This window comes from Bacillus cereus group sp. BceL291 (genome assembly GCF_051776705.1).
Lineage (GTDB): Bacteria > Bacillota > Bacilli > Bacillales > Bacillaceae_G > Bacillus_A > Bacillus_A cereus.
Genome location: NZ_JBPWAP010000015.1, coordinates 1 through 97,810, shown reverse-complemented (window position 1 = coordinate 97,810; position 97,810 = coordinate 1). Strand labels below are relative to the sequence as shown.

The window sequence follows — 97,810 nt, the reverse complement described above, 5'->3', positions numbered from 1 at the left end:
CCTAATATTAAGAAAAAACATTCAATTTCTTTATATTCTATCACGAATATAAAGAAAGGATGGCATTTTTTACTTTTGGGGATAGTTAACACTTTTAAGTTGATGGGCATGAGGTATTAGCACCGTTTCAAACATTTCGTTTGAAGGTTGCCGGGTTTCACAGGGCCTTTCCCTCCACCGCTCTCAATAAGAGTTGTCTTTATTATTTTATTTATGTAGCTAAAAGGAAATGCGTTCCCCTTTTAACAATGTTTGTTAATTTTTTAATAAATTTAGCATGCACAAAAGTAAAAGTCAATGACACTTGCGGGAAAATAAAAATTATTTAAAATAAAGTTGCAATTCAATTATCTTTTATTGTAAAGTTAAAAACATAATAAAAATTTCATACGAACATTCTTATCTAGAGAGGTAGAGGGACTGGCCCTGTGACGCCTCAGCAACCATTAACATTTTGTTAATAAGGTGCTAATTCCAGCAAATTGTGAAAGATTTGACAGATGAGAAGAAGACTCTATTCAAACCGAAAGCCTTCTTCTTAGAAGGCTTTTTTTATTTTATATTCACTTAATGTTTCAATTTAAAAAGGAGGAATTTTCACATGTCAACAATCGAAACAAAACTAGCACAAATCGGAAATCGTAGTGAAACTACAACTGGAACGGTTAATCCACCAGTTTATTTCTCAACCGCTTATCGCCACGAAGGAATTGGTAAATCTACTGGCTTTGACTATTCACGAACTGGCAATCCAACTCGCGGTCTTTTAGAACAGGCGATCGCAGACTTAGAATATGGCGAACAAGGTTATGCCTGTAGTTCAGGGATGGCGGCTGTTCTCCTCGTCCTTTCTCTATTCCGCTCTGGAGACGAACTTATTGTATCTGAAGATTTATACGGGGGAACGTATCGATTATTTTCTGAGCATGAAAAAAAATGGAATGTTCGATGTAGATACGTAAATACACAGTCTATTAAACAAATTGAGCAAGCTATCACAACTGAAACGAAGGCTATTTTCATAGAAACTCCAACTAATCCATTAATGCAAGTTACTGATATTGCTGCTGTCGCAACTGTAGCGAAAAGGCACGGACTACTTCTTATTGTAGACAACACATTCTACACACCTTATATACAGCAACCATTAACAGAAGGTGCTGACATTGTACTTCATAGCGCAACGAAATATTTAGGGGGACATAACGATGTACTAAGCGGGCTTGTCGTTGCAAAAGGAAAGGAACTTTGCGAGGAAATCGCTCATTATCATAATGCATCAGGTGCAGTTTTAAGCCCATTTGACTCATGGTTATTAATTCGCGGTATGAAAACGTTAGCGCTTCGCATGAGACAACATGAAGAAAATGCGAAAGCAGTTGTTGCGTATTTAAATGATGAAGACGGGGTGACAGATGTATTTTATCCAGGAAGAGGCGGCATGATTTCATTCCGCCTTAAAGATGAAGCTTGGATTAATCCATTCTTACAATCTTTATCCTTAATTACATTTGCCGAAAGTCTTGGTGGTGTAGAAAGTTTAATGACTTATCCAGCAACGCAAACACATGCTGATATTCCTGAAGAAATTAGAACAGCAAACGGCGTATGCAATCGTCTTCTTCGATTCTCAGTTGGCATTGAAAATAGTAACGATTTAATTCAAGACTTAAAGCAAGCCATTAAACTCGTAAAAGAAGGTGTAAGAATATGAGCTATTCTATAGATACACTCTTACTACACAACCAATATAAACATGACTCGCAAACAGGCGCTGTGAACGTTCCTATTTATAACACATCAACTTTTCACCAGTTTGATGTAGATACGTTCGGAAAATATGACTATAGCAGGTCAGGAAATCCAACTCGTGAAGCTCTTGAAGATATCATTGCTTTATTAGAAGGCGGAACAAAAGGATTCGCCTTTGCATCAGGCATTGCAGCGATTTCCACTGCATTCCTCCTTCTTTCACAAGGTGATCACGTACTCATTTCAGAAGATGTGTACGGAGGCACTTACCGAGTGATAACTGAGGTACTCTCCCGTTACGGTGTTTCACATACATTTGTTGATATGACCAATTTAGAAGAAATAAAACAAAACATGAAACCAAATACAAAGCTCTTTTATGTAGAAACACCTTCTAACCCACTTTTAAAAGTGACAGATATTCGCGAGGTTTCTAAACTCGCAAAATCTATTGGCGCTCTTACTTTTGTTGATAATACATTTTTGACACCACTATTCCAAAAACCACTTGAACTTGGAGCTGATGTCGTTCTTCATAGTGCTACAAAATTTATTGCTGGTCATAGTGATGTTACTGCCGGATTAGCAGTAGTAAAAGATGCAGAACTCGCTCAAAAGCTTGGATTTTTACAAAATGCATTCGGTGCTATTTTAGGACCTCAAGATTGTTCTCTCGTACTTCGCGGTCTAAAAACATTGCACGTACGCCTCGAGCATTCAGCTAAAAATGCCAATAAAATCGCACATTATTTACAAGAGCACGCTAAAGTACAAAATGTCTATTATCCGGGATTACAAACACATCTCGGATTTGATATTCAACAATCTCAAGCAACATCAGCTGGAGCGGTCTTATCGTTTACTTTGCAGTCAGAAGATGCACTCCGCCAATTTTTATCAAAAGTAAAATTACCTGTTTTTGCAGTTAGTTTAGGAGCTGTAGAGTCAATTCTTTCTTATCCAGCAAAAATGTCACATGCAGCACTGTCGCAAGAAGCTCGTGATGAAAGAGGAATCTCTAATTCATTACTTCGGTTATCAGTCGGTCTTGAAAATGTTAACGATTTAATATCCGATTTTGAAAATGCCCTTTCTTATGTAGAAGAACCTGTAAATGCATAGAGAAAAAGAAGATATGAGATTAGGTTTTCATATCTTCTTTTTCTGCGTTTTAGTTATATTCATTTGAATTTCTTCTTTTCTTATAGTCCATAAAAAAATAAAAGTATATCATCTATTTCTAAATAATGGATTAATTGATATATTAAGAAATAAAAAGGGGTGAAAATAATGGATATTTGTTCAGATATTTTAATCGTTATCGATTTACAAAATGGCGTATGTTATAGCGAGGAGCATTTATTTGATTTACAGAACTTACTAACAAAAGTAAATAAAAGAATTTATTCATACAGAAAATTAAATAAACCAATCCTTTTTGTTCAACATTGTGATGATGATTTAGTACCCGAGAAAGAACTTTGGGCTATTCATACCGATCTAGATGTTCAAGAACAAGATTTTTTTGTAAGAAAAACACATGCAAATTCATTTTATAAAACAAACTTAAAAGAAATTTTAGATCAATTATCTGTAAATTGCATTGAATTTTGTGGCGCCCAAACAGAGTACTGTATGGATGCTACGATTAAGTTTGCCCACGGACTAGGATACGAAAACTTTATGGTACAGAAAACAACCTCTACGTTGAATAATCCTTTTATGTCCGCAAAAGAGACAATTGATTTTTATGAGAACATATGGAATCACAGGTTTTTAACGTTGCTAAAAGATGAATTTTAGAATAAATGACTAATGACTTGATCATCCTAAGATTTATCAGCCGTAAGCAAATATTTCATTATCACCATAAAGAAGCGAATTACATTCAGCTTCTTTTCTTTTAACCTGTTTTATATTCTATATATATCATTATAATTCCTTTGTCATATTATTTTAAAAATTTCGTATATTAATTTGAAAGAATAAGAAAATCATGATAAAATTGTGTTACAAATATATCTATATCTTTCAATTTTTAAAACGCATCGAAATTTTCACCCAAAAATGTCATTTTACAAAAACATGCTAATTTACCTATTTTATTTACATCAGGGTCTCTTTTCTTACAATTTCTTTACTTTAGGACTTTTTTTCTGCAACAACTATTTTCTTTTCTTTAAATTTTTGGTATGTATAGTATGGTATAATAGCTCACACGGAGGTGGAAAAGAACATGTTAGAAACCTTTCAAAAAGAATTAGAACTATATGAAAGTAATGCAGAATTATTAAAAGTGCTAGCTCATCCTGTTCGTTTATGTATCGTAAAAGGATTAATCGAGCGCGGTCCAAGCAACGTTTCTACAATGTATACTGGCTTAAACATGCCACAATCTACAATTTCACAGCATTTAGCAAAATTAAAAAGCGCTAAAATCGTTTCTAGTGAAAGAAAAGGATTGGAAATTTATTACAAAGTAGAGAATGAAACAATCATTCAACTCGTTCGCGTATTATTAGGTTAGGGACTAATAATCGAAGAAAAAGAACGTATTCTATATTTTTCATCTCATATCTTTAATATAAATATATATCATGAGAGGAAATATATAATACTACATAAGTCGTATTAAAAAACAAGACACAGTATATACTGTGTCTTGTTTTTTATATTGTTACATACCGATCCAAATGTAAATGTTGCATATTTTTTGTATGTATAACAACATCAAATGCACTCCCTACTCCTCCATTCAAAATCATAGAACGAACTGCTCGATTTTGTTTTTGCGTTTCAGAAAAAGGATTCGTATCTTGATGGCTCGTAAGCTGTTCTAATATCCCTGCAGCTAACAAGAACTCAGATTGTTTCTTATGCCATACTGCACTCATTCCTTGCATACTAAACATCTCCTTTAGCTCGTCCCAATGAATATGAGTAGTAAGATCCATTTCACCTGGATGCGCTAGTGGGTTACGTATTAGCTTATGCTGATAATACCCTCGCAAACTTCCTTCACGGTGTGCTGGATGCATCCATTCTTCTTTTGTGTATCCATAATCAACTGTAATACATATACCTTTTTGAAACCATTTCGCAATTTCTTTTATATACTCCTCCATCACAATTGGTACTTCAAAACGTTGCCCTTCAGCAATATGAATATTATATTTCAATAAATAGCGACCAATTCTTTTATCTAACGGCCTACATACTTCTGAAAGGTTTCCTTCCTCTGTATATGTAATACGTACTTCATACAACATACCATTTCTTTTCTCAATTATTTCAACAGGAAATGCATCAAACAACTCATTAGAAAAAAGAATTCCCTCGAAAGAATCTCCCATTTCACTATAGGAGGTATAGTACGATACATTAGAAAATGAGCCAAGGTGCTCCTGCTGTAATTTTCTATGAAAAGGGCTCACTTCAATCATTGAATAGTTTAAATCAATAAAGGTTTTTGGAGATAATTGCTTCCATTCTTGTAAAACATCATAGGCAAACTTCCCTGTTCCTCCGCCAATTTCACAAATATTCGGAGCAACTTCACCATTTTCAACAAGACGAATAAAAAGTTTAGCAAAAGTTTTTGCAAACACAGAGGATACGTTGCTACTTGTAAAAAAATCCCCTTGTCTTCCAATCTTTTCACGTTCTTTCATATAATATCCATGACCTTCTGTATACAATACAAGGTTCATATACGTACTATATGAAATTGAATAATCCTTTTCTTTCCCCATCCATTCTCTTAAAATGAGCTCCATTCCCATAATGACTCCTTATTGTAAAAACGGATTATTTTCTTTTTCAAAGCCAATGCTTGTTTCTGGACCATGTCCACATAAAACCGCTGTTTCATCTGGTAATACAAATAATTTCTCTTCAATACTTCCAATTAATTCAGCGAAACTTCCACCAGGTAAATCTGTTCTTCCAATGCTCATTTGGAACAATACATCTCCTGAGAATACAGCATTCGCCTCTTTACTATAATAAGAAATACTTCCTGGAGAATGTCCTGGTGTCTCAAAAATTTCAAAATTAAATGATCCAATTGTTAATGTACCTTCTGCATCAATAATATGATCCGCTGGTTTTGCTGTAATACTGCGGTTCATCATAAAAATTTGAGAGCCGTTTACAGTTGCATCTCCTAACCAATCTGCTTCTTCTTTATGTACATACACAGGAATATGAAAAGTGTCTCTTACCGCATCAACAGCACCGATATGATCAAAGTGAGCATGTGTTAATAAAACAGCTAATGGTTTTAATTGTTCTTCTTGTAAATATGTAACGAGCTTTTCACCTTCATGACCAGGGTCAAAGATAATGCACTCTTTTTGATCGTTCATTAAAATATAAGCATTCGTTTGTAATGGGCCTAACGGCATTTGTATCCATTTCATATGAAAATCTCCTCCAGTTATTAAACTTACTTTTAATGATACAACATTTCTTTCTCTGAGGAAAAGAAAGGATGCTATCTCGACAATCATTTTTAAAACATGTACAATATAAAAGAGTAAATATTCCAAAAACTCATAATAAGAAATGGGTAGACAGAGGAGGATATTGTATGGGCCTTGTTATTATTTTTACACTTGTCACTCTGTTAGCTGTATTTGCTACGCTTAGAACACTTCGTGAAAAAAACTTTTTCGCGAGCGGCTTTGCAATTGCAACTGTACTCGTTTTCGGATGGTTTACGATCATGACTGTTCTATATAACGGGTATCCACCAGCAGCTTAATTCGTTTACACTTTATTCTTCATCGAGATTTCACACAAAAAGAGGAAGGGTTCCCCCTTCCTCTTTTCATATTTCACAACTTATATCATCTTCGCTTCGTATTTGTGCTTTTTTACAAGCCAAGCTCCTCCGATAACACCTGCATCATTACCAAGTGTTGCAATAGCTAACTTCGTGCTCTTTACAGCACGTGAGAAAGCATATTGCTCGAAATAGCGTTGAATTGGTTCTAATAGCGCATCTCCAGCTTTAGACACGCCTCCACCAATAACAATTTTCTCTGGGTTCAATGTACTAGAAAGGTTCGCTACAGCTAATCCTAAATAAGAGGCTACTTTTTCTACTACTTCACCTGCTAATTCATCACCTTGTCCAAGTGCTTCAAAGACATCTTTTGATGTAATACGTCCTTCTTCAGCTAACATAGAACGCAACATGCTCTCTTTATTAGTCTCTTGTATTTTTTGCATAGCAACACGTACAATACCTGTCGCAGATGCTACTGTTTCTAAGCAACCAGACTTCCCGCAATTACATGGGAAAGCATTTTCTGTAACGACTGTAATATGTCCAATCTCACCAGCAGCACCACTCACGCCGTGTACAATCTCACCATTGGCGATTACACCACCACCAACGCCCGTACCAAGTGTCATACAGATTAAATCTTTTGCACCTTCACCAGCACCTTTCCACATTTCACCAAGCGCTGCTAAGTTTGCATCATTATCAATAACAACAGGTAATCCTGTTTCTACTTCTAATAAGTCTTTTAGCGGATAGTTTTTCCATCCTAAATTAACCGCTTCATAAATCATTCCAGACGCCACATGTACAGGACCAGGAGCTCCCATACCAATACCAATTAACTTGCTCTTCAATTCGCCTAATTCTTCTAGCTTTTTATCAATTGCTTTCGCAACATCAAGTGTAATATGTTTTCCTTGCTCACCTGTATTCGTAGGGATTTCCCACTTATGTAAAATTTCACCGTATACATTAATAAATGCTAATTTAATCGTTGTACCACCAAGGTCAACACCAACTAACCATTTCTCTTCCATGTTGCTTACCTACCTTTATCTAATTCTTATTTAGCTCTTTTTGAATTTCTTGCTTCAATAAAAATAAAGCTGTTTGATAGTCTTGTGGATCGATTAGCTGTGATTGATTTAATTCACGCAATTCATCTTGCATTAATTGTAAATCTGCAATTCGATCTCCCGTATAAATAATCGTACCAAATTTCTTTAGCAATTGCTGAATATCATAAATAGATACCATTTCATCACCCTCTATGCTCACTTACTATAAAAAATTATAATAAGAAAACGTTCACATATTTTATTATAATCAAGAAGAAAAAGTCTCGTCAATTTTTATTTGTCTATACAAGCTTATTTGTAAGCATTATTCCTTTTTCTGTAATAATTTTTTCTATGTTTTTATCAAATGGCTCTACCGGAATGTGTTTTACCATTTGAAAATCATACGCTAATGATAGCGTTTTCCCTTTATAATGCACGAGATAACGATCATAATAGCCACCGCCGTACCCAATTCGCTCTCCTCGTTCTGTATAAGCTACGCCTGGGACAATTTGAAGATCAATTTCATCCATATTCACTTCTTCCGTAAGCCCGGGAATCGGTTCACGTAAATTCATATACACCGTTTCTAATTGATCAAAATTATTAATTTGCCGGAAGGACATCGTTCTTGTTCCTTTATTACACTTAGGAACTACAACTTTCTTTCCTTCTTCCCAAGCTTTTTCGATAATAGGATATGTATTCACTTCATTTTCCATTGAAAGAGTAATTCCAATTGTTTTAGCTTCAACCCACTCTTTTTGCGCATACAACGAAAATGCAATCTGTTCTGATAAAGTTGTATACTGTTCTTCTGATAAAGAATTCATGTGTTCTATTATTTGTTTACGCAAACGTACTTTCTCTGCTTTCACACATTCTCCCCCTTACAGTGACACTTTACTCTATGCTGATAGTGTATCACTTTTAACATAGGAATCGAATAAAAAAAGAAACAGTAGGAAAATATTCCTACTGCTTACTTTGTTTCACGGTGTAACGTAGACTTCTTGTCACGCTTGCAATACTTTTTAAGCTCGATACGCTCAGCGTTGTTACGTTTATTTTTCTTTGAGATATAGTTACGATCTCCGCATTCTGTACATGCTAGAGTAATATTCACACGCATTCTTATTTCCCTCCAGTACTAATAACTTAAATCAGACTATACTATAATACCACTTTTAAAATAAAAATTCTACACCTTTTGATATTGTCTAATTTTTTCTATAAGATTTTTCATATTTTCCCTTGCTATTACTGGGTTTCTAGCATGTGAATACACCAAAAATTTTGGTTGTTTTATGTCAGAAACGATATAAGACCACTCTTTTTCAGTATATTTGAACTGCACTCCTTCAAATATCCCTTCTCCCTTCCTTTCTATATCATCCAATAATTTCCTCATAATTTCCCCTTTTTCATTCCATGAACATACCACTTCATCATAAAGTAAATAGAGCGGAGGTGATTGCTCTACTATGCTGAGAAACGTTTTTCCTTGCAATGCTATTAGCTCGAATAATTTTCCAATCCGATATAAAATATCTCGCTTCCACCTCACTTGAAACGACTTTCTTTCATCCTGCGTATAAAATAGAAGATAACATTCTCCTAATTTCAAAGACATTGGGTAAATATTTCCTGTCGATTCGAGCAAGAAATCTGGAATATCTACCTCTTCCAAATCTGTACCTTGGTAAATATTACTATGTTTATCGTATAACTCGAAATGATTTCCTTTCTCCGAAAACATAAGAGCCATATTCGCTTTACTTGATTTCATCAAAGCTTTCACATGATCTTTTTGTTCGCTTGCATAAATCCATGTAACTGTACAACCAAGTCTTTGCAGAAAGAGCATAAGTAAATGTTGCAACGTATCATTTCTCTTATTAATAAGAAGATGAAACTTCTGCATCTGTATTTTCTCGATATCAATATGCTCCAATATAACTTCTATATACTCATTCATAGAAACATGAACGAGCTTATTACGCCCCATTTCTTTCTCCTGCACGTAATAAAACAATTCGGACATATATATTTGTTCTATCTCTTTTTGCTGCTTATACGTTAACGGCATGCCAGCTTGACCGTATAACTTTATAACAATCTCATTCTCATTCTCCACTTGAATGAAAACACCACCTGCACATTGCAAATGATGAACACTATATTGAAAAAGTGACTCGTTCATTTCTTTACATTCCATCGTATGAATCCCTATACCATGAATAGCATGTAAAAATAAATTTTTATAAGAGGTTGTTTCTATATTTTCTTGACTTCCAATTAATATACTTTCTCCTTTTTCAAAAAGAGAACCATACGCCATCGCAATCTTCACGATAAACTGGGGAGTAATTTCAACATTCCCTCTTCCTACAATGCGGCTTTTTTGTAACCACCCTGCACTCATTTCACTCTCTTGAATACCAGCCGCTCCTACTATCGAATGACTATCAATCGCCTTATAAGGCCATAGTTTTCCTTTTTGCTTAATTACCGTACTTCTCCCGATATGACAGTGATCCGCTACAACACTTTTTTGAAACAGTGTAACATCATCTTCAACTATTGTACGCTCTCCTATTGTCGTTTCTAATAGTTCACAATACTTCCCAATGTGGGCATTCGCAAAAACAATACTTTTTTGAAGATGAGAATAACTTGAAACAATACTATTTTTCCCAATAATAGAATATGGCTCAATTACAGCTCCTGTACCAATCTTTGCTCCTTCTCCAATAAAAGAGGGGCCATGAATTTTCGTCCCTTTACCAATCGTCACCCCTTCCCCCATCCATACCATAGGTAATACTTCTGTATAAGGAATAGGTACTTGTAACTTTTTCGTTAACAAATCAAATTGTGCTTGTCGATATTGATTAAATGTGCCGATATCTAACCAATAACCTTCTGACAAATATGCGAATAACACATTTTTGTTTGCCAATAATGGAAACACATCATGACTGAAATCAAAAAATTGCCTAGGCGGTATGTAAGAAAAGATTTCTGGCTCCATAATATATATGCCTGTATTCACAACATTAGATACTACCTCATTCCAGCCCGGCTTTTCTATATATCGTGTAACCTCCTGGTTTTTATTCATTACAACCAATCCAAATGAGAGTGGATTTTCTACTTCTTTCACAAACATTGTTACCATTCTTTTCTTTTGTTCATGAAACCTAATTCCTTCTGATAATTGAAAGTCAGTTAATGCATCCCCGCTTATCACAACAAATGTTTCATCTAAAAATTGTTCTGCTTGTTTAATACTCCCTGCTGTGCCAAGCGGAGGAGAGTCTTCAAAATAATACAAGTTAACTCCCCATTTACTACCGTCACCAAAATATTGCTTAATGGTCGTACTCATATATTGAACAGTAATTGCAATTTCACGAATACCATGCTGACGTAATAACTCAATATTATATTCTAAAACTGGTTTTTCTAATAATGGTAACATCGGCTTTGGAGTATTACATGTTAATGGTCTAAGGCGTCTTCCTTTTCCTCCAGCTAAAATAACCCCCTTCATATACTTCAGCCTCCACTTATATAATGTTCAGTAACTCCATATACCATATGTATATTCCCTATCCCACATGAACTAGCAGCATAAACTTGATTAGTTAAACAAATCCTCATTTAGAAGACCATATAATTAAATTTCTCACCTATAAAAACGTACGTTTCAAACAACAAGAAAGCGCTTACTGTAAATTGGTAAATAATACTTATTAACGACAAACATATATACTAATTTTTCCATTACATTATGATACATCTTATCATCATAAACTAAAGGAAACAACGAGCTTTTTTTGTCATGTTTTGACTAAAAAAAGCAGGTGATTTCTCATCACCTGCTTTTATTCCTACTCATTCAATAAATAATGCTTTCCTTTTACTAAATAAAAGACATTTTCAGCAATATTTGTAATATGATCTGCTACACGCTCAATATATCTCGCGACAAATGATAATTGTGTAATTTGCGTAATTGCTTCTGGTTGTTCCGGAACCGACGATATAAACTCACGAATTGCTTTTCCATATATTTCATCAACGGAATCATCCATTTCAGCAATTTGTTTCGCAAAAGTTAAATTTTCTTGTTCATATGCTTCTAACGCTAAATGTAACATCTCATTTGCAACCGCAAACATTTCATCCAGGTTGTGCAAACTAACAGCCACTTCTTTTTCCCCAAGACGAATTGTAGCCTTTGCAATATTAACAGCATGATCTGCAATACGCTCTAAATCTGTCGCTGTTTTAATTGAAATAAAAATCCTTCTTAAGTCACTTGCTACAGGTTGCTGCTTCGTAATGAGCATAAGCGCAAGATCGTTTATTTCCTCTTCTAAATTATCCATGCGGTAATCACCATCAATGACCTCTAACGCTTTCTCTACATCCCTTGTATGCAGACCTTCCATAGCCATCAATAAAGCCGCATTTGCTAATTCTCCAAGCTCGATCACCTTTTGCTGTAACGCTTTTAAATCACCTTGAAACTGTTCTCTTACCATTTTTCTTCCCCCTCAATATTATGTGCCATTATATAAAAGTGAAACTTTAATCAACCCTCATCAATCGGGATTTGATAGGCAGCAAGATCCCCTCCCTAACTTCTTTGCTTTCGCTAAATTTTAAGGTGGGGGTCTTACTGCCCGCAAATAGCGGGGTAAATCTCCTACATAGCCTCTTGCGCTTGTAATAAACCTTAAGATAAGGAGAAGTATTACTTCTCTATTAACAGTAAGATAAAATAAGAAATGCCCTCTGTTAAGAGGGCATTTGCTCTTAGCTTTGAAACGATATCAACCAAAGCGACCTGTAATATAATCTTCTGTACGCTTATCTGAAGGAGTCGTAAATAATTTGTTTGTATCTGTATACTCCACAACTTCCCCGCTTAAGAAGAAAGCTGTTTTGTCTGAAATACGCGCTGCTTGTTGCATATTATGCGTTACGATAACAATACTAAAATCTTTCTTTAGCTCTTGAATTAATTCTTCTACTTTTAATGTTGAAATTGGGTCTAATGCCGATGTTGGCTCATCCATTAAAATAACGTCTGGCTCAATAGCTAAGCAGCGTGCGATGCATAGACGCTGTTGCTGTCCACCAGATAAACCGTATGCATTATCGTGCAAACGATCTTTTAACTCATCCCAAATCGCTGCTCCACGTAAACTTTTTTCAACAATTTCATCTAATGTCTTTTTGTCACGAATACCATGGATTTTTGGACCGTATGCTACATTCTCATAAATAGATTTTGGAAATGGATTTGGCTTTTGGAACACCATTCCTACATGCGTTCTTAATTCTTCAACTGGATATGATTTATCAAATATATTGCGTTCTCTATATTCAATTACACCTGTAGTTCGAACAATCGGTACTAATTCTACCATGCGATTTAATGTTTTTAAGTAAGTTGATTTACCACAGCCACTTGGACCGATAATGGCTGTAACTTCATTCTCATGAATACTTAAATTAATATCTTTTAAAGCATGGTCTTCCCCATACCATAAATTTAAGTTTTTCGTATCAAATACTACCTTCTTTGGCGCAGTCTCGATTTTCTCTTCGTTTTTCACCTGTACATTTACTACTGTTGCTACCATTTGAATTCCCCTTTCATCCACTTCCAACTTATTTTCGATTTCGTAACCATAAAACAAATATATTAATAAATAGCAACAAACCTAACAAAACAATCATCCCAGCTGCTGCTACATACTGAAATTCTTCTTGTGGCCTACTCATCCAATTAAAAATTTGAATTGGTAGAACTGTAAATCTATCAAACATACTAAATGGAACATAATTTGCAAACGCAAGTGCCCCAATAACTAATAGTGGTGCAGCTTCTCCAATTGCTCTTGATATCGCTAACGTACAGCCCGTTATAATCCCTGGGAAAGCATATGGCAATACAATTTGATACATCGTTTGCCACTTCGTAGCACCTAATCCGTAAGAACCCTCTAATAATACACTTGGTACTGATCGAATTGCTTCTTGACTCGCCACAACAACTGTTGGTAAAACGAGTAGACTCATCGTCAGTGCTGCTGCAACTATACTCTCTCCTAAATGAAGAGCATATACAAAAATAGTTAAACCAAGCAATCCAAATACAACGGATGGTACTCCTGCTAACGTTTGATTATTAATCTCTATTATTTTTTTAAATAGAGATTCCTTCGCATATTGCTCTAAATAAAGTGCTGTTCCAACTCCAAATATAAAAGAAACAGGTATAACAATACTCATAAATAATATTGTCCCTGACAAAGCTGCAGCAATACCAGCTTCTTTCGGATTACGTGAAGCGAAATTTGTAAAGAAATTTATTGAAAGATAACTTATACCTTTTTCAACAATTTGAAACAGTAACAAAAACAAAATTACGATTGAAAATAAAATTGCTATATAAAATAACAATTTGTAAATTCGATCTTTTAAAAAGCGTGATGCCATGTTTTTTTGTATTTTTTTATGATTCAACATTCGCATATTATGTCATCCTCCTAAAACGGCGCATAATAGACTGCGAAATGATGTTCATAATAAAGGTAAACAAAAATAACGTTGCACCTACAGCATACATGCTGTAATACGTAATCGTTCCATGCGGAGCATCACCTAAACTTACTTGCACAATATAGGCTGTTAACGTTTGAATTGAATGTGTCGGATCAAGCGATACATTTGGTGTGGATCCTGCTGCAATTACAACAATCATCGTTTCACCAATTGCACGAGAAGCCGCTAATATAATCGCTGCCATAATCCCTGTAAAAGCGGACGGAAACACCACTTGTTTTACCATTTCAAACCGCGTCGCTCCGAGTGCTAATGAAGCTTCTTTCGTCCCTTTCGCCACAGCTCTCATCGCGTCTTCAGATAGAGATGCAACTGTAGGCATCATCATAAATCCGATAACGATTCCTGGACTAATCGCATTAAAAAACTGCAAATCTGGTATAATCCTTTGTAAAAGCGGCGTAACAATTGTTAATGCAAAAAAACCATATACAATTGTCGGGATACCTGCTAATAGCTCTAACATCGGCTTTAATATTTTCCGTGCACTATTTGAAGCATATTCGCTTAAAAATACGGCACACGCTAAACCGATAGGAATTGCTACAAACATAGCGATTGCTGTTACAAGGAACGTTCCACATATGAGTGGTAATATACCGAATTTAGGGTCTTCAAAAAATGGTAACCATTCTTTCTCCGTCAAAAAGGAGTATAATGATATTTTTTGAAAAAACATGATTGTTTCATTAGAGAGCGTAAAAACAATTCCAAGTGTCGTCACAATAGAAACGCTAGCAATTATTTTTAGTAATAAAGGCACTATTCGATTGATTCGCTGCGTTTTTTTTCTTTGTTTTGTATTTCTTTCAATCAAATGTTGTACAGAAAATGTAATTTGACTTTTGTCATTATGAGCCAAAGATGAAAACCCCTTTCCACCCTGACATTACCTTTTTATTTCTGTTAACATACGCAGCTGTTCATTGTATTTTTCTTTTCGTAATTTTACATACCCGACCTCTTCAGCGAGGTTACCGACATGCTGAATCATAAACTCAACATAGTTTGCTACATTCATTTTATTTCGGATAGATGCATTATTCACATAAGCAAGTAGCGGCCTAGATAACGGCTTATACTTACCTGATTGAATGGTCTCTTTCGTCGGAAATACACCATTTACTTTTATTGCTTTCACCTTATCTCGATTAGCCATATAATAAGCATATCCTACAAAAGCAATGGCATGTTTATCATTCATTACCCCTTGCATAATAACTTGATCATCTTCAGACAAAGAGACTTTTTTTACAATGCGATGATTTTGTAAGATGACATTTTGAAAATAATCATACGTACCAGAGTCTACGCCTGGTGCATAAAACTTCACTTGTTCACGTGGCCATGTTGAATGAATTTGTGACCATCGCTTCTCTCTTCCATCTTCACTCCAAAGTAGTCGTAACTCGTCTACTGACATATCGTCTACCCATGTATTATGGCGATTCACAACAATCGTAAGACCGTCGTTAGCAACCTCAAAAGGTGTGAACTGAATAGAGTTTTTCTTCATTTCATTTTTCTCGACTTGTTTCATTACTCTCGAAGCATTATTTATATCTACTTCTCCTTTACTGAAACGATTAAATCCTCCCCCAGTTCCAGAAATACTGATGGAAATTTTCACGTCTGGATGCACCTTTGTATATTCCTCCGCTACTGCTTCTATAATAGGAAAAACCGTTGAGGATCCATCAACTCTCACTTCTCCCGTATCATTTAAAGCAAATGCAGTAGACATTTCAAAACAGAGGAACCATATTGATAATACGAAAATCTTAATCGGTGTATGCATCCATTTCACGTGTTCTTCCTCCTAGAAGTAACCGGAAATAACAGGATTACAGATATAAGAATACTGCTAAACTATTAATTCGGTTTTAATTGTTTGTAAAAGTTTTGTAAAGTTCCACAAAAATCAACATACGATACAATTTTAATTCAGTAGTAGCTATTCATTTCCTCTGATGATTTCCCTATAAAATATTTATCCCCTATCCCACCATATACAAGTATCATTTATAGGGCCGCGTTTTTTAAATGTTGTATACTTGTCCACATTTATTACACGATATGCATAAACCATAAAAAAAAGCACACTATCTTTTCATATAGTGTGCTTTTTTACAACTTTTTTATTCATCATCTTGATCTTTGTTTTTATTGTCTTTATCATCTTTTGGAGCTTCACCATTTACTTCTTTGTTTTTCAAATCAAAGTAAGCGTCCATAATTTCACGACCAATATATCCATTAATACCAGTCTTATCATCATGTACCCATGGAACGACAACAGAGAATGCTACTTCTGGATCTTCAAGTGGCGCATAACCTACTAATGTTAAGTTATATGTTTCCACACGTTCACCTTTTGCATTTCTACCAATCTCTTTATCTCCACCATACACAGTTTGAGCTGTACCAGTTTTCCCAGCAGCTTTATATTTTGCACCTGTAAAGTACTTTGTAGCTGTACCACCTGAATCATTATACACTTGTCTAAATCCTTCTTGAACGCGTTTAATTTGCGATTCCGGCATATCAATACGATTTAATACTTTCGGTTCCATAGATTGAACAACTTTCCCAACTTCATCTGGTTTCACTGCCGGTTGACGAATTTCTTTTACAACTTGTGGTTGCATACGATATCCGCCATTGGCAATCGTCGAAATATATTGCGCTAATTGAAGCGGTGTATACGTATCATACTGTCCAATTGATAAATCTAGTAAGAAACCTGGTTGACTACTCTTACCCATCTGACCAGCAGATTCATTCGGTAAATCAATTCCTGTTTTTACACCAAGTCCAAACTGTCCGAAATAATAACGCATCGTATCAAATGCTTTTTGAGGTATATCTAACGTACCACCTCTCACATATGGAACACCGGCGATATTCATCGCTGTTTTAAACATATAAACGTTAGAAGACATTTTTAAAGCTGTAAGGTCATTAATGTATCCCATCGTTTTCCAAGACGACTTCGTAGGTGTACCTTTTAATTTAATTGGTTCATCCAATTGTACTGCCCCTGGTTGAATCGCACCAGTTTGATATCCAGTAAGTACTGTTGCACCTTTTACAGTTGACCCCATCGGATAAGAACTTGTCATGGTACCTAATGCAAAGTCATTTACTTTCGTTTGACCATCTTCGTTAACTAATTGTTTCCCCGCCATAGATAAAACTTCACCATTTTTTGGGTTCATCATTACAACAAATGCGCGATCTAAAAGAGGTTCACTTCCTTTAAACCTCATTAAATTCTTCGCAAGAATATCTTCCACGCGCTTTTGTAATTCCATATCAATTGTTAAGTTCAGGTCATTACCACTTTGTCCTTTTGATACATTAATCGTTTCTAAAATATTACCGTTTTTATCTGTAACATTTCTAACTTCTGCTTTCGTACCATGCAGGCTATCTTCATACTGTTGTTCAAGATAACTTTTTCCTACTCGGTCATTTCGATTGTAATCACGAACAAGATAGTAATCTAGTCTTTCTCTCGGTAAGCCTTCATCAGATGTCGACACCCCACCAAGTACACTTCGGAATAAATCATCGTACGTATATTTTCGCTCCCAATCAACATTCGTATCTACACCTGGTAATGCTGCTAGGTTTTCACTAATAATCGAATATTCCTTTTCTGTAGCATCCTTTTTAATAACTTGAGGTGTCATTGCATATCCGCCGTCCATCTTACTCTTAATCGCTAGTATTTCTAGATCTTTGGCGGATAATTGATTAATCTCTTCTTCTGTTACACGACTTCGCTGACGCTCGTCTAATTCTTTATCATCAATTTTTTTATCTTTAAACTCTTGACGATCTTTATTCGTAATTTTTTCTTTAGCTTCCTCTTTATGCATAGCAAGCCAATAATCTTTTTTATCGCGATCTGTTAATTTATCTGTCGGTACTTCAATCAAATCTGCTAGCTTTTTCGCTGTTTCTAAGCGATCCTCTGCAGTTGATCCCTTCATTTTTGTAAATGTAATAGTACGAATGGCTGCATTATCTACTACAGGTCGCCCATAACGGTCAAATATTTTCCCACGCGGTACAGGATTACTTATCGTTGAGTTTTCTTTCTTCTCCACTTCATTCTTATATTCTTCACCGCGAACAATTTGTACATATCCGAGCCTTACAATAACCGCGGAGAACATTAAAAACACGCAGAAAAACAACACGTTTAATCGAAAAGGAACGTGGGTCTTTTTCTTATTTTGCTTCTGCTTCTTGCTCATACAAACCCCCTCTACCAACAGCTATGTAATGTGAAAGGGACACCCTCATACAGGTGTCCTCACTGCTGTCTTACATCTTTTTCTATTCTAGCATAAAACAAACGAGAAGTTAACCTTCTGGTTCAGTTTGTTTTTGCGCGTTCTCTTGCGTTACAACACTTGTTTTACTCGCATTTCCCTCATCATATTTGACATTTTTAACTGCAAAATAAATAAGAAAATGTCCAGCACCTAAAATACATAATAAGTAAGGTAAACTTTTTTCAGGTGGAAAGAATAGTACAGCACATAAAAAACTTAAAATGGAACAGATTCTTCCGGCGTTTAACCATAACTCCCGAACAACGACATATTCCACACGCCATTCTCTCGCATTTTTCGCTCTACCAATTACATCATATGTCATTGATCCGTACGGAACAAGTAAAATAGGATATGCAATCGCAATACATGCCGCATAAATAAGTAATTTCGTGTATGTAACATTGAAAATAACTAAAAAGACGACAGCATATAAAATAATGCCCCCAAGTAAAATTGCTTTTTTTCGCCACTCCTTCTTTAACATACGAGCAACTAAGTAATAACATACAAAGGATACAGCAGAGTTCACTAAACTGTATTTCCCTAATGCGAACTCACTATTAGTTGCTAAATAAACATATACTGAAATGACAAAAATAAACGTCCCTTCTCTCAATCCTTGGAAAAAATGAGCTCGTGTAATCTTTCCCCAATTTTTATCAATCCGTCGTTCTTTCAATACTTGCACGATTTCATAACGCCCTTCACATTCTCTTTTAGATAAAAAGAAGCTTAAGACGACAGCAATTGCAAATAGAACTAATGAAAGAAAGAATATAACAGTATAGCCACTCCATTTCTCCATACGTGAAATTGTGTATCCTGCTGCTATTGGTCCAATCATCCCAGAGAAGGATGTAAGAAGTCCAAGAAACCCATTAAAGAAATCTCTTGTTTCTGGTTCTGTAATTTCAAATGTCAATAAGTTAAAAGCCAACCAGTAAAAACCGTATCCTACTCCTAAAAGAGCCCCCATTAATAGAATATACTGAGAAGCACTTTTCCCTGCTACTAAGACAACGATAAAAAAAATTGCGAGCGTTCCTACCCCTATTCGTAATAAAATCGAGCGATCGATACGTTTCGCTAATTTCCCCCCTACAAGAAATGTGAGAGGCTGTAATACCACGCTGGCTAAATTATACAAGCCAAGATTCACATAATTTTGTGTTTGTTTCCATAAATAAATATTTACAAACGTATTCGATAAAGAAATTGCGAGCGTGTATAAACCTCCTATAAGGAGCAATAACACTAAATCCCGATTCACTTCAACGTCACCAATTATATGTTTCCATTTCATACACAACTCTCCTTTACTTCATGTTCTAGTCTTCCAAAGACAAGCCCAATTATGTAAAAGGAAAGCATAGAAAAAAGCTAGGGGCTCTCCCCTAGCTTTTTCTATATTTGTTACAATTATTTTGCTTCTTGGTAACGTTTTTCAGCAGCGTTCCAATCTACAACGTTCCAGAATGCACCGATGTAGTCTGGACGACGGTTTTGGTAGTTTAAGTAGTAAGCATGCTCCCAAACATCTAAACCGATAACTGGCGTTTTACCTTCAGTTAAAGGAGAATCTTGGTTTGGAGTGCTTGTTACTTCTAACTCACCATTGTTTACTACTAACCAAGCCCAACCAGAACCGAAGCGAGTTGCGCCAGCTTTTGCGAATTCTTCTTTGAATGCATCGAAGCTACCGAATTTTGCTTCAATTGCAGTTGCAAGTTCACCTACAGGTTGTCCTCCGCCGTTTGGAGATAGGATTGTCCAGAAGAATGTATGGTTAGCATGTCCGCCACCATTGTTACGTACTGCTGTACGGATTGCTTCTGGTACTTCGTTTAAGTTTGCAACTAATTCTTCTACGCTTTTGTCAGCTAATTCTGCATGACCTTCTAAAGCAGCGTTTAAGTTTGTAATGTACGTGTTGTGATGTTTTGTATGATGGATGTTCATTGTTTCTTTGTCAAAGTGAGGCTCTAAAGCATCATACGCATAAGGTAAATTTGGTAATTCGTGTTTTGCCATTGTTATATTCCTCCCAGTTTATGTATTGCCACTTAAGTGACATACAACTTCATTCTACCCTAATTGCCATAGGGTGCAAACAAATAAATCACATTGTCTTGCTATCATTAAAGTAGCAAAATTCCCACTTCTTTTCAATTAAAATGCTCATATATTCCGTAAAAAAAGCTTCCTTCTACAAGGAAGCTTCCTGCTAACATAATAAACATGTGAAATGGATATGGACCCTGTAGGACTCGAACCTACGACCGGACGGTTATGAGCCGTCTGCTCTAACCAGCTGAGCTAAGGGTCCACAATTATGTATGTAACAACATATCAAATAAAGGAATTCCTATCGGATATGCTCTTTAAGAAATGTAAGATAAATTTACCATATAGAAAAGAAAAGTGTCAATTGTATTTTTCTTATTTAAAAGAAGAAAGTTAATAAAAGAAATTTAGTTATCTCCACTATATGTAAATATAATATATCTTGAGATTCTCTAGATTACTACGTTACAATGATTTTATACATACATAAAGGAAGTGAATCTATGTCCATATTTACCCAATTCGTAAAAAGCATATACTCGCCTAAAGATATGGCGCTATTCCGTTTTCAAAAAATCGGTAAAACCATTTTGTATATTATGCTACTTTGCTTAATTACTACTATTCCAAGAACTTTTTTGTACGGTAGTTTTATCCAAGATGGTGTAAGCATGGTAAATCAAGTCATCGATAAAGATTTACCTGATTTTAAAATTGAAAATGGCGAACTAAAAGCCGATATTGATCAACCTATTGAAAAAGAAGAAGGAAATGCACTTTTCGTATTTGATCCAAATTCAACAGACCTAGAAAAATATCAAAATAAAACAGGTTTATTTGTTTTAAAAGATAAAGTAGTCTCTATGGGAAATGGTCAAATACAAACGTATTCTTATAACGATTTGTTAGGTGCATCTCTTGAGAAAAAAGATCTACAAGAATTTATTTCTTTATTCGATAATATTTATCCAATTTTATTATTTGTTATTGGATTCTTAGTGTACCTATTCCAATTATTCATCACTTTTGTAGGTGTGACTTTACTTGCGTTCATCGGTTCTGCTATGAGCGGTCAACGTAAACTATCCTATAAACAAGTTTGGACACTAACTGCATACAGCTACACAATCCCAACAATCTTCTTTATGATTATGGATGCATGTAAGATTGTCGTACCTGGATCAACATTCATCTATATCGCAGTTGTTTTAATTGTTCTGTACTTAACGATTAAAGAAGTTCCAAAACCGAAAGAAAAATAAGAACGAAAAAAAATGCCTAAATAGGCATTTTTTTTTTGGACAAGCATATATTCCTAGCAAAGGAGTGAAGAATATGAAGAGATTAGGTATATTCCTATTCGTGCTTGTTCTCGGTTATATATTTTATTACGATATAAAAATCGGTACTTTACCGATGTTAAGTTCATATAAAAAAACAACTGCTGCTCAAACGATTAAAAAAGAAAACACAGACAGTCAGCAGAATAAAGAGAACAAAACAGAAAAAGAAACGGATGTATCTTATAAAACAATTGAAGTAAAAACTGGTGAGACAGTTCTTTCTATTACAGAACAAATTAACAAGAAAAAAATTCCTTCCATAGAAAAAGTCATTGACGACTTTAAACAATTAAACAAAAGTACATCTGCTACAAAAATACAAATTGGAAAGTCTTATAAATTCCCCTTATATCAATAAGCTATCACTTAATCCTTGTCAATTACATAAAGGCGCTGATACAATAGTAAAAGTGAAACCGAGTACTTCGGTTTCTATAGCCCTATATCACGTATACTATCATTGATATGAGGGACTAAATAAGAAACTTCTTTTATAAGGAGAGCGATCTATTCGTGAATGAAATGACTCATCGTACAAAAACACGTCCAGTTAAAGTCGGTAATTTAACAATCGGCGGTAATAATGAATTAATTATACAAAGTATGACAACAACAAAAACACATGATGTTGAAGCAACAGTTGCTGAAATTAAGCGTTTAGAAGAAGCCGGCTGTCAAGTCGTCCGCGTTGCCGTTCCAGATGAACGCGCAGCAGATGCTATTGCTGATATAAAAAAACAAATCAACATTCCACTTGTTGCTGATATTCATTTTGATTATCGCCTTGCTTTAAAAGCAATTGAAGGCGGCATTGATAAAGTACGTATCAATCCAGGTAACATTGGTCGTCGCCATAAAGTAGAAGCTGTTGTAAATGCAGCAAAAGAGCGCGGTATTCCAATCCGTATTGGTGTAAACGCTGGTTCATTAGAGCGTCATATTTTAGAAAAGTACGGGTACCCAACTGCAGATGGTATGGTTGAGAGCGCGCTACATCATATTAAAATTTTAGAGGACCTAGATTTCCACGATATTATCGTATCTATGAAAGCCTCTGATGTTAACTTAGCAATTGAAGCATACGAGAAAGCTGCTCGTGCTTTTGATTATCCATTACATTTAGGTATTACAGAATCTGGAACATTGTTTGCCGGAACTGTAAAAAGTGCTGCTGGTCTTGGAGCAATCTTAAATAAAGGCATCGGAAATACACTACGTATTTCATTAAGTGCTGATCCAGTTGAAGAAGTAAAAGTTGCTCGTGAACTATTAAAATCATTCGGTCTTGCGTCTAACGCAGCAACACTTATCTCTTGTCCAACTTGTGGTCGTATTGAAATTGATTTAATTAGCATCGCTAACGAAGTGGAAGAATACATCTCTACACTTCAAGTACCAATTAAAGTTGCAGTACTTGGTTGCGCTGTAAATGGCCCTGGTGAAGCTCGTGAAGCTGATATCGGTATTGCCGGTGCACGTGGAGAGGGATTATTATTCCGTAAAGGGCAAGTCGTTCGTAAAGTACCAGAAGAAACAATGGTAGAAGAACTGAAAAAAGAAATCGACGTAATTGCTGCTGAAATGGCTGCTGAACGAGAAAAAGAAAAAGAGACACAAGAACAATAAAAAGAAGGTTGCCACAACATTTGTGAGCAACCTTCTTTTCTACGTAAAAAAGCTCGTCAGTTATATAACCGACGAGCTTTTACTTTGCACATTTTGGACAACGACCATATATTTCAAACTTATGCCCCGTTACTTCATAACCGGTAAAATCTTTATTCATAAAATCCATTGGACAGGAAGTAATCTCTTTCGTTCCCCCACAATCCAAACAAATAAAATGATGATGATGTTCCATAATAGAACAAGTAAAACGAAAATGTTTTTCACCATTTAATTCCGTTTGTTCTAAAACACCAATCTCAGCAAAAACTGTTAAGTTACGATAAATCGTATCAAAACTAAGCCCTGGATAATCGTCCTTCATATGCTCTAAAACGTCTTTCGCAGTTAAATAACGATTATGTGCTGCAAATAATCTGAGCATCTCTTCTCTTTTTCCAGTATGTTTGTATCCTTTTTCTTTCATTAGGCGTAAAGCTTCTGTTAGATTCATACCTATCCCTACTTTATGCAGTTTTTTTCTTCTTCCATAAAATCGCACCGATTAAAATAAGAACTGCTATCATAACAATTGTACCACCTGGCGCTAGATCAAGTTGATACGAAGCAAACATTCCACCAATTACTGCAATTTCACCAAATAAAATGGAAAAGAAAATTGTTTGTTTAAATCCTTTAGCAATACGAATACTTGCTGCAACTGGTAACGTCATTAATGATGATACAAGAAGAACCCCCACTACACGCATTGATACTGCAATGACAAGAGCAACTAATATAATGAAAATAAAGTGAATCCATTTCGCTCTTAAACCAGTTGATACTGCGTATTCCTCATCAAATGATAATAGAAACAGCTCTTTATATAATAAAATAATTGTCGCAACAACAACAATTGCTACAATCCCAATAATAATTAAATCTGTACTTGTTACAGCACTGACACTACCAAATAAATAACTAAATAAGTCTGTGTTAAATCCATTTGCAAGTGAAATGAAAATAACTCCAACCCCCATCCCTGCCGAAAGGATAATTGGAATTGCTAATTCTTGATAGTGCTTATATACAGTTCGTAACTTTTCGATTAGTAGCGCTCCACCAATCGAGAAAATCATCCCCATATATAAGGGGTTTAAAAACCCACCTGTAAAAATGGTTTTTTCAAGTAATAAACTTGCTGCAATACCCGATAACGTCACGTGACTTAATGCATCCGCAATAAGAGATAAACGACGAATAACAACAAACACACCAATTAACGGTGCAACAAGTCCAATTAAAATACCTGCGTATAAAGAATTACGTAAAAAGTCATATTGTAAAAAATCTTGTATCATTATATCCTCCCGTGATGCTCATGTTCGTGTTCTAAACGATGAACATGATGTCCATATAAGACGGACATTTCTGCATCTTCTAACTCTCGGAACTTCTCTACATTCCCATGGAAATGTAGATGTTGGTTTAGGCATGCAACATGTGTTACTTTTTCAGTAACAGCTCCCATATCATGAGTAACAAGAATTAATGTGATCCCGAGCCTTTTGTTTAAATCCTCTAATATTTCGTAAAAACTTTCCACATTTTTCACATCGATTCCAACAGTAGGCTCGTCCAAAATAAGCAATTCAGGATCACTAACGAGCGCACGAGCAATAAATACACGCTGTTGCTGTCCACCAGAAAGCTCTCCAATGTTACGACCTTGAAACTCACTCATCCCTACATCAGCAATTGCTTTTTCTACCTTTTTCTTATCCTCTTTTGTGAAAAAGCGAAAAAGCCCTTTTTTCGAAACAAGTCCCATTGACACAACTTCAGAAACAGTTGCTGGAAAACCAGAATTGAAACTATTTGCCTTTTGGGATACATAACCAACTTTGTTCCATTCCTTAAACTTCTTACTATCAACGCCAAACACGCGAATGCTTCCTTCTTTTGGCTTTAAAACACCTAATAAACACTTAAGTAAAGTTGATTTACCTGAACCATTCGGTCCCACTAAACCTAAAAAAGCTCCCTTCGGAACTTGCAAATTAATATTTTCTAACACATTCCGATCTTCGTATCGGAATGTTAAACCTTCAATTTCTAATATATTATTCATAGCATCTCACCTATTTTAATTCAGAATGATTCCGATTTATATCTATTTGAATTATAGTACAGCTTATTATAGTTGTAAACCAATCTGCCTAAAATATATCTATTTTTTCAAGAAACCTTACTATTATAACAAAAAGCAGAGAAAAATTCTCTGCTTTCGAAAAATATTCCTATAAACTTTTTAGTGAATAGCCGATTTAAACTTACCACCATTTGTCTCTTGCGTGCTCATAATCGTAACAAACGCATTTTCATCAATTTCATGCACAATTGATTTTAACTTCGTCACTTCTAGACGCGTTACAACTGCATAAATAACTTCTTTTTCTTTATCCGTGTAACCACCTTTCGCTACAAGCTTTGTAGTTCCACGGCCAAGACGATGCAAAATCGCGTTTGATACTTCCTCATATTGATCAGATACAATTAAAACCGCCTTCGTTTCATCTAGCCCTTGAATTACTGTATCGATCGTTTTAAATGCGATATAGTACGTCATAACAGAATACATCGCTTGTTCCACACCAAACACAAATGCTGCCCATGCAAAAATAAATAAGTTCACAAACATTACGAATTCACCAACAGAGAACGGTAATTTCTTCGTTAATAAAATCCCCATAATTTCAGTTCCATCTAGCGATCCACCATGACGAATTACAAGTCCTACACCAAGACCTAAAATAAGACCACCAAACACTGTCGCTAAAATAGGTTCTGTTGTAAATGGGGGTACCGCATGTAACGTTGACTCAATGAAAGCTAATGCTACAATACCAAATGTCGAAGATAACATAAATGTTTTTCCAATTTGCTTATAACCGGAATACATAAATGGGATATTGAGAACAACGACTAAAGTAGAAAAACTTAACCACCAAATGTTAGGAGTAAGATAATCTAATATAAGAGAAATACCAATAATTCCACCATCAATAATTTTATTTGGCATTAAAAATAGTTCAATTGCTACCGCCGCGCATGCTGCTCCAAAAATAATCATAACTAAACGATAAATGAGATGAATAACACTTTCTTTTCGATGTTGCTTTTGCTCCATAAGTCCTCCCTTTACTCTTTTTCTGTAGTTTTGTCCTTATATTATAACATACGCTTCTTTTCCTCATGAAAAAAGAAACTCCATACGAATATGTACAAGCTATATGCTCATATATTTCGATAGAAGAACGCGTGAAGGAGGATAATAAGATGAACCTCATTAAACAAATTGTTAATAAAAAATTAAATCATATTTCTACAAAAGAGTTATTAAAATATAGCAAAGAATATGAAGTTCCCATTACAGCCGCACAAGCTGATCAAATCGTTTTACTTATGAAGGGTAAAAATATTAATATTTACGATAACAACGAGCGACTAGAGCTCTTAAAACAAATCGCAAAAGTAACTTCCCCTGCCACTGCCCAACAAGTAAATACATTATTTCAGCAACTACTAAAATAAGGAGGGGATTTCCCCCTCCTTATTGCGCTTTAATTTTTTCAAGAAGCCCTTCATCAAAAGTGCCGTTTTTCAGCATTTCGATTTCCAATTTGTATGGTGGCTTCTTATCTTTTTTATCTTCCCCTACATACGGTGTTTCAAGAATTTTTGGTACATGCATTAACTGTGGATGATGTACAATGTGATGCAATGCTTTATACCCAATGTGACCAAATCCAATGTTTTCATGACGGTCTTTTCCTGCTCCGCGTACATTTTTACTATCATTAATATGAAGTACTTGTAAACGATCTATACCAACGATCTTATCAAATTCGTTTAATACGCCGTCAAAGTCATTTACAATATCATATCCTGCATCGTGCGTATGACATGTATCAAAGCATACAGATAGCTTTTCATTATATTTTACACCATCAATAATTTTTGCAATTTCTTCAAAGCTACGACCGCATTCTGTTCCTTTTCCTGCCATCGTCTCTAACGCAATGTTAACCGTCTGTTCTGGCGTTAATACTTCATTAAGCCCTTTAATAATTTGTTGAATACCAGCATCTGCTCCAGCACCAACGTGCGCTCCTGGGTGAAGAACAATTTGTTTCGCTACACCTAATGCCGATGTTCTTTCAATTTCCATGCGAAGAAAGTCTACGCCTAATTGGAATGTTTCTGGCTTCGTCGTATTCCCAACATTAATAATATACGGCGCATGGACGATAATTTCCTCAATTCCGTTCAGCTCCATATGTTTTCTTCCTGCTTCTATGTTCAATTCTTCAATTGGTTTTCTTCGTGTATTTTGCGGTGCACCTGTATAAATCATAAACGTTGTTGCACCGTATGAAACAGCCTCTTCACTTGCTGCTAATAACATTTTCTTACCACTCATGGAAACATGAGATCCAATCTTTAACATACAATCACCTCTTCAATATACAATAGATATAATGATAGCATAATTTGTAGAAATATGTAGTGAATTGTTTGTTCACAAAAGATGCACTACACAAATTTATATGACTATTTATACAGACTATACTTTTCATTTAAATTAGCTGGATTAAGTGAAACTTTAATCAATACTTTTCTATCCATATTGATTACACCTCCCACAAATAGCGGGATAAAAAAAAGATAAGGGAAACCCCTTATCTTTTTTTATTGCCATATTTTTTCTTCACTTTGTCACGTTCTGTTGCAAGTTTACGTTTATAGTTTGGTTTTACTTTTTTCGGTTTTTTAATAACTTTCGTTGCCATAACATCAAGTTCGTCATTTGGTTTTTTACGGCTCTTACGACGACGACGCTCACCTAAATCGGCCCACTCATCTCCGCGTAAATCTACATGCTTGAACTCAATATGACGTTGTTTTTCTAAACTATCTAACGCTTCTTCGTTTGCTGGATCATATATCGTCACTGCAATACCAGAATGCCCCGCACGTGCTGTTCTTCCAACGCGGTGAACGAAGAAATCTAAATCTGATGGTAGCTCATAGTTAATAACATGGCTAATCCCTTCAATATCAATACCACGTGCTGCTAAATCAGTCGCAACAATATATTGGAATTCAAGGTCACGAATTTGTTTCATCATTTTTTTACGATCACGTGGTGATAAATCCCCGTGAATTCGTCCAACTTTTAAGCCACGTTCCATTAATCCATCAGCAACTTGGTCTGCCATCTTTTTCGTATTCGTGAAAACAACTGCTAAATACGGTTTAAATTGAAGTAGCATTTTATGCACTAAATCAATTTTATTACGATGTTTAGAAGGCACTAAATAGTGTTCAATGTTTCCAGCTGCAACTTGTTTTGGATTGATATGAATATGCTCTGGATTCTCCATATACTTCTTCAGAAACGGTTTTAGTTTTTGAGGAATTGTTGCAGAGAAAACTAACATTTGCAAGTTTTTAGGCATGCGTGCTGCAATTTTATCTACATCATGAATGAATCCCATATCAAGCATTAAGTCTGCTTCATCGACAATAATCGTATTTGCTTTATGAACAAATAATGCTTGCTCTTCTACTAAATCTTTAATACGTCCTGGTGTTCCAACTACGATATGAGGTTGTTTTTTCAACTTTTCAATTGAGCGTTGTTTATCAGTTCCACCAATTAAACAACGTGCTGTAATCATTTGGTCTTCCGCACAAAACTTTGTTAATTTCACGATTTCTTCGTAAATTTGTTGTGCTAACTCACGAGTAGGCGCTGTAATAACAAGTTGTACTTCTTCACGACTTGCATTAATTCTGTTTAATGTAGGAAGTAAGTATGCATGTGTTTTCCCAGAACCTGTTTGGGATTGTCCAATTACACTTACACCTTTTTTCACGACCGGGAAAATTTTCTGCTGAATTCCTGTCGGCTCTGTAAAGCGTAGTTCACGAACTGCATCTATTAAAAATGGTTTAAAATCATACTGTGTAAAAGTTTGTTGTGTCATAAGTTACACCTTCTTTCTAAAATTTCTACTGCGCGCACAAATCAGTCAAGTCTACATTATATCGAAATCTACAAGTAAAATCCATCTTTAGTTTAGGTTTTCACTTCAAAAACTAACCTTCTTCCCTTTTATTGCATATTGTATGTGTATATACCTAACTGAAGAAAGGAGGATTTCTCACATGTTTCCGAAATCCCCTACAAGGCAAATGTATCCGAATCCAGGGCAACAACCTTATACACCATATCCAATTCCACAACTACCACCAATGGCACAAAAAAAGAAAGGTTTTCTTGCTAAGCTTTTTAAAAAACACGATCCAACCGAGCCTTTTATGCAAATGGTTCCACCTTACCGACAAATGGAAGGGCAACCGATGATGCATCAGCAACCACCACCGCCACAATATCAACAGCAATATCAGCAGCAATACCACCAACAATATCAGCAGCAACATCCACAATATCAACCATACATGCAGCAACACCCTGAGCAAATGATACCGCCTCAAATGTATGAATCAAATGAAACGCGCGGCGGCGCAACTACAGCTGCGGCAACAGCAAGCAGTGGCATCGGCAGTTTCTTTTCGAACTTAATTTCGAATCCCACTAATATGATAAACAACATCGAAAAAGTATCTCAAGTCGTTCAATCTGTAGGTCCTGTCGTCGAACAGTATGGTCCTATTATGCGTAGTCTACCAAGCATTGTTAAAATCCTCACCTCTGGAAAAAGTACGGAAGAAAATCAAACGGAAAATGTAACAGAGCCAGTTGAGGTAGAAAGTCCGCCTCCTGCACCTCAAAAAAAGAAACGAAAACGAAAGAAAATAGTGATTGAACCTGTAATAGAAAAAGAGTTACCGAAAGAACCAGTTCAACAAACAGCAACAAAACCAAAACTATATGTGTAACAATCCTTTGTTTTCTATCCACTCCTCCTTTATAATGTAAAAGACTATGCACAAAAGTATCCCTTGTTTAGAAGGAGAGGATTACTCATATGAAAATTGTTAAAATTTCCCCTCGTGGTTATTGCTACGGTGTTGTCGATGCAATGGTAATTGCACGTAATGCTGCATTAGATAAATCATTGCCGAGACCCATTTATATTTTAGGTATGATTGTTCACAATAAACATGTTACAGACGCTTTTGAAGAAGATGGAATCATCACATTAGACGGTCCAAGTCGCTTAGAAATTTTAGATAAAATTGATTCTGGTACTGTTATTTTCACAGCACACGGTGTTTCTCCAGAAGTTAAACAACGCGCAAAAGAAAAAGGTTTAACAACAATCGATGCCACTTGCCCAGATGTTACCAAGACGCATGACCTTATCGAAGCTAAGAAAGCGGAAGGGTATCATGTCATTTATATCGGTAAAAAAAATCATCCAGAGCCAGAAGGCGCAGTTGGTATTGCACCTGACATCGTTCACCTTATCGAAAGAGCCGATGATTTAAAAACATTAGAAATTCCAACAGATAAAATTTTAGTAACGAATCAAACAACGATGAGTCAATGGGATGTTCAACATTTAATGGAGGACATTCAAAAAAAATTCCCAACAGCAGAATTCCATAAAGAAATTTGTTTAGCTACTCAAGTTCGCCAAGAAGCTGTCGCTAAACAAGCTGATGTTGCAGACTTAACAATTGTTGTTGGTGATCCGAAAAGTAACAATTCAAATCGCTTAGCACAAGTATCACAAGAAATCGCGGGTACAAAAGCATATCGAGTTGCTGATGTAAGCGAAATTCAATTAGAGTGGCTACAAGGTGTAGAAAACGTAGCTGTTACAGCAGGTGCTTCTACTCCAACGCCAATTACGAAAGAAGTTATCGCTTTCTTAGAGCAATATGACCCAATGAATCCCGCTACATGGGAAAGAGTTCGAAAAGTACCGTTACAAAAAATATTACCTCGCGTGAAAGTGAAAAAAGAACAATAATAAAAACCGTTGCTTACATGAGCAACGGTTTTTATTTTTCTTATACAAATATAAATGGATCTGTATGTAACTGCGAAGCATGAATGTGTACATTGAGTTTCTTTGCATCCACTTTTTCTTGTAATTGCTTTTGTACACCTTGTTTCATTACTTTTTCAACATTATGTCCTGGGTCAACTATATTTAAACCGAGCATCATCGCATCATGAGCAACATGATAGTACATGTCACCAGTTACATATACATCTGCTCCTTTAAATTTCGCTTGGTTTATATATTTATTACCATCTCCACCAAGTACAGCTACTTTACGCACTTTATCATCTAACTTACCGACAACTCTTGCGCCCTTCACGTCTAATGATTGTTTCACATGTTCTGCAAATTGGCCAAGCGTCATTTCTTCTTGTAAGTATCCTATTTTTCCTAGGCCTAACGTTTCACCTTTATTATCAAGCGGATACACATCGTACGCTACTTCTTCATAAGGGTGCGCCGTTACCATTGCTTTAATCACTTTCCGCTGTAAGGAAGCTGGAATAATCGTTTCGATTCGCACTTCTTCTACACGTTCTAACTGTCCAGTTTCCCCGATATAAGGATTTGTCCCCTCTTGAGGTACAAATGTGCCTGTACCCTCGCTACTAAACGTACAGTGGCTATAATTGCCGATATGACCAGCACCTGCGTCTCCTAATGCTTTCCTTACTTCTTCTGCATGAGTGACTGGCACAAACACAACAACTTTTTTCATTTCTTCTGCATATGTCGGTGCCAAAACTTCTGTATTTTGCAATCCTAACGCCTCAGCAAGTAAATCGTTTACCCCGCCCTTAGCAACATCCACATTTGTATGCGCTGCATAGATTGCAATATCATTTTTAATACACTTTTCAATAATTTTCCCATACACCTTATCTGTATGAATCGCTTTTAACGGGTTAAAAATTAAAGGATGATGAGCAATAATGACATTTGCCCCTAATTGAATTGCTTCATCCACAACTTCTTCCGTTACATCTAGCGCAATCAATACGTGCTGCACGGGTTTATTAAGCGCTCCAATCTGCAGACCAATCTTATCTCCTTCCATCGCCAAATGCTTCGGATACATACTTTCAAATAAAGAAATAATTTCATGGCCATTTGGAATTTTACTCATGATAAAACCTCCCCTATCATTTTCATTTTCGCTTCTACTTCCCCACGCTTCGCTTTTGTTTCTTCAGAATCAGCCGCACGTTCTAACTGTTTTAAAATATTTTGGAAGTTTTTTAATTCTCCTTCCCATTTTTCTACGAAAGCTTCACTTTTTTCTGTTATTAAAAATGGTCCCATAAACAATTCAGCTTGTTTATTTTCAGAGTAAGGCGCTGCAACATTTCCGCGCTCCCCTACTAAAATTTCGTAAATTTTCCCATCTTCTTTTACGATTTTTTCATGGATAAGCTCCCAACCATTCTCAATAAACCATTCACGAATATGATGCGCTGCAATATTAGGCTGTAAAATTAAACGCGTTACACCTTCTAATTTTTCTTTACCACTTTCTAAAATGTCACGAATTAACGCTCCGCCCATTCCGGCAACCGTAATTACATCTACTTCTCCTGGTGCGATAACCGCTAATCCATTCCCTTTACGTACATCTACTTTATCTTGTAAACCACTTTCAGCTACAGTTGCTTGCGCAGAGCGAAATGGTCCATCTACAACCTCTCCTGCAACTGCTTTTGTAGCAATATTATTTATAATTGTATAACACGGTAAATACGCATGATCCGATCCAATATCAGCAACTGTAGATCCTACTGGTATTTCACGTACAACTTCTTCTAATCGTTTTGAAAGCTTTACTTCATTCATGTATTTCCATTACTCCTTCTCTTGTCAGTCTGTCTCCATGATAATGAATTTATAGTAGTTGTTGCAAGCCCATAACAACAATTCACCGCTCTATCATTCATCGTATTTTAGAAAATATAGAAAAACAAGCCCTTTGCATAAGCAAAAGGCTTGTCATACGGAACTTTATTTTTTCTTCGATAACCAATCAGCTACTTTAGCGGCTTGATCAGCTGGAACTATATTGGCAGGCATATTGCCTTTTCCTTTCGAAAGAATTTCTTTAATTTCATCCTTTGAAAGTTTCCCACCAATTTTTTGTAAGTTAGGTCCAACTGCCCCTTGTAACTGATCACCATGGCAGCTCGTACAGCTTTGCTTCACAATATCTTCTGGTTTTGATGCCGTTTGTGCTGGCTTCCCGCCATTTTTTGCATCAGCTAACTCTTTAGATTTATTTAGCCCCTGAAATGAAAATACAAACATAACGATAATACCCAATGCTGCAATAAGAGCGAACGGAATCAGCGGATTACGTTTCATATCTCTTCTCCCCCCTCTATACCCCTAAATAGTTAGATGATTCAGTCATTTATATTGTACTTGAAAACGCTCTATCAGAAAAGAGCAAACTACTACTTGTTAAAAATATTCCATAAATTCAGTTTATTGTTTTTTATTGTCATATCGCTTATTATTTCGATAATTATTAACGTTTCTCATCATATTTTTCGCTTTTCTACATATATTTTTGTATATAATAAACAAAATTAATCGAAAAATCGAAAAATGAGCATTTGCAAATCAAAAGACAATTCTGTAAAATAAATTACAAGAAATTGTAATCGTTGCCCATAGCTAAATTTTAACAAAAATTAACAAAATAAAAAAGTTTACTTCACAAAAGTGAAGTAAACTTAAAAAATAACCTATTCTAAGAAATCCTTAAGACGCTTACTACGGCTTGGATGTCTTAATTTGCGAAGTGCTTTTGCTTCAATTTGACGAATACGCTCTCTCGTTACGCCGAATACTTTCCCAACTTCTTCAAGCGTACGAGTTCGTCCATCATCTAAACCGAAACGAAGACGTAGAACATTTTCTTCACGATCTGTTAGTGTATCTAACACATCTTCTAATTGTTCTTTTAGCAATTCATAGGCTGCATGGTCCGCAGGCGATGTTGCTTCTTGGTCTTCAATAAAGTCACCTAAATGGGAGTCATCTTCTTCACCAATTGGTGTTTCAAGAGAAACTGGCTCCTGTGCAATTTTTAAGATTTCACGTACTTTTTCTGGAGCAAGATCCATTTCCTCACCAATCTCTTCAGGAGATGGTTCGCGACCTAAATCTTGTAATAATTGACGTTGTACACGAATTAACTTATTAATCGTTTCAACCATATGAACTGGAATACGAATTGTTCGCGCTTGGTCTGCAATGGCACGTGTAATAGCTTGGCGAATCCACCAAGTTGCATACGTACTAAATTTGAAACCTTTACGATAATCGAACTTTTCAACAGCTTTAATTAGACCCATATTACCTTCTTGAATTAAGTCTAAGAAAAGCATACCACGGCCTACATAGCGCTTTGCAATACTTACTACAAGACGTAAGTTTGCTTCTGCAAGACGACGTTTCGCTTCTTCATCGCCTTCTTCAATACGCGTTGCAAGTCGAATTTCTTCTTCTGCAGATAGTAAGTCTACACGACCAATTTCTTTTAAATACATACGAACAGGATCGTTGATTTTAACCCCAGGTGGTACACTTAAATCATTGAGGTCAAACTCTTCTTCTGTTTTTGTAATTTGGCGATTATTAGGGCCTTCTTCGTTGTCATTATCACCAACTAAATCAATGCCTTGTTCACCTAAATATTCATAGTATTCATCCATTTGATCGGATTCAATTTCAAATCCATTCATGCGTTCTGCAATCTCTTCATATGTAAGAACGCCACGTTTTTTTCCGAGCTCAGTGAGTTGTTCTTTCACTTGCTCAAGGGTCATTTCAGTTTCAATTTGTTTAGAACGAGCTGGTTTGTCAGCCATCTGTTCCCCTCCTTACGCGAGATACAAACATTCATTATACTAAAACTTTATCAAAAAAGCTATTTTCTCGCTTTTTGATTTTGTAAATATGCTACATAATATTTAGCAGCCTCTACAGGATCTGTTTTTTCCATTTGTTTCACTTTAAAGATAATTTCCATCTTTTCAAGTTTTTCCTGATGCCGTCTAAGCGTCTCCAAATGGCCTTGCAACACTTCTTCTGTGTATTCTGGATTAATAAATTCATCCGTCGAAATATCAGTGATAATATTTTTCAACTTTTCATCAGAGAGCCAACTTAAAAATGTTCCGACTGAAGGTTCATTTCCCTTTTCATAATATGCGTATAGTTCATATAAAATCCCTTTATGTTCTTCTGTATGAAAATCTTCTATATGGGATTCCATACGAACAGCTACTTCTGCACTTTGCAACATATGGTAAATAATTTCTCTTTCCGCTCTTTCAAAACCTGTTAACTTCGGTTTTGTTTGAACGACTTGAGACGGTTTAGCAACCTGCTTTATTTGTTTTTGCTGTACCTTTTGTTCTTTGCGATATTGGTGCAATTGGTTCAAAAGTGTTTCCATTGAATACGAAAATTCTTGCGATAATGACTTCAAATATGACTCTGCCTGCATCGCATCTTGTAACAACGATAACTCTTTTAAAACACTTTTCACATATTCTTCTTTGCCAGACTCATCTTGCAAATTTTTCCCTAAACGCAAATAATTTATTTTAAAACCAACAAAACTCACACTTGATTTCACAAGATTTTCAAAAGCAGTAGTCCCATATTGTTGCACATATTCATCAGGATCAAGCTTATCTGGCAAGGATGTGACTTTCACTTGGCAACCAACTTTTAGCAATAATTGCCCTGCTTTCATCGTCGCTTCTCGCCCTGCTTTATCACCATCATAGCAAAGAACAACAGTTTCAACGTTACGTCGCAGAAGTTTTGCTTGTTCTTCAGTTAAAGCTGTTCCCATTGTCGCAACAGCTTCTTCCACACCACTTTTTACCGCAGCTAGTACATCGGCATATCCTTCGAAAAGAACCACTTGCCCACGCTTTCTAATAAACGGTCTTGCTTGGTGGAAGTTATACAACAATTTACTTTTGTGAAAAATCGGTGTTTCAGGGCTATTTAAATATTTCGGAGTGTCATCTCCTAACGCCCTTCCACTAAACGCTATCACCTTACCTTGTAACGTATAGATCGGGAACATAACTCTTCCACGGAAGCGATCATAATGACTACCATCCTTCTCACTTCTTATTAGAAGGCCAGCTTGTTCCATACTAGACAGCGATAAACCTCTTTTTTGTAAAATTTTCGTCGCTGCATCCCAAGCAGGTGATGCATAACCAATTTCAAACTTCTCAATCATCTCTTTCGTAATACCACGGTTTAATAAATATGAAAGTGCTTCATTTCCCTCTTCCGTATTTACTAATAAATGATGATAATACTTTTTCAATAATTCATGAGCTTGTTGCATGATGACAGTGTCATCAGATATGTCTTCTTGTTGTCCTTGCCCTGATGTATACTCTGCAACCGCAATTCCATTTCTTTCGCCTAGCTTTTGAACAGCCTCGGTAAAAGCCAGTCCTTCCATTTTCATTAGAAAGGAAAATACATTTCCACCTTCTCCACATCCGAAGCAATGAAAAATTTGCTTATCAGATGAAACAGAGAATGAAGGAGAATTCTCACCATGAAATGGACAAAGGCCGAAATAGTTACGCCCCTGTTTTCTAAGTTGAACGTATTCACCAATGACTTCTACAATATCGGATGATGTCCGAATCTGTTCAACAACTTCTTCGGGAATTCTGTTCCCCATAACTCCATCTCCGTGTCGTATTTTGTATTCGATATAAATTAAAAAATTCCTTTATAATTCGACAATATTTTTCTAAACTTGTTAGAAAGTGTTGCCGATTACATTGTATAAACGATTTTGAACCTTTCCTATAGGCCCTTTATCTGCATAAATCGCATATACATACTTGCTATATAAAATTGTATACATTTGCTCATCTGTTACAAATGTATCTCTTAGAAACAATACATACACACCTTTTTATAAGAAGAGTAGCAAGCCACATATACTGTTTGATCTTGAGATTTGTAACTTTTTCATGTTGATCCATATAACGATTAACTCCATTTTGTTCAGTATCTACAAAGATCCAATTGCCTTGCTATTTCCTTAAAGGATGAGCATATGATGCGACAAACAAAATTCCGACATGAAATTCCGCTCCAACTTGCACAATTTCAGCCTTCACGGGATATACATCTACACCAACTAATATGTTGTTGATGCTTTGCATATTTCTGTATTCTACATCCCTTCTGTGAATCCTTCCATAATGTGCGTTTTCTTGTATAGATTTTGTCGATTTAACGTAATTACATGTCTTTTTCGTAAATCCTATCCCTAGTTTATTCTGAAAAATTAAAGTCTAAACGTAAAATATAGGTTTTTATCACAATTTTTTATTATAATATATTTTCTTCAACTACGCTACATATCCCTTTATTTTTTCATCTTACATTTCAGGATGACAAACTCACACCTTGAATATACTAAAAGACAAAGGAGTATAAGTATAACCATTACACTACAATCTATTACAAAATCCATAGGTACCATATTTCACACGAGCGAAAAAAGCACATTCACCTTTGGTAAATGTGCTAAAACATTTTTTGGTTTTGCACTGCATTCACAATAATATTTGCTGTTTCTTCAATCGCTTTATTCGATACATCGATTACTTGACAATTTATTTTACTAATTACTTCCTCAAAGTGATCAATTTCTTCTTGAATACGATTAATATTTGCATATGTTGCTCCATCACTTAATCCAAGTGATTTTAATCGTTCTTTTCGAATATGATTTAACTTATCTGGCGTAATTTTCAAACCGAAACATTTTTCTTTTGCCACTTGATATAGTTCTTCAGGTGGGTCAACTTCTGGCACGAGTGGTACATTCGCAACTTTCAAGCGTTTATTATGAGCTAAATATTGGGAAAGTGGTGTTTTTGATGTACGCGAAACACCAATCAACACGATATCCGCTTTTAAAATACCTCGTGCATCTCTGCCGTCATCATACTTCACAGCAAACTCAATCGCTTCAATCTTTTTAAAGTATTCTTCATCTAACCTACGGACAACGCCTGGCTCATATCTCGGCACTTGCCCCGTAATTTCTTCAATTTGATCAATAAGAGGGCCGATAATATCGTATGCCTCTACCCCTTCTTTTGCAGCCTCTGTTACTAAATATTTGCGCATATCAGGCTTAACTAACGTAAAACATATAAGTGCTTGATTACTCTTAGCAATCGAAATCACTTCTTTTAATGTCCCTGTATCTTCTACATACGGTACACGTCTAATATCAGGAGCAAACGGGAATTGCCCCATTGCTGCTCGAACAACCAAATCAGCCGTTTCTCCTACAGAGTCAGATACGACATATACGATTTTATTATCCATTACATTACCTCACTTTAAACAAATTACACTTATTCGTTATTTACTAAATTTACAAACGCACGTGTAATATTTGTTTTTGTAATTCGCCCAATCACTTCTAAACCTTGTTTCGTATCTTTTACAACTGGCATTGCATCAATCTGTCTTTCTATTAATTCCATCGCAATATCATATAAAGAATCCTCTCTACGACACATCGCAATGTTTGGCATCCTTGTCATGATAATATTAACCGGAAGAGAGGTTAAATCCTGCTTTCCTAAGCTCGCTCTTAATAAATCTTTACGAGACACAACACCAACTAATAGAGTCATCTGATCTACAACGAACAATGTACCAACGTCCTCTAAAAACATCGTACAAATTGCATCGTATACGGAAACATTTTTATCAATTACAACCGGTCTAGATTGATAATCTTGTACTTTAATTTTCTTAACAGCTTCAGATAATAGCTGCCCCCCAGTTTTACCCGTATAAAAATAACCTACGCGTGGACGTGCTTCTAAATAACCAGCCATCGTTAAAATTGCTAAGTCTGGTCTTAGCGTCGCACGTGTTAGACCCAATTGCGCTGCAATTGATTCCCCTGTAATAGGACCGTGATCTTTTACAATCTGAATGATATGTTCTTGCCGTTTATTCAGCTCTATGATAATCACCACCTTTAATGCACAACGAAAAAAGTTATACTATCTCTTAAATATTATATACTAAATATGCTATTCGAAAAAGAAAGTATGTAAAAAGGACCGTATACGGCCCAAAATTATATTTGAAACTTATCAAGTTGTTCTAAAAAACGTCTTGATTTCAAATAAATTCCGCAATATTCATCATAATATGTATTCAATACTAAACGCATTTGTTTTTTTGTGCTATCCTTTACCGATACATTTCCGAGCCTATGTAAATCGAAATGGAAGAAAAGACGTAATAATTTATGAACAGCTTCTCCTACCGGTATACGATACGGGTCTTGCTCCGCATGACGTGAGCACAGAAAACCGCCTTCCCTAACGGAGAAGGCGACAAAGTCTGTTTCTTGATGACAAATCGCACATGTATCAAAGTACGGGCGCATCCCTAATACCGGAAGCATTTTCGTTTGATAAATTAATGATAATACTTCTGGATCAACACCCTCACACATATAATGCAACGTTTGATATAACATTTCAAATAAATACGGATTATGTTTTTTATCTTCTGTTGCTTTATCAGTTAATTCAACAATAAATGATGCATAAGCAGTTAAAAATATATCCTCGCGAATTTCTTTCATAGTTGAAATAATCTCGCCTTGTTGCAATGTTCCAAGCCCAGATCCCATTTGAATAAGAAACTGGCCATGTGTCATTAATTGCGACACAGATGCTAATCGGCTTTTCGGTTTTTTTGCCCCTCTTGCCATTGCACTTACCTTACCAAGTTCTCTTGAGAATATTGTAACAATCTTGTTCGTTTCTCCGTAATCTGTCGTACGGATAACGATGCCCTCAACTTTTTGAAACATGTTCGTCACCATCCAAGGTTTGAACAAAACGGGTCAAGAAATTGGAGAGTCTAGATGCGCTAGCTCCTCTTCATGTTGATCCATCTCATCGTTTACGTCTTTTTCCATTTCTTTCAAAAGCAAGTACGTTTCAATGCTTCCTGTTTTGGAGAAAAACTTCCAGGTAAAATCTAGCATAAGAATCCACCTTTCTCAATAAGCGTAGCCTATAAACCAATTTCCTTTGTTGTTATTAAATTGACCCATTTTGTCCATTTTCATGTGAGAAAAATTTTTCCTAATTTATCAAAGTTCATAAAAACCAATAATCAGTGGATGAACCAACCATCCACTGATTACAGCTTGACTCTATTTTAGTACTCATCCTCGCGGAAACCTAGGTCACGAAGCTGAGACATTTTATTACGCCAATCTTTTTGCACTTTTACCCATACTTCTAAAAATACTTTAGAACCAAGTAGCGCTTCAATATCAAAACGAGCTCGCTTACCAACTTCTTTTAACATTTTCCCTTGTTTTCCGATGATGATTCCTTTTTGTGATGCACGTTCAACAACAATCGTTGCATTTATATAAACTGCCCCGCCCTCACGCTTTTGAATCGCATCGATAACAACAGCCACAGAATGCGGCACTTCTTCACGTGTTAAATGTAGTACTTTCTCACGAATAAGCTCTGCAATAATAAATCTCTCCGGATGATCCGTTACTTGATTATCTGGATAGTATTGTGGTCCTTCTGGTAAATACTTTTTAATTGTTCCAATTAAAGCGTCCACATTATTACCGTCTAACGCAGAAATTGGTACAATCTCTGCAAACTCATGTAGTTTACGATATTGATCAATTAACTCTAGTAATTGCTCTGGATGAAGTTGGTCAATTTTATTAATTACTAAAAATACTGGTTGTTTCGTTTCTTTTAACTTCTCGATGATGAATTCTTCACCACGACCAAAGCCTTCGACAGCATTAACCATAAACAGAACGATATCAACTTCTTTTAATGTCGTTTGCGCCATCTTCACCATGAAGTCGCCTAGTTTATGTTTAGGTTTATGTATTCCTGGTGTATCAATGAAAATAACTTGTGCATCATTTTCTGTATATACACCTTGAATTTTATTACGAGTCGTTTGTGGCTTATCACTCATAATAGCAATTTTCTGGCCGATAATACGATTTAAAAATGTAGATTTCCCAACATTCGGTCTGCCAATAATAGAGACAAAACCTGATTTATAACCTTTTCTATTCATGTAAATCCTCCGCTAAAAATGCTCCTGGTAACAATTCTCCGACTGTCGTCTCTTGAACGTCACCATGTAAATTTGTTAAGTATACTTTCGTATCCTGTTTACATAATTCTACCATAACTTGTCGACATGCTCCACAAGGAGGTACTGGGCGCTTTGTATCTGCTACAACCGCAATGGCTACAAATTCTTTATCTCCTTCAGAAACCGCCTTAAATAAAGCTGTTCTTTCAGCACAATTACATAAGCCATATGATGCATTCTCAACATTACATCCACGATATACTTTTCCATCGCGCGTTAATAGTGCTGCACCTACTTGAAATTTAGAATATGGTACGTACGCTTGTTTACGCGCTTCGATTGCTTCTAGAATTAATTGTTTACTATTCATATTCCCGCATCCTTCCTGTCCACAGCTATGAAGAGGTACACTCTCTCATTAAAGCCCCTTACGGCACTTCCAAAGCTTAATAAAAGCTTCGGAATGCAACTATACCATATACGGTAAAAAGATAATAGCACCAATTATAACAGCTATAATTGCAAACAATAAAACCGCTCCTGCCGCAACATCCTTTGCAATTTTTGCAAATGGATGAATATCGGCAGTCGCTAAATCTACTGTTTTTTCCACAGCCGTATTTACCATTTCTAAACTCATTACACTCCCTATTACAATAAGTAATATCATCCACTCTGTTCTCGTAATATGGAAATAAAAGCCGCAGCATATAACAATGACTGCGGCTAAATAATGGATTTTCATATTTCGCTCATGACGAAAACAAAAGAATATACCAGCTATAGCATATCCAAAACTATCTATAAGTTTTCCTTTTTTCATCGTCCTAATCCAAAAGCTTCTAAAATTTCTTTTTGTCTTCCGAACATTTCTTTTTCATCTTCTTCTGTCATGTGATCATAACCAAGTAAATGTAAAAAGCCATGTAATGCCAAAAATCCAAGTTCACGATCGAAAGAATGTCCGTACTCTTCAGCTTGCTCTTTCGCCCTTGGAATAGAGATAATAAGATCACCTAACATGCGTGGCATCTCTGCACCAACAATCTCCATTTCTCCTTCTCCCATTTCTTCCATCGCAAAGGATATTACATCTGTAGGTTGATCTTTATCTCGGTAATCACGATTAATTTCTCTAATGCGCTCATTATCTACAAATGTCACCGATACCTCCGCACCATCCTCGATATTTTCCATTTGAGCTGCTTTTTCTAACACTTCACGAATTAAACTCATATACGCTTCTTTTACTTCTTCTGTTTCATCAATAAAATCAATTAACAAACTCATTCTTTCTCCTTTTCTTCCGGAAGTTCCGGATATGTAATACGCGAATGGAAAATACCATTTAACGTTTCACACAACGTTTTTCCAACGATTTGTAGTTCCTTAAACGTCAAATCACATTCACTAAATTGACCGTCTTGTAGTCGATCTTTAATAATACTTTGCACCAAATTATTAATTTGTTCTGGCGTTGGGTGATTCATAGAACGTACCGCAGCTTCTACACTATCAGCAATACCAACAATTGCCGATTCTTTCGAAGTTGCTTTTGAACCTGGATAACGGAACATCTCTTCTGTATATTTTTCTTTATCTTCTTTAATAGCTTTATAATAAAAATATTTCAGTAACGTTGTACCGTGATGTTGCCCAGCGATATCAATAATTTCTTGTGGAATATGATATTCTTCGAGCATTCTTACTCCATCCGTTACGTGAGCAATTATAATATCTTTACTCGTTACAGGATCTAATTTATCATGCGGGTTTTCAATTCCCATTTGGTTTTCAATAAAAAATTGCGGTTGTACTGTTTTTCCTACATCATGATAATATGCCCCTACACGCGCTAATACACCATTTGCCCCGACTGCTTCACAAGCAGCCTCAGAAAGATTCGCTACCATTACACTATGATGATATGTCCCTGGCGCTTCTAACAAAATTCTGCGTAAAAGCGGATGATTTGGACTTGATAGTTCCATAAGCTTCATGCTTGATACGATTCCAAGTCCACTTTCTAAATATGGTAAAATCCCCATAGCCAAAACGGATGATATAATCCCTGAAAGTGAAGCCATTAATAATTGCGTACCAATTTCAAGAGGCGAAAAATTCCCATTACGTAATAATAAGAGCGCCGCCAATACGACTACATTTAATACAGAAACGAGTATACCAGCTTGTAAAATCATTGTACGACGATTTTTTTCTCGCAAGAAAATACTAACCGATAATGAACTTAACAATACGTAAATCCCTACACTATAATTTAATGTACTCGTTACTCCTTCATTAAACATAATACTTCCGCATACAGAAAAAATCATACTCGTTAAAAAGACAAATCGATCACCAATCATTAGTTTTACAAGTATTGTTCCCATCGCAACTGGGACAACATATGCAATCCCCGCGTATTCAAGTTTTTGAAACAAACTAATGATTTTCATTAAGACGATTGTGATAGACAAAATTGTAATATACGCTAAAACATACGGTCTATCTTCTCTTTTTCTCTTTAAAAATAATTCAAATTGTTTATGCATAAAGTATAGTAACACACCAATGAGTACCGCTAATCCAACATAAGGTTGAAAGCCGTTCCCTTTTTCTAACAAACCAACTAATTTCAACTGATTATACACATCACTTGAAATTGTTTCACCTTCTCTAACAAGAACTTGTCCTTGAAGAATATAAACAGGTGGAACTAAATCTTCCTCTGCTTTTCTTTTCTCTTTCGTTAAGATCGGGTCATAAAAATAGTTTGCTGAAATTGCATATCTTCCTAGCGCCTTAATTGACTCTTTTAAACCATTATCAACATTAACACTATTCATCTCACTTACATATCGTTCTTTCGCATCTTTCAATTCGTCCATTTTAATATGCTCAGTCATGATACTATTAATCGCTGTGACCGCAGCATCTTTCGCTAATACTAATTGGCTCGAATCTGCATTAATCAAACTTAGTAAGTTTGAATCAGATAATTCTTTCGTTAAGTCAGCGGGTAGTTTCTTTTTTAACTTCTCCACTTTCTCAGCATCAGTCATCTTTTTTTGATCATCCGGTCCAACAGCTTTAATCTCTTGCACCACTTCATCCACTTTAGCAAAGACGTCATTCACAATATCAACTTTGTTTTGTTTATACTCACTTTTATATGTATATTGATCTTCAACTTTTGTAGCGGCTTCTTTTTTCTTTTTATCCGTTGTAACTTTATCTTCAATTTTTATAGGAGAATGGATTGTCTTTTTCGCAATAGAATACATATTAACATCTAATTGCTCTGGTTTTACATTATTCATAAGCGCAAAAAACAGCACTGCTCCTAATACAACGTAAGAAATCCAACTTAGTTTTTTCGAATGTTGTAAATTACGAAACCACTTAGAAATTTCTTGAGATCTTGACATGATTTCAATACCTTCTCCTCTCCAGAAATAAAGTGAAACTATTTATAGCTTTCATTTCTTCTACCAAACGATACTTTGAGGCAACATTTTATACACTAGTACCTATAGTTTATTTTCCTTATCTTTCATGATAGTAAAAAATATGACGTTCGCCAACCTTATCATACAAAAAGAAATGATCCTGACAAATAGGATCATTCCATTTTATCATATGCCTCAATAATACGTTGCACCAATGGATGTCTCACAACGTCCGTTTGTTCTAATGTAATAAATGACAGACCTGATACACCAGATAAAATATTAGCAGCTATAGATAGTCCTGATTTTACCCCTTTTGGCAAGTCTACTTGTGAAGGATCCCCTGTAATAACCATTTTAGAACTAAAACCTAATCTTGTTAAAAACATTTTTATTTGAGCACCCGTTGTATTTTGAGCCTCATCTAAAATAACAAATGAATCATCAAGCGTACGCCCCCTCATATAAGCAAGCGGCGCGATTTCAATTACTCCTCGCTCCATCATACGCTGCGTATATTCTTGTCCAAGAATATCATGTAAGGCATCATATAATGGGCGTAAGTATGGATCTACCTTCTCTTTCAAATCCCCTGGTAAAAAACCTAAATTTTCTCCAGCTTCTACAGCAGGTCTTGTTAAAATAATTTTCTTTACATACCCTTGTTTTAAAGCCCTCACAGCCATTACTACAGCTAAGTATGTTTTTCCAGTTCCTGCAGGCCCTATCCCAAAGACAATATCATTCTTCTTCATCGCATGAATATATCGTCTTTGCCCCATTGTTTTTACACGAATGGATTTACCTTTTGCAGTCTTGAAAATTTCTTCTTCATATAACTCTTCAAATTGAGCAATTTTCCCTTGTTGTGCAAGCTGAATTGCATACGCAACATCTCTCTCTGAAATTGATATACTTTTACGAATTACAACAAGTAATTGCTGTAAGATTTTTTCTACGAGTGTCACCGTTTCAACTGCCCCAGATACATGAACAGTTTCTCCTCTAGTTACGATCGATACATTCAGTTCTCGTTCAATTACTTTTAAATGTGCATCATTGACTCCAAAAAGAGCGATTGCTTCGTTAGTATTTTCCAATTGTTGGTTCATTTCTACTAATTGTTCTGCCATTACTCAGTCTCCTTGAATATCGGATTCGGATATTAGTTGTGGCTCTGCAATATTTTCAACCACAGTATAATGCAATGTGACCTTTAGTTGACCCGCCTCAACCTCTTTACTCAAAATCTTATCACTTACAATCATAGCATGTTCATCCAATTTTTTCTTTAGTTCTTTTTCGGCCATCTCTTTCGCTACTTTCAGCGCTTGCTTTTCTGTATATTCTCGATTCGCTTCTTCCTCTTCTCTCACAACATCTTTTTCATATGCAATCGGCAGTGTAAAACCAAATAATTTCACATCATGCTTTACACTTTCAGTACGAGAGCGTTTATACTTATCATGCTGAAATCCCCATATTTTTATTTTCGTATCCCCAAATTTAAGAAAATGTTCATTGTATACATTACCAGTATACACTTGGAATTGCGTCTTTAACGGGACATCCACCTTAGATGTATACCACGTTTCTCCATACACAATACCTTTCGCTGAAACAATCGTCGGACTTTCCTCATTACCATATATTCCTGATACGAGAATCTGCCCTTTTTCTACATGATCATTTTTCAGTACAACCGGCTTTCCAACTTCTACGAACGTCTTTGTAATAATCGCTTCTTTTTTTGCTACTAAATTTTGCGGCCTTTGTTCCTTTTCTTTCTTCGGTTCGTTTTTTTCAACAATTTTAAAATGATACGTCGTTCCTCTTACTTCTAGTCCCGCCCAAGTAATGGCATTAATATTATCTGTCAAATGGCGTTGTACATCTTCTACATTCGGCATTTGAAATTGTAGTTTCCCTTTTTTAATACCCATTTTATCCAATTCTTTCATCAATATATATTCCGTTTCAGGTTTTGCTCCTGTAATTTCAATTTTCCAAACCATATTTGACATTGCAATCACACCAAAAAAGAAAATTAAAAAACCAATTAAAAATCCACTATTTTTAATTAAACGCTTATTCCAAAAAGGAAAACCATAACGTCCAATAAAATATAATTTACATTCATTTTTTCTATAAATTGGTTTTATTTTTTTCACATCGCGTAACAACATACAAAAAACTAACGTTTCATCAGCTATCTTTTTAACATCCCAAACTAATAAATTCCTCCGTACACATTCATTAACAAACCGTTCCGCTCCTCTACCTTCAATTCGCACTTTTACATATCCAAGCCACTTTATAAACCATTTATTTTTCATTTACCACCTTCACTACCTTTCTAAAAGTAGATATACTACTTTTTATTTGAAACATTAAAATAGCTCGTACTAAAATGAAACCGAGTAAAACTGTAATCAGTCTCTATCAACGGAACTTTTACAGGATAAAGAAGAAAAACTTCACAAATGGAAGTTTCACTTCAATCACCTTTTTTTTCATTTTCTAAAAATGTTACTTGCTCAATTATCCCTTCGAGCAAAAGCTCTTCTGGAAGAATCGTTTTAATAACAAAGGATTGTCCTTTAATTAATAATTGACCGTGTTTTAAAAGTAATCGCACTTCTTTATCTGAAAACACTAATAACCCCCGATGATTTTCTATATAAATATGTATTTGCCCAACAAGAGTAATCCGAGGTAGATCCATTAATACATCCACTGGTAGGTCTACTTGTTTTGTCAACCAATTTTTCATTTGTTCTAATTTCTTCATCTCGAAAGACCCCCTCTCATCCCATATATATGTATTTCTTCACAAGTGCCTATCGTGTTATAACGACTTCACTAACATAACTATATTCTGTAAGAGTTCATATCATGTTAATTAAAACAGTCGCTATATGAAATCATATTTGTCAGGACAATGATGGATCAGAGGATGTTACCTTTAATAATAGAAGTATTAATACAAGAATATGCGCCCCTACAGGATATCAGTACAAGTTACATTAAGAAATTGAGCCTAGCGAGAAGTTAGAAACTTGAAAAAAACTGTTACAATTCGTTCTGGATGTGACATACTGACCATAGAATAAGTAGTTGTCATTTATTGGACAAATGAGATAAAGTGAAACTTTAATCCCCCCTCACCAATCGGGCTGCCCGTTAATGAGGGATAAAATCAAAAAAAAAGAAAATTTCTCCACTCTGAATGTTACGTTGTAAGTAAGAATATTTTATAGATGGTTGTTATATGAATTTCAAAAAATATTAGGGTTCATTAAAAAATGAATTAATAAATGAGGAAATACGAAAGTAAATTGGCTTTAGTCAAGAAATTTCGAATGTTATAAAACAAATTATCGACAGTAATATCCGGCCATTTTATGCAACTGATGCAAAATCTAAAATAGTTAGAATCTCTTTCGTTACCTTTGAGGATTATGCTGAAGAGCAAGCTATAAAACTTCAATCTGATTTTCAGAAGGTTCGGTACTTAGCTTTTATTTGCGAAAGAAGTTTTAGTCAAGGAAGTAAGAATAGGTGTAGAATCGGAATTATACAAGGAAATAATAAATTGAAACTTTAACTAGAGGGGTTTCTATCACTTATAGAAACCCTTTTTAAGCAATATAGCGTTTCTCCTTAATAAGAACAATAAAAAAACGTCTCATACGAAATGAGACGTTTTTTTACGCTAATAGCTGGATAACCAGCTTATTCACAAGTGATCCGTCTGTTTTACCTTTTACTTTCGGCATAACAGCAGTCATCACCTTACCCATATCTGCTTTAGAAGTCGCACCAACTTCAGAAATAACTTGCTTGATTACATCAACTAGTTCTTCTTCAGTTAATTGCTCTGGCAAATATGCGCTTAAAATCTGAATTTCACTTTGCAGTTTATTAACAAGGTCTTCACGACCAGCTTTTTTAAATTCAAGGAGGGAGTCCTTATACTGTTTTACTTCACGAGCTAAAACTGTTATTTCCTCTTCTTCAGTAAGAGTATGTTGCAGTTTAATACCTTCATTTTGTAAAGCAGCCTTAACCATACGAATAACGGTTAATTTTTCTTTTTGTTTATTCTTCATCGCTTGTTTCATATCATCGTTTAAACGACCGAGAAGACTCATAACTTACACCCTCTCTTAGAATTTACGCTTTCTTGCCGCTTCAGATTTCTTCTTACGTTTTACACTTGGTTTTTCATAAAACTCGCGCTTTCTTGCTTCAGCAAGTGTACCAGTTTTAGAAACCGATCTTTTAAAACGGCGAAGTGCATCCTCCAAAGACTCGTTTTTACGAACGACTGTTTTTGACATTCTCTTTCCCTCCCTCCGAAACATCACACTTACATACTAACTTCAGCATGCAAAAAGAAACACTTCTTCAGCATGTCTTTTACGATTATAATACATTTTATCACTTCAGGTCAACTATTTGGCAGAATAAAAGAAGAATAGAAGCATTTCCTTTTCAAAAGTTATGCAAATAGCTAGTATCCTTTACTGATGAAGACAACTATATTTTTATCATTTCATCTTTTTTCATACAGGGATGCATGAAACGCCTCCCCACCTTATAGTACTTAACCGCTTCAAATAAAGAAAGCATGCAAACCGTTTCCGGTTGCACGCTCTTTTTATGCGCTAGCTGATTCTTTTTTTACATCATCTTCAAGAACACGAACAAATTGCGCTTCGTTATATGGATAACCAGCTTTCGTAATTTTCACTTTCACTAGCTTACCAATTAATTCTTCTGATCCTTCAAATACAATTTTCAAGTAGTTATCTGTATACCCTACATATAACCCTTCACGGTCGCCGTCTTTAAATTGCTCTTCTGGAATGATTTCAAGCACTTCACCTTCAAACGCTGATGCATATTCTTTCGCTAATTGATTAGATAGCTCAATTAAACGATGAACACGATCATTCTTCACATCTTCAGGAACTTGATCTTCCATGCGTGCTGCAGGTGTTCCTGTACGTTTTGAGTAAGGGAACACATGTAACTCAGAGAAGCGGTTCTCTTTAATGAAATTGTATGTTTCCATGAATTCTTCTTCTGTTTCACCTGGGAAACCAACGATTACGTCAGATGTAATCGCAAGGCCTGGTAACGCTTCTTTCAAACGATCTAAACGCTCTTGGAAGAACTCCATCGTATATTTACGACGCATACGTTTTAATACAGTATTAGAACCAGATTGCAACGGAATATGCAAGTGGCGTACAACTACTTCAGATTTATCTAACACTTCAATTACTTCATCTGAAATTTGACTCGCTTCAATAGAAGAAATACGAAGACGTTTTAATCCGCCTACTTCCGCTTCCATATCACGAAGTAATCCAGCTAAGTTATAATCTTTTATGTCTTCGCCGTATCCACCTGTATGAATACCCGTTAATACGATTTCTTTATAGCCTGCATCCACTAATTGTTGTGCTTGTTTAATAACTTCTTTTCCATCACGAGAACGCATTAAACCACGCGCCCAAGGAATGATACAGAATGTACAGAAGTTATTGCAACCCTCTTGTATTTTTAAAGACGCACGTGTACGATCCGTGAAATAAGGTACATCAAGTTCTTCATACACACGTGTTTTCATAATATTACGGACAGCATTAATTGGTTGACGCTCTTTACGGAATTCTTCGATGTAACCTAACATCTTTTCACGATCCTGTGTACCAACTACAATATCTACACCCGGAATCGCCATAATTTCAGCTGGAGATGTTTGTGCATAACATCCCGTTACGCAAATAACTGCATCTGGATTTTGACGCACAGCACGTCTGATTACTTGACGGCTTTTTTTGTCCCCAGTATTCGTTACTGTACATGTGTTAATAACATATACATCAGCTTTCTTTTCATATTCTGTTCTTTCATAACCACCTTGTTTAAACAATTGCCAAATGGCTTCTGTTTCATAGTGGTTTACTTTACAACCTAACGTATGGAACGCAACAGTTGACATTGATCATCACCCCATCAATTCAAAATGATACGAAGCAGCACTTAACGCGTATAACGGCGCCGTTTCTGTTCTTAAAATTCTTGGTCCTAAACTACATGGTACAAATTTATGTTCACGAAGCGCTGTAATCTCTTCCTCAGCTAAACCGCCTTCTGGGCCAAATACAATCAATAGCTTTTGACCTGGTTTCATTGTCGTTAAAGCTTTCGCAAAATTAGATTTCTCACCTTGTTTTGCTTCCTCTTCGTAAGCAACAAGACAAACATCATACTCACCACTCATTGAAAGCAATTGCTTAAATGATGCCGGAGCATGTACTTCTGGAATTTCACTTCTATGTGATTGTTCCGCAGCTTCTTTCACAATTTTTCTTAAACGCTCAACTTTTTTATCAGCTTTTTTCGCATCCCATTTTACGATAGAGCGAGATGCTTGAAATGGTAAGAATGCAGCTGCCCCAAGCTCAGTTCCTTTTTGAAAAATTAACTCTAGCTTGTCTCCTTTTGGCAGTCCACTTGCAATCGTCACGAAAACAGGAAGTTCACTTGACGCCTCTACCCATTCTACAATAGCCGTATTAATAAATTCACTGGTAATTTCATCAATTGAACATACTGCTGTTTTTCCGTTTACACAGCAATAAATATGATCACCAGCTGACATACGCATCACTCTTGCGATATGATGTACGTCATCACCTACAATGCGAATACTTGTCTCATTTACATATTTCTCTTCTACAAAATAACGTTGCATATAATCACCTTAGTAGAGTTTCGTTCCTTTCGTAAGTCAACACTTACGAAAAGAACGAAACGTTATCATTTTTCATATAACAAACGGCAAGTCTCTCACCTTATAGTGAGAGACTCCCCTTTTCATTATAGACTAAAATCTATATTACGCATTTCGTGCAATAATTGCTACCCAATCTTCCATTCGTAACACTTCTTCAATTGTAAATCCAGCTTGTTCTAACGCCTCAGAAATTACTTTTTCCTTCGCAGCAATAATGCCCGATGTAATAAATAATCCACCTGACTTCACAACTCTTGCTGCATCTTCAGGGAATAATAGAATAATTTCTGCTAATAAGTTAGCTACGATTAAATCAACAGGACCTTCAATGCCTTCTAAAAGACTATTTTGTCCAACAGACACGATATCATCTGTTTTATTTAAACGTACATTCATTTCTGCACTTTCAACCGCAACCGGATCTAAATCATATGCTTGAACAGAAGACGCACCTAATTTTGCAGCCGCAATACTAAGTACACCAGAACCTGTTCCTACATCAATAATAGTGTCACCTGGCTGTACTGTTTTTTCTAAAGCACGGATACACATCGTTGTTGTTGGATGAGTTCCTGTACCAAACGCCATACCCGGGTCTAATTCAATGATTTTTTCATCAGGAGAAGATGGTGTATATTCTTCCCAAGTCGGTACGATTGTGAATGTATCAGAAATTTGTACTGGATGGTAATATTTTTTCCAAGCAGTAGCCCAATCTTCTTCATTGACTTCGTTAACGGTAATATTTCCAGTACCAATTTCGATGTCGTAAGATGGAAGCACATCAATAGATGATTTTACACCTGCAATCGTTTCATGTAAAGAATCCGTTTGCGGGAAATACGCTTTTATTAATACACCTTCCGCCGGATATTCATCTGGGTTCAATGCATAAATTTCACCATATTGTTGCTCGCGCTCTTTCGTTAACTCCGCTGGATCCTCAATCGCAACTCCACTAGCACCAGCTTCATGTAAAATATGAGAGACAGCTTCTACTGCTTCTTCTGTTGTATGAATACTAATTTCTGACCATTTCACAATTTACCAACTCCATTTTTTATTTCCATTATTCCCCTTTGAAAGCACGTTTAAGCTTTCCGAATAAACTATCATCCTGCTCTTCTTGTCCTGCAAATTCACGTAATAAATCTTTTTGCTGCGAAGTCAATTTCGTCGGTACAACAACACGAACGACTACATATTGATCTCCTTGGCCGTATCCACGTACGTTCGGAGCACCTTTTCCTTTTAAGCGGAATTCTGTTCCAGTTTGTGTTCCTGCTGGAATTTTCAGCTTCACTTTACCATGAACAGTAGGAACTTCCACTTCATCACCAAGCGCCATTTGCGCAAATGTTAATGGCATTTCGCAAATAATGTGATCTCCTTCACGCTCGAAGAATTCATGATTTCTTACATGAACGACAACATATAAGTCTCCTGCTGGTCCGCCATTTACGCCGGCTTCACCTTTTCCAGACACACGAATTTGTTGACCATTATCGATACCCGCTGGAATTTTAACATTGATTTTTTTACGTTTACGAACTTTACCTGAACCGTGACATGTCGTACATTTTTCTTTAATAATTTGTCCAGTTCCTGAACAATGACCACAAGCTTGACGATTTACGATACGACCAAACGGTGTGTTTTGTTCTACACTCACTTGACCAGAGCCTGAACAATGTTTACATGTTTCTTTTGAAGTTCCTGGTTTTGCTCCACTACCTTTACAAGTATCACATGGATCTTCTACTGGAATTTCCACATTTAATTCCTTACCAAAAATAGCTTCTTCAAAATCTAAAGTGACTTGATATTGTAAGTCAGCACCTTGGCGCGGAGCATTTGGATCACGACGTCTGCCGCCGCCACCGCCAAAGAAAGAACTAAATATATCTTCAAAACCGAAGCCACCGCCGAAGTCTCCTCCGCCGCCAAATCCACCGAATCCTTGATTTGCACCAGCATGACCAAATTGATCGTACTGTGCACGCTTTTGATCATCACTTAACACTTCGTATGCTTCTTGTACTTCTTTAAACTTTTCAACTGCATTTTCTTCTTTGCTTACGTCTGGATGGTATTTTTTAGCCAAACGACGATACGCTTTTTTAATTTCATCTGTTGAAGCGCCCTTGCTAAGTCCAAGGACCTCATAATAGTCTCGTTTACTCATAAATTTACAACCCCCGAATCTTTCACATAAACGTAATTTTAACACCGAAAGAAAGTGCTTTGCAACAAAGTTTCCTCACTTACAGTATGCAAAGCGAAAAACTTAAGATCCTCACACATCGCTTCTCATTCGTGAAAAAAGCCAAAGTCAAGGCACGCTTGACTTTGACTTTTTGTCATCTTACTTATTATGTTTACAATTGAATTACTTGTCTTCTTTTACTTCTTCAAACTCAGCGTCAACTACATTGTCTTTCTTTGCGCCAGCATCTTGTGCACCTTGCGCACCTTGCGCACCTTCTGCTTGACCAGCAGCTGCTTGAGCCTGCTCGTATAATTTAACAGTTAATTGTTGTACGATTTCTTGTAAAGCATCTTTTTTCGCACGAATTTCTTCAAGCTCGTTTTTCTCAATTGCAGCTTGTAATGCTTCTTTCGCTTCTGTTGCTTTTGCAACTTCAGCTGCATCTACTTTACCTTCTAAATCTTTTACAACTTTGTCTGTTTGGAATACAAGTTGGTCAGCTTCGTTACGAAGTTCAACTTCTTCCTTACGTTTTTGGTCAGCGTCAGCATTTGCTTCCGCTTCTTGTACCATACGTTCTACTTCTTCATCAGAAAGACCTGAAGAAGATTGGATTGTAATAGCTTGCTCTTTGCTTGTTCCTAAGTCTTTCGCACGTACGTTAACGATACCGTTCGCATCAATATCGAATGTTACTTCGATTTGTGGAATACCACGTGGTGCTGGTGGAAGGTCAGTTAATTGGAAACGACCTAACGTTTTGTTGTCAGCCGACATTGGACGCTCACCTTGTAATACGTGAATGTCTACTGCTGGTTGATTATCAGCAGCTGTTGAGAATACTTGTGACTTACTTGTTGGAATTGTAGTGTTACGCTCGATTAATTTCGTGAACACGCCACCCATAGTTTCAATACCTAAAGAAAGTGGAGTTACGTCTAATAATAGAACGCCTTCTACATCACCAGTAAGTACGCCACCTTGAACTGCAGCACCTAATGCTACAACTTCATCAGGGTTTACACCTTTATATGGCTCTTTACCAGTTTCACGTTTAATAGCTTCTTGTACAGCTGGGATACGAGTAGATCCACCAACAAGAATAACTTTATCTAATTCGCTTGGAGCAAAACCAGCGTCTTTTAATGCACGACGAGTTGGCTCTAATGTTCTTTCAACAAGACCTGCTGAAAGCTCTTCGAATTTCGCTCTTGTTAACGTTAATTCTAAGTGTAATGGACCAGCAGCTCCAGCACTAATGAATGGTAATGAAATTTGAGTTTGTGTTACACCAGAAAGATCTTTTTTCGCTTTTTCAGCTGCATCTTTCAAGCGTTGAAGCGCCATTTTATCTTGGCTTAAATCAATGTTATTTTCTTTTTTGAACTCAGCTACTAAGTGATCGATGATAACTTGGTCAAAGTCATCGCCACCAAGACGGTTGTCACCAGCAGTTGAAATAACTTCGAATGTGCCGTCTGCTAACTCAAGGATAGATACGTCAAATGTACCGCCACCTAAGTCATATACTAAGATTTTTTGTTCTTCGTCTTGTTTTTCTAAACCGTAAGCAAGTGCTGCTGCTGTTGGCTCGTTAATGATACGCTCAACTTCTAAACCAGCAATACGACCAGCATCTTTCGTTGCTTGACGCTCTGCATCGTTGAAGTATGCAGGTACTGTAATAACAGCTTTCGTTACTGTTTCACCTAAGTATGCTTCAGCAGAAGCTTTTAAGTTTTGTAAAATGATTGCAGAAATTTCTTGAGGTGTATAATCTTTACCTTCAACTTCTACTTTGTAGTCTGTACCCATATGACGTTTAACAGACATGATTGTATTTGGGTTTGTAATTGCTTGGCGCTTTGCAACTTCCCCAACTTGACGTTCTTCATTTTTGAAAGCTACAACAGAAGGTGTTGTACGGTTTCCTTCTGGATTTGGGATAACCTTTGGTTCTCCACCTTCCATAACAGCTACACAAGAGTTTGTTGTACCTAAGTCAATACCGATAATTTTACTCATGGCGAATCCTCCTAGTTTTATGTAAATTATTGATTTACTTTTACCATTGATGGGCGAATCACACGGTCTTTTAGTTTATAACCTTTTTGGAATTCTTCCACAACCGCGTTTGATTCAAATTCACTATCTTCCACTTGCATAATAGCTTGGTGTTCATTAGGATCAAACTGTTTACCAACAGCTTCAATCACTTCCACACCTTCTTTAGTCAGCGCTTCTAACAATTGACGATGCACCATTTCCATACCTTGTAACAAGGATTTCGTTTGCTCATCAGTCGCTTCCACTTGCATTGCTCTTTCAAAATTATCAAGAGCTGGCAAGATGTCTGAAACTAGACTTTGTGCTCTATATTTTTCAGCAGCCTGTTTATCCATTTGGACACGGCGCTTATAATTTTCAAAATCAGCTTGTAGACGTAATGTGCGACCTTCCGTTTCCGTTAGTTTCGCTTGTAGCTCATCTACTTTTTCTTGTAAAAGAGCAGCCTCACTTTTTTCTTCTACAGTTTCTTCACTGTTTTCTGGTGTGACAGCTTCTTCAACTTGCGCTTCTTTTACTTCTTCTACCACTTGTTCGTTACGCTCTTCCACAATATTCACCTCCTTAAAAGGTATTAGGTATCATGCATAGCATGATTACCTAAGCATTATATATTACACACAGCAATGAAAATTTCATCACTTGAGCGAATGTATTACTCTCATTTACTTTTTAAGTCCATCAGTAAATTGTCTCGTAAATAACTGTAACAAACTAATTACACGAGAATATTGCATTCTCGTAGGACCTAAAATAGCAATTGTTCCAAGTTGCTCTTCGCCGATCGAATATGTTGCAGAAATTAAACTACAATCCTCCATAGCCGTCGAAGAGTTTTCCCTACCAATTTTCACTTGAATCCCGACTTGTTTATGACGCAAAATGTCATAAAATTCGGCTTCATTATCAATCATGGTAAGTAAAGATCTAACCTTTTGAATGTCATGGAACTCTGGCTGCGAAAGCATATTTGCTTTTCCTCCAAAGTATATCTTTTCCGATAACGGAACTTGAAATGTACCATCCAACATTTTTATTGCACTATCGTAATTATGAACATACCCACGTAAAACTGTAACAATCTCCTTAAAGATTTTATTATGAAGTTCTTCCATCGGTACGCCAGATAGCTTTTCATTTAAAATATTAACCATTTTTTCTAAATCTGATAAATCAACAGATTCCGGAACGGTAATCGTTTTACTTTGTACATGCCCTGTATCGGTTACAATAATAGCGACAGCAGTTTGACGATCAAGCGGCACAATTTGTACATTTTTAAGTTTATTTGTACTTAACTTCGGTCCAAGAACAATGGCCGTATAATTCGTAAGTTCTGATAAAATTTGAGCAGATTGTTGTGCAATTTTTTCCGCTTCAAAAATTCTTTCAGCAAATAAATCTTTAATTTGTACAATTTCAGCGTTCGGTAAGTTTTGCGGTGCTAAAAGATGGTCTACATAAAATCGGTAGCCTTTCTCAGAAGGAACACGTCCAGAAGAACTGTGCGTTTTTTCAATAAAACCTAATTCTTCTAAGTCCGCCATTTCATTTCGAATAGTAGCTGAACTAAATGTAATTTCATCTTTTTTAGCCAACGTTCTAGACCCAACGGGCTGCGCTGATCCAATAAAGTCATCAATAATTGTTTGTAAAATTAAGAGCTGACGTTCCGTAAGCATCTCATCATCACCTCTGTTAGCACTCTTTGTCTTTGAGTGCTAAATCTATTAATAACTTACCAAAATTGACATTCAATTGTCAACGGAAACGTCACGAAATAATGAAACTTTTTCACGCCTATGGAACATTTAATTAGTCAATCAAAAATGATTGGAATACTTCATTCCCTAATAATTTTCCTTTTCGCGTTAAACGCACATGTCCATCTTCCTCTTCAAGCAATCCCTGCTCTTGGTTGCTTTGTAACTGCTTCGCGAAAACTTGATCCATCTCTATATTAAATTTATTGCGGAACGCCGTTTTAGAAACACCTTTTGTTTTTCGAAGCCCTAAGAACAGCTCTTCTTCCATTCTTTCTTTCTCCGTCACTTTGTGAACATCTAAATACGGAAATCCTGTTTCATCAATTTTATTAAAATATTGCTTCAGCGGACCTACATTTTGAATACGTTCCCCGTTCACATAACTATGAGCTCCAGCTCCAAATCCATAATACTCTTCATTATTCCAGTATGTGAGATTATGTCTACTTTTATTGTCACCTTTTGAGAAATTACTAATTTCATACTGGTTATAACCGTGTTTCTCCATTTCATCCATTACTATTTCATACATTTTCGCTTCATGGTCTTCACCCGGAAGACGCAATTTCCCTTTGTTCATTAAGTTATAAAACACTGTTTTAGGTTCTACAATTAATGAATATGCAGAGAAATGTTGTACACCAAGCGTAAAAGCAATATCTAATGTTTCTTTTACATCTTCTATCGTCTGTCCTGGCAAAGCATAAATAATATCTACATTAATATTTTTAAATCCTACTTCCTGCGCTTCTCGAATCGCGAGGAATGCATCTTCCCTCGTATGCTTGCGCCCGATTTTCTCAAGCAGTTCATCACGGAACGTTTGCACACCAAAACTAATTCGATTCACTCCACCTTCTAGCAGTACATTCAACTTCTCTTTCGGCAGATCTCCTGGATTCGCTTCAAATGTTAATTCACAATTTGGGGCGAACGGACGCAAATGACGATTAATAATCTCGAGTAATTTTTTTGTCTGTTCCATATTTAACGCTGTCGGAGTTCCCCCGCCCACAAAAATCGTTTTTATACTATCAAACGGAACTTTTTGAACCGTATTTATTATTTCCTTCTCTAAATAATCTAAATATTGATCAACCGGTTGGCGTTCAATAAACACTTTATTAAAATCACAATAGTGACAAATGTGCTGACAAAACGGAATATGAATATATGCAGCTTGTACCAAATATAACTCCTACCTTTCTAAAAAGAAAACCTCCGCACTCCGGAGGGTTCTCTACTTCTCTAACGTATTACGAATTTGTTCCATTCGCATTTTTCCCCAATCATACATCATTTCAACGATCGGTAAAAGTGACATGCCTAGTTCCGTCATATAATACTCAACGCGAGGAGGAATTTCGGGATATACTGTCCGATCAACAATTCCATCTTCCATTAACTCTTTTAATTGGTTCGACAAAACTTTATGAGAAATGCTTGGGAATAACCGTTGTAATTCACTGAAACGATGTGGTCCTTCCACACCAAGATGCCACAGTATCACAACTTTCCACTTTCCACTAATAATAGAAAGCGTCAATTCCTTTTCACAATTAAAATTACCATTTTGTATTTTATCTTGAATATCTTTTCGAATATTTTCGGACATTAACAATCTCCTAACTCTATATGAACTAAAAAGCTCTCTCATTATTGTAAATGAGAGCTGCTCAGATGTCTAAAAAGTAATTATACAGAAAAAAGAAGCCGCACAAACGACTTCTTTTTTATTTCAAATATTAGTTGTCATCCATTTTCAGTACAGCCATAAATGCCTCTTGCGGTACTTCTACAGAACCAACAGACTTCATACGTTTTTTACCTTCTTTTTGCTTATCAAGAAGTTTACGCTTACGAGAAATGTCACCGCCGTAACATTTTGCAAGTACGTTTTTACGCATCGCTTTAATTGTAGAACGTGCTACAACTTTATTTCCGATAGTCGCCTGAATTGGCACTTCAAACTGTTGTCTCGGAATTAATTCTTTTAATTTCTCTACGATTACTTTACCACGGTCATACGCTGAATCACGGTGTACGATAAATGATAAAGCATCCACTTGTTCATTATTTAAAAGAATATCCATTTTCACAAGTTTAGATGGTTTATAGCCAATTAACTCGTAATCAAATGATGCATACCCTTTCGTATTTGATTTCAATTGATCGAAGAAGTCATATACGATTTCTGATAACGGGATTTCATATGTTAATGTAACACGCGTTTCATCTAAATATTGCATATCAATAAACGTTCCACGTTTACCTTGGCAAATCTCCATTACAGCTCCAACATAGTCATTCGGAACCATAATTGAAGCCTTCACAAACGGCTCTTCTACACGATCGATAGACTGTGGATCTGGCATATTAGATGGGTTATCAACAATAACATCTTCACCGTTAGTTAAATAAACTTTATAAATAACGCTTGGCGCTGTTGTAATTAAGTCAATCTTAAATTCACGTTCAATACGTTCTTGAATGATTTCCATGTGAAGAAGCCCTAAGAAACCACAACGGAAACCAAATCCTAGCGCTTGAGATGTTTCTGGTTCAAACTCAAGAGCAGAATCGTTTAACTCTAATTTTTCTAATGCATCACGTAAATCGTTATAACGAGCAGAGTCAATTGGATACAGACCACAGAATACCATCGGATTTAACTTACGGTAACCTGCTAACGGCTCTGCAGCTGGACGTTTCGCATGTGTAATCGTATCACCAACACGTGTGTCACCAACATTTTTAATCGATGCTGCTAAGAAACCTACATCACCTACTGTTAACTCGTCACGTTGCGTAGTTTTCGGTGTAAATACACCTACTTCTGTTACTTCAAATTCTTTACCCGTTGCCATCATACGTACTTTATCGCCAACTTTTACTGTTCCATTTACAACACGGATATAAGCAATTACACCGCGGTACGGATCATATAAAGAGTCGAAAATCATACATTGTAATGGCTCTTCTGAATCACCCGACGGAGCTGGTACTTTTTCAACAATTTGTTCTAAAATTTCTTCAATACCAATTCCAGCTTTCGCAGAAGCAAGTACCGCTTCTGATGCATCTAAACCAATTACATCTTCTACCTCTTGACGTACACGTTCTGGATCCGCACTTGGTAAGTCGATTTTATTAATAACTGGTAAAATTTCTAAATTGTTATCAAGCGCTAAGTATACGTTTGCTAACGTTTGCGCTTCAATACCTTGCGCTGCATCTACTACAAGAATCGCGCCTTCACAAGCCGCTAAACTACGAGATACTTCGTACGTAAAGTCGACATGTCCTGGTGTATCAATTAAATGAAGAATATACTCTTCACCATCTTTTGCTTTATAGTTTAATTGTACTGCGTTTAATTTGATTGTAATACCACGCTCACGCTCTAAATCCATAGAGTCAAGCAACTGAGCTTTCATTTCGCGTTGTGTTAACGCGTTTGTTTTCTCTAAAATACGGTCTGCTAACGTTGATTTTCCGTGGTCAATATGAGCAATAATAGAGAAATTACGAATTTTGGACTGTCTTTTTGCTCTTTCTTCTTTATTCATCTATGTTCTCAACTCCTAATAGTCTCGCCAATATACACTAGCACTGATTATATCAATAGAGCAACAAAGATTCAATGAAAACTCGTGCTGCTTACGATACAAATCATTCTATCTATATCTTATGCGAATAAACCATAAGAGACAAACCCTTTTCAAATTTTAAAACGGCTGTCCTACAAATCAGTAAAACAACCGCCTCCCATGTTACTCTTAGCTAAAAATTCCTTTTATTTTCCCAACAACTATATCCGTCCCGAACTTCGTCATTTCATAAGCTACACTTGCTACCGCCATCCCAATTCCTTCTACAACATTAAAACTTCTTAAACGTTCTAATTGCTGTTGTTTTTCTGAGGCCGAAAACGAGCTACCCAAAATTTCTGATTCAGCACCTGTACTTTCTGTCCCTGTCATATGAGCTATTTGTTCATATGACAATTGCTGATAGCCTTTCATACTTTTCAAACCATGATTAGCAAGTGCCACTCCTGCTATCATCATAAGTAAACATAAAGCTACACTACATATACACAAAAGCGCAAAGCGACTCAAACCATAATCATCTGTTCCCCTCAATGTGTATATGCTCCCGTATTATCTTGATCAATTTGATGATGTAGCGCTGCATTTAAACCACTCGCTATTACATTCGCCATATCCTCAATAAAAGTATCTACTTCTTTTGGGGTTACCATTAAATTATGACCAAGAGGAGATAGCACTTCATAAATCAGCCTTCTTTTTTCTTCTTCTTCCAATGTACCAACAGCACCTAAAAACATATTTCTGCTCTTTTCATCCGGCATATCTTCTTCTGTTAATTTTTTCTTTTCTCCAAATGAAAATCCCGCTGGTAACAAAGATCGTGAAGGTTTATTTCCTTCTTTCATCTCTCGACCAAAATGTTTCAAAATAAAATCAATCGTATCACTTGTAATCGAAACAGCATCGACCACAGTCGGAACACCAATTGCGATAACAGGGATACCTAATGTGTCTTTACTTAGTTCTTTACGTTTATTCCCAACCCCTGATCCAGGATGGATTCCAGTATCAGAAATTTGTATCGTGCTATTTACTCGTTCAATAGAACGAGCAGCTAATGCATCAATTGCAATTACAAAGTCCGGGTTCGTCTTCTCAATAATTCCATAAATAACATCGCTCGTTTCGATTCCTGTAATCCCCATTACCCCCGGCCGAATTGCACTAACAGGCCTAAATCCTTCTTCTACACTTTCAGGCTGCAATTGAAACAAATGTCTCGTTACTAAAACATTTTCTACAACTATCGGTCCAAGAGCATCTGGTGTTACATTCCAATTCCCAAGACCTACAATTAAACAGCTTGCTTCTTTTGTAACTCCAACCTCTTCTAAGAAACAAGAAAATTCTTTTGCAAAAATACGCTCCACTTTTTGTTGAAGTTCTGTATCTTGCTGACGTATCCCTTGTACTTCAAGTGTTAAATAATTTCCAGGTTTTTTCCCCATCGCTTCAGAGGCAGCTTCATCAATCGTTACTTTTGTAATTATAGTACCTTCTTCTTCTCTCTCTTTTACAATAACTCCCTGTATCCCTTTTTGTTCTTCTTGGCTTTCTTGCAACATTTGATGAGCTTCTACAGCAAGGTCAGTTCTAATGCTATATTTACTTAAATCTAATGGTTCTTTCATCGTATCTCCTCCGTAATTCATAGTAAATATCGTTAGATTTCCCAAAGTTATATAAGGTCATTCTTTCCTTTACGTGAAATTTCATGGATATACTATTGCAATTCTCTTCACCGTTTGATAGAATATCACTTGTTCTATGTAAGAATCGAGTCATTCGATTGCACCAGGGAGGTGAAAAGTATGGCAAACATCAAATCTGCTATCAAACGCGCTAAACTTAGCGAAGAGCGTCGTGCACATAACGCTTCTATCAAGTCTGACATGCGTTCTGCTGTTAAAACTGTAGAAGCTTTAGTTACTAATAACGATCTTGAAAATGCTAAAGAAGCTTTCAAAACTGCTTCTAAAAAACTTGACAAAGCAGCTCGTAAAGGTCTTATCCACCAAAACGCTGCAGCTCGTCAAAAATCTCGCTTAGCGAAACAAGTAAACGCGTAAGGCGTTTAAAAAACGATCCATTTGGATCGTTTTTTTATATACAAAAAAGTTCATGCACTAAGTGCATGAACTTTTTTGTGTCATCACATATGATTTAATCGCATTAAGAAAAATTCGAGCACAAGCTTCTTATCCATCTTTCCCGTCTTCATACTATAATCAGCTTCCGCTAATTCTATAATCACTTTTTTTAATTCTTCAAAAGAGAAAAACTTCGTTTGATTCATTGCTAACTTTACACGATACGGATGTACACCAATATGAGACGCAATTTGATTTTGTCCATAACCACGTTGCTGTAGCTCTTTCACTTGATACAACAAGCGGAATTGACTCACTAATAACGCAAGCAATTTAATCGGCTCTTCCTGCTGCGTAAATAATCCATCCAAAATTTGCATTGCACCTGCAATATCTTTTTTCACCACTTTTTCTGTCAAAGCAAATACATTTTGCTCAACTGATTTTGGCACAAGCTCTGCAACAAGTTTCGTCGTAATCTCTCCGCCCATACCAACGTATAACGTTAACTTGTCCATTTCCTTCGCCAACATCGTTACATTACTTCCCACAAGCTCTAGCAACAAACTAACAGCCGCGTTATCAATATGCACATGCACTTCATCTGCACGAGCAACAATCCACTTCTGAACATCCTGTACTTGCATCGCATTCGCTTCTACTACATCTGCTGTTTTCTTTAATAGTTTTGTAATTTTTTTTCGCTCATCAAGTTTTTCGTAAGGCGCAACAAAAACAAGAATAGAAAATGGAGAAGGTTCACCAATGTATTCTTCTAAAATTTTTATATTTTGCTCTAACTTTTCTTTTTGCGAAGTCAAAAATAGCGGTGATTTTATTAACAGTACTTTCCGTTCTCCGAAGAAAGGAAGCGTACGCGCATCCTCAACCACATCTTCTAAATACGCTTCTTCTAAATCGTATGTCACAACATTAAACTCTCGATCTTCTTCTTCAAGTGCTTCTGTCGTAATAAGCTTTATCGTTTCATTTATAAAAAAAGCTTCCGTTCCATATATTAAATATAACGGAGCAAACTGTTTCTTTTTAATTTTTTTATGTATATCACTCATACTTTTTCCTACTCCCTAACTTGGCAATATATATTTATACTAATGCCCTAGCTTTTGTTTTACAAGTACAAAGGAACAGGCTTTATAACCCGTCCCTTTATTTATATTAAACGCCACGCAATAAGCCCCGGGTTTCTTATTGGTGTGCGGTAATCACCTTCCCTTTATTATTCGCAATAAAAATTTGAGTATAAGTGCCAACTGTTAACATGCTTGGAAACGAAAAACTCACATTACTTCATGATTTACAAGTAACAAAAAAGCTCGTTTTCTCTTCATATGGAAATTGTAGATTTTTTTCTGACAATATTTTATACTAAAGTGGAATGTTGGGGAGGGATTCTAAATGAATGATTTTGAACAAAACGTTCAAAGTAAACGCAATGACGCTATTGATTCAGGGGTAGGATTTATCGTCTCATTTGGTTTTTTCGCAACACTTTTCATCATTGCAACTGTTATTAAATTTATCGGTTCTTAAAGACTGCCACTTCATGGCAGTCTTCTCTTTTTCATCTATTATGTGTTTTATCATATGTGATTTTACTTTTAAAGGTTCCATTTTCCCCTTTAAAAACATAGGAAATAGCACCTTGCTTGTCCGTGCGCCATATCGCACTCCCCATCTTCTCAAAACGCTCTATCACTTCTTTATGCGGGTGTCCATACCTATTCTGCTTACCAACAGATATAATCGCTACACGAGGCTGTATGACGTTCAAAAAAGGCTCTATAGATGACGTATTACTCCCATGATGAGCAACTTTTAAAACATCCACTTGTAAATCTGGATATGCCTCTACTAAAATCTTTTCCCCTTCTTCTTCCAAATCGCCTGTAAATAGCCACTTCAACCCTCCAAATTTTGCCCATATTACAATTGAAGCGTTATTTTCGCTTTTTTCTTTTCCTTTTGGAGCTAAAACGAAAAATTCCGCTTCATTTACACTCCAACTCTCCCCTTCCCCCACTTCAGTTATTTTCATTTCCTTTTCTAATGCCTGTTTCTTTACTACTTTTTCTAATACTGCATCTTTTCCCTTTCGGCCAAATACCACTTCTTTTACAGGTATATATGATAATAATTCTTGCGCAGCACCTATATGATCTGCATCTCCATGCGTTACGATTAATTTATCAATTGTTTTAATACCTTCTTTTTGTAAAAAGGGTATTAAAACATCCTTTCCAACAGAAAATTCATGCTTTTTTTGTTGCCATTCTTCCTTATTCACACGAAGCGTTCCACCTGTATCAATAAGATAAATCCCTTTATCATACGGAAGGCGAATTAATATTGCATCACCTTGTCCAACATCAATAAATGTTACACTTCCGCCGCCTCTAAAATATGGATATATATAATGACATGTGCTAATAAAAAGAAATACACTCGCAACTATACAAACTATTTTTTTCGGCGCTCTCCGTTCCCAAACCATCAATATGCTGACAATACTGGCGCAATATACAGCTACAAGATTGAAGGGCGTTTCCCCGAAGATAAGCTGGGTAAATGGTAAACTTTCACAATAACTTAGAAAATCATTAGACATACTCAAGCCTATTGATAATACATCGGCAAATCCTTTTGCGAGAAACGGGACAATTGGCATACACAGTAAAATAATAATGCTACATGGTAATACAATGATAGATAAAAACGGAACGTATAAGAGATTGAGGAGAATGCTATATGGAGAAAAATAACCAAAGTGGTATAACAAAATCGGAGTACTAACGAGCTGTGAAATGATAGAAATATAAATAGAATTTCGGATTACTCCGTTGCTACTCTCTAACAATAACGGAGCAGACAAAAGTAAAGCGAAGCTACCTACAAAAGAAAACTGAAATCCAATATTAAAAACAAGATAAGGGTCATATATAAGCATGCATATAGCTGTTACACTTAAAGCATCTAAACTAGATAAACGAATCGAGCACATAAAAGCAATTAACATCAAAACTCCTGTTATAGAAGCTCTTATAACAGAGGGTGACGCCCCTGCTAAAACCATATACAAAGGAATACAAACGATAAGGCAAATTGTTGCTACCTCCCTTGTCACACCGCTTCTTAGCAAAATAAAATATACTATCACCATTAACAGTACAATGTGCGAACCTGAAATTGCTAACAAATGTACAAGACCAAATTGTTGATATTGCTCTTCCACTTCAAACGTCATTTGTTGTCTATCACCAAATAGTAATGCATTCATAAAAGCACCTGATTGCTCTGGAAACATTTCTGTAACTTTCGAGATTACTTGTTGCCTCAAAAGAAGAATCCATTGCGTGAGCGACAGTGATGTTTTATAGCATTCAGAAATATATGTAGCCTCAAATGTGAAATGAATATGTTGTTTGTATAAATAATCACGGTAATTAAAACCATGAAAATTCCGAGCTGTTTCCGGTTCTTTCCTCTCACCCTCGAATACACATGATATCCCTGCGTATAATTGTTGCATTTTTTTCTTTTCCAAGACTGATTTGATTCTATAACTTAACTGCACTATATTTTTATTCTGATCTTCAAATTGAAAAGATAGGCGATCCCCATTAACAAGCGGTGCATTTTGTATAACCCCTCTTGTAACTCCATAGGACTCCCCTAGAGGCTTATTCCACGTTTGAACATAGGAGGTGTATATGGCGCTATTAAAGCACGCTACAATACAAAAAATGAAGGTTTTACGCGAAGTGCGATATAAACAGAAGAAAACATTTAAAAAGAGGCAAAAAACTATCAATAAAAGTGACGAGGAAAAGGCAATTGCAACCCCTATTATAAATGAGATTGCAACATACCCCCATTGTTCCTGCAACTTATACTCACTCCTTATAGCATCATTTTTGCTTTCGTGAATACATGCTGTAATTCTTCCATTGATAAATTATCTTTTTCTAAAGACGCAAATAATTCTTTCAACTCTGTATAACGTTTTTGCTCCTCTAATGCAGCAATATCATATTCTAGCGGAACGTGCTTCACTGTTACGTTCGCTTGTTCAAATAACTCTATGGCGTATGGATGATTTTTATAATCCTGCGCATAATAAACCGCTGTAATACCACTTTGAATAATTGCCTTACAACATTGTAAACAAGGGAAATGCGTAACGTAAATTTCTGCTTCCTCTGTTTTCGCACCAAACTTGGCACATTGTAATAAAGCATTCATTTCGGCATGAATTGTCCGAACACAATGATTATCGATTACGTAACAACCATCATCTATACAATGTACGCCACCTTTAATTGAACCATTATACCCACCAGCAATAATTCGTTTATCGCGAACGATTGTCGCTCCTACCGCAAGCCTTGTACATGTACTACGCAAAGATAGTAGATGGCTTTGCGTCATAAAATATTGATCCCATGAAATTCGTTCCATATTTTTCACCTACTTTTTTGTCTACTTGTAGTGTAGCGAAAGAAGAAAAACTTCGTCAATCTTTTACGGAATAATAATTTGACCTTTTATCTTTTCAAGAGACTTCGCACCAATCCCATCAATCTCTAATAAATCTTCTATTTTCTGAAACGGACCATGTTCTTCTCGATATTTCAAAATACTTTCTGCCTTTCGAGAGCCAATCCCTGTAATTTTTTCTAGTTGTTCTTTCGCCGCTGTATTTATTCGAATCTTGCCATCTTCCTTAGAAGAAGTAAGCACCCCTTGTTCTGACTCATTTTTACTCGGTATATAAAGAAGCATTTGATCTTGTACAATTTGTGCTAAATTTACTTTTTTCATATCTACTTCTGATAAAAAACCACCAGCCTTTTGAACCGCATCCTTTACGCGATCTCCTTCCTTCATTTCATATACCCCTTCTTTACTAACCGCTCCTTTCACATCAATTATAATTGTTCTTTTCTGTTCCTTTGTATCCGATATTTTCGGTTTACCCTTTTTTTCTATCTCCTTCTCTTGTACATTCATTGTAATAGGCGTTCGTTCTACATTCTGATTCGTTTTCCAAAAAACAAGAAAAAGTAAAGTTCCAATAATAGCTACTAAACCTAACCACTTTTTCGGAAAATCCCACATCATTTTACACCTCTAATCATAAATTTATAACATCATTCATATTGTTTAGGAGAAAGCTGTTACGAAGGAGGGATGAAACTTTGAACATAGGAATTATAGGGACAGGAAACATGGGAAATATACTAATCGATGCATTTTTAGAAACCCGTGCTGTCAAACCTTCTTGCCTTACAATCATTAATCGGACGCCCGCAAAAGCATATCATATAAAAGAAAAATACCCTTCTGTTCAGATAGCAAAAACAATCCCGGAAGTAATCGAACAATCACAACTTATTTTTATTTGTGTTAAGCCGATAGATATATACCCTATCCTAAAAAAATACGCTGAACATTTTTCTGATGAAACGTGCTTAGTTTCTATTACAAGTCCAATATCTCCATCACAATTAGAGACTCTCGTACCTTGCCACGTCGCGCGTATCATTCCAAGTATCACAAATCGCGCTCTCTCTGGCGCCTCACTATTTACATTTGGAGATAATTGCTCTGAAGAATGGCAACAAAAACTACTTCGTCTATTCAAAAACATTTCTACACCTCTTGTAATAAAAGAAGATATAACGCGCGTTTCATCTGATATAGCAAGTTGCGGTCCTGCTTTCTTTAGTTATTTACTACAATGCTTCATTAACGCTGCTGTAGATAAAACAAATATTACACACGAAGAGGCTACTACTTTAGTAAGTGAAATGGTCGTGGGGATGGGGAAATTACTTGAAAAAGAAATCTTCACATTACCTACCTTACAAGAAAAGGTTTGCGTGAAAGGCGGCGTTACTGGGGAAGGCATTCGGGTTTTAGAAGAACACGTTGGAGATATGTTCCATAAGTTAATCGAGCGAACACATGAAAAATTTGATGAAGATTTAGAATGCGTTGATCAGCAATTCAATAAACACACATAATAAATACGTCATTTTCATTCCAAATCCTTTTTATAAATACTTACTTTTTTACAATACATTTTCACTTCAACTACTATTCCCACACTTTACGCATACGATCTTTAGATTATGCTAGAACTAAAAATACATCTTCTTTATAAAACAAAAGCAACCTTCTCGGTTGCTTTTGTTTTTATCCGTTTTTCTTCGCCATGAAGAAAATACGCTCTGTTTGTTCTGTAACTTCAAGTCGCTCAAAATCACCTGTTACACGAAGCACTGTAAAACCTGCTTCTTCAAGCCATTTCGTTAACTCTTCCACTTGATATGCACGTTGCACGTGACATTCGTCAAACCGATGGTACACATCTTCTTCTGGATCTTGAACAAAGAATGTTAAATCATGCTCTACACTATTTGATTCTTCACCAGGGAAGCAATTCCAAATAAGAGATATTTCTTCTCCATTCACTGTATACGTTTCATTTTGAAATACATGATGTATTTTATATAAAGAGTGTACATCAAATAAAAACAAACCATCTTGACGTAAATGGTGAAATACTCCTCTAAATGTTTCTTGTACTCCATCTTCTTGCAATACATAATTTAATGAATCACAAAAAATCGTTACACAGTCAAACTCACCCGGAACATCAAGCTCGCGCATATCTTGTTGGTAAAAAGGAATAAAATGCCCTTCTCCGCCTAGTTTTTGCTGAGCGACTGTTAACATTTCTTCTGAAAGATCGACACCTATTAAATCGTAACCCTTTTGCACAAGCGGCAGGGTTACATTACCTGTACCGCATGCTACATCAAGAATTTTTGCCTCTTTCATACCTGCCTGCTGTAAACTTCCCTCTGTAAATTCCACCCATTTATCATAAGGGACATCATTCATTAGTTCGTCGTACAACAATGCAAATTGTTCGTATTTCATTGGCCTAACTCTTCTGTAATATCTTCACGTGGCACATCACCCCATAGACGCTCTAAATTATAGTGATTACGCTCATCTTTATGGAATACATGAGCAACTACATCTCCAAGATCAACTAATACCCAACGTGCTTCGTCAAACCCTTCCATACGTTGTACGTCGATTTGGAACTCATGTGCTTTTGATTTAATTTCACGTGCAATTGCTTGCACTTGTTTATCTGAATTTCCGTGACAAATAATGAAATAATCTGCAATTGGTGAAATACCTTGCATATTTAGGACAACCATATCTTCTGCTCTCTTATCATCAGCTGCTTTTGCCGCTAATACTAATAATTCTTTATCGTTCATTTACTCATTTCCTCCTTGATAACTGCATTGTATGTTTGGAATGTTAATGGATAAATCGTCTGATCTTTTTCCATTAAAAATTGAATTGTTCTCTTTAACGCAAATAATAGGGCTTGATTTATATCCGTATATGCGAGTTTACGAGCCTCTTCCACTCCTGGAAACTTTCGCCCAGGTTCAATGTAATCAGCTACATAAATCACTTTATCTAACATCGTCATATTCTCATGACCACTTGTATGATATGTAATAGCTTGCAAAATTTCAGAATCCGTAATGCCTACTTCTTTTTCTACTAAGTATGCCCCAACAGGTGCATGCCATAACTCTTTGTTATAGCAAAGTAAATCTTTCGGCAAATCTTCACGTTTAATAATCTCTTCCATTTCTGAAATTGCTCTACATTTCGCATAATCATGGAATATAGCTGCCATCTCTGCTTTTTTCTCGTCCACACCGTATAACTTAGCAAGCTCAATCGCTGTCTCCATTACACCAATTGTGTGTATATAACGTTTTTCATGCATTTGTTGTTTGACAATATGCAGTGCATTCTCACGATTCATACAACCCATTCCTCTCGATATATACCTGTACTTTTTCAGGAAGTAAATATTTACACGTTTTCTTCTCTTTATATCTCTCACGTAATAAGGATGAAGAAACTGCAAATTCCGGAATTTCCACTGTAGTAATCTTATATGGTGTATGCAATGTATACCCAGGTCTTGCAACTCCAACAAACGTTACAAGATTAAGTAAAGCTTCAATGTTATACCACTTCGGTAAATATTCAACCATATCCCCACCAATAATAAAGTGAAACTGCACATCCGGATACTTCTTCGTCAATTGTAACATAGTGTCATACGTATAAGATGGGCCCTTCCTACTTAGCTCTTCTAAACAAATAGAAAAGTGTTCTTCTGCCTCAGTCGCGAGCTCTAACATATGTAAACGACTTTCTACACTTGTAATATTCCGCCCTTGTTTATGTGGCGGAATCTGGTTTGGCAAGAACCATACTTCTTCCAAGTTCAAAGCGTGATATACTTCATTTGCAATTAGCAAATGTCCATAGTGAGGCGGATCAAATGTACCGCCAATGATGCCAATTTTCCTCAAAAGAAACGCCCCTTCCTTTTATATACAGCAACTCTCCTCGGTTAGGAATGAAGAGAGTTGCTATTAATAAAAGTTCAATTGGTTTCGCTCTCTACATCATTACGCATCAGCGATAAAAATAGCGCATGCTAATCTTTTTATCGAGGAAGCTTAATTTGTTTATTTTCTCTTGATTCTTTGTATAAAACGATTGTGCTTCCAATTACTTGAACGATTTCAGCACGTGCACCTTTTGCAAGTTCTTCCGCAACCTCACGGCGATCAAATTCACAGTTTTGTAATACACTTACTTTAAATAACTCACGAGCTTCTAAAGTATCTGCAATTTGTTTAATCATATTTTCATTTACTCCGCCTTTTCCTACTTGAAAAATTGGTGTTAAATGATGTGCTTGTGCACGTAAAAATCTTTTTTGTTTTCCTGTTAACATATATGTTAGCCTCCAAGCTTTTCTATAACTAATTGTTTCATTCTCTCGATATTTGGGGTGCGTCCTGTCCACATTTCAAATGCAAGTGCTCCTTGATAAACAAACATATCAATACCATTTTGAATGATTGCACCTTGCTCTTTTGCCTCACATAAAATTTTCGTTTCAAATGGATTATAAATTATATCTGATACAATCGTTCCTTTTTTTAACGAACAAATTTGTAATGGCGTATATTCTACGTGCGGATGCATACCTATCGTTGTCGTCTGAATGATAATATCATAATTTCCTTGTTCTTCTGTCGCTTTTTCTAACGACAAAGCAACAGAATTAACATCGGCCGTACGTGCAGCAATAAGTTCCTTCGCCTTATCTACTGTACGATTGGCTACATCAATCTCTTTTACACCTACATCAGCAAGAGAAAAATAAATAGCTCGGCTAGCACCACCTGAACCAAGTAACAAAATACGTTTCCCTTGAAGTGGTTCATTACTAATTGACTGCAGCGCTCGAACAAAACCAATCCCGTCTGTGTTATAGCCAATTAATCTTCCATCCTTATGAACCACTGTATTTACTGCACCGATTTTCCTTGCCAATGGGTCAATCTCATCCAAATACTCCATAATAGCAACCTTGTGCGGAGTTGTTACATTAAATCCTGAAATACCTAATGCTTTTAAACCTCTTACTGCTTCCCCTAGCAATTCCTCTTCAACAAGGAACGCATGATAATGGGCATCCATATTCAAGTGTTCAAATGCATCGTTATGCATAACGGGTGATAATGAATGTCCAATTGGATTTCCGATTACACCATATAATTGTTTCATAAATCCCTCTCCATATTAAATTAAAGATTTACGTAGTGAAACACTTACTCCTTTTGGTACGTGTGCAACAATTTTTGCTCCTGGTTCGTTCACAGTAACCCATCCTAATCCAGAGAATACAACATCCGTTTTAGGTTCACGAATATTAAATTCGTATTTCACTAGCTCAGGCATATTTGCTAATTCTTCTGGCGTTGGTGGGCTTAATAAATCCCCGGCATGATTTTTATATAATTCATCTGCTTTCTCAAGCTTTGTACGATGGATTGTTAAGCGATTCGAGAAGTGACAAGTAAATGCACGACGACCACCACTTACATAATCAAAACGTGCCAATCCACTAAAGAATAACGTTTGTTCTTCATTTAATTGGAATACCATCGGCTTAATTTCTTTTGTTGGTGTAATAAGCTTTAAGCTTTGCTTTCCAACATAATGAGCCATTTGGTGGTGGTTAATAATACCTGGCGTATCATATAAAGAAGACTCTTCGTCCAATGGAATATCAATTAAATCCAGTGTTGTTCCTGGGAAATGAGATGTTGTAATTACATTTTCAGTCTCATCACTAAATTCTTTAATCATACGATTAATAAATGTCGATTTTCCTACATTCGTACATCCAACAACATAAACATCTTTGCCGCCGCGATAATACTCAATAGCATCTGCTAGTTCAGCAATTCCTTGTCCCTTCGCTGCACTAATTAAAAAGACATCTTCTGGTTTTAATCCTAGCTGCTTTGCACTATAGCGCATCCAATGTTTTACTTTATCATGTTTTACTGACTTTGGAATTAAATCAGCTTTATTTCCAACAAGTAATACTTTATTATTCCCTACGAAACGATGTAAGCCAGGTAACCAGCTACCATTAAAATCAAAAATATCTACAATTTTGACTACTAATGCATCTGATTTTCCAATTCCATTTAAAATGCGTAGGAAGTCATCATCTGTTAACGATACATCTTGAATTTCATTGTAATGCTTCAAGCGAAAACAACGTTGACAAATGACTTGTTCTTTCTCTAAAGATGAGGCAGGAGCATACCCCACTTCGTTTTTATTTTCTGTTTGAATTTCTACACCGCAACCAATACATTTAATTGTTTCAGTCAAACTTTATTCCTCCCAGTTAATTAAACCTTTTTTCTTCATATTTTTCATAATTCTTCGTTCAATTTTTCGATTAAAGCGCGTTACTAATCCGTCCGTTTGTGCTACCGGTACAACTAAAATTGTATGAAGGCCTACTCGGTTTCCACCAAGCACGTCAGTCAGTAACTGATCTCCAATTACTACAACTTCATCTGGCTGCAAACGCATCTCTTGTATCGCACGCTTAAATGCGCGAACAAATGGTTTACGTGCACTATGAATAAATGGAATACCTAATGGATCAGCAAAATCTTTCACACGTTGCTCATTATTATTTGAAACGACCGTTACTTGAATGCCTTGCTCTTTCATTTCCAAGAACCATTTTTCAAGTTGCGGCGTTGCATTGGGACGATCCCATTCAATTAAAGTGTTATCTAAGTCAGTAATAACGCCTTTAATCCCACGTTTTTTTAAATCTTCTGGTTGAACATGATATACATTTTTCACATATTCATTTGGTAAAAATAGTTTCAATTTCTTTCACCTCTTTGAGGATTTTTCATAAAATTTTTCGACAACATTTTTCGATATATAACCTGTGGATAAAATTGTACACATTTTCCACATTAATTTTGCAGTTAATTTGGAATTTACTAACAAACTATACACACTTTATCCACCTAGGTATGTGGATAACCACTCGTTTGTGACTGTCATATTTTTTTGGTACATTAAATGCATCAACGAATCAATCCTTATATTATTAGGAGGTGACTCACCTTGAAAACAAAACATATGGAACAGTTATCCACTGAGTTACTCACTGAGTCTTATTATAAAGCAAAAGAACTAAAATTAAATCCCGACTTCATTTTACTTATAAAACAAGAAATCATTAGACGCTCATTAGAGGACAAGCTTGTCAAATCATCTTGATTACATATAAAGTGAAAGTTTAATCAGCCCTTACCAATCAAACAGTTAAAGGATAAATTATTAGATGCCCTGTAAAAAGAGCCATCCTACGATGGCTCTCGAATAAACAAGTACTCCCATCTAGGGGATTTCATCATTAAGTATCTTTGCCCATAACTCTTACTTACGGTTATAAAAGCTTTTCTTTATTTATGAGCTAAGCGAGTAGCTATTTTTTCACCAAGACGAAGCTCTTGTCCACTCTTTAATTCCTGCACTACTTCTATCATATCTTTTTCAAACAATAACACAACTGTTGAACCAAATGTAAAGTATGCCATTTCTTCACCTTTTTGAACAGTGTCTCTCTCATGCAAAAGCTCAATACTATTAACAAACATAGCACCTACTTTTACAAGAGCCATATGCTCGCCATCACTGCTTACTTCTGTAACAGAACGATAATTTTTTGACAGTGGTTCTTTCCCGTATTCCATACCAGCTGCATTTACCGGATATGATTTTCTACCGAGTACAAATCTTTCAGTCACAGAACCAGAAAGCGGACTATGAATGCGATGATAATGACTTGGACTCAAATAAATTACCATATATGTACCGCCTGCATATCGCGTTGCACGTTCTTCATTACCTAGCATATCCACGATTGAATAGCGCTTTCCTTTAATATCAAATGTTTTTGTATCCTCAATAGGACCATGATCTGCAAAAACACCATCAACAGGACTAACGATACTCGATGCATCTGTATCAATACTACGCTTTCCTTCTTTTAGCTTACGCGTAAATAATTCATGCAATGTTCTATATTCCTTCAAACCCTTTTCCATCTCATCTTGATTAATTTGAAAAACTTTCGCGTACGATGGAATAATGATAGAGCTCAAACGAGATTGTGCAAATTTACGTAATATATAAGAAGTAAAGCGACCATTTGTAAGTTCTATCATAAGTCGATATAATGTACGTCGCAAATTGCGAAACCCCCTAATCAGTCTATAACTTTAGTTTTCCCTTCTTTTCTTTCTATATCATATGTAAAATTGGTTCTTATTCCCACATATCATATAAAGCAGCCTTATTATATATACAGAAAACTAAGTATGGTATTATTCTTAAATTATTTAGCACCTTCTAATATTACAGATAGAATCCGTCATTTTCAACAGTGAACATGTATTTCTTCTTAGCATAACGCGTTTTCTTTTCTTATTTACAATAAAAAAAGCAGCCCATTTTAAATATGGCTGCTTCTAATACACTTTACTCTTTCGCTTTTTTCTCTTTCTCTGCCCTTACAAACTCGTGGAACATTTTCATTAAAGCACGCTTTTCAATCCGTGATACGTAGCTTCTAGAAATACCAAGCGCCTTAGCGATTTCCCGCTGTGTTTTCTCCTTATCTAGCCCAAGTCCAAAACGTTTCACAATCACTTCTTTTTCTCTTTCGTCTAAAATATCGATATACTCTTTAATTTTTTCTAACTCCATACTAAGCTGAATCATATCAATTACATCTTCAGACTCTGATTTTAATATATCAATAAGCGATATTTCATTGCCCTCTTTATCTTGCCCGATCGGATCATGAAGTGAAACATCTTTTTTCGTTTTCTTTAGTACACGTAAATGCATCAAAATTTCATTTTCAATACAGCGTGCTGCATACGTCGCAAGCTTCGTTCCCTTTCCTGCAGAATAGCTCTCGATCGCTTTAATGAGCCCGATTGTACCAATTGAAATTAAATCTTCTGCATCTTCTCCTGTGTTCTCAAATTTTTTAACGATATGAGCTACAAGCCGTAAATTATGTTCAATTAAAAGATTTCTCGCTTGAGCATCACCTTGCTCCATTAACTCTAAGTACTTTCTCTCATCATCTGATGATAACGGCTGCGGGAACGCATTGTTCTTCACATAAGAAACAAAGACAAACACTTCTCGAACCATATATCCAATTGCGGCGAATAGACTCAAACCTTTCACCTCCGCCAAAATAGTGGTCTTTATTATGTGTATGTGGGCGTGAGGTTGTTTGTGTCTGTACAGTTTATTTATAAAACTCAACACTTCTAACATTTAAAATATTTTATCGTTATATTATAATTAAATAAAATTGTTATTTATATATGAATATGCTATTAAAGGGGACACTATTCATGATTACATTAGAACGATTATTAAATGTAACAATTTATTTAGGGGTATTTTTACTTTTCATTTCGTTCATTACTTTTGTTATTAAAAGAGGGCCTGATTTATTATTTTTTCAATTTGGAATTTCTTTATTTTTTGGAGCTCAAATTATAACTGGAATAAAATTTTTTCATAACTATGGTTTCTCCTTTCACTCAAAACTAGAACTACTTATCTTTATTTTCTATGTAATTGGAATTATTACATGTATACTATTATTCTTTCACTTTCAAAATCCGTATCGAATTTTTTTATTAATCTGTAGTTGTTTATTTTTAACTGGATCCAATTATTACTTTAAAGAAACATTAAATTTTAGTGAAAAAATTCCAAAGCAAAACAAAACTTTTTTAAGTACACAAGATGACTCTTTTCCAAAAGAAGTTCGTAAATTTTCAGAGGATTACAACAACATAATAAGAAATGATTTTTATGAAATACCGATGATTCCTACTGAATTACAGATTACAAGCAAAAAAGATTCTTCCCATAGTACATCTTACTTAGTTGAACTTCATAATAGCGAAAATGAAATTACTGATGACTCTGTACAATTAACTCCATCAGACCGTTTTTATGTGCTGTTAAATAAACAAAAAACAAAAATATCAAAAATAGTATATGAAGGACAGAATTTTTTCACATTTACAGTCACACTAAAGGCTCTTAATTTACAGCAAGAACCAGAGATTCATAATATGTTTTTAGAAATAGATAAACGTAGAGCGATGAATCTTCTTAATTTTGAAATTAAAGCCCATACTAAAGAATGGAAAGTAATATTTAAAAGTGATAGTTCTTATTCCAATCTTCCTATCACATTTACTTTTGAAAAACGAACAGGCAAAGTATAAAAATAAAAAGAGTTATTTTCTTTGAAAAATAACTCTTTTATTTTACTTACTCCAAATCTTTCTCCCCGCTTGGGCATCAATATAACGAATTTCCCGCCTACAATTAAAAGGTTCTTTATGTTTTTCATCTGTCGTTTGTTTGTAAAGTAGTTTGTATTTCGTTTCCTCTGCATCATGATCTAAAAACCATTCTAATTTAACTCGGATAGCCTCTCTGTATATTTCTAACGCTTTTTCTTTAGTTACTTTTGGTGTTATTTCATATGTGAGCAATTCTTTTATAAAGTTGCTAGACTCTCCCGAGTAGTGCATAACAGCACCATTTTCTGCATTGATGTTAATCATAAATTGGTTATACTCTGCCGGAATATCATTTATATATACAGAAAAGATAAATCTTTCAATCCCATCTTCTGCTTCTTCACGTTCCTCCCAAAGACGCAGATATTGTGTGATATCTGGAATAACTCGTTCTAAAAATTGAAGTGCTCTTTGTAAACATTCCTCTCTAGACAGTATTTGCTTTACTTCTTTATCATCTGTCAGTTTTATAAAACCAGTTAATTCATTGGTTAATTTATCAATTGTAACGCTAACTAAATTATTATATTTCAACATCGGTAAATGCTTTTTAAAGAATTCATTCATTAAATATGGATTCTTTTCTTCTTTCTGTTTTTGTAATTCCTCTTTCGGAACAAATTTCATCCTTATTTCATCATCATTTTCTGTCTCATCTACTTTTGTAAAACCTTCTTTATTCCAGTCAAATAATTCGAATACTTCACCTCGTTCGTTACCTTTTTTCGATTTTTCAACAGCTACAGCCGAAGGCAATTTATAATAATCTGGTCCAAATAAATCTTTACCTGTACTTGCATCAATAAACGCATGACTAGGCTCTGGTTCATATACAAGATGGTACCCTTTTACTTCTTCCACGTTTTCATACTCACATGAAGAGTATGTTAAATCTATAAATACAAGTCTCATATCTTGTCTAGCTTTCAAATTTTCTAAAACGATATTCTCCTCAACAATTTCACTTGGCCATAACGGTTTTTTCTCTATAGCTTTTTGTCCATTGTAATGAAAATGCACAACATTACCTGAAGAGTGCACTCGCACAACGCACCCTGTATTCGGCAATGGATAGCTATTCACTTCTTGCATATAATTTACTTCTTTCCAACCGCGCCTGTCGTCCTTAACCGTTACATATGTATAGAATTCATATCCTTCTTTTGTATATTTTTTCAAGAACGCATTTGCAATCTCTCTTGCCTTCTTCTCCTCTATCGCTTCCTTGCCACTTGAAAAAGGATTTTCATCATCTATCCTAAATTCAATTAAATTACCAGTATGTCTATTCAATGTAATTTGTATCGTTCTCTCCTGATCCTCTTTATGCTCCCACCATAATAGATGATACGGGTCATCACCCCCTTCTTGATCATCTACAACAAGACTATATTCATCTGGAATATTAATAATATGAGCCACTTGCTCTTTTCTTTCTTTATCTTTTTAATTCATCATACCGCTCCCTTTATTACAATTTAAGGTAATTATAACAAACAAAACCAAAGAACTATAAAAAAAGACTAGAGATATCTCTAGTCTTCTACTTCGTTTCACGATGTAACGTTACTCGCTTTAATCGTGGACAATATTTTTTTAATTCGATGCGTTCTGGATTGTTTCGTTTATTTTTTTTAGAAATGTAATTACGATCACCGCACTCCGTACAAGCTAATGTAATATTTACACGCATATTTAATTCTCCTTTCTTTCAAAAATCGCAACTAAAACGTAATGATTACGATTTATATATTATAAAACTTCATTCCATTTGTCAATTGCAAAAACAAGAAGATTCCCTTTAGAATCCCCTTGTTTTTATAGTTAAATAAATTTTCTCCCGCATTAACGGGCAGTAAGACCCCCACTGATTAAAAGTTTCACTTTATTAAAACGATTCGTATGTAACAAACTCACTAATCGGCTTTCGATATCCTCGTGGGCGAGTTTTAGTCGTATCACTTTTTCCTATCGTAATCATTAAAACAGGTACTATATGCTCCGGCATATTTAATTCACTTTGTACTGCTTTTTCATCGAAACCAATCATTGGACATGTATCATAGCCATAATATTTAGCTGCGTACATAAAAGTCATCGCGCTTAACGAAGCATTTCTAATCGCTTCATCCTCCATGAAACGCTCTCCTTTTCCTTCATATAAACCTTTCGTTTGCCTAATTGTATCTTCATATTCACATTCATCAATCATTTTTAAAACTTTCATACCGAAGTAAATATTTTCAACATTTTGGTATGCTTTTTTATCACCACAAACGAGCACTACCGCTGATGCACTCGATACTTTATATTGACCGAAAGCTAATTCTTTTAATCTTTCTTTTCGCTCTTGATCACGAATTACAACATAATGTGTGTGCTGCAAATTATAGCAAGATGGAGAAAGCTTAGTTAACTCAAATATTTTTTTAAAATCCTCATCAGGGATTTCTATACCTTGTATAAATTTCATTGCAGAACGTCTAGCAATTGCTAATTCTTCAAAGTTCACCATATATCCTCCTCGATAACTGTAAATTTAAATATACATTAATTTATACAAATAGATAAATCAAATAAAAACACTTTAAATCCGAATAATAATTATGATTAACAGCAAAAAAGACAAAAAGCTGAAACAATTAGTTCATACGAAATTCACACGAATCTATTACTATAGAAACTGTACATAGTGAACTTATTAACAATCACGTTTATTTATATAAAATCTTACTCGAAAGGAGTTGAAAGTATGAAAACTAAATATCGCTTTATGATCTCATCATTTGCTGCTTGCGCTTATATGATTTGGTATTTAGTATAATAACGACCTCACTTGCAAATAGGAAAAGGTGTGTATATAAATGGAATATAATCAATCAACAGTTAACTACTGGAAAGCTTTTGTATTACCATATACATTTGCTTTAGAAGAGTTAAAAACTAAATTTGAAATTATGAACCGGGAAGCTCAATTTCTAGAGGATTACAACCCGTTTGAACATATAAAAACAAGACTAAAACAACCTGAAAGTATTATTAAAAAACTAGAGCGCAAAAGCTTATTACCAACAGTTGAAAATGCTCAAACACATTTACAAGATATTATTGGTATTCGTATTACATGTTGCTTCGTAGAAGATATCTATCATTTGAAAGAAGTCATTCAAAAACGCGAAGATATGGAAGTCATAGAAGTAAAAGATTATATCGCTAACCCAAAACGAAACGGATATAAAAGTTTACACATGATCATTAAATACCCTTTATCACTAAATTCTGGTACAAAAGATGTATTTGCAGAAATTCAGTTACGTACACTGGCAATGGACTTTTGGGCAAGTTTAGAACACAAACTTTATTATAAATATGAAGGGAAAATACCGGAGTATTTAAAAGATGAACTACATGATGCAGCAATGAAAGCTGAAGATCTGGATAATAAAATGGCCACAATTCGTCAAGATATTGATGATATTGAGGCATGTTCAAATCAAATTATGCTACCACTATAAAAAAAGGTTCTCGCCAATGAGAACCTTTTTTCTATCATTTTTGGGAAGTACGACTCCACACTTATTAAAGTTTCACGTTATTTTTTCTCTATTGTTCGAACCTCTTCAATCTTCCATTTATCCTCTTCTTTTCCAAGGGCATACTGTACTTTCTTTTGAAGAGTAATACTGTCGTCTACTTCCTTTTCTTTCGTTTCAACAATAACATACCCTACTTTACTAACTTTCATATCTATATGTTCCAATTCAATTTTCTTATTTCCCTTTTGAAATGCGGCTTCTTTTTGTGTTTTTAAGTCTTCAGCACTAGGCATCTTCTTTGAAAATAACTCCATATGTTCTGCAAGATTTTTTTCATTGGTCGTTCGCACAAATGTATGAATAACATCTTGAATAGATTTCTCTTCTTCTTTTGTTATTTGTACCTTTTCCTCAGTTTTTTTAGTAGTAGATTTTTGTGCTACATTATTCTCTTCTTGTTGACATCCAACTAGTAATACTACAAATGCTAGAAGGAATCTTAATTTCGCAAATATTTTTTTCATATTTCCAACTCCTAAAAAGAAAAGCGAGGCAGTTCGCCTCACTTTCGCTCTTAATTAGCGTCTTCCTTTATTCGGATCACCGCCACCAACAATATCAAAGACACGTTTCGCTATATTTGTATTCTCTTGAACGCCAGAGAACAAGTATTTACCTGGACCAAATGCATACACGTTCACATCTTCCCCTGTATGTCCACCTGTTGTCCAGCCTGTAACCGAGCGCTTATTGAAAATATCTTCAATTGCATTATCAATCTTTGTTACATCTTTTGACGGAGCTATATCATTTACAGCTTGAATTTCTTCTGGAGTTAATTGTAAATCAATATACTTTTTCAATGTTTCTTCTACATTTGCACCTTTTGCAATCTCATTTGCCATAAAGTCTGGTGTGCGTTTTGCAGCTTTAATTGGATCTACTTTAAAGTTATACTCGCCATTGGCACCTAAAGATAAGCCACCAGTAGCGTGATCTGCCGTTGCAACAACTAACGTATTTTTATCTTTTTTCGCAAACTCAATCGCTGCTTTGAAAGCTTTTTCGAAGTCTTCCATTTCACTCATTGCACCAACAATATCATTATCATGTCCAGCCCAGTCGATTTGACTTCCTTCCACCATTAAGAAGAAACCATTTTTATTTTTGTTCAAACGCTCAATTGCTGCATTAGTCATTTCTTCTAATGAAGGTGTTTTCTCATTGCGGTCAATCATTTTATCTAATCCACCTGGTGCAAATAAACCAAGAATTTGATCATTTTTATCATTTAACAATTGATCTCGATCCGTTACATAGCTATAACCAGATTTCTTAAACTCTTCTGTAAGATTACGATCTTTTCTAACAAAGTTCTTTACGCCGCCGCCAAGCATAACATCTACCTTATGCTTCCCTTTAATTTTCTCATCAAAATAATCATTTGCAATTGCGTCCATATTTTTACGGCTAATGTCATGCGCACCGAAAGCAGCTGGTGTTGCATGTGTAATTTCAGAAGTTGCAACGAGTCCCGTTGATTTCCCTTTTTCTTTCGCTTGCTCAAGAACTGTTTTCACTTCCGCTTTATCATTATCAACTGCAATTGCAGCATTATATGTTTTAATTCCTGCTGACATAGCTGTTGCTGCCGATGCAGAGTCTGTAATATTTTCATGTTCATCTTCTGGGTATGTTTTTTGTGTTCCTACAAGATGCTTATCAAATTCTGTAGATTCCATTTCAAAGGTTTTTGGATTATCTTTCATATAACGGTGAGCCGTCATATATGAAGGACCCATACCATCCCCAATTAATACGATAACATTTTTAATCTTTGCATTGCTTCCGTTCTCATCTGCATTAACCTCACTAGAACGAGTAAAATTCCATGTTGCTACCGAAGTAACTGCTAATGATGCCACAACTGCAAATGGCCATGCTTTTTTCACAAACTTTTTCACTGTCTTGTCCCCCTAATTAGGTTATTCATTTCCCACTATCAAATTTAATGGAAGACTATTAAGAGAAAATTAGCTGTATGTAAATTTTTTGTTAACTTATGTAAATATCAGTTATAATTTGTATAAGTTTGTCTTTTTGTATCAATCATTCCGCCCTTTACAATTTAAATATAAACAAGTTGGATTTCATTTAACGTAAATCTCTTTTTTTACATTTTGACTCTATGTTTATGAAAATAAATAGAAATGCGGTGAGCCTTTATGAAAATAGTAAAGCTAAATGAATCTTTTATTTTTGAATTACTTAATCTTTGCAAATCTGTTGGATGGTTACACGATGAAATTTTTATGAAAAAACAATTCGAAATGTATCTTTCTATCGGCACACTTGTAGGTTACATTCATGAAAACAAACTCATTGCGACTGGAGGAGTATTTCCCTTTACAAGTAACTTCGCTTCCATTGGTATGTTAATCGTTCACCCTAATTTTCAAGGACGCGGAATAGGGCGCATGTTGCTAAATCATTGCTTGGAACAAATTCATCCAAAACAACCCATTGCACTTATTGCGACAAAAGCTGGCGAACCTCTATACACATCATGCGGATTTCAAACAGCAACAACGATTCATCGTTTTGAAAAGCAAACTATTAAGACGTACCCTTCTCACTTACAACAAGTACAAGAAGAAGACCTTATACCTGTTACTTCTCTGGATCAAATTGCAACTGGTATGAATCGTTCTCTACTTTACTCTTTGCTATTACCAAGGGCCGTACACTCTTTTAAAATTGAAAGAAATAACTGTATAGAAGCTTTTTCATTATGCATACAAAAGGGCAATATATTATGTATCAATCCACTTATCGCCCAGCAAGAAGAAGATGCTATCCAATTATTAAAAAAGATATGTGAATGTTGGAATGGTATAGTACGAATTGATGTTCCACACTCACAATTTACATTTCGTCAATTTCTTCAAACAGAAAATTTCCAAGAAACGCTCCTTTCACCTCTTATGATAAAAAATGGTAGCCAACTTCCTGGAAATCGTAATATGCTATTTGCTATGATAGATACAGCGTTATGTTAGAAAGGAGACACCTAATTGAAGCGATTTAGCTATTTTATGGTAGGTTGTCTTACTCTTACACTATTAGTAGGATGTAGTGCAGCAGAAAAGCCAGTAGAACAAGTAAAACAAGTTAAAAATACAATTACAGCGAAACTAGCTACCGAGGAAAAAATGGTAGAAATAGATGGTCAAACCATTTACTTTAAAAAGATTGGTAATGAAAAACCACCTTTACTTATGATTCATGGCTTTGGAGGGTCATCAGATGGTTTTCAAAAGATTTACTCCGATTTAGCAAAAGATCATACAATTATTTCTGTAGATGCTTTAGGATTCGGGCGCTCATCTAAGCCAATGGATTTTTATTATTCTTTTCCAACTCATGCAAATTTGTATTATAAATTAATGAAAAAACTAGGGTATGATTCATTCGCAATACTGGGGCATTCCATGGGGGGAGAAATTTCTCTAAATTTAACATATTTATATCCTGAAGCAGTTACTCACCTTATTTTAACTGATGCTACAGGTGGCCCTCATACATTCGTTAATAAACAAGGCTCACCAAAACCACAATTGTCGACTGATTTAAATGCCGTTTCTTCTATTACAGATTATGATGAAAGCAAAGTGAAATTCAAACGTAATGATGAAGAGCATTATAATAAAATGAAATTATGGCCTAGACGTCTTAAAATTAATGCAAATGAAATAAAACAGCCAACTTTAATTATATGGGGCAGAAATGATAGTAGCGTTTCCTGGAAAGAAGGAGAAACGTATCATCAATTCTTAAAAAATAGCACTTTACATATTATTGAAAAAGGTTATCATGCACCATTTCGCCAAGAACCACAAGAATTTGTCGGGTATGTAAAAGATTTCTTTAAGAACAATCCGATTAAAGTTGAAAAATAACATAAACGGGTATCTCAAAATGAGATACCCGTTTTCATATATTAAGCAGCTTGCTTTTGGCGTTTTGGAGTTTTTGACCCTAATACTTTCGGGATAACGAAGCCATCCATTCCAAATTTCCCAGCGTTCATACCGGAAACAAGAACAAACATAGATAAGATAACCATCTCAGGGTTCACACCAATTGACCCACTAAACATATAGGAAAAGTTCATTACAAGACCAAAAAAGACCGCTGTTTTTGTTAAACAGCCTACAATTAAACCAATTCCGACTAAAATTTCTCCCCATGTTACAAGTGTATTAAACAAATCTACATTTGGAATTGCAAATTCTTGTAAGAATGATGCCCACCAAGATTGAACAGCCGGTTGTGCACCTTTAGATTTTTCAATTGCCCCTTGCAAATAACCTGTTGCATCGAATCCTTTTCCTTGTAGTTTACCGATTCCAGCCATTAACCATGTGTAACCAAGATATACTCGAATTACTGCTAATGCAAAAGAAACTGCTTTGTTTTCTCTTAAAAATTGAATAACCATATCTTCCTCCTAAAGTTGTAATTAAGTTAGTTACAGATAATATAATAACATTAGTTACTTATTTTTCAAACGTTAATTATGAATAATCTGTGACATGCGTATGAAACATTAAAAACTAACGTTTATATAGTAACTTTTATTACCTGTAAAAACTTGAACATATCATACCACAAGTGATAACCATTTTCATTGAAAAAAATGTAAAAAAAATGTGAGTTAAATGTGAAACACGTTTATTCGAATATAGAATAAACGTGTTTCACACTAATTATAGAATCGAAATGTATGTGTCTCCTCATCAATTAAACTCGCTTCTTGAAACGCTTCTTCTAACGTTTTCCCATGGTTAATAACCCCATAAAATAAGCGTATAGTAAACATAAGTGCTGCATTTCCATCTACATAATCAATCGATCCAATATATGATTTCGCACCACTATGTAAAAAAGATTTTGCTAGATTTTGCTCCCCTAACGTGCACCCGCTATTTACAATATGTGTATTATGCAATTTTGCATATTTATAAATTTCTTCTGTACCAAAATCCCCTCTCGGTTCATCTTGTTCATATACTTCTTCGCCTAACTCTTCCATGACAAACTTCCCTTCTTCACCATGAAAGCAAAAAATAATATAATTAATATTGTTAAATAAGTTCTTTCCAGAAAGAACTTCCACAAAATCTTTCGGCCTACCAATCCAATATGTCACAACCCTTGCACCAAAATATTCAAGAGATGCTCGAATTGATTGCGCTTCTAAATCCGAATTAAAACCAACTACTAATGCAATATTCAACATACAACCCCCATCCTATAATCAGCCCTTATCAATCAGAATTTTATGGGATAAATCCATTTCATATATGCCCGTTTCTTTCAAAAAATCTGATCTAGTTAAAACGACTTTCTGTAAATATTGCCTATATGCTGTAATTGTTCCATCGTGAGATACAATGCAAATTCTTTCAGCACCCAGTTCATAACACCAAAGAAGAAATTCATCTACTATTTGCTGAAAACTATTCTCTGAAATAGTGTTTATACCTTCCTTCCATAACTGATTATTTGAGCTTTTCTCTATCGAAAAATGCGGAAATAACTTTGTTATCATTCCCTGATCTACTATATAATCGCACGGTAATGTTTTCGCTCCTTCTCGATAAGGAAAAATACGTGGGGATACATATGGATGGACTAGTTTTTGACAAGCAACTTTCGCACTCCATATTGTCGCCGTTTGCAAAGTTCTAAGTGTAGGACTAACAATTAATATATCCGTCTCTTGCAATGGCACATTGCATTGAAGTAATTTAGCTTGAGCCTTTCCTACTCTCGTCAATGGTGGGTCAAACACTTGTAAACTTTCTGGTAAATCCGTTGTATGTTCACCTTCACCATGCCGAACAAAAACGATTTTCATCCTCTTCCTCCTCTCTTTATGAAATCCTCTTACATATTTCTTCCCTATCTTATACTTTATTCCTGCTATATGAAAAACTGATATGTAAAACACTTTTTACAAGGGAGAAGTGAATCAAAAAATATGAAATGGATAACCATCTTAATTGGAATGATTATATGGGGATACATAAATGGATTTTTTAGTAGTGATAAAGTGAAACTTTAATCCGTGGGGGTTTTGTTCATCCCCCACGGATTATTAGTTGAACCAATCGGGCTTTTACGGACAGTTGATCCCCACCTAACTTCTTTGCCTCCGCTGAATTTTGAGGTGGGGGTCTTACTGCCCGTTAATGCGGGATAAAACTGCTAATCCTTGGATTACAGATGATGAACGTGAAACAAAAATTAAACAAAAAGCAATTACGGCAAGCTGGTCCGGTGTTTTTATGTTTTGTACCATTAGCCTCTTAAATAAATGGTTAGGTTTAAACACAAACGATAAATCACCGTACTTACCAGACCCTATCGCAGCTATTTTAAAGGAAAATGTAGAGTTACAAGTTTTACTCATGCTATTTGTTATGTATGGAATATTTTACTTACATTATCAAAGAAAATTAAGTGCCTAACTTCTAACTCATGATTATCCTCCTAAATGGTTATAGTAATTAGGACGAAATGAAAGGAGTGATAGAAAAATGAGTAACTCGAATGAATTTTTAGATACACTACATGAAAAACAAGCAAAAGATGAACAAAATAGAAAGCGCCAAGGGAACGGAAACCCAGCGAAAAAAAAGCCAAATAAAACGCATAAATAACAATAAAAAACTGCCTAAAATGATCTTTTAGGCAGTTTTTTATTGTTATTTTACCGAGATGACATTTTCCCAATTCCATTTCTCATAATACCACGCTGGTACATCTATATTTTCAATCCACTTCTTTTCCTGTTTCCCATCTTTATGAGCAAGCCATACATCCGCTTTCTTACGGTCTGAACGTATCCAAATTAATTGATTACTCTTCTTCATGAAGATCGGGTGGTAATCCCCTTGCTTGTTCTTTTTCTTTGTGATTTGATGCTGTGCATTACTTGTACTATCGACCTCATACAAAGATGGTAGTGGCCTTTTTTCTGGTGGAGTTTCTATCCCTGCCTCCTTTGCTCGTGAAACGATAATTACTCTATCGTTCTTCCATACAAAATCCCAATCAACATATCCTTTCGGCGTAAATATGTTCTGCTGAAGTGCTGGCAATTCCTTTACTTTTAAATGCTTATTTTCTAATGCAACTCTTCCGCTCCCTTCAATATAAGCTAATATATTTTTTGATGGTGCCCATTGAAACCATTGTGCGTTTAGTAACATTTGATCTACTTTTTCAAACCGACTGCCATCTGCACGAACTAAGCAAAGCGTATTACTATCAGCTGACCATGAAGCTGTCGGTACTGCTAAAAATGAAATCCACTTTTGATCTGGTGACCACTTAAAGCCACTTGCTACTAGCGCTAGGAAATCATCATGTTCATTTGGCAATGCATACAAATGCTTCATTTTGTGAGGATTCATATGTGCATCTTTTTGCACTTCATATAGCTGAGCCCCTGTCCATCCTGTTGGAAGTAAGTGCGCTTCAGAGGATACAAGAAAGTTCTTTCCATCGGGGTACCATGCATAATCCCCTACACCAGCCGATACATTTTCAAAATCTGCATTCTTTTTTTCTACATCAAATGTATTTAATGTACCTGTAAATATAAATGCAATTATATTTTCTGTTGGTGACCATTGATAATTCGATGCTTCTGAGTGAAACGGCGTAACTTTCTTTCCATCTTTCAGCCGATATAACTCAAGAATATTTTGTTTCTTCCCTTTTACATATGCCAGCCATTCTCCATCATGTGACCACTTTGGCCCTGTTATGTTCTCTCCTTTTGTAAGTTGTTTTTCTTTCCCCTCAACTTTAATCCAAAGGTTATGATGACGAATAAAAGCAACTTTCACACTATTATTTTCTGCGCTAGTAATAGTGATAGAACACAAAAACATAAACAACACTACACTACCACTTACTATTAGCCTTTTCATACCATCACTCCATTTCCCTCATAGCATTCCTCACTTTCTTCCTACAATATGTGAAAAATATCGATTCGACATAATCAGAAAAAATTTCCCAAGAAATTTTCAATTCATAGAGGATTGGTATGAATTATGTCGAAAGTATAGTTTAGCCAACATTTATATTTATAAGTTATAACTAAAATGTAAGATTTAATTTCTGAATATTGGCACTTTTTATTAGGGGGAGTATCAATGAAAAAAACTACATCTACACTATTAAGCATGGCGCTTGTCTTTTCTAGTTTTGGAGCTTTAAGCGCTCATGCTGAATCACTACAAAAGGAGAAGCAATTTAGTCCACAATTAAAAACAACGATTGAACAGTGGGGAGAACATAAAATTGCTCAAAATGTTGAAACGAAAACAACAAAAGAAATATCAGTAATTGTAGAATTGCAACATGCACCTCTCGCTGCTCAAAGTAATATTCAGCATGCTCCAGATTTACAAAATAGTAATGCTCAGTCTTATCATGCTGAGCTAAAAAAAGCACCTGGTATTCCAGTGAGAATGCAATATGAAATTAACGGAAATGGTGTATGGGAACAGGCATTCCTGAACCCTTGGGAGAAAAGCTATGACATTTATTTCGATCGCACTCAATTACACGAAGAAAAAAATACTATTCACATTGTAGCAACTGATGCAGCTGGCAATACCTCTAATTTAACTGTTAATTTAGAAGTGAAATAAAGTGAAGCCTTAATCAGTAGAGATTTTGTTCATCCCCACTGATTATTAGCCTTCACCAATCGGGGGTTACGGGCAATTATTCTCCCACCGAATTTTGAGGTAGGAATTTTACTGCTCATTAACACGGGATAAAAAATTTTTGTTGACAATTTTTTTAATATAGTTTTATAATACAAAACATAGTTTAGTTTAACGAATTATATATCGGCTTTGAAGGAATGCTAGTAGCGACTTATATCACTGTCCCAGAGAACTGATGGTTGGTGCGAATCAGTACATATACAAGCGTGAATTACAATTCTGGAGCTTCTTTCCCGTAATGCTTTTTATGCATGAAGAGAAAGACGGATCTTTCCGTTATCGTAAAGTGAGTGGTAAACAATTAGTTGTTTACAAATAGGGTGGTACCGCGATTTTTATCGTCCCTATCGGATTTTCCGATAGGGACTTTTTTGCATCCATCCTCTTACACAATTTCATATATACGCGTTGAAAGAATCGCAGTAGTATCTTATATCCCTGTTACAGAGAGCTAATGGTCGGTGGAAATTAGCACATATATAAGTATGAATTACAATTCTGGAGCTTCTTTTTCGTAGTGCTTTTATGCATGGAGGAAAAGACGGAATTTTTCCGTTATCATTAATTGAGATGTAAGTATATTTTCACTTACAAATAGGGTGGTACCGCGATTCTTTCGCCCCTATCGGATTTTCCGATAGGGGCTTTTTCTATTTATCACAGAAACATATGTTAAATAATTCCGAATCTTATGATAAAATTTTATAAGCGCTTACAAAAAATGAAAGGGGGTGATACAAGCTATACGAAATCGATATTCAATTTTATTGAAAAAAAGGAGGATGTCTAAATGACAAAGAAAACAGAAATTCCATCGCATTTAAAACCATTTGTATCCACACAACATTATGATCAATACACACCGGTGAATCACGCTGTGTGGCGTTACATTATGAGACAAAATCATAGCTTCTTAAAAGACGTTGCTCATCCAGCCTATGTGAACGGACTACAATCATCTGGTATTAATATAGATGCAATTCCAAAAGTAGAAGAAATGAATGAGTGTTTGGCACCAAGCGGCTGGGGCGCTGTAACAATTGACGGACTTATTCCTGGCGTAGCATTCTTCGATTTTCAAGGACACGGATTACTACCGATTGCAACAGATATCCGGAAAGTAGAAAATATCGAGTACACACCAGCTCCAGATATCGTACATGAAGCCGCAGGACACGCACCGATTTTACTTGATCCTACATATGCAAAATATGTGAAACGTTTTGGGCAAATTGGTGCAAAAGCTTTCTCTACAAAAGAAGAACATGATGCATTTGAAGCTGTTCGTACATTAACGATAGTAAAAGAAAGCCCTACTTCTACTCCTGATGAAGTTAAGGCTGCTGAAAATGCTGTAATTGAAAAACAAAACTTAGTTTCTGGTTTATCGGAAGCTGAACAAATTTCACGTCTTTTCTGGTGGACAGTAGAATATGGATTGATCGGAAATATAGATGATCCAAAGATATATGGTGCTGGTCTCCTTTCTTCTGTTGGCGAAAGCAAACATTGCTTAACAGACGCTGTAGAAAAGGTTCCATTTTCTATCGAAGCATGTACAGGGACAACTTATGACGTAACAAAAATGCAACCACAACTATTTGTTTGTGAATCCTTTGAAGAATTAACAGATGCGCTTGAAACATTTTCTAAAACGATGGCCTTTAAAACAGGTGGAAAAGAAGGTTTAGAAAAAGCAATTCGCTCTGAGAACTATGCAACAGCTGAGCTAAATAGTGGATTACAAATTACAGGTACATTTAGCGAGACAATTGAAAACGATGCAGGTGAATTAATTTACATGCGAACAAATTCGCCAACGGCATTAGCGCTTCATAATAAACAGTTAGCGAATCATTCTACTTCTGTACACAGTGACGGATTTGGAACACCGATTGGATTACTTACTGAAAATATTGCATTAGAAAATTGTACAGACGAACAACTACAATCATTAGGAATTAAAATTGGAACTATCGCTGAGTTTACTTTTGCAAGTGGTATTCATGTAAAAGGAACAGTAACAGATATTGTGAAAAATGATAAGAAAATTGCTCTTATTTCCTTTATCGATTGCACAGTTACTTATAACGCCCGCGTTTTATTTGATGCTTCATGGGGCGCATTTGATATGGCTGTTGGCTCACAAATCACTTCAGTATTCCCAGGTGCCGCAGATGCAGCAGCATTTTTCCCAATGGATGAAGAAGTTCAAGAAATTCCTGCTCCGCTTGTACTGAATGAACTCGAGCGTATGTATCAAACAGTTCGAGATATTCGAAGTGAGGGGATTTTACACGACGCGCATATCGATCAATTAGTAGCAATCCAAGAAGTATTAAATAAATTTTATGCGAAAGAATGGTTGCTGCGCCTTGAAGTATTAGAGTTACTTTTAGAGCATAACAAAGGGCATGAAACATCTGCAGCATTACTACATCAACTTTCTACTTTCACAACTGACGAAGCTGTAACACGCCTTATTAACAATGGTCTTGCGTTACTTCCAATAAAGGATGTGAAAAATGATGCTAAGATTAACTGAAGAAGAAGTTCACGAGGAATTATTGAAGGTAGATAAATGGATGGTAAAAGATGAGAAATGGATTGAACGAAAATATATGTTTTCCGACTACTTAAAAGGAGTCGAATTTGTCTCTGAAGCCGCCAAACTATCAGAAGAACATAATCACCATCCATTTATCCTTATCCAGTATAAAGCAGTTATTATTACTTTGTCATCTTGGAATGCAAAAGGTTTAACGAAACTAGATTTTGAGCTTGCAAAACAATTTGATGAACTATTTTTACAAAACGAAAATGCAATTATAAGAAAATAAAAAAGAGAAGCCTTTTTAGGCTTCTCCTTTTATTTGGAAATGGATACAATGTCCAAATGGATCCTCGACTTGTAATATTCCATCTTTGTACGTAGCAATCTTACCAATATTTTTTAAGCTTTCACATACTTGCTCTTTTTGTTTTTCATCCGCTAATACAATTGTGAAATATTTCAAACCAACAGAACCTGGCATTTGCGGTGGTACCCCTTCACCTTGCCATGTATTTAAACCGATATGGTGATGATAGCCACCTGCTGATACGAACAACGCTCCATTACGAGCTGGGATTGTTACTTCAAAACCAAGACCATCAACATAGAAACGTTTCGCTTCCTCTAAATTAGCTACATGGAAATGAATATGCCCCATCACAGTACCAGCTGGAAATCCACTCCATGTACTTCCTTGCTGCAATAATTCTTCACCAGCTAACGGGTTACTAACAAATGGGAGCTCTCCATTCTCATCACGCCAAACTTCTTTTTGTCGATCATGATAAATTTCAATCCCGTTTCCATCTGGATCAGCTAAATAAAGAGCTTCACTAAAGTAATGATCGGCCCCGCCATGTAGTGGATATACCATTTCTACAAGATGACGAAGAACATTCGCTAAATCCTGCCTACTTGGTAATAAAATTGCGTAATGATATAACCCTGTTCTTCCTCTTTGCTTCGGAAAAGCTTCTTTCTTTTCTTCAATGATAAGAAGTGGTTCATCATTTTCATTCCCAAATGTAACGACTGCTTTTTCTTCTTTTAGCACCTTCATACTTAGTACTTCCGTATAAAACTCTAGTGATTTCTTTACATTAGATACGTATAAATGAACAACATCCAGTGTTGTATCGGGATGAAGTTGAAAACTCATCTTGTTAGCCCCCCATTTAAATTAGTTCTTCTTTGACATTTTTTCTTTTAAGAAATTATCTACAAAACCATCAGCTTTTGCAACAAATAAGTATGCACCCATTGCTAATAATGCAAGTTCTAATTCGAAACCAGGATTTTTTCCATCTCCCAATAAACCAGCTGACCATTTCACTTTTACGATTGCTCCAACCATAACAAGTGCAAATAATAATCCAATATATCTTACACCTAAACCTAGAATTAATAATAGGCCTCCAACTAATTCAAATGTTGCTACACCGTATGCAAGTCCTCCTGGTAAACCAATGCTTGTAAACCACCCTGCAATATTGTCAATTCCTGATTGGAATTTTGTTAAACCGTGCATGAAGAATGTTACCCCTAACACGATACGAATAATTAAGTTACCAATATGTTGATTCATTTCTTTCTCTCCTTTATAGTTTTCTTATACAAAACTTTTATTTACATTACAAAACATACACTAATTTTTTTTATTCGTCAATTCATTTTCACTGGGAAAAAATATATTTTTTTTGCTATGATACAAATAGTTGTTTACAAAAAGGAGCTTGATTTTATGAATATTGGTTCTGCAATACGTGAAATTCGTCAACGTAGGGGCATAACAATCGCACAAATTTGTGAGGGAACAGGTCTTTCTAAAGGATTTATGAGTCAGGTTGAAAATAATAAAACATCACCATCTATCTCAACTTTAGAAACGATCTCCAATTTTTTAAACGTTCCCCTTCCCTATTTATTGTTAGAGCAAAAAGATCGATTAAAAATTGTCAAAAAAGAAGAACGGAAATACAGTGTATACGGCAAAGATGAGCAAAGAATTGAACATGTTGCGGAGCAAGGGGGCCTTCGCCTATCTTTAGTAGAAATCCCTACTGGATTCCCGAAAGAAAACTCACCAAATGCCCATGAAGGGGAAGAATGTCACCTTGTATTACGCGGAAAACTAGAAGTTCAGCACGGTGAAGATATTGCAATTGTAGAAGAAGGTGATTCTTTCTCATGGAATGCATGCGTTCCTCATATTGTTCGTAATATAGGAGAAGAAACTGCATTACTACTCATCTCTAGTTATGCGGAAAATCGAAAACGTGTTTACTAAATAATAAAAAAGAAGCCTGCTAAACAGGCTTCTTTTTTATCCCCTTATAATTCCATAACTTGTCCCCACTAGTACAGTCTTTTCGTGTTGATTGCGATAAACTGACTCGATTGAAACTTTTTTATAGCCTTCCATTTGCTCAACATTTGTTAAAGTTAATTCACAAGTGATCGTATCTCCTGTGAAAACTGGTCTAATAAACTCACTTACTAATTCTCTTGCTATGTAATGTAATTCTTCGCCTACTTTCGTTCCAATGCTAGCAGTCAATAAACCATGGACCATTAATCTTCCATTTTCATCATATTCCACATGGTGTCTACCTTTATCTCCGGTAATATTTGCAAATTCAAACACCTCTTCCTCAGTAAATCTTCTTTCATATTTAAATACATCCCCAACTTTTATACTCATTTTTATCCCCCTAATAATAAACAGAATTTTCTTTTATTTTATCATAAAATGTGCCTCAATCCATTCTCTATTATCAAATCCTCAAAATTACCTCGCTAAACTTTTACTTTTCATTCATTTATCGGTGACCATCTCTTTTCGCGACTTGATATCCATAATACGCACATGTTCCATTTCTCGATAGCTCTCTAACTTCAAATCCACAGCTTCTATAAAAATCAAAATTGTTCGCAGAAGTATGTGCAAACCAGTCACCATGTGGTAGCTTTTGCAAGCAAAGAGCGACAAGTTTCTTACCTAATCCCTTCCCTCTATATTCACATTTCACAACTAAATTTACTATGTTCGCGACCATGATTCCATCAGAAACGACTCTAACCATGGCAATCATCTCTTCTTCATCCCAAATTGTGAATGCCCATGTTGAATTTTCAAATGCTATCGTGAATTTTTCAATTTGCCAAGAAGGGATATTATCATTGCTCCAACCGGCATCTTCAAATAAAGTCTTAATTGCATATGCAGGTACACCATTCGTTCCCTCACGAATAATAAGTCCATTATGATAAATGTACATGTAATCCCCCCTTTATTTTTATATACCATTCTTCAAAAAATGCAATTAACCTTTTTTCATCCAACGCGCCTAATGGAATAAACGAGAACATCCATCCCATGAAATGAAGTTGTTTTCTCATAACTAAGCCCCGTTTTTCTAGCAACAAAGATTGAGGCGGGGTGATCCGGATTAATAAGAGAAATCAATTTATTCATTCTTAACGCTTGGAAGCCATAGTCTCGAAATGCTGCCGCTGCTTCTTTCGCATAGCCTTTTCCCCAATACTGAGGTAATAACCAATAACCAATTTCAATTTCCTCTTTTCCATCTATCTGCTGCTTTACTAATCCTGCATGACCAATCCGTATTCCCGTTTCCTTTTCAATTAATACAAATAAACCGAGGCCGTTTTTATAGCTAGGAATTACCCACTCCTCCAAACTTTTTTTACATTGCATATATGTTTTTAACTTCCCGTTTCCAATATAGCGCATTACTTTTTCGTTTCCCCATAGTGAAGCGTAGAACTGTAAATCATCCATTGTATATTTACGAATTTGTAAACGGTTTGTATGAAACATTCCTTCACTCCTTTCCACTAATTTATTCTTAATTTCACGATCATATTTTGTATGCACAATAAATGTTACCATTTATTATAAATGAATCAACTACATAACACAGAATATTCAATCTTATAGAAACAAAAAAAGCAGTAGACAAATATTGTCCACTGCATCCATATCATAACTAGCATAAAGAAAACTACAATTGAGGGGGGTGTAGCATGCCCATCAACTTAAAAGTGTTAACTATCCCCAAAAGTAAAAAATGCCATCCTTTCTTTATATTCGTGATAGAATATAAAGAAATTGAATGTTTTTTCTTAATATTAGG

104 protein-coding genes, 1 tRNA gene, 2 pseudogenes, 2 riboswitches and 2 other annotated features are annotated in these 97,810 nt (G+C 35.6%); of the genes and pseudogenes, 25 read left to right on the top strand and 82 right to left on the bottom strand.

Annotated elements, in window-relative coordinates; translation table 11 throughout:
- Positions 1–89: 89 nt before the first annotated feature.
- Positions 90–193, bottom strand: a riboswitch (SAM riboswitch).
- A 203-nt stretch (positions 194–396) separates the two neighbouring features.
- Positions 397–507, top strand: a riboswitch (SAM riboswitch).
- A gap of 94 nt (positions 508–601) precedes the next feature.
- From metI to ACS2CR_RS12645, 4 genes are all read left to right on the top strand, one after another.
- Positions 602–1,714: a cystathionine gamma-synthase/O-acetylhomoserine thiolyase gene (gene metI / locus ACS2CR_RS12660; protein WP_000103889.1), complete on the top strand. Its 1,113-nt coding sequence runs from the start codon at positions 602–604 to the stop codon at positions 1,712–1,714.
- Positions 1,711–2,874 (top strand): cystathionine beta-lyase, encoded by a 1,164-nt coding sequence (gene metC / locus ACS2CR_RS12655; RefSeq protein ID WP_000122301.1) that lies wholly within the window; start codon positions 1,711–1,713, stop codon positions 2,872–2,874. The genes metI and metC overlap by 4 nt, the downstream gene beginning before the upstream one ends.
- A 168-nt stretch (positions 2,875–3,042) precedes the next feature.
- Positions 3,043–3,555: a cysteine hydrolase family protein gene (locus ACS2CR_RS12650; protein WP_000350341.1), complete on the top strand. Its 513-nt coding sequence runs from the start codon at positions 3,043–3,045 to the stop codon at positions 3,553–3,555.
- A gap of 433 nt (positions 3,556–3,988) precedes the next feature.
- On the top strand, positions 3,989–4,279 hold the full coding sequence (locus tag ACS2CR_RS12645; RefSeq protein WP_000894377.1) for an ArsR/SmtB family transcription factor: 291 nt from the start codon (positions 3,989–3,991) through the stop codon (positions 4,277–4,279).
- 142 nt (positions 4,280–4,421) lie between these two features.
- Here ACS2CR_RS12645 and ACS2CR_RS12640 read toward each other — a convergent pair whose 3' ends face one another.
- Together ACS2CR_RS12640 and ACS2CR_RS12635 are read right to left on the bottom strand one after the other, a co-directional pair.
- Positions 4,422–5,534 carry a class I SAM-dependent methyltransferase gene (locus ACS2CR_RS12640; RefSeq protein WP_016111669.1) on the bottom strand — a complete coding sequence of 371 codons (1,113 nt, stop codon included), beginning with the start codon at positions 5,532–5,534 and terminating at the stop codon, positions 4,422–4,424.
- 9 nt (positions 5,535–5,543) lie between these two features.
- Entirely contained in the window at positions 5,544–6,173 is a 630-nt protein-coding gene (locus ACS2CR_RS12635; protein ID WP_000871233.1) for an MBL fold metallo-hydrolase, read from the bottom strand.
- Between the two features lie 170 nt (positions 6,174–6,343).
- Between ACS2CR_RS12635 and ACS2CR_RS12630 the strand changes: the two genes are divergently transcribed.
- Complete coding sequence (locus tag ACS2CR_RS12630; protein WP_000524852.1) at positions 6,344–6,517, top strand: DUF2759 domain-containing protein; 174 nt, start codon at positions 6,344–6,346, stop codon at positions 6,515–6,517.
- Between the two features lie 80 nt (positions 6,518–6,597).
- Here the strand turns inward: ACS2CR_RS12630 and glcK are convergent, their stop codons facing one another.
- The 14 genes from glcK to ACS2CR_RS12560 form a co-directional block, all read right to left on the bottom strand.
- Positions 6,598–7,581 (bottom strand): glucokinase, encoded by a 984-nt coding sequence (gene glcK, locus ACS2CR_RS12625; RefSeq protein ID WP_000391701.1) that lies wholly within the window; start codon positions 7,579–7,581, stop codon positions 6,598–6,600.
- A gap of 19 nt (positions 7,582–7,600) precedes the next feature.
- Positions 7,601–7,801, bottom strand: coding sequence for a YqgQ family protein (locus ACS2CR_RS12620; RefSeq protein WP_000253699.1), 201 nt, complete (start codon positions 7,799–7,801; stop codon positions 7,601–7,603).
- A gap of 103 nt (positions 7,802–7,904) precedes the next feature.
- Positions 7,905–8,483 (bottom strand): 5-formyltetrahydrofolate cyclo-ligase, encoded by a 579-nt coding sequence (locus ACS2CR_RS12615; RefSeq protein WP_053512772.1) that lies wholly within the window; start codon positions 8,481–8,483, stop codon positions 7,905–7,907.
- A 104-nt stretch (positions 8,484–8,587) separates the two neighbouring features.
- A complete protein-coding gene (gene rpmG / locus ACS2CR_RS12610) occupies positions 8,588–8,737 on the bottom strand; it encodes a 50S ribosomal protein L33 (RefSeq protein WP_001265616.1) in 150 nt (49 codons plus the stop codon).
- Positions 8,738–8,806: 69 nt separating this feature from the next.
- Positions 8,807–11,161, bottom strand: coding sequence for a sugar phosphate nucleotidyltransferase (locus ACS2CR_RS12605; RefSeq protein WP_016111670.1), 2,355 nt, complete (start codon positions 11,159–11,161; stop codon positions 8,807–8,809).
- Positions 11,162–11,501: 340 nt separating this feature from the next.
- Positions 11,502–12,158: a phosphate signaling complex protein PhoU gene (gene phoU / locus ACS2CR_RS12600; RefSeq protein WP_000251243.1), complete on the bottom strand. Its 657-nt coding sequence runs from the start codon at positions 12,156–12,158 to the stop codon at positions 11,502–11,504.
- Between the two features lie 291 nt (positions 12,159–12,449).
- Positions 12,450–13,265 carry a phosphate ABC transporter ATP-binding protein gene (gene pstB / locus ACS2CR_RS12595; RefSeq protein ID WP_000226681.1) on the bottom strand — a complete coding sequence of 272 codons (816 nt, stop codon included), beginning with the start codon at positions 13,263–13,265 and terminating at the stop codon, positions 12,450–12,452.
- A 28-nt stretch (positions 13,266–13,293) separates the two neighbouring features.
- Entirely contained in the window at positions 13,294–14,160 is an 867-nt protein-coding gene (pstA, locus tag ACS2CR_RS12590; protein WP_001242559.1) for a phosphate ABC transporter permease PstA, read from the bottom strand.
- 1 nt (position 14,161) lies between these two features.
- Entirely contained in the window at positions 14,162–15,112 is a 951-nt protein-coding gene (gene pstC / locus ACS2CR_RS12585; protein ID WP_000940914.1) for a phosphate ABC transporter permease subunit PstC, read from the bottom strand.
- A gap of 27 nt (positions 15,113–15,139) precedes the next feature.
- On the bottom strand, positions 15,140–16,057 hold the full coding sequence (locus ACS2CR_RS12580) for a PstS family phosphate ABC transporter substrate-binding protein (protein WP_053512770.1): 918 nt from the start codon (positions 16,055–16,057) through the stop codon (positions 15,140–15,142).
- A 331-nt stretch (positions 16,058–16,388) separates the two neighbouring features.
- The gene (locus tag ACS2CR_RS12575; protein WP_000038982.1) at positions 16,389–18,515 is read right to left on the bottom strand and encodes a peptidoglycan D,D-transpeptidase FtsI family protein; all 2,127 of its coding nucleotides are present in this window, start codon (positions 18,513–18,515) and stop codon (positions 16,389–16,391) included.
- A gap of 109 nt (positions 18,516–18,624) precedes the next feature.
- Positions 18,625–19,902, bottom strand: coding sequence for an MFS transporter (locus ACS2CR_RS12570; RefSeq protein WP_153602644.1), 1,278 nt, complete (start codon positions 19,900–19,902; stop codon positions 18,625–18,627).
- Between the two features lie 116 nt (positions 19,903–20,018).
- Complete coding sequence (sodA, locus tag ACS2CR_RS12565; protein ID WP_001052031.1) at positions 20,019–20,630, bottom strand: superoxide dismutase [Mn]; 612 nt, start codon at positions 20,628–20,630, stop codon at positions 20,019–20,021.
- A 221-nt stretch (positions 20,631–20,851) separates the two neighbouring features.
- Positions 20,852–20,925, bottom strand: a tRNA-Ile gene (locus tag ACS2CR_RS12560).
- Positions 20,926–21,166: 241 nt separating this feature from the next.
- Here ACS2CR_RS12560 and yqgB point away from each other — a divergent pair.
- The 3 genes from yqgB to ispG all read left to right on the top strand — a co-directional run bounded on the left by yqgB (position 21,167) and on the right by ispG (position 23,632).
- Complete coding sequence (yqgB, locus tag ACS2CR_RS12555) at positions 21,167–21,925, top strand: protein YqgB (RefSeq protein ID WP_000021899.1); 759 nt, start codon at positions 21,167–21,169, stop codon at positions 21,923–21,925.
- A gap of 73 nt (positions 21,926–21,998) precedes the next feature.
- Entirely contained in the window at positions 21,999–22,364 is a 366-nt protein-coding gene (yqfZ, locus tag ACS2CR_RS12550; RefSeq protein WP_000825416.1) for a protein YqfZ, read from the top strand.
- A gap of 164 nt (positions 22,365–22,528) precedes the next feature.
- Positions 22,529–23,632 carry a flavodoxin-dependent (E)-4-hydroxy-3-methylbut-2-enyl-diphosphate synthase gene (gene ispG / locus ACS2CR_RS12545; protein WP_153577907.1) on the top strand — a complete coding sequence of 368 codons (1,104 nt, stop codon included), beginning with the start codon at positions 22,529–22,531 and terminating at the stop codon, positions 23,630–23,632.
- A 79-nt stretch (positions 23,633–23,711) separates the two neighbouring features.
- Here ispG and ACS2CR_RS12540 read toward each other — a convergent pair whose 3' ends face one another.
- From ACS2CR_RS12540 to ACS2CR_RS12525, 4 genes are all read right to left on the bottom strand, one after another.
- Positions 23,712–24,125 carry a Fur family transcriptional regulator gene (locus ACS2CR_RS12540; RefSeq protein WP_001054516.1) on the bottom strand — a complete coding sequence of 138 codons (414 nt, stop codon included), beginning with the start codon at positions 24,123–24,125 and terminating at the stop codon, positions 23,712–23,714.
- Positions 24,126–24,138: 13 nt separating this feature from the next.
- On the bottom strand, positions 24,139–24,972 hold the full coding sequence (locus ACS2CR_RS12535) for a metal ABC transporter permease (protein ID WP_000613815.1): 834 nt from the start codon (positions 24,970–24,972) through the stop codon (positions 24,139–24,141).
- Positions 24,972–25,742 carry a metal ABC transporter ATP-binding protein gene (locus ACS2CR_RS12530; RefSeq protein ID WP_001059662.1) on the bottom strand — a complete coding sequence of 257 codons (771 nt, stop codon included), beginning with the start codon at positions 25,740–25,742 and terminating at the stop codon, positions 24,972–24,974. Before ACS2CR_RS12530 ends, ACS2CR_RS12535 begins: the two co-directional genes overlap by 1 nt.
- A gap of 180 nt (positions 25,743–25,922) precedes the next feature.
- Positions 25,923–26,801: a YitT family protein gene (locus ACS2CR_RS12525; RefSeq protein WP_000435963.1), complete on the bottom strand. Its 879-nt coding sequence runs from the start codon at positions 26,799–26,801 to the stop codon at positions 25,923–25,925.
- Between the two features lie 149 nt (positions 26,802–26,950).
- On the opposite strand from ACS2CR_RS12525, the gene ACS2CR_RS12520 reads away from it, so the two are divergent.
- Complete coding sequence (locus tag ACS2CR_RS12520; RefSeq protein ID WP_001048954.1) at positions 26,951–27,205, top strand: DUF2624 domain-containing protein; 255 nt, start codon at positions 26,951–26,953, stop codon at positions 27,203–27,205.
- Positions 27,206–27,224: 19 nt separating this feature from the next.
- On the opposite strand, the gene ACS2CR_RS12515 is transcribed toward ACS2CR_RS12520, so the two are convergent.
- Both ACS2CR_RS12515 and ACS2CR_RS12510 read right to left on the bottom strand, forming a co-directional pair.
- Complete coding sequence (locus tag ACS2CR_RS12515; protein WP_000912460.1) at positions 27,225–28,121, bottom strand: deoxyribonuclease IV; 897 nt, start codon at positions 28,119–28,121, stop codon at positions 27,225–27,227.
- A gap of 232 nt (positions 28,122–28,353) precedes the next feature.
- Positions 28,354–29,664, bottom strand: coding sequence for a DEAD/DEAH box helicase (locus ACS2CR_RS12510; protein WP_000194015.1), 1,311 nt, complete (start codon positions 29,662–29,664; stop codon positions 28,354–28,356).
- 181 nt (positions 29,665–29,845) lie between these two features.
- On the opposite strand from ACS2CR_RS12510, the gene vrrA reads away from it, so the two are divergent.
- Positions 29,846–30,580 (top strand): VrrA/YqfQ family protein, encoded by a 735-nt coding sequence (gene vrrA, locus ACS2CR_RS12505; protein ID WP_000484170.1) that lies wholly within the window; start codon positions 29,846–29,848, stop codon positions 30,578–30,580.
- Positions 30,581–30,669: 89 nt separating this feature from the next.
- On the top strand, positions 30,670–31,620 hold the full coding sequence (locus ACS2CR_RS12500) for a 4-hydroxy-3-methylbut-2-enyl diphosphate reductase (RefSeq protein ID WP_000706659.1): 951 nt from the start codon (positions 30,670–30,672) through the stop codon (positions 31,618–31,620).
- Positions 31,621–31,660: 40 nt separating this feature from the next.
- Here ACS2CR_RS12500 and ACS2CR_RS12495 read toward each other — a convergent pair whose 3' ends face one another.
- The 32 genes from ACS2CR_RS12495 to gpr form a co-directional block, all read right to left on the bottom strand.
- Positions 31,661–32,782, bottom strand: coding sequence for a Nif3-like dinuclear metal center hexameric protein (locus ACS2CR_RS12495; RefSeq protein ID WP_000036233.1), 1,122 nt, complete (start codon positions 32,780–32,782; stop codon positions 31,661–31,663).
- Positions 32,779–33,486, bottom strand: coding sequence for a tRNA (adenine(22)-N(1))-methyltransferase (locus tag ACS2CR_RS12490; protein WP_001006542.1), 708 nt, complete (start codon positions 33,484–33,486; stop codon positions 32,779–32,781). The genes ACS2CR_RS12495 and ACS2CR_RS12490 overlap by 4 nt, the downstream gene beginning before the upstream one ends.
- 165 nt (positions 33,487–33,651) lie before the next feature.
- The gene (gene cccA / locus ACS2CR_RS12485) at positions 33,652–34,008 is read right to left on the bottom strand and encodes a cytochrome c550 (RefSeq protein WP_000828141.1); all 357 of its coding nucleotides are present in this window, start codon (positions 34,006–34,008) and stop codon (positions 33,652–33,654) included.
- Between the two features lie 386 nt (positions 34,009–34,394).
- A complete protein-coding gene (gene rpoD, locus ACS2CR_RS12480) occupies positions 34,395–35,522 on the bottom strand; it encodes an RNA polymerase sigma factor RpoD (protein ID WP_000764066.1) in 1,128 nt (375 codons plus the stop codon).
- 59 nt (positions 35,523–35,581) lie between these two features.
- Positions 35,582–37,378, bottom strand: coding sequence for a DNA primase (gene dnaG, locus ACS2CR_RS12475; protein ID WP_000528221.1), 1,797 nt, complete (start codon positions 37,376–37,378; stop codon positions 35,582–35,584).
- 81 nt (positions 37,379–37,459) lie between these two features.
- On the bottom strand, positions 37,460–37,603 hold the full coding sequence (locus tag ACS2CR_RS12470) for a hypothetical protein (RefSeq protein ID WP_000479733.1): 144 nt from the start codon (positions 37,601–37,603) through the stop codon (positions 37,460–37,462).
- Between the two features lie 635 nt (positions 37,604–38,238).
- The gene (locus ACS2CR_RS12465; protein ID WP_000368936.1) at positions 38,239–39,051 is read right to left on the bottom strand and encodes a pyruvate, water dikinase regulatory protein; all 813 of its coding nucleotides are present in this window, start codon (positions 39,049–39,051) and stop codon (positions 38,239–38,241) included.
- Positions 39,052–39,080: 29 nt separating this feature from the next.
- Positions 39,081–39,713 carry a helix-turn-helix transcriptional regulator gene (locus ACS2CR_RS12460; RefSeq protein ID WP_000583756.1) on the bottom strand — a complete coding sequence of 211 codons (633 nt, stop codon included), beginning with the start codon at positions 39,711–39,713 and terminating at the stop codon, positions 39,081–39,083.
- 107 nt (positions 39,714–39,820) lie between these two features.
- Positions 39,821–40,567: a DNA repair protein RecO gene (gene recO, locus ACS2CR_RS12455; protein ID WP_000487013.1), complete on the bottom strand. Its 747-nt coding sequence runs from the start codon at positions 40,565–40,567 to the stop codon at positions 39,821–39,823.
- A gap of 33 nt (positions 40,568–40,600) precedes the next feature.
- Complete coding sequence (locus tag ACS2CR_RS12450; protein WP_000883924.1) at positions 40,601–40,744, bottom strand: YqzL family protein; 144 nt, start codon at positions 40,742–40,744, stop codon at positions 40,601–40,603.
- Positions 40,745–40,920: 176 nt separating this feature from the next.
- Positions 40,921–41,826 (bottom strand): GTPase Era, encoded by a 906-nt coding sequence (era, locus tag ACS2CR_RS12445; RefSeq protein ID WP_001080229.1) that lies wholly within the window; start codon positions 41,824–41,826, stop codon positions 40,921–40,923.
- Positions 41,819–42,217 carry a cytidine deaminase gene (locus tag ACS2CR_RS12440; protein ID WP_001086282.1) on the bottom strand — a complete coding sequence of 133 codons (399 nt, stop codon included), beginning with the start codon at positions 42,215–42,217 and terminating at the stop codon, positions 41,819–41,821. Before ACS2CR_RS12440 ends, era begins: the two co-directional genes overlap by 8 nt.
- Positions 42,218–42,316: 99 nt before the next feature.
- The gene (locus ACS2CR_RS12435) at positions 42,317–42,670 is read right to left on the bottom strand and encodes a diacylglycerol kinase family protein (protein WP_000715469.1); all 354 of its coding nucleotides are present in this window, start codon (positions 42,668–42,670) and stop codon (positions 42,317–42,319) included.
- Entirely contained in the window at positions 42,667–43,137 is a 471-nt protein-coding gene (gene ybeY / locus ACS2CR_RS12430; protein WP_000054679.1) for an rRNA maturation RNase YbeY, read from the bottom strand. Before ybeY ends, ACS2CR_RS12435 begins: the two co-directional genes overlap by 4 nt.
- Entirely contained in the window at positions 43,134–45,278 is a 2,145-nt protein-coding gene (locus ACS2CR_RS12425) for an HD family phosphohydrolase (protein ID WP_000091514.1), read from the bottom strand. The genes ybeY and ACS2CR_RS12425 overlap by 4 nt, the downstream gene beginning before the upstream one ends.
- 194 nt (positions 45,279–45,472) lie before the next feature.
- Complete coding sequence (locus ACS2CR_RS12420) at positions 45,473–46,432, bottom strand: PhoH family protein (RefSeq protein WP_000840520.1); 960 nt, start codon at positions 46,430–46,432, stop codon at positions 45,473–45,475.
- Positions 46,433–46,435: 3 nt separating this feature from the next.
- Entirely contained in the window at positions 46,436–47,635 is a 1,200-nt protein-coding gene (gene yqfD / locus ACS2CR_RS12415; RefSeq protein WP_053512768.1) for a sporulation protein YqfD, read from the bottom strand.
- Positions 47,636–47,796: 161 nt separating this feature from the next.
- Complete coding sequence (gene yqfC / locus ACS2CR_RS12410) at positions 47,797–48,090, bottom strand: sporulation protein YqfC (RefSeq protein WP_000732269.1); 294 nt, start codon at positions 48,088–48,090, stop codon at positions 47,797–47,799.
- Positions 48,091–49,009: 919 nt separating this feature from the next.
- A complete protein-coding gene (locus ACS2CR_RS12405; RefSeq protein ID WP_000054562.1) occupies positions 49,010–49,453 on the bottom strand; it encodes a GatB/YqeY domain-containing protein in 444 nt (147 codons plus the stop codon).
- Positions 49,454–49,468: 15 nt separating this feature from the next.
- Positions 49,469–49,642: a 30S ribosomal protein S21 gene (gene rpsU / locus ACS2CR_RS12400; protein ID WP_000048061.1), complete on the bottom strand. Its 174-nt coding sequence runs from the start codon at positions 49,640–49,642 to the stop codon at positions 49,469–49,471.
- Positions 49,643–49,962: 320 nt separating this feature from the next.
- Entirely contained in the window at positions 49,963–51,315 is a 1,353-nt protein-coding gene (gene mtaB / locus ACS2CR_RS12395) for a tRNA (N(6)-L-threonylcarbamoyladenosine(37)-C(2))-methylthiotransferase MtaB (protein WP_000108679.1), read from the bottom strand.
- Positions 51,316–51,321: 6 nt separating this feature from the next.
- Complete coding sequence (locus ACS2CR_RS12390) at positions 51,322–52,071, bottom strand: 16S rRNA (uracil(1498)-N(3))-methyltransferase (protein ID WP_001190159.1); 750 nt, start codon at positions 52,069–52,071, stop codon at positions 51,322–51,324.
- A 144-nt stretch (positions 52,072–52,215) separates the two neighbouring features.
- Positions 52,216–53,154, bottom strand: coding sequence for a 50S ribosomal protein L11 methyltransferase (prmA, locus tag ACS2CR_RS12385; RefSeq protein WP_000872103.1), 939 nt, complete (start codon positions 53,152–53,154; stop codon positions 52,216–52,218).
- A gap of 28 nt (positions 53,155–53,182) precedes the next feature.
- The gene (gene dnaJ / locus ACS2CR_RS12380) at positions 53,183–54,298 is read right to left on the bottom strand and encodes a chaperone protein DnaJ (protein ID WP_153602744.1); all 1,116 of its coding nucleotides are present in this window, start codon (positions 54,296–54,298) and stop codon (positions 53,183–53,185) included.
- Between the two features lie 204 nt (positions 54,299–54,502).
- The gene (gene dnaK, locus ACS2CR_RS12375) at positions 54,503–56,347 is read right to left on the bottom strand and encodes a chaperone protein DnaK (RefSeq protein WP_048536269.1); all 1,845 of its coding nucleotides are present in this window, start codon (positions 56,345–56,347) and stop codon (positions 54,503–54,505) included.
- A 26-nt stretch (positions 56,348–56,373) separates the two neighbouring features.
- Complete coding sequence (gene grpE, locus ACS2CR_RS12370) at positions 56,374–56,940, bottom strand: nucleotide exchange factor GrpE (protein ID WP_000392711.1); 567 nt, start codon at positions 56,938–56,940, stop codon at positions 56,374–56,376.
- Positions 56,941–57,054: 114 nt separating this feature from the next.
- Complete coding sequence (gene hrcA / locus ACS2CR_RS12365) at positions 57,055–58,071, bottom strand: heat-inducible transcriptional repressor HrcA (protein WP_000954941.1); 1,017 nt, start codon at positions 58,069–58,071, stop codon at positions 57,055–57,057.
- Positions 58,072–58,204: 133 nt separating this feature from the next.
- On the bottom strand, positions 58,205–59,344 hold the full coding sequence (hemW, locus tag ACS2CR_RS12360) for a radical SAM family heme chaperone HemW (RefSeq protein ID WP_016111718.1): 1,140 nt from the start codon (positions 59,342–59,344) through the stop codon (positions 58,205–58,207).
- A 51-nt stretch (positions 59,345–59,395) separates the two neighbouring features.
- Positions 59,396–59,770: a winged helix-turn-helix transcriptional regulator gene (locus tag ACS2CR_RS12355; protein ID WP_001293539.1), complete on the bottom strand. Its 375-nt coding sequence runs from the start codon at positions 59,768–59,770 to the stop codon at positions 59,396–59,398.
- A 130-nt stretch (positions 59,771–59,900) separates the two neighbouring features.
- The gene (gene lepA, locus ACS2CR_RS12350) at positions 59,901–61,724 is read right to left on the bottom strand and encodes an elongation factor 4 (RefSeq protein WP_001030951.1); all 1,824 of its coding nucleotides are present in this window, start codon (positions 61,722–61,724) and stop codon (positions 59,901–59,903) included.
- 210 nt (positions 61,725–61,934) lie between these two features.
- Positions 61,935–62,300: a YqxA family protein gene (locus ACS2CR_RS12345; protein WP_001215034.1), complete on the bottom strand. Its 366-nt coding sequence runs from the start codon at positions 62,298–62,300 to the stop codon at positions 61,935–61,937.
- Positions 62,297–63,400: a GPR endopeptidase gene (gpr, locus tag ACS2CR_RS12340; RefSeq protein ID WP_000662616.1), complete on the bottom strand. Its 1,104-nt coding sequence runs from the start codon at positions 63,398–63,400 to the stop codon at positions 62,297–62,299. Before gpr ends, ACS2CR_RS12345 begins: the two co-directional genes overlap by 4 nt.
- A gap of 180 nt (positions 63,401–63,580) precedes the next feature.
- Between gpr and rpsT the strand changes: the two genes are divergently transcribed.
- Complete coding sequence (rpsT, locus tag ACS2CR_RS12335) at positions 63,581–63,838, top strand: 30S ribosomal protein S20 (protein WP_001274011.1); 258 nt, start codon at positions 63,581–63,583, stop codon at positions 63,836–63,838.
- Between the two features lie 83 nt (positions 63,839–63,921).
- Here rpsT and holA read toward each other — a convergent pair whose 3' ends face one another.
- The gene (holA, locus tag ACS2CR_RS12330) at positions 63,922–64,932 is read right to left on the bottom strand and encodes a DNA polymerase III subunit delta (protein WP_001279908.1); all 1,011 of its coding nucleotides are present in this window, start codon (positions 64,930–64,932) and stop codon (positions 63,922–63,924) included.
- Between the two features lie 346 nt (positions 64,933–65,278).
- On the opposite strand from holA, the gene ACS2CR_RS12325 reads away from it, so the two are divergent.
- Positions 65,279–65,413 carry a YqzM family protein gene (locus ACS2CR_RS12325; protein ID WP_000997609.1) on the top strand — a complete coding sequence of 45 codons (135 nt, stop codon included), beginning with the start codon at positions 65,279–65,281 and terminating at the stop codon, positions 65,411–65,413.
- Between the two features lie 31 nt (positions 65,414–65,444).
- Here the strand turns inward: ACS2CR_RS12325 and ACS2CR_RS12320 are convergent, their stop codons facing one another.
- From ACS2CR_RS12320 to ACS2CR_RS12310, 3 genes are all read right to left on the bottom strand, one after another.
- Positions 65,445–67,766: a DNA internalization-related competence protein ComEC/Rec2 gene (locus ACS2CR_RS12320; protein ID WP_002132665.1), complete on the bottom strand. Its 2,322-nt coding sequence runs from the start codon at positions 67,764–67,766 to the stop codon at positions 65,445–65,447.
- 14 nt (positions 67,767–67,780) lie between these two features.
- Entirely contained in the window at positions 67,781–68,338 is a 558-nt protein-coding gene (locus tag ACS2CR_RS12315) for a ComE operon protein 2 (RefSeq protein WP_000439773.1), read from the bottom strand.
- A 63-nt stretch (positions 68,339–68,401) separates the two neighbouring features.
- The gene (locus ACS2CR_RS12310; protein ID WP_000989929.1) at positions 68,402–69,001 is read right to left on the bottom strand and encodes a helix-hairpin-helix domain-containing protein; all 600 of its coding nucleotides are present in this window, start codon (positions 68,999–69,001) and stop codon (positions 68,402–68,404) included.
- 77 nt (positions 69,002–69,078) lie between these two features.
- Between ACS2CR_RS12310 and comER the strand changes: the two genes are divergently transcribed.
- Positions 69,079–69,906, top strand: coding sequence for a late competence protein ComER (gene comER, locus ACS2CR_RS12305; protein ID WP_001020560.1), 828 nt, complete (start codon positions 69,079–69,081; stop codon positions 69,904–69,906).
- A gap of 172 nt (positions 69,907–70,078) precedes the next feature.
- On the opposite strand, the gene ACS2CR_RS12300 is transcribed toward comER, so the two are convergent.
- From ACS2CR_RS12300 to ACS2CR_RS12265, 8 genes are all read right to left on the bottom strand, one after another.
- Positions 70,079–70,828 (bottom strand): class I SAM-dependent methyltransferase, encoded by a 750-nt coding sequence (locus tag ACS2CR_RS12300; RefSeq protein WP_153602743.1) that lies wholly within the window; start codon positions 70,826–70,828, stop codon positions 70,079–70,081.
- Positions 70,825–71,181, bottom strand: a complete 357-nt coding sequence (rsfS, locus tag ACS2CR_RS12295; protein WP_000998193.1) for a ribosome silencing factor — start codon at positions 71,179–71,181, stop codon at positions 70,825–70,827. The genes ACS2CR_RS12300 and rsfS overlap by 4 nt, the downstream gene beginning before the upstream one ends.
- Positions 71,178–71,747, bottom strand: coding sequence for a bis(5'-nucleosyl)-tetraphosphatase (symmetrical) YqeK (gene yqeK, locus ACS2CR_RS12290; protein ID WP_001078477.1), 570 nt, complete (start codon positions 71,745–71,747; stop codon positions 71,178–71,180). The genes rsfS and yqeK overlap by 4 nt, the downstream gene beginning before the upstream one ends.
- Positions 71,737–72,306, bottom strand: coding sequence for a nicotinate-nucleotide adenylyltransferase (gene nadD, locus ACS2CR_RS12285; protein WP_001226048.1), 570 nt, complete (start codon positions 72,304–72,306; stop codon positions 71,737–71,739). The genes yqeK and nadD overlap by 11 nt, the downstream gene beginning before the upstream one ends.
- A 137-nt stretch (positions 72,307–72,443) precedes the next feature.
- Positions 72,444–72,737: a ribosome assembly RNA-binding protein YhbY gene (gene yhbY / locus ACS2CR_RS12280; RefSeq protein WP_000955224.1), complete on the bottom strand. Its 294-nt coding sequence runs from the start codon at positions 72,735–72,737 to the stop codon at positions 72,444–72,446.
- 5 nt (positions 72,738–72,742) lie between these two features.
- Positions 72,743–73,576 carry a shikimate dehydrogenase gene (gene aroE / locus ACS2CR_RS12275; protein WP_000812077.1) on the bottom strand — a complete coding sequence of 278 codons (834 nt, stop codon included), beginning with the start codon at positions 73,574–73,576 and terminating at the stop codon, positions 72,743–72,745.
- A gap of 15 nt (positions 73,577–73,591) precedes the next feature.
- Positions 73,592–74,698 carry a ribosome biogenesis GTPase YqeH gene (yqeH, locus tag ACS2CR_RS12270; RefSeq protein ID WP_000140799.1) on the bottom strand — a complete coding sequence of 369 codons (1,107 nt, stop codon included), beginning with the start codon at positions 74,696–74,698 and terminating at the stop codon, positions 73,592–73,594.
- Positions 74,699–74,701: 3 nt separating this feature from the next.
- Entirely contained in the window at positions 74,702–75,214 is a 513-nt protein-coding gene (locus ACS2CR_RS12265; protein ID WP_000765314.1) for a YqeG family HAD IIIA-type phosphatase, read from the bottom strand.
- Between the two features lie 246 nt (positions 75,215–75,460).
- Between ACS2CR_RS12265 and ACS2CR_RS12260 the strand changes: the two genes are divergently transcribed.
- Positions 75,461–75,616 (top strand): sporulation histidine kinase inhibitor Sda, encoded by a 156-nt coding sequence (locus ACS2CR_RS12260; protein WP_000850094.1) that lies wholly within the window; start codon positions 75,461–75,463, stop codon positions 75,614–75,616.
- 185 nt (positions 75,617–75,801) lie between these two features.
- Here ACS2CR_RS12260 and ACS2CR_RS12255 read toward each other — a convergent pair whose 3' ends face one another.
- Together ACS2CR_RS12255 and sigK are read right to left on the bottom strand one after the other, a co-directional pair.
- Positions 75,802–76,590: a phosphatidylserine decarboxylase gene (locus tag ACS2CR_RS12255; RefSeq protein ID WP_001255000.1), complete on the bottom strand. Its 789-nt coding sequence runs from the start codon at positions 76,588–76,590 to the stop codon at positions 75,802–75,804.
- Positions 76,591–76,879: 289 nt separating this feature from the next.
- The gene (gene sigK, locus ACS2CR_RS12250) at positions 76,880–77,593 is read right to left on the bottom strand and encodes an RNA polymerase sporulation sigma factor SigK (protein ID WP_000051382.1); all 714 of its coding nucleotides are present in this window, start codon (positions 77,591–77,593) and stop codon (positions 76,880–76,882) included.
- Between the two features lie 152 nt (positions 77,594–77,745).
- On the opposite strand from sigK, the gene ACS2CR_RS12245 reads away from it, so the two are divergent.
- The gene (locus tag ACS2CR_RS12245; RefSeq protein WP_081003140.1) at positions 77,746–78,666 is read left to right on the top strand and encodes a hypothetical protein; all 921 of its coding nucleotides are present in this window, start codon (positions 77,746–77,748) and stop codon (positions 78,664–78,666) included.
- A gap of 42 nt (positions 78,667–78,708) precedes the next feature.
- Here ACS2CR_RS12245 and ACS2CR_RS12240 read toward each other — a convergent pair.
- From ACS2CR_RS12240 to ACS2CR_RS12230, 3 genes and pseudogenes are all read right to left on the bottom strand, one after another.
- Positions 78,709–80,193: pseudogene (locus ACS2CR_RS12240) on the bottom strand (YcdB/YcdC domain-containing protein); the annotation flags it as partial.
- 97 nt (positions 80,194–80,290) lie between these two features.
- Positions 80,291–80,440, bottom strand: a complete 150-nt coding sequence (gene rpmG, locus ACS2CR_RS12235; RefSeq protein WP_001265617.1) for a 50S ribosomal protein L33 — start codon at positions 80,438–80,440, stop codon at positions 80,291–80,293.
- A 195-nt stretch (positions 80,441–80,635) separates the two neighbouring features.
- Complete coding sequence (locus ACS2CR_RS12230) at positions 80,636–81,262, bottom strand: nitroreductase family protein (RefSeq protein ID WP_000245978.1); 627 nt, start codon at positions 81,260–81,262, stop codon at positions 80,636–80,638.
- Positions 81,263–81,611: 349 nt separating this feature from the next.
- On the opposite strand from ACS2CR_RS12230, the gene ACS2CR_RS12225 reads away from it, so the two are divergent.
- Entirely contained in the window at positions 81,612–82,262 is a 651-nt protein-coding gene (locus tag ACS2CR_RS12225; protein ID WP_000456230.1) for a GTP pyrophosphokinase, read from the top strand.
- 77 nt (positions 82,263–82,339) lie between these two features.
- On the opposite strand, the gene ACS2CR_RS12220 is transcribed toward ACS2CR_RS12225, so the two are convergent.
- Entirely contained in the window at positions 82,340–82,807 is a 468-nt protein-coding gene (locus ACS2CR_RS12220; protein WP_000717905.1) for a hypothetical protein, read from the bottom strand.
- 54 nt (positions 82,808–82,861) lie between these two features.
- Positions 82,862–84,247 carry an alkaline phosphatase gene (locus tag ACS2CR_RS12215; protein ID WP_000714912.1) on the bottom strand — a complete coding sequence of 462 codons (1,386 nt, stop codon included), beginning with the start codon at positions 84,245–84,247 and terminating at the stop codon, positions 82,862–82,864.
- 261 nt (positions 84,248–84,508) lie between these two features.
- Between ACS2CR_RS12215 and ACS2CR_RS12210 the strand changes: the two genes are divergently transcribed.
- Positions 84,509–85,342, top strand: a complete 834-nt coding sequence (locus tag ACS2CR_RS12210) for a GNAT family N-acetyltransferase (RefSeq protein ID WP_000706692.1) — start codon at positions 84,509–84,511, stop codon at positions 85,340–85,342.
- A gap of 15 nt (positions 85,343–85,357) precedes the next feature.
- On the top strand, positions 85,358–86,242 hold the full coding sequence (locus ACS2CR_RS12205; RefSeq protein ID WP_000819810.1) for an alpha/beta fold hydrolase: 885 nt from the start codon (positions 85,358–85,360) through the stop codon (positions 86,240–86,242).
- 41 nt (positions 86,243–86,283) lie between these two features.
- Here the strand turns inward: ACS2CR_RS12205 and ACS2CR_RS12200 are convergent, their stop codons facing one another.
- The 3 genes from ACS2CR_RS12200 to ACS2CR_RS12190 form a co-directional block, all read right to left on the bottom strand.
- On the bottom strand, positions 86,284–86,784 hold the full coding sequence (locus ACS2CR_RS12200; RefSeq protein WP_000236592.1) for a DoxX family protein: 501 nt from the start codon (positions 86,782–86,784) through the stop codon (positions 86,284–86,286).
- 264 nt (positions 86,785–87,048) lie between these two features.
- On the bottom strand, positions 87,049–87,585 hold the full coding sequence (locus tag ACS2CR_RS12195) for a hypothetical protein (protein ID WP_000931928.1): 537 nt from the start codon (positions 87,583–87,585) through the stop codon (positions 87,049–87,051).
- An 18-nt stretch (positions 87,586–87,603) separates the two neighbouring features.
- Positions 87,604–88,206: a histidine phosphatase family protein gene (locus ACS2CR_RS12190; RefSeq protein ID WP_000706245.1), complete on the bottom strand. Its 603-nt coding sequence runs from the start codon at positions 88,204–88,206 to the stop codon at positions 87,604–87,606.
- A 334-nt stretch (positions 88,207–88,540) separates the two neighbouring features.
- Here ACS2CR_RS12190 and ACS2CR_RS12185 point away from each other — a divergent pair, with 334 nt between their 5' ends.
- Positions 88,541–88,819: a hypothetical protein gene (locus ACS2CR_RS12185; RefSeq protein ID WP_053512765.1), complete on the top strand. Its 279-nt coding sequence runs from the start codon at positions 88,541–88,543 to the stop codon at positions 88,817–88,819.
- A 69-nt stretch (positions 88,820–88,888) separates the two neighbouring features.
- Positions 88,889–89,011 carry a DUF4023 domain-containing protein gene (locus ACS2CR_RS12180; RefSeq protein WP_000071866.1) on the top strand — a complete coding sequence of 41 codons (123 nt, stop codon included), beginning with the start codon at positions 88,889–88,891 and terminating at the stop codon, positions 89,009–89,011.
- 45 nt (positions 89,012–89,056) lie between these two features.
- On the opposite strand, the gene ACS2CR_RS12175 is transcribed toward ACS2CR_RS12180, so the two are convergent.
- Complete coding sequence (locus ACS2CR_RS12175; protein WP_000825724.1) at positions 89,057–90,289, bottom strand: TolB family protein; 1,233 nt, start codon at positions 90,287–90,289, stop codon at positions 89,057–89,059.
- 228 nt (positions 90,290–90,517) lie between these two features.
- Here ACS2CR_RS12175 and ACS2CR_RS12170 point away from each other — a divergent pair.
- From ACS2CR_RS12170 to ACS2CR_RS12160, 3 genes and pseudogenes are all read left to right on the top strand, one after another.
- A pseudogene (locus tag ACS2CR_RS12170) lies at positions 90,518–90,817 on the top strand (hypothetical protein); the annotation flags it as partial.
- 402 nt (positions 90,818–91,219) lie between these two features.
- Positions 91,220–91,448: a binding site (T-box leader), on the top strand.
- Positions 91,449–91,498: 50 nt separating this feature from the next.
- Positions 91,499–91,726: a binding site (T-box leader), on the top strand.
- 163 nt (positions 91,727–91,889) lie between these two features.
- Positions 91,890–93,644, top strand: a complete 1,755-nt coding sequence (locus tag ACS2CR_RS12165; RefSeq protein WP_000163190.1) for an aromatic amino acid hydroxylase — start codon at positions 91,890–91,892, stop codon at positions 93,642–93,644.
- Positions 93,625–93,939: a 4a-hydroxytetrahydrobiopterin dehydratase gene (locus tag ACS2CR_RS12160; RefSeq protein WP_000979538.1), complete on the top strand. Its 315-nt coding sequence runs from the start codon at positions 93,625–93,627 to the stop codon at positions 93,937–93,939. Before ACS2CR_RS12165 ends, ACS2CR_RS12160 begins: the two co-directional genes overlap by 20 nt.
- Before the next feature lie 15 nt (positions 93,940–93,954).
- On the opposite strand, the gene ACS2CR_RS12155 is transcribed toward ACS2CR_RS12160, so the two are convergent.
- Both ACS2CR_RS12155 and ACS2CR_RS12150 read right to left on the bottom strand, forming a co-directional pair.
- A complete protein-coding gene (locus tag ACS2CR_RS12155) occupies positions 93,955–94,812 on the bottom strand; it encodes a VOC family protein (RefSeq protein WP_053512764.1) in 858 nt (285 codons plus the stop codon).
- 21 nt (positions 94,813–94,833) lie between these two features.
- Positions 94,834–95,238: a DoxX family protein gene (locus ACS2CR_RS12150; RefSeq protein ID WP_001071553.1), complete on the bottom strand. Its 405-nt coding sequence runs from the start codon at positions 95,236–95,238 to the stop codon at positions 94,834–94,836.
- Between the two features lie 156 nt (positions 95,239–95,394).
- Here ACS2CR_RS12150 and ACS2CR_RS12145 point away from each other — a divergent pair, with 156 nt between their 5' ends.
- Positions 95,395–95,940, top strand: a complete 546-nt coding sequence (locus ACS2CR_RS12145) for a helix-turn-helix domain-containing protein (protein ID WP_001020693.1) — start codon at positions 95,395–95,397, stop codon at positions 95,938–95,940.
- 36 nt (positions 95,941–95,976) lie between these two features.
- Here ACS2CR_RS12145 and ACS2CR_RS12140 read toward each other — a convergent pair whose 3' ends face one another.
- From ACS2CR_RS12140 to ACS2CR_RS12130, 3 genes are all read right to left on the bottom strand, one after another.
- Entirely contained in the window at positions 95,977–96,354 is a 378-nt protein-coding gene (locus ACS2CR_RS12140) for a MaoC/PaaZ C-terminal domain-containing protein (protein WP_000025015.1), read from the bottom strand.
- A 118-nt stretch (positions 96,355–96,472) separates the two neighbouring features.
- Positions 96,473–96,931 (bottom strand): GNAT family N-acetyltransferase, encoded by a 459-nt coding sequence (locus ACS2CR_RS12135; RefSeq protein ID WP_000276118.1) that lies wholly within the window; start codon positions 96,929–96,931, stop codon positions 96,473–96,475.
- 56 nt (positions 96,932–96,987) lie between these two features.
- Complete coding sequence (locus tag ACS2CR_RS12130) at positions 96,988–97,566, bottom strand: GNAT family N-acetyltransferase (RefSeq protein WP_140159918.1); 579 nt, start codon at positions 97,564–97,566, stop codon at positions 96,988–96,990.
- Positions 97,567–97,810 lie beyond the last annotated feature (244 nt).

Excerpts from the sequence above, each read along its gene's own strand:
- recO (WP_000487013.1), bottom strand. The coding sequence starts at position 40,567 with ATGTTTCAAAAAGTTGAGGGCATCGTTATCCGTACGACAGATTACGGA.
- ACS2CR_RS12225 (WP_000456230.1), top strand. The coding sequence starts at position 81,612 with ATGGAATATAATCAATCAACAGTTAACTACTGGAAAGCTTTTGTATTA.
- yqfC (WP_000732269.1), bottom strand. The coding sequence starts at position 48,090 with ATGAAGAAATTAGAACAAATGAAAAATTGGTTGACAAAACAAGTAGAC.
- ACS2CR_RS12165 (WP_000163190.1), top strand. The coding sequence starts at position 91,890 with ATGACAAAGAAAACAGAAATTCCATCGCATTTAAAACCATTTGTATCC.
- ACS2CR_RS12425 (WP_000091514.1), bottom strand. The coding sequence starts at position 45,278 with ATGTCAAGATCTCAAGAAATTTCTAAGTGGTTTCGTAATTTACAACAT.
- holA (WP_001279908.1), bottom strand. The coding sequence starts at position 64,932 with ATGAGTGATATACATAAAAAAATTAAAAAGAAACAGTTTGCTCCGTTA.
- rpmG (WP_001265616.1), bottom strand. The coding sequence starts at position 8,737 with ATGCGTGTGAATATTACTCTAGCATGTACAGAATGCGGAGATCGTAAC.
- ACS2CR_RS12440 (WP_001086282.1), bottom strand. The coding sequence starts at position 42,217 with ATGAATAGTAAACAATTAATTCTAGAAGCAATCGAAGCGCGTAAACAA.
- ACS2CR_RS12140 (WP_000025015.1), bottom strand. The coding sequence starts at position 96,354 with ATGAGTATAAAAGTTGGGGATGTATTTAAATATGAAAGAAGATTTACT.
- ACS2CR_RS12300 (WP_153602743.1), bottom strand. The coding sequence starts at position 70,828 with ATGAAATACGAACAATTTGCATTGTTGTACGACGAACTAATGAATGAT.
- aroE (WP_000812077.1), bottom strand. The coding sequence starts at position 73,576 with ATGAAACAATTATATGGTGTAATCGGAAATCCAATTGGACATTCATTA.
- dnaK (WP_048536269.1), bottom strand. The coding sequence starts at position 56,347 with ATGAGTAAAATTATCGGTATTGACTTAGGTACAACAAACTCTTGTGTA.
- vrrA (WP_000484170.1), top strand. The coding sequence starts at position 29,846 with ATGTTTCCGAAATCCCCTACAAGGCAAATGTATCCGAATCCAGGGCAA.
- ACS2CR_RS12570 (WP_153602644.1), bottom strand. The coding sequence starts at position 19,902 with ATGAAATGGAAACATATAATTGGTGACGTTGAAGTGAATCGGGATTTA.
- ACS2CR_RS12495 (WP_000036233.1), bottom strand. The coding sequence starts at position 32,782 with ATGAGTAAAATTCCAAATGGCCATGAAATTATTTCTTTATTTGAAAGT.
- ACS2CR_RS12420 (WP_000840520.1), bottom strand. The coding sequence starts at position 46,432 with ATGGCAGAACAATTAGTAGAAATGAACCAACAATTGGAAAATACTAAC.
- ACS2CR_RS12510 (WP_000194015.1), bottom strand. The coding sequence starts at position 29,664 with ATGACACAACAAACTTTTACACAGTATGATTTTAAACCATTTTTAATA.
- ACS2CR_RS12630 (WP_000524852.1), top strand. The coding sequence starts at position 6,344 with ATGGGCCTTGTTATTATTTTTACACTTGTCACTCTGTTAGCTGTATTT.
- ACS2CR_RS12520 (WP_001048954.1), top strand. The coding sequence starts at position 26,951 with ATGAACCTCATTAAACAAATTGTTAATAAAAAATTAAATCATATTTCT.
- ACS2CR_RS12195 (WP_000931928.1), bottom strand. The coding sequence starts at position 87,585 with ATGTTGAATATTGCATTAGTAGTTGGTTTTAATTCGGATTTAGAAGCG.
- ACS2CR_RS12465 (WP_000368936.1), bottom strand. The coding sequence starts at position 39,051 with ATGGATAATAAAATCGTATATGTCGTATCTGACTCTGTAGGAGAAACG.
- rsfS (WP_000998193.1), bottom strand. The coding sequence starts at position 71,181 with ATGAACGATAAAGAATTATTAGTATTAGCGGCAAAAGCAGCTGATGAT.
- dnaG (WP_000528221.1), bottom strand. The coding sequence starts at position 37,378 with ATGGGGAACAGAATTCCCGAAGAAGTTGTTGAACAGATTCGGACATCA.
- yqfD (WP_053512768.1), bottom strand. The coding sequence starts at position 47,635 with ATGAAAAATAAATGGTTTATAAAGTGGCTTGGATATGTAAAAGTGCGA.
- ispG (WP_153577907.1), top strand. The coding sequence starts at position 22,529 with ATGACTCATCGTACAAAAACACGTCCAGTTAAAGTCGGTAATTTAACA.
- ACS2CR_RS12245 (WP_081003140.1), top strand. The coding sequence starts at position 77,746 with ATGAATATGCTATTAAAGGGGACACTATTCATGATTACATTAGAACGA.
- ACS2CR_RS12185 (WP_053512765.1), top strand. The coding sequence starts at position 88,541 with ATGCGGGATAAAACTGCTAATCCTTGGATTACAGATGATGAACGTGAA.
- ACS2CR_RS12155 (WP_053512764.1), bottom strand. The coding sequence starts at position 94,812 with ATGAGTTTTCAACTTCATCCCGATACAACACTGGATGTTGTTCATTTA.
- ACS2CR_RS12635 (WP_000871233.1), bottom strand. The coding sequence starts at position 6,173 with ATGAAATGGATACAAATGCCGTTAGGCCCATTACAAACGAATGCTTAT.
- lepA (WP_001030951.1), bottom strand. The coding sequence starts at position 61,724 with ATGAATAAAGAAGAAAGAGCAAAAAGACAGTCCAAAATTCGTAATTTC.
- ACS2CR_RS12210 (WP_000706692.1), top strand. The coding sequence starts at position 84,509 with ATGAAAATAGTAAAGCTAAATGAATCTTTTATTTTTGAATTACTTAAT.
- rpsU (WP_000048061.1), bottom strand. The coding sequence starts at position 49,642 with ATGTCAAAAACAGTCGTTCGTAAAAACGAGTCTTTGGAGGATGCACTT.
- ACS2CR_RS12190 (WP_000706245.1), bottom strand. The coding sequence starts at position 88,206 with ATGAAAATCGTTTTTGTTCGGCATGGTGAAGGTGAACATACAACGGAT.
- ybeY (WP_000054679.1), bottom strand. The coding sequence starts at position 43,137 with ATGAGTTTGTTAATTGATTTTATTGATGAAACAGAAGAAGTAAAAGAA.
- dnaJ (WP_153602744.1), bottom strand. The coding sequence starts at position 54,298 with ATGAGTAAACGAGACTATTATGAGGTCCTTGGACTTAGCAAGGGCGCT.
- rpsT (WP_001274011.1), top strand. The coding sequence starts at position 63,581 with ATGGCAAACATCAAATCTGCTATCAAACGCGCTAAACTTAGCGAAGAG.
- phoU (WP_000251243.1), bottom strand. The coding sequence starts at position 12,158 with ATGGTAAGAGAACAGTTTCAAGGTGATTTAAAAGCGTTACAGCAAAAG.
- ACS2CR_RS12130 (WP_140159918.1), bottom strand. The coding sequence starts at position 97,566 with ATGGTAACATTTATTGTGCATACAAAATATGATCGTGAAATTAAGAAT.
- pstB (WP_000226681.1), bottom strand. The coding sequence starts at position 13,265 with ATGGTAGCAACAGTAGTAAATGTACAGGTGAAAAACGAAGAGAAAATC.
- ACS2CR_RS12535 (WP_000613815.1), bottom strand. The coding sequence starts at position 24,972 with ATGATACAAGATTTTTTACAATATGACTTTTTACGTAATTCTTTATAC.
- ACS2CR_RS12500 (WP_000706659.1), top strand. The coding sequence starts at position 30,670 with ATGAAAATTGTTAAAATTTCCCCTCGTGGTTATTGCTACGGTGTTGTC.
- ACS2CR_RS12175 (WP_000825724.1), bottom strand. The coding sequence starts at position 90,289 with ATGAAAAGGCTAATAGTAAGTGGTAGTGTAGTGTTGTTTATGTTTTTG.
- ACS2CR_RS12325 (WP_000997609.1), top strand. The coding sequence starts at position 65,279 with ATGAATGATTTTGAACAAAACGTTCAAAGTAAACGCAATGACGCTATT.
- rpmG (WP_001265617.1), bottom strand. The coding sequence starts at position 80,440 with ATGCGTGTAAATATTACATTAGCTTGTACGGAGTGCGGTGATCGTAAT.
- ACS2CR_RS12405 (WP_000054562.1), bottom strand. The coding sequence starts at position 49,453 with ATGAGTCTTCTCGGTCGTTTAAACGATGATATGAAACAAGCGATGAAG.
- ACS2CR_RS12575 (WP_000038982.1), bottom strand. The coding sequence starts at position 18,515 with ATGAGCAAGAAGCAGAAGCAAAATAAGAAAAAGACCCACGTTCCTTTT.
- metI (WP_000103889.1), top strand. The coding sequence starts at position 602 with ATGTCAACAATCGAAACAAAACTAGCACAAATCGGAAATCGTAGTGAA.
- ACS2CR_RS12435 (WP_000715469.1), bottom strand. The coding sequence starts at position 42,670 with ATGAAAAAAGGAAAACTTATAGATAGTTTTGGATATGCTATAGCTGGT.
- yqgB (WP_000021899.1), top strand. The coding sequence starts at position 21,167 with ATGTCCATATTTACCCAATTCGTAAAAAGCATATACTCGCCTAAAGAT.
- gpr (WP_000662616.1), bottom strand. The coding sequence starts at position 63,400 with ATGAAAGAACCATTAGATTTAAGTAAATATAGCATTAGAACTGACCTT.
- ACS2CR_RS12160 (WP_000979538.1), top strand. The coding sequence starts at position 93,625 with ATGATGCTAAGATTAACTGAAGAAGAAGTTCACGAGGAATTATTGAAG.
- pstA (WP_001242559.1), bottom strand. The coding sequence starts at position 14,160 with ATGCGAATGTTGAATCATAAAAAAATACAAAAAAACATGGCATCACGC.
- ACS2CR_RS12515 (WP_000912460.1), bottom strand. The coding sequence starts at position 28,121 with ATGTTAAAGATTGGATCTCATGTTTCCATGAGTGGTAAGAAAATGTTA.
- ACS2CR_RS12650 (WP_000350341.1), top strand. The coding sequence starts at position 3,043 with ATGGATATTTGTTCAGATATTTTAATCGTTATCGATTTACAAAATGGC.
- hrcA (WP_000954941.1), bottom strand. The coding sequence starts at position 58,071 with ATGCTTACGGAACGTCAGCTCTTAATTTTACAAACAATTATTGATGAC.
- glcK (WP_000391701.1), bottom strand. The coding sequence starts at position 7,581 with ATGGAAGAGAAATGGTTAGTTGGTGTTGACCTTGGTGGTACAACGATT.
- ACS2CR_RS12605 (WP_016111670.1), bottom strand. The coding sequence starts at position 11,161 with ATGAAGGGGGTTATTTTAGCTGGAGGAAAAGGAAGACGCCTTAGACCA.
- ACS2CR_RS12355 (WP_001293539.1), bottom strand. The coding sequence starts at position 59,770 with ATGTCCGAAAATATTCGAAAAGATATTCAAGATAAAATACAAAATGGT.
- metC (WP_000122301.1), top strand. The coding sequence starts at position 1,711 with ATGAGCTATTCTATAGATACACTCTTACTACACAACCAATATAAACAT.
- ACS2CR_RS12220 (WP_000717905.1), bottom strand. The coding sequence starts at position 82,807 with ATGAAAAAAATATTTGCGAAATTAAGATTCCTTCTAGCATTTGTAGTA.
- ACS2CR_RS12230 (WP_000245978.1), bottom strand. The coding sequence starts at position 81,262 with ATGGTGAACTTTGAAGAATTAGCAATTGCTAGACGTTCTGCAATGAAA.
- sodA (WP_001052031.1), bottom strand. The coding sequence starts at position 20,630 with ATGGCAAAACACGAATTACCAAATTTACCTTATGCGTATGATGCTTTA.
- yqfZ (WP_000825416.1), top strand. The coding sequence starts at position 21,999 with ATGAAGAGATTAGGTATATTCCTATTCGTGCTTGTTCTCGGTTATATA.
- ACS2CR_RS12145 (WP_001020693.1), top strand. The coding sequence starts at position 95,395 with ATGAATATTGGTTCTGCAATACGTGAAATTCGTCAACGTAGGGGCATA.
- ACS2CR_RS12540 (WP_001054516.1), bottom strand. The coding sequence starts at position 24,125 with ATGAATCTAACAGAAGCTTTACGCCTAATGAAAGAAAAAGGATACAAA.
- ACS2CR_RS12135 (WP_000276118.1), bottom strand. The coding sequence starts at position 96,931 with ATGTACATTTATCATAATGGACTTATTATTCGTGAGGGAACGAATGGT.
- ACS2CR_RS12620 (WP_000253699.1), bottom strand. The coding sequence starts at position 7,801 with ATGGTATCTATTTATGATATTCAGCAATTGCTAAAGAAATTTGGTACG.
- ACS2CR_RS12645 (WP_000894377.1), top strand. The coding sequence starts at position 3,989 with ATGTTAGAAACCTTTCAAAAAGAATTAGAACTATATGAAAGTAATGCA.
- ACS2CR_RS12640 (WP_016111669.1), bottom strand. The coding sequence starts at position 5,534 with ATGGGAATGGAGCTCATTTTAAGAGAATGGATGGGGAAAGAAAAGGAT.
- ACS2CR_RS12200 (WP_000236592.1), bottom strand. The coding sequence starts at position 86,784 with ATGGTTATTCAATTTTTAAGAGAAAACAAAGCAGTTTCTTTTGCATTA.
- yhbY (WP_000955224.1), bottom strand. The coding sequence starts at position 72,737 with ATGTTAACAGGAAAACAAAAAAGATTTTTACGTGCACAAGCACATCAT.
- ACS2CR_RS12310 (WP_000989929.1), bottom strand. The coding sequence starts at position 69,001 with ATGATGTGGGATTTTCCGAAAAAGTGGTTAGGTTTAGTAGCTATTATT.
- era (WP_001080229.1), bottom strand. The coding sequence starts at position 41,826 with ATGAATAGAAAAGGTTATAAATCAGGTTTTGTCTCTATTATTGGCAGA.
- ACS2CR_RS12180 (WP_000071866.1), top strand. The coding sequence starts at position 88,889 with ATGAGTAACTCGAATGAATTTTTAGATACACTACATGAAAAACAAGCA.
- cccA (WP_000828141.1), bottom strand. The coding sequence starts at position 34,008 with ATGAAACGTAATCCGCTGATTCCGTTCGCTCTTATTGCAGCATTGGGT.
- ACS2CR_RS12525 (WP_000435963.1), bottom strand. The coding sequence starts at position 26,801 with ATGGAGCAAAAGCAACATCGAAAAGAAAGTGTTATTCATCTCATTTAT.
- ACS2CR_RS12150 (WP_001071553.1), bottom strand. The coding sequence starts at position 95,238 with ATGAATCAACATATTGGTAACTTAATTATTCGTATCGTGTTAGGGGTA.
- ACS2CR_RS12490 (WP_001006542.1), bottom strand. The coding sequence starts at position 33,486 with ATGAATGAAGTAAAGCTTTCAAAACGATTAGAAGAAGTTGTACGTGAA.
- ACS2CR_RS12530 (WP_001059662.1), bottom strand. The coding sequence starts at position 25,742 with ATGAATAATATATTAGAAATTGAAGGTTTAACATTCCGATACGAAGAT.
- rpoD (WP_000764066.1), bottom strand. The coding sequence starts at position 35,522 with ATGGCTGACAAACCAGCTCGTTCTAAACAAATTGAAACTGAAATGACC.
- ACS2CR_RS12315 (WP_000439773.1), bottom strand. The coding sequence starts at position 68,338 with ATGGAACGAATTTCATGGGATCAATATTTTATGACGCAAAGCCATCTA.
- ACS2CR_RS12390 (WP_001190159.1), bottom strand. The coding sequence starts at position 52,071 with ATGCAACGTTATTTTGTAGAAGAGAAATATGTAAATGAGACAAGTATT.
- ACS2CR_RS12450 (WP_000883924.1), bottom strand. The coding sequence starts at position 40,744 with ATGCTAGATTTTACCTGGAAGTTTTTCTCCAAAACAGGAAGCATTGAA.
- mtaB (WP_000108679.1), bottom strand. The coding sequence starts at position 51,315 with ATGTCAACTGTTGCGTTCCATACGTTAGGTTGTAAAGTAAACCACTAT.
- yqeK (WP_001078477.1), bottom strand. The coding sequence starts at position 71,747 with ATGAATCGTGAGAATGCACTGCATATTGTCAAACAACAAATGCATGAA.